108 protein-coding genes and 1 pseudogene (1 of these 109 running past the window's edge) are annotated in these 115,343 nt (G+C 32.3%); 44 read left to right on the top strand and 65 right to left on the bottom strand.

What is annotated here, in order from left to right:
• The 7 genes from RVY88_RS03945 to RVY88_RS03915 all read left to right on the top strand — a co-directional run.
• On the top strand, nt 1–439 hold the 3' portion of the coding sequence (locus RVY88_RS03945) for an enoyl-ACP reductase (protein ID WP_002849226.1). Its footprint begins 350 nt before the window's first position; 439 of the gene's 789 nt are visible here — the last part of the coding sequence; its start codon lies off the left edge, out of view; the stop codon is at nt 437–439.
• The gene (gene pgsA / locus RVY88_RS03940; RefSeq protein ID WP_002849224.1) at nt 436–981 is read left to right on the top strand and encodes a CDP-diacylglycerol--glycerol-3-phosphate 3-phosphatidyltransferase; all 546 of its coding nucleotides are present in this window, start codon (nt 436–438) and stop codon (nt 979–981) included. The genes RVY88_RS03945 and pgsA overlap by 4 nt, the downstream gene beginning before the upstream one ends.
• A gap of 118 nt (nt 982–1,099) precedes the next feature.
• Nucleotides 1,100–1,858, top strand: a complete 759-nt coding sequence (locus RVY88_RS03935; protein WP_011731953.1) for a transporter substrate-binding domain-containing protein — start codon at nt 1,100–1,102, stop codon at nt 1,856–1,858.
• Nucleotides 1,851–2,513, top strand: a complete 663-nt coding sequence (locus RVY88_RS03930) for an amino acid ABC transporter permease (protein ID WP_034959632.1) — start codon at nt 1,851–1,853, stop codon at nt 2,511–2,513. The genes RVY88_RS03935 and RVY88_RS03930 overlap by 8 nt, the downstream gene beginning before the upstream one ends.
• 8 nt (nt 2,514–2,521) lie before the next feature.
• Complete coding sequence (locus RVY88_RS03925; protein ID WP_011731951.1) at nt 2,522–3,268, top strand: amino acid ABC transporter ATP-binding protein; 747 nt, start codon at nt 2,522–2,524, stop codon at nt 3,266–3,268.
• A gap of 11 nt (nt 3,269–3,279) precedes the next feature.
• Nucleotides 3,280–4,152, top strand: coding sequence for an EamA family transporter RarD (gene rarD / locus RVY88_RS03920; protein ID WP_002849220.1), 873 nt, complete (start codon nt 3,280–3,282; stop codon nt 4,150–4,152).
• A complete protein-coding gene (locus RVY88_RS03915) occupies nt 4,145–4,579 on the top strand; it encodes a hypothetical protein (RefSeq protein WP_002849218.1) in 435 nt (144 codons plus the stop codon). The genes rarD and RVY88_RS03915 overlap by 8 nt, the downstream gene beginning before the upstream one ends.
• Here RVY88_RS03915 and RVY88_RS03910 read toward each other — a convergent pair.
• The 11 genes from RVY88_RS03910 to RVY88_RS03860 form a co-directional block, all read right to left on the bottom strand.
• Nucleotides 4,574–5,638, bottom strand: a complete 1,065-nt coding sequence (locus RVY88_RS03910; protein ID WP_002849217.1) for a glycoside hydrolase family 3 N-terminal domain-containing protein — start codon at nt 5,636–5,638, stop codon at nt 4,574–4,576. The genes RVY88_RS03915 and RVY88_RS03910 overlap by 6 nt on opposite strands.
• Nucleotides 5,635–6,525, bottom strand: coding sequence for an NAD(P)H-dependent glycerol-3-phosphate dehydrogenase (locus RVY88_RS03905; RefSeq protein WP_011731950.1), 891 nt, complete (start codon nt 6,523–6,525; stop codon nt 5,635–5,637). The genes RVY88_RS03910 and RVY88_RS03905 overlap by 4 nt, the downstream gene beginning before the upstream one ends.
• A gap of 11 nt (nt 6,526–6,536) precedes the next feature.
• Nucleotides 6,537–7,955: an Asp-tRNA(Asn)/Glu-tRNA(Gln) amidotransferase subunit GatB gene (gatB, locus tag RVY88_RS03900; protein WP_162167138.1), complete on the bottom strand. Its 1,419-nt coding sequence runs from the start codon at nt 7,953–7,955 to the stop codon at nt 6,537–6,539.
• Nucleotides 7,956–8,011: 56 nt separating this feature from the next.
• A complete protein-coding gene (locus tag RVY88_RS03895; protein ID WP_010402361.1) occupies nt 8,012–8,548 on the bottom strand; it encodes a thiamine phosphate synthase in 537 nt (178 codons plus the stop codon).
• 194 nt (nt 8,549–8,742) lie between these two features.
• On the bottom strand, nt 8,743–9,423 hold the full coding sequence (locus tag RVY88_RS03890) for a F0F1 ATP synthase subunit A (protein ID WP_002849211.1): 681 nt from the start codon (nt 9,421–9,423) through the stop codon (nt 8,743–8,745).
• Between the two features lie 53 nt (nt 9,424–9,476).
• On the bottom strand, nt 9,477–10,250 hold the full coding sequence (locus RVY88_RS03885; protein ID WP_162167137.1) for a TSUP family transporter: 774 nt from the start codon (nt 10,248–10,250) through the stop codon (nt 9,477–9,479).
• A 72-nt stretch (nt 10,251–10,322) separates the two neighbouring features.
• Complete coding sequence (locus tag RVY88_RS03880; RefSeq protein ID WP_011731948.1) at nt 10,323–10,895, bottom strand: YceI family protein; 573 nt, start codon at nt 10,893–10,895, stop codon at nt 10,323–10,325.
• Between the two features lie 59 nt (nt 10,896–10,954).
• Nucleotides 10,955–12,391, bottom strand: coding sequence for a potassium/proton antiporter (locus RVY88_RS03875; RefSeq protein ID WP_162167136.1), 1,437 nt, complete (start codon nt 12,389–12,391; stop codon nt 10,955–10,957).
• Between the two features lie 12 nt (nt 12,392–12,403).
• On the bottom strand, nt 12,404–14,023 hold the full coding sequence (locus tag RVY88_RS03870) for a cation:proton antiporter (protein WP_011731946.1): 1,620 nt from the start codon (nt 14,021–14,023) through the stop codon (nt 12,404–12,406).
• 5 nt (nt 14,024–14,028) lie between these two features.
• The gene (locus RVY88_RS03865; RefSeq protein ID WP_002849199.1) at nt 14,029–14,400 is read right to left on the bottom strand and encodes a heat shock protein transcriptional repressor HspR; all 372 of its coding nucleotides are present in this window, start codon (nt 14,398–14,400) and stop codon (nt 14,029–14,031) included.
• A gap of 11 nt (nt 14,401–14,411) precedes the next feature.
• Nucleotides 14,412–15,284 carry a DnaJ family protein gene (locus RVY88_RS03860; protein ID WP_002849197.1) on the bottom strand — a complete coding sequence of 291 codons (873 nt, stop codon included), beginning with the start codon at nt 15,282–15,284 and terminating at the stop codon, nt 14,412–14,414.
• 209 nt (nt 15,285–15,493) lie between these two features.
• Between RVY88_RS03860 and RVY88_RS03855 the strand changes: the two genes are divergently transcribed.
• From RVY88_RS03855 to RVY88_RS03845, 3 genes are all read left to right on the top strand, one after another.
• Nucleotides 15,494–16,909 carry a Do family serine endopeptidase gene (locus RVY88_RS03855; protein ID WP_002849195.1) on the top strand — a complete coding sequence of 472 codons (1,416 nt, stop codon included), beginning with the start codon at nt 15,494–15,496 and terminating at the stop codon, nt 16,907–16,909.
• Nucleotides 16,910–16,995: 86 nt separating this feature from the next.
• Nucleotides 16,996–17,670, top strand: coding sequence for a response regulator transcription factor (locus RVY88_RS03850; RefSeq protein WP_002849193.1), 675 nt, complete (start codon nt 16,996–16,998; stop codon nt 17,668–17,670).
• Entirely contained in the window at nt 17,667–18,899 is a 1,233-nt protein-coding gene (locus tag RVY88_RS03845; RefSeq protein ID WP_065844167.1) for an ArsS family sensor histidine kinase, read from the top strand. The genes RVY88_RS03850 and RVY88_RS03845 overlap by 4 nt, the downstream gene beginning before the upstream one ends.
• A 6-nt stretch (nt 18,900–18,905) precedes the next feature.
• On the opposite strand, the gene RVY88_RS03840 is transcribed toward RVY88_RS03845, so the two are convergent.
• From RVY88_RS03840 to RVY88_RS03825, 4 genes are read right to left on the bottom strand one after another with little or no spacing between them, the layout of a single operon-like run.
• A complete protein-coding gene (locus RVY88_RS03840; RefSeq protein ID WP_162167135.1) occupies nt 18,906–20,165 on the bottom strand; it encodes a ComEC/Rec2 family competence protein in 1,260 nt (419 codons plus the stop codon).
• Nucleotides 20,166–21,464 carry a TolC family protein gene (locus RVY88_RS03835; RefSeq protein WP_162167134.1) on the bottom strand — a complete coding sequence of 433 codons (1,299 nt, stop codon included), beginning with the start codon at nt 21,462–21,464 and terminating at the stop codon, nt 20,166–20,168.
• Between the two features lie 2 nt (nt 21,465–21,466).
• The gene (locus tag RVY88_RS03830) at nt 21,467–23,392 is read right to left on the bottom strand and encodes a MacB family efflux pump subunit (protein WP_127348758.1); all 1,926 of its coding nucleotides are present in this window, start codon (nt 23,390–23,392) and stop codon (nt 21,467–21,469) included.
• On the bottom strand, nt 23,389–24,573 hold the full coding sequence (locus tag RVY88_RS03825; protein WP_081303786.1) for an efflux RND transporter periplasmic adaptor subunit: 1,185 nt from the start codon (nt 24,571–24,573) through the stop codon (nt 23,389–23,391). The genes RVY88_RS03830 and RVY88_RS03825 overlap by 4 nt, the downstream gene beginning before the upstream one ends.
• A 508-nt stretch (nt 24,574–25,081) precedes the next feature.
• On the opposite strand from RVY88_RS03825, the gene nadA reads away from it, so the two are divergent.
• The 3 genes from nadA to RVY88_RS03810 all read left to right on the top strand — a co-directional run bounded on the left by nadA (nt 25,082) and on the right by RVY88_RS03810 (nt 28,077).
• Entirely contained in the window at nt 25,082–26,095 is a 1,014-nt protein-coding gene (gene nadA, locus RVY88_RS03820) for a quinolinate synthase NadA (RefSeq protein WP_024305256.1), read from the top strand.
• 198 nt (nt 26,096–26,293) lie between these two features.
• Complete coding sequence (locus tag RVY88_RS03815; protein WP_162167366.1) at nt 26,294–27,199, top strand: AEC family transporter; 906 nt, start codon at nt 26,294–26,296, stop codon at nt 27,197–27,199.
• Nucleotides 27,200–27,222: 23 nt separating this feature from the next.
• Entirely contained in the window at nt 27,223–28,077 is an 855-nt protein-coding gene (locus RVY88_RS03810; protein ID WP_011731941.1) for a DMT family transporter, read from the top strand.
• On the opposite strand, the gene fliP is transcribed toward RVY88_RS03810, so the two are convergent.
• Nucleotides 28,070–28,804 carry a flagellar type III secretion system pore protein FliP gene (fliP, locus tag RVY88_RS03805; RefSeq protein WP_042960611.1) on the bottom strand — a complete coding sequence of 245 codons (735 nt, stop codon included), beginning with the start codon at nt 28,802–28,804 and terminating at the stop codon, nt 28,070–28,072. The two genes, RVY88_RS03810 and fliP, sit on opposite strands and share 8 nt — an antisense overlap.
• Nucleotides 28,805–29,010: 206 nt before the next feature.
• Here fliP and glmU point away from each other — a divergent pair, with 206 nt between their 5' ends.
• Genes glmU through truA form a run of 7 tightly spaced genes read left to right on the top strand, consistent with a single transcriptional unit; the run spans nt 29,011 to nt 35,426 of the window.
• Nucleotides 29,011–30,321 (top strand): bifunctional UDP-N-acetylglucosamine diphosphorylase/glucosamine-1-phosphate N-acetyltransferase GlmU, encoded by a 1,311-nt coding sequence (gene glmU, locus RVY88_RS03800; RefSeq protein WP_011731939.1) that lies wholly within the window; start codon nt 29,011–29,013, stop codon nt 30,319–30,321.
• Nucleotides 30,311–31,474 carry a bifunctional phosphopantothenoylcysteine decarboxylase/phosphopantothenate--cysteine ligase CoaBC gene (gene coaBC / locus RVY88_RS03795; protein WP_162167367.1) on the top strand — a complete coding sequence of 388 codons (1,164 nt, stop codon included), beginning with the start codon at nt 30,311–30,313 and terminating at the stop codon, nt 31,472–31,474. The genes glmU and coaBC overlap by 11 nt, the downstream gene beginning before the upstream one ends.
• Nucleotides 31,471–32,148, top strand: a complete 678-nt coding sequence (locus RVY88_RS03790; protein ID WP_162167368.1) for a hypothetical protein — start codon at nt 31,471–31,473, stop codon at nt 32,146–32,148. Before coaBC ends, RVY88_RS03790 begins: the two co-directional genes overlap by 4 nt.
• 2 nt (nt 32,149–32,150) lie before the next feature.
• On the top strand, nt 32,151–32,828 hold the full coding sequence (gene uppS, locus RVY88_RS03785; protein WP_011731937.1) for a polyprenyl diphosphate synthase: 678 nt from the start codon (nt 32,151–32,153) through the stop codon (nt 32,826–32,828).
• Nucleotides 32,828–33,628 (top strand): prepilin peptidase, encoded by an 801-nt coding sequence (locus RVY88_RS03780; RefSeq protein ID WP_011731936.1) that lies wholly within the window; start codon nt 32,828–32,830, stop codon nt 33,626–33,628. Before uppS ends, RVY88_RS03780 begins: the two co-directional genes overlap by 1 nt.
• Nucleotides 33,628–34,653, top strand: a complete 1,026-nt coding sequence (locus tag RVY88_RS03775) for an LptF/LptG family permease (protein ID WP_065844489.1) — start codon at nt 33,628–33,630, stop codon at nt 34,651–34,653. Before RVY88_RS03780 ends, RVY88_RS03775 begins: the two co-directional genes overlap by 1 nt.
• Nucleotides 34,650–35,426, top strand: coding sequence for a tRNA pseudouridine(38-40) synthase TruA (gene truA / locus RVY88_RS03770; RefSeq protein WP_162167369.1), 777 nt, complete (start codon nt 34,650–34,652; stop codon nt 35,424–35,426). Before RVY88_RS03775 ends, truA begins: the two co-directional genes overlap by 4 nt.
• Before the next feature lie 147 nt (nt 35,427–35,573).
• Here truA and RVY88_RS03765 read toward each other — a convergent pair whose 3' ends face one another.
• The 19 genes from RVY88_RS03765 to yajC all read right to left on the bottom strand — a co-directional run bounded on the left by RVY88_RS03765 (nt 35,574) and on the right by yajC (nt 59,974).
• Nucleotides 35,574–37,217, bottom strand: a complete 1,644-nt coding sequence (locus RVY88_RS03765; protein ID WP_162167370.1) for a ShlB/FhaC/HecB family hemolysin secretion/activation protein — start codon at nt 37,215–37,217, stop codon at nt 35,574–35,576.
• The gene (locus RVY88_RS03760) at nt 37,218–42,455 is read right to left on the bottom strand and encodes a hemagglutinin repeat-containing protein (RefSeq protein WP_162167371.1); all 5,238 of its coding nucleotides are present in this window, start codon (nt 42,453–42,455) and stop codon (nt 37,218–37,220) included. It lies immediately after the preceding gene.
• A 251-nt stretch (nt 42,456–42,706) separates the two neighbouring features.
• On the bottom strand, nt 42,707–43,918 hold the full coding sequence (ilvA, locus tag RVY88_RS03755; protein WP_038453267.1) for a threonine ammonia-lyase: 1,212 nt from the start codon (nt 43,916–43,918) through the stop codon (nt 42,707–42,709).
• Complete coding sequence (locus tag RVY88_RS03750) at nt 43,902–44,300, bottom strand: CoA-binding protein (RefSeq protein ID WP_202930983.1); 399 nt, start codon at nt 44,298–44,300, stop codon at nt 43,902–43,904. The genes ilvA and RVY88_RS03750 overlap by 17 nt, the downstream gene beginning before the upstream one ends.
• A gap of 150 nt (nt 44,301–44,450) precedes the next feature.
• Nucleotides 44,451–44,852 carry a YgiW/YdeI family stress tolerance OB fold protein gene (locus RVY88_RS03745; protein ID WP_065843976.1) on the bottom strand — a complete coding sequence of 134 codons (402 nt, stop codon included), beginning with the start codon at nt 44,850–44,852 and terminating at the stop codon, nt 44,451–44,453.
• Nucleotides 44,853–44,907: 55 nt separating this feature from the next.
• Nucleotides 44,908–45,579 (bottom strand): 3-methyladenine DNA glycosylase, encoded by a 672-nt coding sequence (locus RVY88_RS03740; RefSeq protein ID WP_394802980.1) that lies wholly within the window; start codon nt 45,577–45,579, stop codon nt 44,908–44,910.
• Complete coding sequence (locus RVY88_RS03735) at nt 45,563–46,303, bottom strand: DUF815 domain-containing protein (protein ID WP_024305253.1); 741 nt, start codon at nt 46,301–46,303, stop codon at nt 45,563–45,565. The genes RVY88_RS03740 and RVY88_RS03735 overlap by 17 nt, the downstream gene beginning before the upstream one ends.
• A gap of 27 nt (nt 46,304–46,330) precedes the next feature.
• Nucleotides 46,331–46,936, bottom strand: a complete 606-nt coding sequence (locus RVY88_RS03730) for a putative metalloprotease CJM1_0395 family protein (protein ID WP_162167373.1) — start codon at nt 46,934–46,936, stop codon at nt 46,331–46,333.
• The gene (mfd, locus tag RVY88_RS03725) at nt 46,933–49,890 is read right to left on the bottom strand and encodes a transcription-repair coupling factor (RefSeq protein ID WP_162167387.1); all 2,958 of its coding nucleotides are present in this window, start codon (nt 49,888–49,890) and stop codon (nt 46,933–46,935) included. The genes RVY88_RS03730 and mfd overlap by 4 nt, the downstream gene beginning before the upstream one ends.
• Entirely contained in the window at nt 49,871–50,284 is a 414-nt protein-coding gene (locus RVY88_RS03720) for a polymer-forming cytoskeletal protein (protein WP_002849161.1), read from the bottom strand. The genes mfd and RVY88_RS03720 overlap by 20 nt, the downstream gene beginning before the upstream one ends.
• Entirely contained in the window at nt 50,233–51,123 is an 891-nt protein-coding gene (locus RVY88_RS03715; RefSeq protein ID WP_002849160.1) for a peptidoglycan DD-metalloendopeptidase family protein, read from the bottom strand. Before RVY88_RS03715 ends, RVY88_RS03720 begins: the two co-directional genes overlap by 52 nt.
• Nucleotides 51,113–52,282: a bifunctional folylpolyglutamate synthase/dihydrofolate synthase gene (locus RVY88_RS03710; RefSeq protein ID WP_065843715.1), complete on the bottom strand. Its 1,170-nt coding sequence runs from the start codon at nt 52,280–52,282 to the stop codon at nt 51,113–51,115. Before RVY88_RS03710 ends, RVY88_RS03715 begins: the two co-directional genes overlap by 11 nt.
• Nucleotides 52,282–53,826, bottom strand: a complete 1,545-nt coding sequence (locus tag RVY88_RS03705; RefSeq protein ID WP_065843716.1) for a GGDEF domain-containing protein — start codon at nt 53,824–53,826, stop codon at nt 52,282–52,284. The genes RVY88_RS03710 and RVY88_RS03705 overlap by 1 nt, the downstream gene beginning before the upstream one ends.
• Nucleotides 53,807–54,346: an LPS assembly lipoprotein LptE gene (lptE, locus tag RVY88_RS03700; protein WP_002849158.1), complete on the bottom strand. Its 540-nt coding sequence runs from the start codon at nt 54,344–54,346 to the stop codon at nt 53,807–53,809. Before lptE ends, RVY88_RS03705 begins: the two co-directional genes overlap by 20 nt.
• A gap of 1 nt (nt 54,347) precedes the next feature.
• Complete coding sequence (gene leuS / locus RVY88_RS03695) at nt 54,348–56,783, bottom strand: leucine--tRNA ligase (protein WP_162167374.1); 2,436 nt, start codon at nt 56,781–56,783, stop codon at nt 54,348–54,350.
• 8 nt (nt 56,784–56,791) lie between these two features.
• Nucleotides 56,792–57,130 (bottom strand): DUF6394 family protein, encoded by a 339-nt coding sequence (locus RVY88_RS03690; RefSeq protein WP_002849155.1) that lies wholly within the window; start codon nt 57,128–57,130, stop codon nt 56,792–56,794.
• Between the two features lie 9 nt (nt 57,131–57,139).
• On the bottom strand, nt 57,140–58,111 hold the full coding sequence (gene secF, locus RVY88_RS03685; protein ID WP_002849153.1) for a protein translocase subunit SecF: 972 nt from the start codon (nt 58,109–58,111) through the stop codon (nt 57,140–57,142).
• Nucleotides 58,111–59,700: a protein translocase subunit SecD gene (secD, locus tag RVY88_RS03680; RefSeq protein WP_038453241.1), complete on the bottom strand. Its 1,590-nt coding sequence runs from the start codon at nt 59,698–59,700 to the stop codon at nt 58,111–58,113. Before secD ends, secF begins: the two co-directional genes overlap by 1 nt.
• On the bottom strand, nt 59,693–59,974 hold the full coding sequence (gene yajC, locus RVY88_RS03675) for a preprotein translocase subunit YajC (RefSeq protein WP_002849151.1): 282 nt from the start codon (nt 59,972–59,974) through the stop codon (nt 59,693–59,695). The genes secD and yajC overlap by 8 nt, the downstream gene beginning before the upstream one ends.
• A 2-nt stretch (nt 59,975–59,976) precedes the next feature.
• Here yajC and RVY88_RS03670 point away from each other — a divergent pair, with 2 nt between their 5' ends.
• Entirely contained in the window at nt 59,977–61,212 is a 1,236-nt protein-coding gene (locus RVY88_RS03670; protein WP_011731928.1) for an apolipoprotein N-acyltransferase, read from the top strand.
• Here the strand turns inward: RVY88_RS03670 and RVY88_RS03665 are convergent.
• The 5 genes from RVY88_RS03665 to metK all read right to left on the bottom strand — a co-directional run bounded on the left by RVY88_RS03665 (nt 61,199) and on the right by metK (nt 65,963).
• The gene (locus RVY88_RS03665; protein WP_065843718.1) at nt 61,199–62,014 is read right to left on the bottom strand and encodes a metal ABC transporter permease; all 816 of its coding nucleotides are present in this window, start codon (nt 62,012–62,014) and stop codon (nt 61,199–61,201) included. The two genes, RVY88_RS03670 and RVY88_RS03665, sit on opposite strands and share 14 nt — an antisense overlap.
• Nucleotides 61,995–62,819, bottom strand: coding sequence for a metal ABC transporter permease (locus tag RVY88_RS03660; protein ID WP_162167375.1), 825 nt, complete (start codon nt 62,817–62,819; stop codon nt 61,995–61,997). The genes RVY88_RS03665 and RVY88_RS03660 overlap by 20 nt, the downstream gene beginning before the upstream one ends.
• The gene (locus tag RVY88_RS03655; protein WP_038453236.1) at nt 62,794–63,636 is read right to left on the bottom strand and encodes a metal ABC transporter ATP-binding protein; all 843 of its coding nucleotides are present in this window, start codon (nt 63,634–63,636) and stop codon (nt 62,794–62,796) included. The genes RVY88_RS03660 and RVY88_RS03655 overlap by 26 nt, the downstream gene beginning before the upstream one ends.
• Entirely contained in the window at nt 63,623–64,495 is an 873-nt protein-coding gene (locus tag RVY88_RS03650; protein ID WP_065843719.1) for a metal ABC transporter substrate-binding protein, read from the bottom strand. Before RVY88_RS03650 ends, RVY88_RS03655 begins: the two co-directional genes overlap by 14 nt.
• Nucleotides 64,496–64,766: 271 nt before the next feature.
• Nucleotides 64,767–65,963 carry a methionine adenosyltransferase gene (gene metK, locus RVY88_RS03645; RefSeq protein WP_011731926.1) on the bottom strand — a complete coding sequence of 399 codons (1,197 nt, stop codon included), beginning with the start codon at nt 65,961–65,963 and terminating at the stop codon, nt 64,767–64,769.
• A 159-nt stretch (nt 65,964–66,122) separates the two neighbouring features.
• Between metK and sstT the strand changes: the two genes are divergently transcribed.
• The 3 genes from sstT (at nt 66,123) to RVY88_RS03630 (ending at nt 69,604) form a co-directional block, all read left to right on the top strand.
• Nucleotides 66,123–67,352, top strand: coding sequence for a serine/threonine transporter SstT (sstT, locus tag RVY88_RS03640; RefSeq protein WP_162167376.1), 1,230 nt, complete (start codon nt 66,123–66,125; stop codon nt 67,350–67,352).
• An 86-nt stretch (nt 67,353–67,438) separates the two neighbouring features.
• Nucleotides 67,439–69,151: a M3 family oligoendopeptidase gene (locus RVY88_RS03635; RefSeq protein ID WP_024305247.1), complete on the top strand. Its 1,713-nt coding sequence runs from the start codon at nt 67,439–67,441 to the stop codon at nt 69,149–69,151.
• Nucleotides 69,152–69,160: 9 nt separating this feature from the next.
• Nucleotides 69,161–69,604, top strand: coding sequence for a hypothetical protein (locus RVY88_RS03630; RefSeq protein WP_002849139.1), 444 nt, complete (start codon nt 69,161–69,163; stop codon nt 69,602–69,604).
• Here RVY88_RS03630 and RVY88_RS03625 read toward each other — a convergent pair.
• Complete coding sequence (locus RVY88_RS03625) at nt 69,594–70,466, bottom strand: LysR family transcriptional regulator (RefSeq protein ID WP_002849134.1); 873 nt, start codon at nt 70,464–70,466, stop codon at nt 69,594–69,596. The genes RVY88_RS03630 and RVY88_RS03625 overlap by 11 nt on opposite strands.
• 233 nt (nt 70,467–70,699) lie before the next feature.
• On the opposite strand from RVY88_RS03625, the gene RVY88_RS03620 reads away from it, so the two are divergent.
• From RVY88_RS03620 to RVY88_RS03555, 14 genes are all read left to right on the top strand, one after another.
• Entirely contained in the window at nt 70,700–72,757 is a 2,058-nt protein-coding gene (locus tag RVY88_RS03620; RefSeq protein WP_002849133.1) for a UvrD-helicase domain-containing protein, read from the top strand.
• Nucleotides 72,754–73,590: a tRNA pseudouridine(55) synthase TruB gene (gene truB, locus RVY88_RS03615; RefSeq protein ID WP_162167377.1), complete on the top strand. Its 837-nt coding sequence runs from the start codon at nt 72,754–72,756 to the stop codon at nt 73,588–73,590. Before RVY88_RS03620 ends, truB begins: the two co-directional genes overlap by 4 nt.
• The gene (gene csrA, locus RVY88_RS03610) at nt 73,574–73,801 is read left to right on the top strand and encodes a carbon storage regulator CsrA (RefSeq protein WP_002849131.1); all 228 of its coding nucleotides are present in this window, start codon (nt 73,574–73,576) and stop codon (nt 73,799–73,801) included. The genes truB and csrA overlap by 17 nt, the downstream gene beginning before the upstream one ends.
• On the top strand, nt 73,798–74,538 hold the full coding sequence (locus RVY88_RS03605) for a 4-(cytidine 5'-diphospho)-2-C-methyl-D-erythritol kinase (RefSeq protein ID WP_162167378.1): 741 nt from the start codon (nt 73,798–73,800) through the stop codon (nt 74,536–74,538). The genes csrA and RVY88_RS03605 overlap by 4 nt, the downstream gene beginning before the upstream one ends.
• Nucleotides 74,539–74,750: 212 nt before the next feature.
• Nucleotides 74,751–75,206 carry an SsrA-binding protein SmpB gene (gene smpB, locus RVY88_RS03600; RefSeq protein WP_162167379.1) on the top strand — a complete coding sequence of 152 codons (456 nt, stop codon included), beginning with the start codon at nt 74,751–74,753 and terminating at the stop codon, nt 75,204–75,206.
• 17 nt (nt 75,207–75,223) lie between these two features.
• Entirely contained in the window at nt 75,224–75,820 is a 597-nt protein-coding gene (locus RVY88_RS03595; RefSeq protein ID WP_002849126.1) for a hypothetical protein, read from the top strand.
• On the top strand, nt 75,810–76,109 hold the full coding sequence (locus RVY88_RS03590; RefSeq protein WP_011731924.1) for an ATP-dependent Clp protease adaptor ClpS: 300 nt from the start codon (nt 75,810–75,812) through the stop codon (nt 76,107–76,109). Before RVY88_RS03595 ends, RVY88_RS03590 begins: the two co-directional genes overlap by 11 nt.
• A complete protein-coding gene (locus RVY88_RS03585; protein ID WP_410494531.1) occupies nt 76,088–78,307 on the top strand; it encodes an AAA family ATPase in 2,220 nt (739 codons plus the stop codon). The genes RVY88_RS03590 and RVY88_RS03585 overlap by 22 nt, the downstream gene beginning before the upstream one ends.
• Nucleotides 78,304–79,158, top strand: coding sequence for an RsiV family protein (locus tag RVY88_RS03580; protein WP_162167380.1), 855 nt, complete (start codon nt 78,304–78,306; stop codon nt 79,156–79,158). The genes RVY88_RS03585 and RVY88_RS03580 overlap by 4 nt, the downstream gene beginning before the upstream one ends.
• A complete protein-coding gene (aat, locus tag RVY88_RS03575; RefSeq protein WP_162167381.1) occupies nt 79,155–79,817 on the top strand; it encodes a leucyl/phenylalanyl-tRNA--protein transferase in 663 nt (220 codons plus the stop codon). Before RVY88_RS03580 ends, aat begins: the two co-directional genes overlap by 4 nt.
• A 45-nt stretch (nt 79,818–79,862) precedes the next feature.
• Nucleotides 79,863–80,303, top strand: a complete 441-nt coding sequence (flgB, locus tag RVY88_RS03570; protein WP_162167382.1) for a flagellar basal body rod protein FlgB — start codon at nt 79,863–79,865, stop codon at nt 80,301–80,303.
• Between the two features lie 9 nt (nt 80,304–80,312).
• On the top strand, nt 80,313–80,807 hold the full coding sequence (gene flgC / locus RVY88_RS03565; RefSeq protein ID WP_002849120.1) for a flagellar basal body rod protein FlgC: 495 nt from the start codon (nt 80,313–80,315) through the stop codon (nt 80,805–80,807).
• A gap of 3 nt (nt 80,808–80,810) precedes the next feature.
• Nucleotides 80,811–81,098 (top strand): flagellar hook-basal body complex protein FliE, encoded by a 288-nt coding sequence (gene fliE, locus RVY88_RS03560; RefSeq protein ID WP_011731921.1) that lies wholly within the window; start codon nt 80,811–80,813, stop codon nt 81,096–81,098.
• The gene (locus tag RVY88_RS03555) at nt 81,098–82,918 is read left to right on the top strand and encodes a peptidoglycan D,D-transpeptidase FtsI family protein (RefSeq protein ID WP_024305147.1); all 1,821 of its coding nucleotides are present in this window, start codon (nt 81,098–81,100) and stop codon (nt 82,916–82,918) included. Before fliE ends, RVY88_RS03555 begins: the two co-directional genes overlap by 1 nt.
• Here RVY88_RS03555 and hemH read toward each other — a convergent pair.
• From hemH to groES, 3 genes are all read right to left on the bottom strand, one after another.
• On the bottom strand, nt 82,910–83,854 hold the full coding sequence (hemH, locus tag RVY88_RS03550; protein WP_162167383.1) for a ferrochelatase: 945 nt from the start codon (nt 83,852–83,854) through the stop codon (nt 82,910–82,912). The two genes, RVY88_RS03555 and hemH, sit on opposite strands and share 9 nt — an antisense overlap.
• A gap of 157 nt (nt 83,855–84,011) precedes the next feature.
• Nucleotides 84,012–85,649 carry a chaperonin GroEL gene (groL, locus tag RVY88_RS03545; protein ID WP_011731919.1) on the bottom strand — a complete coding sequence of 546 codons (1,638 nt, stop codon included), beginning with the start codon at nt 85,647–85,649 and terminating at the stop codon, nt 84,012–84,014.
• A 17-nt stretch (nt 85,650–85,666) separates the two neighbouring features.
• Nucleotides 85,667–85,930: a co-chaperone GroES gene (gene groES, locus RVY88_RS03540; protein WP_002849112.1), complete on the bottom strand. Its 264-nt coding sequence runs from the start codon at nt 85,928–85,930 to the stop codon at nt 85,667–85,669.
• A 217-nt stretch (nt 85,931–86,147) separates the two neighbouring features.
• Here groES and RVY88_RS03535 point away from each other — a divergent pair, with 217 nt between their 5' ends.
• Complete coding sequence (locus RVY88_RS03535; protein WP_162167384.1) at nt 86,148–88,697, top strand: hypothetical protein; 2,550 nt, start codon at nt 86,148–86,150, stop codon at nt 88,695–88,697.
• Nucleotides 88,698–88,704: 7 nt separating this feature from the next.
• On the opposite strand, the gene RVY88_RS03530 is transcribed toward RVY88_RS03535, so the two are convergent.
• Genes RVY88_RS03530 through RVY88_RS03520 form a run of 3 tightly spaced genes read right to left on the bottom strand, consistent with a single transcriptional unit; the run spans nt 88,705 to nt 91,810 of the window.
• The gene (locus tag RVY88_RS03530) at nt 88,705–89,289 is read right to left on the bottom strand and encodes an NUDIX domain-containing protein (RefSeq protein WP_002849107.1); all 585 of its coding nucleotides are present in this window, start codon (nt 89,287–89,289) and stop codon (nt 88,705–88,707) included.
• On the bottom strand, nt 89,274–90,635 hold the full coding sequence (gene mgtE / locus RVY88_RS03525; RefSeq protein WP_162167385.1) for a magnesium transporter: 1,362 nt from the start codon (nt 90,633–90,635) through the stop codon (nt 89,274–89,276). Before mgtE ends, RVY88_RS03530 begins: the two co-directional genes overlap by 16 nt.
• An 8-nt stretch (nt 90,636–90,643) precedes the next feature.
• On the bottom strand, nt 90,644–91,810 hold the full coding sequence (locus RVY88_RS03520) for a peptidoglycan DD-metalloendopeptidase family protein (protein ID WP_162167386.1): 1,167 nt from the start codon (nt 91,808–91,810) through the stop codon (nt 90,644–90,646).
• A gap of 747 nt (nt 91,811–92,557) precedes the next feature.
• On the opposite strand from RVY88_RS03520, the gene RVY88_RS03515 reads away from it, so the two are divergent.
• From RVY88_RS03515 to RVY88_RS03505, 3 genes are read left to right on the top strand one after another with little or no spacing between them, the layout of a single operon-like run.
• Nucleotides 92,558–93,274: a plasminogen-binding N-terminal domain-containing protein gene (locus tag RVY88_RS03515; protein ID WP_065844506.1), complete on the top strand. Its 717-nt coding sequence runs from the start codon at nt 92,558–92,560 to the stop codon at nt 93,272–93,274.
• Nucleotide 93,275: 1 nt separating this feature from the next.
• Nucleotides 93,276–94,655, top strand: a complete 1,380-nt coding sequence (locus RVY88_RS03510; RefSeq protein WP_065844507.1) for an FAD-linked oxidase C-terminal domain-containing protein — start codon at nt 93,276–93,278, stop codon at nt 94,653–94,655.
• Nucleotides 94,656–94,664: 9 nt separating this feature from the next.
• Complete coding sequence (locus RVY88_RS03505) at nt 94,665–95,465, top strand: YihY family inner membrane protein (protein WP_002849097.1); 801 nt, start codon at nt 94,665–94,667, stop codon at nt 95,463–95,465.
• Between the two features lie 5 nt (nt 95,466–95,470).
• Here RVY88_RS03505 and hemC read toward each other — a convergent pair whose 3' ends face one another.
• From hemC to RVY88_RS03425, 16 genes are all read right to left on the bottom strand, one after another.
• Entirely contained in the window at nt 95,471–96,382 is a 912-nt protein-coding gene (gene hemC / locus RVY88_RS03500) for a hydroxymethylbilane synthase (protein WP_011731915.1), read from the bottom strand.
• A 12-nt stretch (nt 96,383–96,394) separates the two neighbouring features.
• Nucleotides 96,395–96,787, bottom strand: a complete 393-nt coding sequence (locus RVY88_RS03495) for an FxsA family protein (RefSeq protein WP_162167588.1) — start codon at nt 96,785–96,787, stop codon at nt 96,395–96,397.
• Entirely contained in the window at nt 96,784–98,487 is a 1,704-nt protein-coding gene (locus tag RVY88_RS03490; protein WP_162167589.1) for a proline--tRNA ligase, read from the bottom strand. The genes RVY88_RS03495 and RVY88_RS03490 overlap by 4 nt, the downstream gene beginning before the upstream one ends.
• Nucleotides 98,484–99,752: a glutamyl-tRNA reductase gene (hemA, locus tag RVY88_RS03485; RefSeq protein ID WP_002849091.1), complete on the bottom strand. Its 1,269-nt coding sequence runs from the start codon at nt 99,750–99,752 to the stop codon at nt 98,484–98,486. Before hemA ends, RVY88_RS03490 begins: the two co-directional genes overlap by 4 nt.
• The gene (locus RVY88_RS03480; RefSeq protein ID WP_038453204.1) at nt 99,752–100,636 is read right to left on the bottom strand and encodes a polyprenyl synthetase family protein; all 885 of its coding nucleotides are present in this window, start codon (nt 100,634–100,636) and stop codon (nt 99,752–99,754) included. Before RVY88_RS03480 ends, hemA begins: the two co-directional genes overlap by 1 nt.
• Nucleotides 100,637–101,062: a hypothetical protein gene (locus tag RVY88_RS03475; RefSeq protein WP_002849086.1), complete on the bottom strand. Its 426-nt coding sequence runs from the start codon at nt 101,060–101,062 to the stop codon at nt 100,637–100,639.
• The gene (locus RVY88_RS03470) at nt 101,055–101,318 is read right to left on the bottom strand and encodes a DUF2018 family protein (protein WP_002849084.1); all 264 of its coding nucleotides are present in this window, start codon (nt 101,316–101,318) and stop codon (nt 101,055–101,057) included. The genes RVY88_RS03475 and RVY88_RS03470 overlap by 8 nt, the downstream gene beginning before the upstream one ends.
• Nucleotides 101,319–101,384: 66 nt before the next feature.
• Complete coding sequence (locus RVY88_RS03465) at nt 101,385–103,463, bottom strand: DNA translocase FtsK 4TM domain-containing protein (RefSeq protein ID WP_410494533.1); 2,079 nt, start codon at nt 103,461–103,463, stop codon at nt 101,385–101,387.
• Nucleotides 103,464–103,593: 130 nt separating this feature from the next.
• Nucleotides 103,594–106,437: a flagellin gene (locus tag RVY88_RS03460; protein ID WP_002849083.1), complete on the bottom strand. Its 2,844-nt coding sequence runs from the start codon at nt 106,435–106,437 to the stop codon at nt 103,594–103,596.
• A 71-nt stretch (nt 106,438–106,508) separates the two neighbouring features.
• Complete coding sequence (locus RVY88_RS03455) at nt 106,509–107,990, bottom strand: inorganic phosphate transporter (protein WP_202931007.1); 1,482 nt, start codon at nt 107,988–107,990, stop codon at nt 106,509–106,511.
• A 134-nt stretch (nt 107,991–108,124) separates the two neighbouring features.
• On the bottom strand, nt 108,125–109,048 hold the full coding sequence (gene pdxA / locus RVY88_RS03450; protein ID WP_011731912.1) for a 4-hydroxythreonine-4-phosphate dehydrogenase: 924 nt from the start codon (nt 109,046–109,048) through the stop codon (nt 108,125–108,127).
• Nucleotides 109,045–109,818 (bottom strand): pyridoxine 5'-phosphate synthase, encoded by a 774-nt coding sequence (locus tag RVY88_RS03445; protein ID WP_011731911.1) that lies wholly within the window; start codon nt 109,816–109,818, stop codon nt 109,045–109,047. Before RVY88_RS03445 ends, pdxA begins: the two co-directional genes overlap by 4 nt.
• A 44-nt stretch (nt 109,819–109,862) precedes the next feature.
• Nucleotides 109,863–110,687 (bottom strand): adenylosuccinate lyase, encoded by an 825-nt coding sequence (locus RVY88_RS03440; protein ID WP_011731910.1) that lies wholly within the window; start codon nt 110,685–110,687, stop codon nt 109,863–109,865.
• A gap of 56 nt (nt 110,688–110,743) precedes the next feature.
• On the bottom strand, nt 110,744–111,460 hold the full coding sequence (locus RVY88_RS03435; protein ID WP_162167591.1) for an arginyltransferase: 717 nt from the start codon (nt 111,458–111,460) through the stop codon (nt 110,744–110,746).
• Nucleotides 111,447–111,683 carry a hypothetical protein gene (locus RVY88_RS03430; RefSeq protein ID WP_002849076.1) on the bottom strand — a complete coding sequence of 79 codons (237 nt, stop codon included), beginning with the start codon at nt 111,681–111,683 and terminating at the stop codon, nt 111,447–111,449. Before RVY88_RS03430 ends, RVY88_RS03435 begins: the two co-directional genes overlap by 14 nt.
• A 6-nt stretch (nt 111,684–111,689) precedes the next feature.
• Nucleotides 111,690–113,135, bottom strand: a complete 1,446-nt coding sequence (locus RVY88_RS03425) for an acetyl-CoA carboxylase subunit A (protein WP_002849074.1) — start codon at nt 113,133–113,135, stop codon at nt 111,690–111,692.
• Nucleotides 113,136–113,596: 461 nt separating this feature from the next.
• Between RVY88_RS03425 and RVY88_RS03420 the strand changes: the two genes are divergently transcribed.
• Together RVY88_RS03420 and RVY88_RS03415 are read left to right on the top strand one after the other, a co-directional pair.
• Entirely contained in the window at nt 113,597–113,866 is a 270-nt protein-coding gene (locus RVY88_RS03420; protein ID WP_317051263.1) for a hypothetical protein, read from the top strand.
• A gap of 171 nt (nt 113,867–114,037) precedes the next feature.
• Nucleotides 114,038–114,208 (top strand): hypothetical protein, encoded by a 171-nt coding sequence (locus RVY88_RS03415; RefSeq protein ID WP_317051262.1) that lies wholly within the window; start codon nt 114,038–114,040, stop codon nt 114,206–114,208.
• Between the two features lie 406 nt (nt 114,209–114,614).
• Here RVY88_RS03415 and RVY88_RS03410 read toward each other — a convergent pair whose 3' ends face one another.
• Together RVY88_RS03410 and RVY88_RS03405 are read right to left on the bottom strand one after the other, a co-directional pair.
• A complete protein-coding gene (locus RVY88_RS03410; RefSeq protein ID WP_251154024.1) occupies nt 114,615–114,929 on the bottom strand; it encodes a hypothetical protein in 315 nt (104 codons plus the stop codon).
• A pseudogene (locus tag RVY88_RS03405) lies at nt 114,926–115,343 on the bottom strand (hypothetical protein); the annotation flags it as partial. The gene RVY88_RS03410 and the pseudogene RVY88_RS03405, both read right to left, overlap by 4 nt.

Genomic DNA, 115,343 nt, shown 5'->3' with positions numbered 1-115,343 from the left:
CGGTATAAACAATATATTCACCGCAACCGTTAATGCTTTTGTCTGCGGAACGCAAGAAGCGGCAAAAAGGATGGAAAAAGTCGGCAGCGGAAGCGTTATAAGCCTTAGCTCAACTGGAAATTTGGTTTATATAGAACACTACAGCGGTCATGGAACCGCAAAAGCAGCGGTAGAAGCTATGGCAAGATACGCAGCGACCGAACTTGGAGATAAAAATATCCGCGTAAACGTAGTAAGCGGAGGTCCTATAGAAACTGACGCTTTAAGAGCTTTTACAAATTATGAAGAAGTTAGAGACGCCACGGCCGCATTAAGTCCGCTTGGTAGAATGGGTCAACCGACAGATCTTGCTGGAGCATGTCTATTTCTATGTAGCTCAAAAGCTAGTTGGGTGACAGGGCATACCTTTATAATAGATGGCGGTACAACTTTTAAATGAGTCTTAACCTTCCAAATTCTCTAGCACTACTTAGAATTATTCTTGCACCGTTACTATTTTTTTTGCTATTGCAAATAGAAACTCAAAGTAATTTTGCGTACATAAGCTGGTTAAATTATTTTTGCGCTCTTATCTTTGTTATAGCAAGTATTACTGATTTTTTTGATGGGTATATCGCTAGAAATTGGAATCAAAAAACAAAATTAGGAGCAATACTAGATCCTTTAGCAGATAAAATGCTTATTTTAGCTGCTTTTTTAGGCCTTATGATGGTAGATAGAGCAAGTCCTTGGGCTGTATATCTTATACTTGTTAGAGAGTTTTTTATAACAGGATTTCGGGTAGTAATGGCAACCGAAAACATCGATATAAGTGCATCTCTAGCAGGTAAAATAAAAACGATATTTCAGATGATAGCTATAGGATTTATAACTATGCAGTGGTGGGGTGGGGCAATTTTATTGTGGGTTGCTGTGGCTCTTACTTTATACTCTGGATATGAATATATCTATGCGTATACAAAGCATATTAAAAGAATATAGTTTTACTATATTTTATCCTTTTATTACTGATATATAGTAGTTTAAAACATATATATGATAACTTGACATATTTATTTATTTTGGATAGTATAACAAAAATATAATAAAAGGATAAAAAATGAAAAAAATACTTAGCCTTATGTTCGCGGCATTGATTTTTATAGGTTGCAGCAGTGCAAATAGCGATAAAAACGATGCACCGGTACTAAGGATAGGCACAGAAGGAACATATAGTCCATTTACTTATCACGATAACAGTGGTAAACTAGTAGGATATGATGTAGAAGTTATAGAAGAAGCAGCTAAAAGAGCCGGATTTAAACCGGAATTTTATGAAACCAACTGGGATGCTATATTTTCTGGACTGAATTCAAATCGTTTCGATATGATAGCAAATCAAATAAGCGATAACAATCCAAAAAGAGCTGAACTTTATACTCTTAGCAATCCTTATATAGTGACATCTGCGGCAATAGCAGTAAGAGCGAATAACGATACTATAAAAAGCTTAAAAGATATAAACGGTACTAAAATAGCGCAAGCCATAGGTAGCGCATACTATGATACAGCAGTTGCCAATGGAGCAAATATCGTTTTAGTAGATAATCTTGCACCTGCCATAAAAGCTGTTAGTCAAGGTAGAGCAGATGGCACTATGAACGATAAACTTGCTATCTTAAACTACTTAAAAACCACAAACGATGCAAATGTAAAAATAGCATTTACCACAGGTGAAGGAACTAAAAGCGTGTTTTTATTTAAAAAAGAGTTAACAGATGCTAGAGACAAAATAAATATTGCTCTTGATACAATGAAAAAAGACGGAACTCTCAAAAAAATATCTGAAAAATATTTTGGGATTGACGTAAGTGAATAGTTATATAGAATCATTCTTACCTATGATAAGAGGAGCGGTGCAATACACCATTCCTCTTAGCCTAATATCCTTTATCTTAGGTATTAGCATCGGTATCATGGTAGCCCTTATAAGAATCGATTCAAGTAAAAATTTACTCACAACTATTTTAAAATATATCTGTGCATTTTATATATCAATAATAAGAGGAACTCCTCTTCTCGTACAACTTTTCATCATATTTTATGGACTACCGAATATAGGTATAACTTTAAATCCGTTTATAAGCTCAATTATAGCTTTTAGCTTAAATATTGGTGCATACTCTAGTGAAACTATAAGAGCTAGCATTTTAGCAGTTCCAAAAGGACAGTGGGAAGCTGGTTGGAGCATAGGTATGAACAACTTTGATACATTTACAAAAATAATAGCTCCGCAAGCATTTAAAATAGCTTTGCCAACACTCTCAAATACATTTATTAGCCTTGTAAAAGACAGCTCTTTAGCATCAGTAGTGCTCGTAGCTGAGTTATTTAGAGAGGCTCAAACTATAGCTTCTCAAAATTATGAGTTTTTACTTACTTATTCAGAAGCCGCATTAATATATTGGGTCATATGCATATTTTTAGGCTATTTACAAACAAAACTTGAGATTAAATTCAGCAAACATTTATAGGTGGAAATATGCTAGACATTAAAAATTTAAATAAATTTATAAAAAATAATCATATCTTAAAAGATATTAGTTTTCATGTAGATACGGGAGATATTTTAGCCATTATAGGACCGAGTGGAAGCGGAAAAACTACTCTTCTTAGGTGTCTTAATTACTTAGAGATGCCTAATAATGGTACTTTAAGCTTTTGCGATGGATCTTTAAATCTTGATTTTAGTGAGCATATCGATAAAAAAGATATATTAAAACTTAGAAGAAAAATGGGTATGGTATTTCAGTCTTATAATCTTTTTCCGCATAAAACAGCTCTTGAAAATGTCACCGAAGGACTCATTGTCGTACAAAAAATACATAGAGACGAAGCTGAGCATATAGCTCTTGAAATTATTAAAAAAGTCGGACTTAGCGATAAAATAAATTTATACCCAAGCTCACTAAGCGGAGGTCAACAACAAAGAGTAGCTATAGCAAGAGCAGTCGCCTTAAATCCGGATATTTTGCTTCTTGATGAACCGACCAGCGCACTAGATAAAGAGCTTGTTGGAGAGGTATTAAATACTTTAAAACTGCTTGCAAAAGAGAAACAAACCATGGTATTAGTAACTCATGAACTAAACTTTGCAAAAGATGTAGCAAATAAAATAATGTTTCTAGAAGGCGGTGAAATAATCACTATAGAAAATCCAAAAGAGTTCTTTGAGAATCAAAAAAATCCTAGGATACTTAGGTTTTTAGGAAATCTAAGCGCTAATTAATAAGGCTAAAAGTGAGCATAAACGATAAAAAGGGGTTGATTTTAGGTATCAGCACCTTTGCGATGTGGGGCGTATTTCCTATATTTTTTAAATTTATAGATTCAGTAGGAGCGATAGAAATATTAGCTCACCGCATAATCTGGTCTGCAATCATACTTTTTATTTTACTTAAATTTAGAAATAAAATCATTAATGTAAAACGACTTCTAAAGATAAAAAAAGTCGCTTTGACTCTATTTATAACCGGAATTTTGATAGCTTCAAATTGGGGAATTTTCATATATGCAGTAAATCAAAATCAAATCTTAGCAACAAGTCTTGGATATTTTATAAATCCTCTTTTTTCCATACTTCTTGGAGCGATAATTTTAAAAGAAAAACTAAGTACAACGTTAAAAATATCTATTTTAATCGTATTTTTTGCTATATGCATTCAAATTTACGCACTTGGAAGCTTGCCTTTTATATCTCTTATATTGCCATTGTCTTTTGCATTATACGGACTTATTCGCAAGAAAGTAAGCATTCCGACTTTTGAAGGGCTTTTTATAGAAACGCTTCTTTTAGTACCGATAGCTATAGCGTATATTTCATATCTTGGATTAAACTCAAATAGTAAATTTGGATTTGAACTAAATGGATTATTACTATTTTTAAGCGGATTTGTTACCATAATACCTCTATTAACCTTCAACGCATCAACAAAATACCTAAAACTATCTACAATAGGATTTTTGCAGTATATAAGCCCTAGTTTAAGCCTTTTGATTGCTATTTTTGTGTATAATGAGACTCTTGATAGCTACAAGCTTATCAGTTTTATTTTGATCTGGATTAGCTTAGTAATAGCTGGTATCAGTGGATTATGGAGAAAAAATGGGTGAACAAGATATTATATTAATAGCCATTGTGGTGATGATAATCGCAGCTATTTTAAATTCACAAATCAACAAACTAACAAAAAAGATAGAAAAAGATGAGTTAAATCCAAATTTATCATATTATGATAGCTTTTGTAATGCCATAGATGAAAAAATCTCATGGCTTAGAGAGTTAGTAACCGATGGAAATATAAATGATAGTGCTAGTAAAGATACTTGTTTAGAGATGTTAAGCAATTTTAGCAAAGAACTCGTTTTTTTACAAACTATGAATACAAACACAAAAGATAAAGCAGTTTGGGAAGAAAAACTTTTTAATTTTTTAAGCAAAATAGACGATTTTGTTATTTCAAATTTAAAAGATGCAGAAAATGTAAGCCAAAAAATAAAAGACGATTTAAAAGCTGAATTTGATAAATTAAGCTCATAAACCTTCTTTTGATCTAAGTATCCTTGTATAGGCGTCCTTTATACGCTCTTTGCTTATCTTGCCGCTATTTACCGCATTTAATATCGCGTCATTTATTATTTTTATAGAGTTTGAGTTATTTAAAAAATACTCACTAACCAAAACTATATCCACTCCGGCATTTATCGCTCTTACGACTTTTTGTTCTATGCTAAGCTCGCCAAGACCTTTCATAAGAAGATCGTCGCTCATAACTGCACCTTTAAATTTAAAACGATTTTTTAAGATATCGCTTACTATATGTTTTGACAAAACCGCCGGATTTTTATCATCTAAATTTGGTATATACACGTGAGCTACCATGATGAAACTTGCTTGACCTCGTTTTATCAACTCAAAATACGGCTTTAATTCATCAAAATCGTAGTTATCCACAACTGTTTTTTCTTTATGAGTATCTTTGATAGCATTTCCATGGCCAGGAAAATGTTTTAGCACAGTTTTTATGTTTGCCTTGTCAAATGATTTTATAAACTCGCTACTATATGCTATAACTTCATCAGGATTTTTACTGAATGCTCTATTTTTTTGTCCTATTATAGATGAGTTTGGATTATAAACATCGACGACGGGAGCAAAGTTCATATTGATTCCAAGGTTTTTTAACTGATCTGCCATATCTTTGTATATGATACCGGCTTTATTTAAATTCATCTTGCTACCGACTTCGTAGGCCGATGGAAAATGCTTAAAGCCGTCTTTATTTATAAATCTACTGACTTTTCCGCCCTCCTCGTCGATAGCAATGAGAAGCTTGTGTTTTGATTTTGATGAAGATAATTTTTTCGTAAGTTTGATAAGCTCGTCTTTTGTGCTGATATTTCTAGCAAGAAGCATAACTCCGCCTATACGACCAAAACCTGCATCAAGTACAAGTTGATCAGTCCAACTATCATTTGCGCTTGAGTGGCTAAATCCTATCATAATCATTTGACCTATCATCTTTTTAAGCTCTGCTTCATCATTTGAAGCACCAAACAACAAATAAACGCTAGCAAAAAATATAATTAATTTTTTCATTTTCTTTTTAATAAATCCTTGAGTGATTCTTTAACATTTTTTCCATTTAGCATAGCACAAACTTCAGCTGCGATCGGCGTATAAATCGACTTTTCATTTGCGATTCTTGTGATAGCATAGGCTGTAGGTACGCCCTCTGCAACCTCTCCAAGCTCTTTTAAAATTTCATGAATAGGCATTCCTTTTGCAAGTCCAAGCCCTACTCTATAATTTCTTGAAAGTACACTAGAAGCTGTTAAAAATAGATCTCCGGCTCCACTAAGCCCCAAAAATGTCTCATTTTTAGCACCGAAATACTCGCCAAAACGGCTCATCTCGACAAGTCCGCGCGATATCAAGCTTGCTCTTGCATTATTCCCAAGCATTAAACCATCACAAATTCCACTTGCGATCGCGATAACATTTTTATAAGCTCCGCAAATTTCACTACCTATAACGTCGCTGCTTATATATGTTTTGATAAAATTTGGAAATGCGCCCGCCCAAATTTTTGCCAAATTTTCGTTATGACTACTGATAACCAAAGCACACGGCAATTTCTGTGTTACTTCACTAGCAAAGCTAGGACCGCTTAAAAATGCTAAATTTTCAGAACTGGTAAATTCGCAAAATATCTCATCTATAAATTTAGAACTACTAGTTTCTATACCTTTTGAAGCAACTAATATTTTTTGATTTTTATCAATAAAGTTTAAATTTAAAAACTCTTTAATACTTTGCGTAGCTATACTAAAAACGATATATTCGCATTCTAAAGCATCTTTTAAATTTACAAAATCTTCCAAATCTCTTTTTGTACGAGAACTTATAACACAATTATTTTTTTGCTTAAGAGCAAAAAAAAGTGCCTGTCCCCACTTACCGGCTCCTATCACTGCTATTTTCATATTTACGACTCTTAAAGTTTTGATTTTAACAAGTTATTTACCTTGCTTGGGTTAAATGCACCTTTTCCTTCTTTCATAACTTGACCTACGAAAAATCCAAAAAGCTTGTCTTTTCCGCTTTTAAACTCAGCTACTTTATCGCTATTTGCAGATAAAACGCTATCAATGATAGCCAAAATCGCCGAATCATCGCTGACTTGTTTAAGACCGAGTTTTTCTATAACGCTACTAACATCTTCATCGTGCTCCATAACATAATCAAGCACGTCTTTTGCGGCTTTTTGACTGATAGTTCCGTCTTCTATGCGACTTATTAAATTTGAAAGTTTTTTACTATCAACAGGACTTGTTTCTATCGTAACACCGTTTTTAAGACGCCCTAAAAGCTCCACACAAAGCCAAGTAACGGCAAGTTTCGGTGAGTTTTTTGCTTCTATAAGATCTTCAAAATATCTCGCCATCTCATAACTACTTATGATGACTTCGGCATCACTCTCTTTTATGCCAAGATCTTTTACATATCTTGCCTTTTTTTCATCTGGAAGTTCAGGCAACACACTGGCTTCTTCCATCATCTTATCAGGTATTATGACAGGAAGCAGGTCCGGATCTGGGAAATAACGATACTCGGCGCTATCTTCTTTACTTCTCATCGACTTTGTAACAAGCTTATTTGTATCAAAAAGCCTTGTTTCTTGATAAACTTCTTCATCATATTTGCCATCTTCCCAAGACAGTATTTGGCGCTCTACTTCATATTCTATGGCTTTTTGGATAAATTTAAACGAATTTAGGTTTTTTATCTCGACTCTAGTATAAAGTTTTTCATCGCCTTTTGGACGTATGCTGACATTTACATCACAACGAAATGAGCCTTCTTGCATATTTGCGTCGCTGATATTTAAAAACCTAAGTATACTATGAAGTTTTTTGAGATACGCCACTGCTTCATCGCTATTTCTAAGATCTGGTTCGCTTACTATCTCAAGAAGCGGAGTTCCTGCACGGTTTAGGTCTACTAAACTTTTGTTTGTTTCATGATTATTTTTACCGGCGTCTTCTTCAAGATGAGCTCTTGTTATGCCTATTCTTTTTATTTCACCGCCTACTTTTATGAAAAGCTCACCTTTTTCAACGATAGGAATGGTAAATTGTGAAATTTGATACGCTTTTGGAAGATCGGGATAAAAATAGTTTTTTCTATCAAAGACACTTTTTTTATTTACGGTCGCATTTATGGCTTTACCAAAGCTAATGGCTTTCTTTACGGCTTCTTTATTTAACACCGGAAGTGCTCCAGGAAGTGCTAGACAAGTCGGGCATACGTGAGTGTTTGGTTCATCGCCAAAACTAGTGCTACAACTGCAAAATATCTTTGTTTTAGTATTTAGCTGACAATGGACTTCTAATCCTATAACGGTCTCGAACATAAAATTACCTTTTTATATCTATATTTGTGTGATTTTAGCATAAATTTATTGAATTTTTAATTAGCAAAATATCTGATAGATGCAAATCCGGCGGCTTTTGCTAGTTCCACCATTTTTATATGCTTTTTAGTAGTTATACCACCAAGCCCAAATACTTTAACGGATGAATTTAAAACGATTTTTTTTAGGGTCTCTATGCCGACTGGTTCACCTTTGTTTGGGGTCGAAAATATGGGGCTAAAAGTTATAAAATCAGCGCCTAATTTTATAGCGTCTTCTATCTCTTTTTCATTGTGTGTACTAGCGAATTTAATTAAACTTTGTGGAGTATTTTTTAAATTCGCTATCAAATTTGAGCTAAAATGGATACCGTCGGCTTTTAAATTTAATGCTAAATTTAGATCGTTGTGTATTATAAATTTAGCCTTGAAATTCGGTTTTAAACTCATAAAAATTTCAGCTTTCTTAACATAATCGCTACAAATTTTATCTCTAAAAAGTATAAAATCAGCTGTTTGAAGTCTTTCAAATTTAAAAAAACTATCTTTTAAATTTGAATATAATTTAGGATCTGTTATTGCGTAACTTAACATTTGCTTCAAATAATGCTATCAAAATATAAAAAAACAGAGCTAAAATAATACCAAAAAGCCCTCCGTAAAATAAAGATAAAATATAACCTATATGATGAAAATTAAAAAATGAATAAAGAGCACCAAGAACCGCTATAGCCCAAGACGCTCCAAGTAGAAAATGTAAAAAATATCTAATAAAAGATATCAAATCCTTAATGCTCCTCACTAACAACAACAGCGCCTGCTAAATAAACATAAGTTAAAATCATAAAAATAAATGTTTGAAGAAGTGCCATAAAAGTAAGAAGAGCGAATGCAGGAAGCGGAGCCACCCATGGAGCAAGGCTAAGTACAACCATTAAAAATAGATCATCGCCCTTGATATTTCCAAAAAGACGAAATGACAATGAAACAATGCGTGAAAGATGAGAAACTATCTCTATAGGAAACATAAGCGGAGCTAAAATTTTATTTGGTCCCATAAAGTGAGCAAAATATTTTATAATTCCTTGAGTTCTGATACCTTCAAAATTATAATACAAAAATACGCTAAGAGCCAGACATAAGGTTAAATTTAAACTAGAACTAGGAGCCTCGAATCCCGGAATAATACCAATCACGTTACTAGTAAGAACAATCAGACCTATTGTAGCAACAAGCGGAAGATATTTCCTAGCTAATTCATCACTACCCATTACGTCGCGTCCCATTGATACTATACCTTCCAAATAAGCCTCCAAAAGATTTTGCGATCCTCTAGGGACAAGCTGCATAGACCTTGTAGCAAGTTTTGCTACTATAAGAACGATAATAGCGACTAAAATAAGATGAAAAAGATAGTTAAAAGTATGGCTATGCATAATCATATCTGAAAAGAGAAATAGTTCCTTCATTAAACAACCTTATTTAAAATTTTCTTGCGATTATAGCTAAATTTATATTAAATTCAAGTTAAAAGCTGTTTTACAAAAAGATCATAAATTAGCTTTAAAATAGTACAAGCTACAACTACTAAAAATACTATTTTTATAAATTTAACCTCTTTTTTAATAACCATTTTTGATCCAAAATATGCACCTATAATTTGACCAAATCCCATGATTATACCAAGCATCCAAAGAATCTGTCCGCCGGCTATAAAAACTCCCAAAGATACTATATTTGAGGTAAAATTTAGAGCTTTTGTATGAGCGACTGCTTTTTTCATATGAATTCCAAGCAGCGCAACCATAGCGAACATCCAAAAAGATCCGGCTCCGGGTCCAAAAAATCCATCATAAAATCCAAGCATCAAGCCAAAAGTTATATAAAAAACCTTAGGGCTTAGCTTTGCAGCTCTATCTTTCTCGCCGATCTTTGGACTAAAAATAGTATATAAAAATATTAAAATCAAAAATATAGGTATAAGATAACTAAGAATTTTCGGATCTATGACTAATACGCAAATCGTGCCTAAAACAGCACCTATAAAAGTAAAAACAATTCCTATCCAAATATCTTTATAATTTATATAACCTTTTAAACTAAAATTTAAAGTAGCAGTGAAACTTCCGAAGCTAGATTGGAGTTTATTGGTAGCTAAAGCTATATGTTCTGGGATGCCTACTGATATAAGAATCGGTATAGTGATCAGCCCTCCACCTCCAGCTATGGCATCCACAAAACCGCTAAAACATGCTACAAAAAAGAGTAGCGCATAGTGCCAAAGTTCGAATTCCATAATAAGCCTTTATTTTAAATTCGGAATATTACAGCATTCAAACTTTATTACTAATTAAATGCCGATATGATGTTATTTAACCGGAACTTCAAATCCTACGATTATATTTGGCCATGTTTTTTTAGAGTGCAAACCGGCTATAATTTTATCGGTGCTAAACTTCTCAAATGCGTCTTTTGCGTTGAAATCGCTATTAAAATCGATCTCTCCAGATGCTATAAGTTTAGAATCTTTAACCTCGTATTTCATAGGAATTTCTTTTTCTACATTATTAAATTTAACACTCATTTTAACTTCGCCTACATTATCATCGCCGCTTACTGAGGTGATTTTAGATTCAACATTTTGAGATGCTAAATGAGAGAAAAATTTCTCTTTTATATTTTTATCTCTTATTGGATTTTTGAAAGTATCAATACTGTTTAAATCTATACTTGCAGTAGCTCCAGTAAGTATCTCAGATACGCTTCCACTACTTTTTGGAAAACTAAATTTTACATCGTTAAAAGTAGAAGGAACGGCTGTTTTATTGGCTGTTTTAAATGCAGTTATATCAATCTTAGCTAAATTTGTATCTATCTCAAGCGCAAAAGCTAAATTTGCAAGAAGCGCAGCCGCACTAATTATTAACATAGGTTTTTTCATTTTGTCTCCTTATTTTAAAAATTAGTTTTTATTATCAAATAAATTTGCTTAAAATAAGGTTAAAAATCATAAATTTTTAGTACTTTTTGATATCTAATTTCATTATTGCATAATATCAAAAGCATATCGTTCTCCATAAATTCAAAAGATCCGCCTACTTTTACATACTCTGAGTTTCGCTTAGCTAAAAGTATTAAAAAGTCATCTGGAAGTTCTAATTCAGATAAGTTCTTTCCTATGATTTTTGAATTTTTTCCTATTGTGTATTGTTTTAAATCATTATGTGAAATTGGAGTATTTGGAAAATTTGATGCGATAATTTTTGGAGTTTCTATGACACCAAAAATCTTTGCGCTCTTATTCAAAGTAGTTCCTTGAGTTAAAACCGATATTAAAACCATAAAAAATATCGCATTAAATATCAGCTGAGCATTTGGAGTATTTGACGATAGAGGATATGTAGCAAGTATGATCGGCACGACGCCTCTAAGACCGACCCATGATATGAAAAGCTTCTCTTTTGTAGTATATTTTGAAAAAATAGTTGAGATAAACACACTAATGGGTCTAGCGATAAACATAACCACAAAAGCCATTATAATGCTTATAAAAGCTACATTTGGAAGCTCACTTGGAAACACCAAAAGTCCCAAAGTTAAAAATACGAATATCTGCATCATCCATGCAATACCATCAAAAAATCCAATCAAATTTTTCTTATATAAAAACTCCTTTTTATTTGCAAAAATTCCAGCCGTATAAACAGCTATAAAGCCATTTCCGCCGATATTTTCCGTTAATCCAAACAAAATAGCTATCAAAGATATAAGTAAAACCGGATACAATCCCCAGTAGCCGAGTTTTATTCTATTAATAAGACTTGGTATCATAACGCCAAATAGATATCCCATAACTCCGCCCAAAACAAATTCAAGCAAAAGCCCTAAACCTAAAATAAATTTATCTGGTATGCTAGCAGCTGTTATAAGGCTTAAAATCGTAATAGTTAAAAATATCGCCATAGGATCATTGCTTCCGCTTTCAAACTCTAAAAGCGAAGATAGATTATTTTTAAATTTAGTAGAACGCATTATAGAAAATACAGCAGCTGCATCAGTTGAACTTATTATAGCACCGAAAAGTAAAGATTCTAAAATGGAAAATTGCATTATATAATAAGCAAATAATCCAGTAATCCCTGCTGAAATAACGACTCCTAAAGTAGCTAGTATAAAACCTGTTTTAAAAATCGGTTTTATGGATTTATAACTAGTATTAAATCCACCCGCAAAAAGAATATAAACAAGAGCTATCGTTCCTACATCTTCTGCTATCTTTGCATTATCAAACTCTAGTCCGATTATACCATCGCTCCCAGCAAGCATGCCGATACCAAGAAACATTAAAAGCGCAGGAATACCGTATTTATCGGAAATTTTACTAAATATAACGCTAAATAAAAACAACATTCCAAAAAGTATTAATGTCTGATCCAAGTTAATCCTTTATTATATATTTCTATCTATTTTACACTGTAAAGCTTCATGTATAAGCACTCTAGCAACTGCTCTTTCTTCTTTTATAAGGTGGAAATTCTCTCCAAAATCAGCATATAATTGCTTCTCTTCGGTCCCCGTAAATCTAATAACGGTATTGACAGGATAATCAAGATCTTTTATAGAGTTTGCTATCATCTCTAACTTTTGTTCATTGCTCACAGTTAAAATTATAGCCGCACATGTTTTTATAGATGCTTTTTCTAGTGTAATTTTTTGAGTTGCATTACCAAAAAATACATTTTCTCCGCGGCTTCTTCCAAGCTGAACCAAGCTTATATCACTCTCTATAACAAGATATAACAATCCTTGAGCTTTCAGTCTATTTACAACTTCTTGACCGAGTCTTCCATAGCCGCAAACTATAAAATGATCGCTTAAATCTTGTACTTTTAGCTTTTCAAACTCAGGTATTTCGCTCTCTTCTTCTAGTCTGTCGGCTAAATGTCCGATGTTTTTTAAGATAAACGGAGTAGCTACCATAGATATAATTACAACCGCGGTTAAAATTTGAGAAGTTTCTGAATTTAACATATTATTTACGTTTAAAAGAGCAAAAATAGCTAAAGCGAACTCGCCAATCTGACATATACTAAGAGCTGTTTTTATGGCTACTCTTTTTTTAAGATAAGTTGCTAAAAGTGCATATACAACAGCTATTTTGATCACCATAACATCGACCAAAATCACTATTATCATTAATAAATTTTCAAATATTATCTCAAAGTTTATCTGCATTCCTACAGTTATAAAAAATAACCCTAAAAGCAGATCTCGAAAAGGTATAAGATCAGCTTCTATCTGATGTTTGTACTGAGTTTCTGCTATAAGCATACCGGCTATAAAAGCTCCTAAAGAGTAGCTAAAACCAAAATAATGCGCCAAAAAACTAGCTCCAACCACGCTAAATAAAATAGTCGTTATAAATATCTCTTGTGAATTTGTCTTGATAACTAAATAAAGCATCCAGTTAAACAGATACTTTCCTATAAAATACAACAAAAATAGAAGTATAATCGCACTTGTTAGAGTCGTCGTCACAAGATCGCTTACAGAAGTTGTTTTTGAACTAAATATATCTATCATAAGAAGCAACGGGATAACGGCGATATCTTGAAAAAGAAGTATTCCAAGAGCTTTTCTTCCATAAACTTGACTTATATCTCCGTTATCGTTTAATGTTTTTAATACAATAGCTGTTGAACTCAAAGATAGAGCAAAGCCTATTATAAGCGATGTTTGTTGTCCTATATCAAAAGCGTATTGAGCGATCATGGAAAATATAATTCCAGTTACAAAAACCTGAATTATTCCATTTAAAAACACCTCTTTTTTCATAGTCAAAAGATGCTTAAAACTAAACTCCAGTCCTATCGTAAACATCAAAAATACAATGCCAAACTCGGCTATATGAGTAAGATCAGTATTGTAAGTAAGTCCGAAAGTTTTTGATATAAATATGCCAGTTACAATATATCCTATAATAGTAGGAATTTCATACCTTTTAAAAAATACGTTAAGCACTATAGCAAATGCAGTAGCTGCTAAAAACAGCTCTAAAAAATTGTCCATTTTAATTACTTTTCATCATTCAAAAATATCAAATCAAAGCTATTTTTTCTCTTTACTAAAGATCGTTTTGTATCGCTGCTATTTATCTTTTCTAAATTTAATCTCAATTCGTCTATGATATTTTCATACTCCTCAATCTGAGTTTTCAGTCTTAATATCACATCGACTCCGGCTAAATTTACACCCAAATCTCTAGTCAATCTTAAAATCATCTTTATTCTATCAAGATCTTTTTCACTATAAAGTCTCATTTTTCCGCCCGTACGAGAAGGTTCTACTAAACCTTCTCTCTCATACTGACGTAGAGTTTGAGGATGTATACTAAGAACTTTAGCAACAACGCTAATTAAATAAACCGGCTCATCATAACTTTTCATAATTTTACTCCTTAAAGCTTCTCTTCAAGTACCTTAACTAGCTCTTTATCCATAGAGCTAACATCGGGTAAGACTACATTTACACTAAGATACATATCTCCAAAAATACCACTTTTTCTATTTTGTACGCCATAACCTTTAAGTCTTATTTTTTGACCGTTTTTTGTATTTGGAGCTATTTTTATATTAACACTTTTTTTAAATGTATCAACACTAATTTTTCCACCAAAAAGCGCAATTTTAAGTGGAATATCTATAGGCATATAAAGATCATCGCCTTCTCTTTTAAATTTAGAATCCTCAGAAACTTCAACACTTAACAAAACGTCCCCTTTTGCTCCGTTTGAACTCTTTCCTTTTCCTCTTATGCGTAGCTTTTCGCCACTATTTATGCCAGCAGGTATTTTTATCTTGACGCTCTGTCCGTTTATGTTGATACTATATTCTCCGCCGTTTATAGCTACGTTAAAAGGAATGGTTATTTTTGAGTTTATATCTAAATTCTGCTCAAATCCGCTTCCAAATCCATTAAAACCTCCAAAATCCCTACTGCTAAAACTACTTCGACTACTAAAACCGCCAAATCCACCGCCAAAAATATTTCTTAAAATATCATTGATATCGGCTCCGTTTTGGGAACTTGCAAAATCATGAAAACTTTGACCGCCAAACATACTATCGCCGTGAGTATCGTACTGAGCACGTTTCTCATCGTCACTTAGTATCTCATAGGCTGCGTTTATCTCTTTAAATTTCTCTTCTGCTCCGGCTTCTTTATTTATATCGGGATGATATTTTCTTGCTAATTTTCTATACGCCTTTTTTATCTCATCGCTAGTTGCGTTTTTATCTACTCCAAGAGTTTCGTATAAGCTATTACTCATAATACTACCTCACTTATGTTATTTTATATGAATTATAGCACAATACTTGAGCTTATGTCAATCAACTTTAAGTTAATTTCAAACATTTTCATTTCCAAATTCTAGTTGTTATTAAATTTAAAAAAACTATACAAACTAAAAATATATTAAACTTACATTTATCGCTAAGTAATATAATTTGCATTACAAAATTTAAAAAAGGAACAACTATGAATAAACTAACGATTATTTCTATAATAACAGCCGCAAGTCTATTTGGCGCAGATGTTAAATTTAGTGATGCAAATAACAACTACGCAAGAGTAAATCCAAGTGCAGATGCAAATACTGTTTTATCATATCACAGCTCTATAGAAAAAGCTAAAAAATCTGTAGTAAATATATCAACATCGAAAACTATAAAAGTAAAAAACAATCTAAATAGTCTAATGGACGATCCGTTTTTTAAAGAATTTTTTGGATTTAACTTCAAAACTCCAAAAGAAAGAAGTCAAAAAGCAACGTCTTTAGGATCCGGAGTAATCATCTCAAACGATGGATATATAGTCACAAACTATCATGTAGTCGAAGATAGCGATGAGATCATAGTAACATTGCTTGATAATTCAAAAGAGTATAAAGCAAAAGTAGTCGGCATAGATCCAAAAACAGATCTTGCTATTATAAAAATAGATGCTAAAAACTTTCAAGCTATAAGTTTTGCCGATAGTTCAAAACTTCTTGAAGGAGACCTTGTATTTGCTATAGGAAATCCATTTGGTGTAGGCGGAAGTATAACAAGCGGAATTATTTCAGGGTTGAATAAAGATAATATAGGATTAAACCAATATGAAGATTTTATACAAACAGACGCTAGCATAAATCCGGGAAATAGCGGTGGAGCGCTGGTAGATAGCAGAGGAGCATTAGTCGGTATAAACTCTGCCATTCTTAGCAGAAGCGGCGGAAATAACGGCATTGGGTTTGCTATTCCATCGAATATGGTAAAAACAATAGCGCAAAAACTAATCTCAGATGGAAAAATCACACGCGGATATATAGGCGTTATGATATCAAATTTAACCGATGATCAAAAAGAAATTTATACAAACAAAGAAGGTGCTTTAGTAACAAACGTAGAAAAAGATAAACCAGCCGACATAGCAGGTCTTAAAAGAGGAGACCTTATAATAAAAGTTGGAAATCAAACGATAAAAAACGCAAATGATCTAAAAAATCTCATAGGATCATTAGAACCGAACAAAGAGATAAAAATAACGTTTGAAAGATCAAATCAGATAAAAGATACAACATTAAAACTAGCAAATATGGACTCAGGCTATATAGATCCAAAAGATGCGTACTTAACAGACGGACTTAGTTTACAAAATTTAAGCGATGAAATAAGATATAAATTCCAAATTCCAAAAGATATAAAAGGAATCATAATTACAAATGTTAAAGATGATTCAAATGCTGCAAATGCAGGCTTTGAAGCAGGAGATATAATCGTTCAAGTGAATGAAAAAATAATATATAACGTAGATGATTTCACAAAAGAGATAAAATCAAGCAAAGCTCAAAACAAAAAACCTATCATTTGGATAAACAGAAGCGGCGTATTAATGGGATTAGTACTAAAATAATATAAAAGCCGGTCAAACGCCGGCTGTATTTAAAAATATATTTAATCTTTCTTAGTTATAATAAAATCAAATTTAAAAGGCTTTGCATGATAAATATTTTAATGATCGAAGACGATTTAGAGCTGGCTGAAATTTTAACAGAGTATTTAGAACAATTTGACGTACGTATCACTACTTGCGAAGATCCGTATTTAGGACTTTCCACACTAAATACAAGTAAATTTGATCTAGTTATTTTAGATCTTACTTTGCCCGGTATCGATGGACTTGAAGTATGCAAAGAGATAAGAAAGAAAAATGATATTCCTATTATTATTTCAAGTGCAAGACACGATCTAAGCGATAAAGTAAATGCTTTTGAGTTTGGAGCAGACGACTATCTTCCAAAACCATATAATCCTCAAGAACTGCTAGTTAGAATAAAAAGCCATTTAAGAAGACAAAATATCAAACAAAGAGAAGAAAATAAGGCAAAAAAAGATCTAATTTGTGATGATTTTAAACATATTATAACACTAAAAGGAACGCCTTTAAATCTCACAGTCGCCGAATACGATATACTAAAATACTTAATTAAAAAAGAAGGAGGTGCTATAAGCAGAGAAGAGCTTATTTATAACTGCGACTCTATAAACGAGGATAGTACAAACAAAAGCATAGATGTTATCATAGGACGTATAAGAGTAAAGCTTGGCGAAAATCCAAAAGAGCCAAAATACATTCACGCTATACGCGGCGTTGGCTATAAACTAGAACAATGAAATTTTCATCGATTTTTTATACGATAACTCTAATTTTTGCTATAGCTACGACTAGCATTTTTCTTGCGTTTTTATGGTTGATGGATTATGATAAACAAAATTATACAAGAGAGCTAAACACAAAATACTCAGTCGTTGCAAGAGCTACTTTACTTTATATGAGCGAACTTATAGATGAGAACGAGTACAAAAGCCAGATACAAAATTTTGAGATGCCTGAGATAAAAAATCAAAAACTAAAAAGCGAAATACTAACAAATGCTAGCATACTAGAAGAGATATCTGCAGATATAGGATCAAGCGCTATTTTATTTTTTAAAAAGAGAAATTATCTAAAAATAGTTCATAAAGACACTACTTTGTTACTGCAAGATAATAATTATCAACCCTATAGATATGATATTATAAAAGTAATTTTTGGGCTTGTATTTTTTATACTTCTTATAACATATATATTTATAATAAGAAAAATAAAACCTTTAAGAAAATTAAAGCGTCAAATAGATAAATTTGCAAGTGGAAATCTAAATATAAAAAACGTAAGTACAGGAAATGACGAAATATCTGAAGTCGCAGATGCATTTTATAATGCAGTAATGCAGATAAAATCTTTAAATCAATCGCGCCAGTTATTTTTAAGAAACATTATGCACGAATTAAAAACACCTATCACAAAAGGCAGGATAACAGCCGAAATGATAGAAAAAACTAAAAATCAAGAGAGGCTTATAAACGTATTTGAACGCCTAGAAAGTCTTATAAACGAATTTGCAGCATTAGAAAGAGTAACATCTGGAATAGCTATAGAAAACTCAAAACTATATAAAATAGTAGATATCATAGATGAAGCCGCAGATATAGCAATGGCGGAAAAATCATTAATCACGATAAATGCCATAGACGATGTGAGCATAAACGGTGATTTTAAACTATTATCTATCGCTTTTAAAAATATGATAGATAACGGTATAAAGTATTCAGACGATAAACATATAAATATAACTATTACAAATAAAAATATCAAATTTATAACCAAAGGCGACAAACTTGAACAAGAGCTTAACTATTATATAGAGCCATTTACGCAAGGTTCAAACGCTAAAAAAAGCTTTGGTCTTGGTCTTTATATCGTAGATAATATATTAAAAAGTCACAATCTAAATTTAGAGTACTGCTATAAAAACGGATTAAATATATTTATATTTAACGGATTGAAGCCTCAAATTTAATACAAATTAAAATATCAATGAAAAGATAAATAAAACCATACCTCCAGCAGATAAAAATATGGCTATACTTTTAAATTTAATAGCAGGAATTAGTAAAAAATTAAAAAATACAAATATCCAAAACGGTATGAAAATATCACTTTGTTTATTAGCAAATTCTAAAAAAGCAAGCATTTGCGAATCGAAAATTCCTCCGAGATTAAAAAAATGAAGAATTATACTAAGAGGATAAAAAACAACAAAAACATAAGCCAAAGGTATAACGCTTAATTGGTACAAACTTGCCGAAGTAAAAAAATAATACACCGGAATATTCATCGCACCAAATACAAAAATCTCCAAATATAAAGTATGCAAGGCTATCTTGAGTCTACTTTTTAGATCATTTTTATCTCCAAAATGATGGATATATAAAAATATAAAAAATACACCTAAACAAGAAAAATAAAATCCGATCGAAAACAGAAGTTTCGGACTAAAAGCAACAGCAATCAAAATAGTCAAACACAAATTTCCAAATTTAAATATACTTAGTCCTCTGCTAAGAAGTAAAAATCCAAAAACCCCCATTATATATGAACGCAAAAAACTAGGAGTAAAATCCAAAATATAAAGATAAAATCCCATTAAAATAAATATAAAAATACTTAGATGAAAATTTATATTTACATATGGAAAATATCTACTTTGCAGCGGTCTAACAACCGGCTTTACGATAAAAAATATAAAAGCAAATATAAGACTAAGATGAAATCCGCTAATAGCTATAATATGAGCTATACCCCAATTTGTCACGTTCGCTCTTAGATCTTTATTTATAGGTGAAGCAAGATAAAGAGCGCTGTAAAGCTCTTTTAATTTAGGATTTTCATGCTGATTTTCTATGCTATTTTGAACATTATCCGTGAAGCTTAGACTGCTTTTTTGAGGTTCGATCTTAAAATTAGGTAAGAAAAAACTATTCTTTAAATACTCTTTAAATTTAAGATTTTTACTGATTACGCCGACTCTTGCATCTGTAAAATCGATCTTGTTTTTTGTTCTTGTATAAAACGTAAACTCGTTAGATTTGAGCTTTAAAATAAAATAACTGTTATTTTTTCCCTGTTTTTCATAATTTTGAATAATTTTTGCATTTATAAACGAATATTTAGCATCTCTAAAACTCTCAAATTTAAAATACTCAAGCATTAAATTTACTCCAAAAATCAAAATGCAAAGGCCAATCACAGTAGCAATCTGCATTTTGGTTTGAAATAAATTCATCTATTTTGCTATAGCTTTATAATAACTCAACTCATCATTTAAAAGACGATATTTTTGATTTAAAAGCATATTTTGTACGCTAATAAGAGAGTTTTTGGCCTCCAAAAGATCTTTTAACTCAGCTTTGCCCTCGCTGTATTTACTTTCATAGATCGCTACTATCATTTCGCGTTCTTTTTTGATATTTTGCATATTTTCATATCTTTGTTTATCGCCCTCATAATAATTTACATATTTTATCACCTCATTTACAGCATTTGAAAGAGTTTTTTCATATGTTAAAACATTTTTTTTAAACTGCGCTTCAGATATATTTATCTGCTTTTTTAACCGTGAATAATCAAGAAAAGGTAAATTGATATTTAAAGTATCGCCTAAAATATTAAATCCAAAACTATCACTAAATTTTGAGTCACTATCACTTAAACTAGCACCTATGCTAACACTCGGATAGAGATTTTTTTCACTAACTTTATAGTCGTAAAAACTAGCGTTTAAATTTGAAATAGCCTCATTTATATCTGGTCTATTTTTTAATATCGCAAAATCTATATCAAGGCTTATGTCGCTATTTTGGACGTTTGAAAGGCTTAATTCATCAAATTTAATATCGCTTCTAGTAAAGTTTTTAATGATTTCATAGCTAGTTTCTAGCTCTCTGATATTTGATAAAATTTGATTTTGCAGATCAAGTATATTTTGTCTGCTCTGCCTTACGCTTAAAATTTCCTCTTTGCCTAATTCATACTTAGTAAAAACAAGCCTACCAAGCATATTTAAATTCTCTAAGTTTTGTTTTAAATTTCTTATAGCGTCATTTAGATAAAGTATATTAAAATACGTATCGGTCACGCTATTTATTATCGTTAGACGCAGATTTTCAAGAGTACTTTGACTAGCTTTAGCTTCCCAGTCTCTAGCTTCGTAATTATCAAAAATTTTACCGTAAATATCTACTTCATAGCTAAGAGCAAACTCACTAGAAAAACCGTTTTTCCAACCGCTAGATGTTTTGATATCTTTATTAGTCGATGCTCCAAATTTACCTGAAGGAGTCGGAAAAAAATCGTCTCTGATAAGCCCTGCTTTTAACATGGCGATCTCTAAATTTAAAACAGCGATATTTATATCTTCGCTATTTTTTAAACTCAAATCTACTAAATTATTTAGCACTGTTTGATTAAAATCTTTATACCATGAAGGCTCATAAAAATTTACGTTTTTTACATTATACTCCAGAGATTTAGAAGCACATCCGACAAAAATCAAGCTAAATAAAACAAATATTATATTTTTCAAATTTACTCCCTTAAAAGCGCATCTATAGGATTTAGCTTAGATGCGTTTCTAGCAGGTATATAGCCAAAAACTATGCCTATCAAGCTCGAAACTCCAAGCGCTATAAATATAGAAGCCGTGCTAAATATCATCTTAAAATCTCCGCCAAATACGTTAAATCCGTAACCAATCGCATATGCAAGCCCTATTCCTATACTTCCGCCAATAGCACAAAGCAGTATCGCTTCTATCAAAAATTGAGTCATTATATCTTTGCTTTTTGCGCCTATCGCCATTCTTATACCTATCTCTTTTGTACGCTCAAATACACTAACTAACATGATATTCATAACACCTATTCCGCCGACCATCAAAGATATAAGCGCGATTCCAGATATCAAAAGACTCATCGTATTCATCGTACTTTCTATGGTTTGTCTGATAGTATCTGAGTTTCTAGTAAAAAAATCCTTACTTCCGCGCCTAATTTTCAAAACTTCGATTATACTTTGCTCAGCCACTTGAGCATTTACTCCATCTTTTAGTTTTAACATAATAGATCTTATATCTCTATCGCCTGTTAATTTATTCATAGTTGTAGTATATGGAGCATATACAGTTAAGTTATCGCCGCTAAAAGAAGTCTCATCTCGTTTTACTAAGCCTACTATCGTAAATGGTTGTTTGTTAAATAAAATTACTTTTCCGATAGGATCTACATCTTTAAAAAATGCATCTTTTGTAAATTGATCTATTATGATATTTGATCTTGAGTTTATAATATCGTCTTTTGTAAAATCTCTACCCTTTTCTATCTTAAGTCCGGATATCGCCAAAGAGTACTCGCTTCCGCTTCTAAGACTACCGCTAAAACTCTGATTTGCATAGGTCAAAAGTCCACTAGTGTTCATTCTAGGAGTTGAAAAATCAACAAAATCAAGCTTTCCCAATAAATTTGAATCATCGATGCTAAGACTGCGAACTCTACCTGAATGCATATCGCCAAAACCTTTTCCGGGAAATATAGTAATCGTATTTGTGCCCATATTATTGATATCAGATAGAATTTTTTGCTGACTACCTTTAGCAAGAGCTACAACACAAATAACAGAAGCTATACCGATGATGATACCGAGCATGGTAAGAAACGATCTTAATTTATGCGATTTTATAGCGCCGAGCGACATAATAAAACTCTCAAAAAACTGATCTCTTATAGCTTTTAAACTAGGTTTTATCTCTTTTAAATTTTGTTTCAGTTCATAAATTTGACTATTTTTTCTAGTATCGCTTATGATATTTCCGTCTTTTATCTCGATAATCCTATCTGCCCAAGCAGCTATATCTTTATCGTGAGTAACTACGATGATAGTATGGCCGTCTTTGTGCAAACTATCTAAAATTTGCATAACCATCACGCCGCTGCTACTATCAAGAGCACCAGTCGGCTCATCGCAAAGCAGTATCTCCCCGCCATTCATAAGCGCTCTTGCTATACTAACGCGTTGCTGCTGACCACCACTCAAATGGTTTGGCATAGTATCAAATTTAGTTTCTAATCCAAGTTTTACTAATATATCTTTTGCTCTGTTTATCCTATCGGCTTTACTCATACCTGCATAAATTCCAGGAAGCGCAACATTGCTTTTAGTATCGTTTGAACTTAGAAGATTATAACGCTGAAATATAAAACCGAATTTTTTAAGTCTTAAATTTGAAAGCTCGTCTTTTTTAAATTTGCTTATATCCAAAGAGTCCAAAAGGTATTTTCCGCTAGTTGGGGTATCAAGACAGCCTAAGATATTCATAAGCGTAGATTTTCCACTACCTGATTGACCTATGATGGCTACAAACTCGCCTTTTTTTATCTCTAAATTTATACCTTTTAAAACTTCACTACTAACGCCGCCGGTTATAAAACTTTTCTTAATATTTTCTAGTTTTATCATACTCTTATCTTTGGTGATCTAGTATTTAAAAGTTTTTTTAATTCATCGCCGCCAAGTTGAGACGTAACTACTTCATCTCCCTCGCTTAACCCGCTTAGAATTTGAGTATCAACACTGCTACTAATACCCACCTCTACTCTTACTTTTTTTATCTCTTCACCGTTTTTTATAAGAACAAAATTACCGTTTTCATCACTTTTTATGGCCATCGTAGGAAGTAAAAGAGTATCTTTTATCTCTTTTATTATTATAGTATTTTGCGTCGTCATACCGATTCTTAAAAACTCGCTTGAATTATCGACTTTTAATTTTGCATAATAATACACTGCCGAACTACCCGAACTAGAGCTTGAACCTGAACTAGAGCTTGTGGTTTTATATTTTCCATCACTTAGCGTAGTAAGACCGGGATCTATAGATGTAAGAGATCCTGTATATTTTTTATTTATATCCGAAAGAATGCTGTATTCTACTCTATCACCTATGCTTATCTTGGGTACGTCGCCCTCGCTTATTTGCATTCTAATTTCCATTTTGCTAAGATCGGCTATATTTACCAAAGTCGGAGTTGTTTGATTCGCATTTAAAGTTTGTCCGACCTCTACTGGCACAGAAACTACAACTCCATCAAACGGAGCTCTAATATCCGTATAGTTTAAATTTGTTCTGGCCGTACTTATTTCTATTTGAGTCTGTTTTATTTGGGCTTCTATCTCTTTTAAACTTGCGTTTTGAAGACTTAGAGTATTTTTATAGTTTTCTAAATTTTCAACAGATGTTGCATTTTGTTCTGCTAGTCTTAGTTCACGATTATACTGAATTTCAGCTATGTTTAAAGAAATTTTAGCTGATTTTAGCTTAGCATTTAGTATCTCAAGAGCTGCTAATTGTTGATCTAGCGTATTTTGCTGTTTTATAGAGTCTATTTGAGCGATTTTATCGCCTTTTTTAACTTTATCTCCAACTTTTACATAAAGTTCTTTTATTTGTCCACTTACTTGAGCTCCAACATCTACTAAATTCTCCGCAAAAACCTCGCCTACGGCTTCTACGCTTTGGGTTAAATTTCCTTTTTTTACTATAGTTGTTAGATACTCATTTTCTGGTTTTTTGGAATTTTGATAGTACCAAAAACCAAAAATAGCCACCAAAACAGCTGCAGCTGCTATCCATTTTTTCATTATTATCCTTAAGATATTTTTTATAATTTTAATCAAATTTTGTGAAAAAATTGTTAAAAACAAGACAAGTGACACAAACAACGATTATATCGTTATTTTATAAAAATTTCAATACATTAAAATAACATAAAATATCTATTTGAACTGTTAATGTAATTATATTCGATACGCGTATTTATATCTGAAAAAAGATATAAATTTTATTAATTGGCATATCTGCTTGAAGATGATTATTAAATACGCTAAAAAATTCCTTTAAATCTAGACATCAATTTTAAATTTACTAATTATCCTTTATTTTATAAAATATATTTTCATCAATTTTTATTGAATTATCTATAAATGTTGCATATATAAAAAATAATAATAAAGATCAAAATTGCCAACCTAAATAACCATAAATATATAATAGTAATTGTAAAACATATCATAATTTATCTTAAAAAGCCAAATTTAAAAAAATTATCTTATAATAACTAAAATAATAAATTATACCGAGGAAGTAGCTATGCAGGGTCTAAAAACGCAAATTAAAAAATATTTAAAAGATAAAAATGCTCTTTTGGTAGCTCATTATTACCAAAAAGATGAGATTGTAGAAATAGCCGATATTACCGGAGATAGTCTAGAATTAGCCAAAAAAGCATCTAAAAGTGATAAAAATTTAATTATTTTTTGCGGAGTAGCTTTTATGGGGCAAAGCGTTAAAATTTTATCTCCGCACAAAAAAGTCATAATGCCAAAACTAGCTTGCTGTTCTTTGGCAAAAATGATTGATGAGGAGTATTTTAAGCAAAGTATAGAAAAAATCACACAATGCGGTATAGCCAAAGAAGATATTTTCCCTATAGTTTATATAAATTCTAGCGCAGCCGTGAAAGCAGAAGTAGGAAAAATGGGCGGAGTCGTTTGTACTTCTAGTAATGCCGATAAAATTTTTGATTACGCTATTCAAAGTAATAAAAAAATCTTTTTTTTACCAGATAGATGCTTAGGAATAAACCTAGCCAAAAAAAAGGGTTTAAGTTTTTGCATACTAAATAAAGCAGATAAAAAAAGTATTTTAGAGTCCCAAATTCTTTGCTATGATGGTTTTTGCTCCGTACATCAAGCTTTTACCACGCAAGATATCGAAAATTATAGAAAAAAGTATAAAGATATACTAATTATAACCCATCCAGAGTGTGATCCAAGCGTCGTAGAAAAGTCTGATTTTGTAGGATCTACTAGTCAAATCATAGATTTTGTTAAAAAGCTAAGCCCTGCCCAAACTATCGCAATCGGAACTGAATTTAATCTTGTTAATCGCTTAAGAAAAGGTTCAAATAATACTTTTGTACTCTCAAGCACTCCTCCGATTTGTCCTACTATGAACGAAACTACTTTGCATGATCTGCTAAGAGTTTTAGAGGCTATGGAAGGCAGAAGTGAGTTATTTACTATGATGAACGAAGTGATTGTACCGCAAGAAAATATACACTATGCAAAACTAGCTTTGGATAAAATGTTGGATTTCGCATAACAAATTTAAATTTGATATAACAAAATGCAATTAGCTAAAAATATATAAAATAAAATAGTTAAGATAAATAATGCTTATAACAATAATTTTACTTTAAAAACTAGCGGTAAAAACGGTGTTAGGCGAGCTATTTTATTTTATATTGGATTAACAAAAATAATTCTATAATTATAGAAAATTTTAAGGATAAATTTTATAATGATCTTCGCACCTATGTTTTCTATATTTATATTATTGGCCTCCGGATATTTAGCTAAAAAAACAAAAGTTTTAGCCCAAAATCAATCTATATTCTTCATTGATTTCGTACTTTGCTTTGCTTTGCCTGCTTTGATATTTGATAAAATTTATCACGTTACTATAGACACTCATCTTATAAATATCATTTTAACAGGTCTTACTTCATCGACAATTGCTATGTTTATAGCAGTCGGCGCCGGTATCGTTTTTAAATTTAAAAAACCAACGATAGTAAGTTTAGCGCTTCTTAGTATGTTTGGTAATACGTTATTTGTCGGTATGCCGATAGTAGAAGGGTTTTTTGGCGATAGCGCGTTAAATGAGGTTATATTTTACGATCAACTTGCCACCGGAATACCTATTTCTATACTAGGTCCGCTTATACTATCTTTAGGAGCTCCGGCTAAAGTTTCCATCATTCAAAATACAATGAAAATCCTCAAATTTCCGCCGTTTGTAGCACTTCTTTTAGGATTAATATGTAAAAACTTCGAGCTTCCAGATGTTATATTTGCACCGCTTCGTATGTTTGCTAGCAGCGTTGTGCCTGTAGCTCTATTTGCAGTTGGTATAGGGTTAGGATTTAACAGCATAAAAAGCGCTTGGAAAAGCTCATTAGTCGTATTAGGTGCTAAAATGGTGTTAGCTCCAGCGATTTTTGTTCTTATTACTATGATATTTGATATAAAACTAAATCAAAGCTGGATGGTCGGTCTTTTAGAAACGGCAATGCCTCCTATGGTATTAGCAAGCGCTATGATATTAAAAGCAAACCTTGATACGAATTTAGCTATATCAAGCGTTGCCCTTGGTATAATATTTACTTTTATTACAATTCCTACTATATTTATTATAATGAATTAAATTTTGAATTTAAAAAAATAAAAATGACAAAATACAAAAAAGGGCTTATACTAGCAATTATCGGCGTTACTTTGATGAGCTTTGAATCTCCGGCTATAAAATTTGTTAAAGCTAGCGGATTTGATTATATATTTTTCTTTGGGCTATTTTTATTTATGAGTTCGATTTTTATCTCTGTTATATTTATTAAACCAAAAAAAATTAAATATGTATTCTTAGCAGATTCAAAAGGTACTATTTTAGCAGCTCTTGCTCTTGGACTTAGTAATATATTTTTTATATATGCCGTTAAATTTGCGGGTATAGCGCTGCCTGTTATATTGCTATCTTCAGCACCTCTATTTTGTGCTATACTCGATAAAATCATATTTAAAAAATCAACTCCCAAAAGCATATTTATAGCAACGTTTTTCGTTGCAATAGGAATCATAATAGTAGTCTATGAAAGACTTGATCTTAACTCTATTATAGGAGTTATACTATCGTTTTTATGCGTAATCAGCTTTTCTATGCTGTTTGTGTTATTAAGCGCTCATAAAAATGTTAGTAGAACATTGGCTATAAGCGGAGGCGGACTTGTAATGTTTATGATCTCTTTACCGTTTTTTAAATTTGAAGCTAGTTTAAGCGATATCATCACAATAGCCATCGTAGGTATATTTATAACTCCTGCTTCAAGAATACTTATAGGACGTTCGTCTCTTTACCTTATACCTGCTCAGCTTGGACTTATAGCAATACTTGAAGCTATTTTAGCTCCTTTTTGGGGATTTGTATTTCTTGGAGAAGATATCAGCTCTAGTCTTATTATAGGCGCAAGTATTATCATAGTAAGTATAGCTATAAATACAATTATTATAGCTAAAAAATCTACTTGAAACTAGCCACTAAGTTTCCTATAAGCAAATTCCATCCATCAACTAGCACAAAGATAAGCAACTTAAATGGAAGCGATATCATCACGGGCGGCAACATCATCATACCCATAGACATAAGCACAGAACTAACGACCATATCTATAACCAAAAACGGCAAATACAGCAAAAATCCTATCTCAAAAGCTGTCTTTAATTCGCTGATGATAAAAGCTGGAGCAGCTATAGTAAAAGGTATATCATCTACCGTATTTGGATTTGGTAGTGCCCTTATACGATAAAAAAGAGCTAGATCTTTTTCTCTGGTATTTCTTACCATAAACTCTTTAAATGGCTTTGCTCCAATAGCAAAAGCATCTTGATAGCCGATTTTCTCTTCTAAATACGGCTTTATGCCTTCATTATAAGATTGTTTAGCAACTGGCTCCATAATAAAAAACGTAAGAATCAAAGCTAAAGAAATAAGTACGTTTGTAGGCGGCATTTGTTGTGTTCCCATAGCTTGTCTAAGAAATGAAAATACAATAATAAGCCTTAAAAAGCTAGTCATCACAAAAATAAGCGACGGTGCAAGAGCAAGCAGAGTAAGCACAATCAAAACATTCAGGCTAGTAACTAGCTGCTGGGGCGTATCTGGAGCGCTAAGATTTAAATTTATAGTAGGTATGGTTACAGTCTCGGCTGCAAAACCGGTTACAAATCCAAAAAATATTAAAAAAAATAGTTTCAAATTTAGCCTTACGTTAAAATATTAAATTCTAGCTAAATTTTTGTAAAAATCAATTTAAATTTAAAGATCAAATACTAAAATCTCCAACTATAATAAATATATAAACGCATCAACGCCTATAAAGCGCATTTAAAGCAACATAGGTTTTAATATTTTTTTATGCTTATCTTAGTTACAATATCTCTACTAAATTTAGAGAGAAAATGATGAATGAAATATCTATAATAATCCTAGCCGCAGGCAACGGCACACGTATGAAATCAAATAAATCAAAAGTCCTGCATACGCTTTGCGGGGAACCAATGATATCGCATATATTAAAAAAGTCTTACGAAATTTCCAACGACGTAAGAATCGTCTTATCGTATCAATTTGAAGAGGTTAAAAATAGCGTTTTAAGCGAATTTAAAGATGTTAAAATTTATAAGCAAGACACTATAAATAGACCGGGAACAGCCGGAGCTGCAGAAGCTGCACTAGAAAATTTAAATTCTAAAAAAACACTTGTTATTTGCGGAGATATGCCTTTAGTAGAGGTAAATGAGCTCAAATCTCTATGCGACAATACGGCAGATATATCGCTTTCTGCTTTTAGAGCAAAAAATCCTTTTGGATATGGAAGAGTTGTGTTAAACCAGCAAAACGTAATAAAAATAGTCGAACAAAAAGATGCAAACGATGATGAAAAAAAGATAGATCTTTGCAACGCCGGAGCTTACTGCTTTGATACAAATTTACTAAAAAATATAATACCTCTTATCAAAAACGAAAACGCTAGCCGCGAGTTTTATCTAACTGATGCTATAGAATTGGCTTTGAAGCAAGGATTTATGGTAAAAAGCGTACTTGTAGATGAGACAAATTTCATGGGTATAAATGATAAATTTGCACTTAGTATAGCCGAAGAGATAATGCAAAACAGAATAAAAGAAAATCTTATGAAAAACGGTGTAATAATGAGCCTTCCAGATACTATTTTTATAGATAGCAGAGCCGAATTTGAAGGTGAATGTAAGCTTGAACCAAATGTTGTGATTTTAGGCAATAGCTTTATAAAAAATTCTCATATAAAAAGCGGATCCGTTATTGAATTTAGCGAAGTTTGCGATAGCGATATAGGGCCTATGGCGCATTTAAGACCTAATTCCAAAATATACAAAACACACATAGGAAATTTTGTCGAACTAAAAAACGCAAGTTTAAATGAGGTAAAAGCAGGACATCTAAGCTACCTTGGAGACTGCGAGATTAACAGCGGTACGAATATCGGCTGCGGCACCATAACTTGCAACTACGACGGTAAAAAAAAGCATAAAACAATTATAGGAAAAAACGTATTTATAGGAAGCGATACTCAACTTGTAGCTCCCGTTAATGTAGCAGACGATACTTTAATAGCAGCCGGAAGCACGGTTACAAAAGATACAAACAAAGGCGATTTAGTTATCACAAGAGGCAAACAGATAAATAAGGCTGGATATTTTTATAAATTTTTTGGCAAAAACGATGAAAAATAAAGATATTTTACTAGCGGTATGCGGAAGTGTTAGCTTTTATAAAGCTTATGAAATTTTAAGTTTATTAAAAAAAGAAGGTGCAAACGTCCGCGTTATGTTAAGCGATGGTGCTTTAAAATTTACAAATTTAATAAGCTTTGAAGCGCTTTGCGATAAAAAAGTATTATCAAGCGTGAGTGAGAACTGGCAAAGCGGGCTAGACCATATCTCATATAGCAAAAACGATCTTATAATCATAGCTCCAGCCTCTGCAAATACTATAAACAAGATATCTTGCGGTATCGCAGATAATGTGTTTTTAGAGACTATTTTAGCATCAACTTGTCCTAAACTTCTAGCTCCAGCAGCAAATCATAATATGCTTGAAAACTTCGCAACCAAAAAAAGTTTGGAAATACTCTCGCAAAACGGTTATGAAATTTGCGAGCCAATTTCAAAAACTCTAGCATGCGGAGATATCGGAAAAGGTGCTTTAGCAGATCCCAAAATTATAGTAGAAATGGCAAAAAGAGTGCTTGGAAAAGATGAGTTTTATATCGGTAAAAAAGTTATAATAACAAGCGGACCTACTACTGAAAAAATCGATGACGTACGGGGTATAACAAACTTTTCAAGCGGAAAAATGGCAAAAGCTCTAGCAGATGTGTTTTACTATTTAGGCTCAGAAGTTATATTTATAAGCTCAAAAGAGTTTGAAACTCCATACAAATTTATTAAATTTGAAAACTCAAACGAGCTTTTAGCAATATTAAATTCCCAAAATACAGATAAAAACGATATTTTGATAATGTGCGCCGCAATTAGTGATTATATACCAAAAACTAAATTTAATGGCAAAATGAAAAAAAATGAAAACGGAATAAATTTGGAGCTGATTTTAAATACGGACATATTAAAAAATACTAATCTAAAATGCAAAAAAATAGGCTTTAAAATGGAAATGGATAAAAATACCGCTATACAAAATGCAAAAAATATGCTAATAGATAAAAATTTGGACGCGGTTTGTTTAAATATTTTAGATGAAAATATAAAATTCGGAAGCGACGAAACGTATATTGATTTTATCACTAAAAAAAGCTGTAAAACAACTGAATTTACGGATAAATTAAGTGCGGCAAAAAAGATAGCGGAGTTCATAAAAACACTATGATAAACTCAGTTTCAAAAGTAAAAAAACTACAAGCACAAAGCAGAATTCCTAATGTCATAAATGCAAGCCTTCCAGTAATCATAAAAGTCATAGAAAAAACAGGATATAACCGTTATAATCTCAAATTTGGAAGTAAAACAGTATCTACAAAATCAGAGCCAAAACTAGAAGTAGGCGAAGAATACTTTGCAAATATAAGATCTCAAAGCGGCGGTGTTATAAATATAAATGGGCTAATAAAAAGAGAAAATATTGGCGAATATTTAGAAAACGGATCCGAACTCTTAGAAAAAATTCTAAGCAACCGAAATATATCTTGGTTGATACCTTATATCAAAACAAAACTTGCAAATCCGAAAAATGAAAATGAGTTTTTGATATATTCAAATATGATTTTAGCATTAAATGACGGAGTCATCAACGTACCATTTTTTTATGAAAAAAGAAGCGGCTTAGCACAGATAAAACTTGGGGAAGAAATCCTATTTTATCTATTATTTAGCAATTTTGCACCGATTATAGCTAGTATAAAAAACGGTAGGATTTTAACCATACAGTCTGCGTATTTAAATTTTTCTAAAACTCTCGGAGAGGCTCTTGGTTGCGAATATAAAAAAGCAGATATTAGACCTTTTTGGGTTAAAAAAAGTAATTTTTTAGATTTTAAAGGCTGATCTTGAACAAACTAAATCATCTAGCTATTATTATGGACGGCAACGGTAGATGGGCGAAAAAAAGAGGTCTAGTGCGTACAAATGGACACCAAATAGGAGCCAACGTAGTAGAAGATATAGTTAGTTACTGCCGCAAAAACAGCATAAAAAATTTAACACTTTATGCATTTAGTACAGAAAATTGGAAACGACCTAAATCCGAAGTTGATTTTTTGATGAATTTATTAAAAAAATTTATTAAATTAAAAGAAAATATGCTTTTAGAAAACAATATTCGCTTTAGCACGATAGGAAATTTAGAGCCGCTTAATGAGGATTTAAAATTTGATATATTAAATTTAAAAGAAAAAACTATGAATAACTCTAGTTTAAATTTAATTTTAGCTATCAACTATGGAAGCAAAGACGAGATAATAAGAGCGATTAAAAAAACCCTCTTATACGGTGAAGAAATCAATGAAGCATCCATATCAAAACATCTTGACACGAACGAATTTGGAGATGTAGATCTGCTCATAAGAACCGGCGCAGAGCAAAGGCTTAGCAACTTTTTATTATGGCAAGCAAGCTACGCAGAACTCTGTTTTACACCGACTTTGTGGCCTGATTTTAATAGCGACGAACTAAACAACATTGTAAAAAACTATAAAAATAAACATAGAAAATTCGGGGGATTATAGTGGAAATTTATTATATTTTATTTTTCATATTTAGTATTTGTATAGGATCGTTTTGCAATGTTTTGATATACCGAATGCCTCTTGCAAAGAGTATAATCTACCCAGCTAGCCACTGTCCAAAATGCGAGCATAAATTAAGCTATATACATAATATTCCGCTATTTTCTTGGATATTTTTACGAGGTAAATGCGCATTTTGTAAAGAAAGTATTTCGCCTATTTATCCTATCACAGAACTTGTCTGCGGACTTCTTGGTATGTTTAGCCTATATATCAGCTCGAATTTAATAAACGCGATACTTCTTGGGCTCTGTTTAATTCTGCTTTTTACTCTTAGCGTTATTGATTTTAAATATAGCGCCGTACCTGAGAGTCTGCTTATTATAACTTATTTTTTAGCTATTTTCAGCACATTCGATACCGAAAATACTATTGCATTTGACGAAAGTTTGTTAAATTCTCCATTTGTGATATCGTTGATATTTGCCGGAGCGATTACTATCGTAAAAAGCGTAGCAAGTGCTTGGATAAATCGAAATAGCGCCGAAATAATAGAGCCTATGGGTGATGCCGATACTATAATAATAGCCATAATAGGTGCTTTGGCAGGAATCGGTCTTGGAATTTTTGCTATTGTTCTAGCTGCAATTTTACAGATAATTTTACATATTTTACTAAAAAAACAGAACAAAGAAGTGCCGTTTATCCCTGCTCTTAGCTTATCTCTTTTCATAATTTTGATTTTTAAAACAGAATTTTTGCAACTCCTTGAGATATATCTTAAATTTGTGGGGATATAATGAATAAAGTAAATAAATACCTTTTTGCTAGTTTTTTGTCGACTTTTGCATCTTTGTTCGCAACTTTATTTCTTATTATGTCTATTGTATTTTTTATACAAATAGCAAGAATAACAAGCTATATAGAGATAAGCTTTTCAGAACTTTTAAAACTTTATCTATTTATGTTGCCTCAAATACTTCTATTTACTATTCCTATAGGATTTTTTGTATCTGTTGCAATGAGTTTTTTTCGACTTTCAAAAGAAAATGAAAGCATAGTAATGTTTACTTTAGGGCAAGATCCAAAAAATATATCTAATTTCTTTATATTTATATCTTTTATTGTATCGGTAGTGATGCTGATAAACTCATTGATAGTTATGCCTATAGCTCAAAATCTAAACGATAATTTCATAGAATACAAAAAAACAAAGCTAAGTTTAAATATAAAGCCAAGCGAATTTGGACAAAAATTTGGAAGCTGGATGGTATTTATAGAAAAACAAAATGACAATAATGATAGTTTAAAATATGAAAATATAGTAATGTATGACGTTTCAGACGAAAATGAAAGGCTCATCACATCACAAAGTGGAGATATAAAAAATCAAAACTCAAATTTAGAACTTATCCTTAAAAAAGGGAAAATGTATGATATAAGAGATAACAAATGGAATATCAGTAGCTATGAAAACATGGTAATTAGAACTCTAATAAAAGATAATAAAAACGAAATATACTCTTTAAAAGAGTACTGGCTAAAAGCATTCAGCGATGATAAAAGAGCAAAGGACCTTAGTATATATACACTTATTGCGCTGTTTCCATTGGCTTCAGTGATGTTTGCTCTTAGTTTCGGGATCGTTACTTATAGATACGAAAAAGGAATAATATATTTTGGAATATTTGGTGTTTTATTTGCGTATTTTGCTTTTATAATGCTATTTGCAAGGCAACCTATTTATGCTATTCCGATTATTTTTATAGTTAGTTTTGTATTTTCGGCTTTGACCTTTGGTAAAAAAATATTGATGAAATATTGATGAAAATCGCCCTCACCTACTCATACAACGGTTCTAAATTCAAAGGCTCGCAAACACAACCAGATAAAAATGCAGTTGAAGACTGTCTTAATTTTGCTTTAAATAGAGTTGGAATTTTTAAACCGGTCGTATCTAGTTCTCGCACGGATAAAGGAGTTCACGCCATATCTCAAGTCTCATGTGTAGAGTGCGGAGAGTTTTGGAACGAAAGATTTGAGCGGTTAAAAAATCAGATAAATAAGCATACGAAACCATATATTTATATAAAAAACATACAAAAAGTAAGCGATAAATTTCATCCGCGTTATGACGCCGTTGCTAGAAGTTATCGCTATATCATATATCACGATGAGCAAAATGTATTTTTAGCAGACTATGTGCATTTCTATAAAACTTTAAACATACAAAGACTAAACATAGCTTTAAAACTATTTATAGGAAAACATGATTTTACACCGTTTTATAAAGTAGGAAGTGGCGAAAAATCAACAGTGAGAGAGATATTTTACGCAAAAGCTTATCAAATTTACAAAACAAAAGACGCCAAATTCAGCGCTAAATTTAAAACACAAAAACCGACTCTTACTATTATAAATTTCAAAGCAAATGGCTTTTTAAGAGCGCAAGTAAGACTAATGGTAGCAAATGCTCTGCAAGCATGTAAAAGTGATGAAAATTTATATAGGTTTATCTCAAATTTCAAAGAGCAAAAGCCGCTCACTAGAATGCCCTCTCCGCCAAATGGATTGTATCTAAAACGGGTATTTTATTGAATTTACCAAATTTAAATAACATAGATACTATAACTAACGCTTATAAAATGTTAGCGGGAATAAATTTATTCGTTTTTGCTAACCTACAAAAAAACTATAGATATAACAACTTTAGCAAATAAAATATTACTGCATTACTTTAATCAGCTAAAAAGATAAAGAAGCTCTAAGATAAATAGGAATAGTCTCGCTCGGCATATTAGATGATTTATGTAAAGCTTTTGATGTAGTTAAGCTTAAATATATATTACCAAGATTATACCTTGCTCCAAAGGATACGCCGGCTAAAAAATCTTTATTCGGTAAAAGATAATCCCTGCCATAACCAATATCAAACCCGATAAAAGGTTCTAATGCGCTTAGATATTTTGACACGTTTAAAAAATGAAAAAAAATAGTATTATTGTCATATATTCCGTAATCAAGCGCTGCTGAACTTTTTTTAAAGCCTCTAACGGTATATTCATCGCCGATTAAAAATTTATCTGCATACAAAAGCGGTTCATTAGAGTAGCTACCTCCGATACTGCTTTTATATAAAAGAACTAAATTATCATTGAGATAGAAATTCTTTTGGTAAGTCAAGTTAGCATTGATCTTGTTAAATTCTACTTTATATAAAGAATCTTTAACATCTTTTTTTCCGCCAAAAAACGGTACTCCTTTTTGGTATTCTAAATTTAAAAACAAAAATCCACCGATAGCAGTAGTTAGGTATTCTATTCCGCTTGCTATGCTTGAGTGTTTTCCGCTTGAAATTTCTAAAAATATATCATCAATCTTATTCGTATTTTCCTTGATATCAAAATTAACATATACTGAAAATTTATCATTACTGCTACGATGAAGAATTTTTCTGAGTGTAGCTTTATGTCTTGAATTCGTACTTTTTCTAGTAAAGTTAGAATTATAACCTTCAATTAAATCTTTATTATCACTATATTGCAAGGAGTAATTTAACTGATAACTTTGTACAGGCAAAGTATAATTAACACCGTAAATATCTTCACTTTCATTTCGCATATCTTTTAATAAACCTTTGATAAAACTAAAACGTATAGAATCATTGATATTTAAAGGATTATTATAAGTTAGATGAATACCGGTCTTGCCTGTAGATTTATCACCACTATTATCAGAATCAATCATAAAATCAAAAGGCTTGGCGTCGCTTGTGACAAAAATATCCGAATAGCCGTATTCCTTGCTTGCTTTTATCAAAGCTTTTACATTGCTTGCGCCATTGCTTAAATTTTCTATACCGGTATCTAAATCAAAAATATTAAATTTATCCCCATTTTTTAAAGGCATACCAAAATCAAGCCTTGTTGTATTATTATTCTCATTTAAATACACTTCTCCTACAAATCCGTATTTTATATCAAGTATAAGAATTTGATTTTCTTTATCTATTTTTTCAATATCTATAGCCGAAGTAGAATATCCTTTAGAAAAAATAAAATTTGTAAGTTCTTTAACAATATTATAAATATCATTAAAATTTAATGGAGTATTTAAATATTTTTGCAAAAGCTTATCGGTTTTAGCGGTCAAATTATCTTTATTTTTAAATTCAATCTTTTTAAAGATATATGTTTCGATCTTGATTTCATCTCTATCTAAGGGCAAAATTCGCTCTTGTTTTTGATTTTTTTCTAAATTATCAAATTCTTTTTCTATGTAAAATTGCTGTTCTTTTTTATCGAGCAAATCAAATATACTTGCAGAGTTCTCTGCTTTTAAAAAACAGAGAAAACTCAAAAGTAAAAATATTATTTTCATAATTTTCAATTAAAACCTCGTTGTTTCAGTGATTTCATTAACATGCATTGTATTCGTACTTGATGTAGGATTAGAATTCATTCCCCTAATATGATTGACCGCATCTTTAACTTTCGTTACTGAAGTGCTAAAATTAACGGTTCCCCCTGCCCAAGAACTATCTGTAGAACTTTGAGTATTTTGAGTATCAGTGCTAATAATATTATTTTTATTTCCATTTATATTAATATTGCTAGCTGAGTTTGCACTACCTGTTTTGTTGATATGATCTTCGATATCAACTACTGCGCCAAAACTTGTATTTGTTCCGCCATTTATTCTTACAGTGGCACCATCGCTTTTTTCATAAGTTTTTACATCAGATTCTAAAACTTTTCTTGCAACTTCTAAATTTCCGGAACCTACTTTTGAATTTAAAATTCCGGCTTTTAAGCTCAAACTTTCGCCTACACCGCCGTTAATTTCATTTTTAGCATTAAATCCGCTTTGAGTTGAAACTTCAGCCTTATTTGATTTATTATATCCAAAACCTACCATACCAGAAACGCTTCCTGTAGCAATATGATTGCTTGATAATGCTCCAGTTATCGTTCCGCTTAAAGTTCCGCCGTATTTTTCAGAATTTGAAGTATCGACTAGAGAATTGATTTCTAAATTTTTACCTATATCTAAATTTACGTTATTGGCATTTACATTAGCTCCGTTAAGAACTGTGTTATTTTTAGTTTTAATGCTTACATCATTATTTGCATTAAGAGTGGTATTGCTAAATTTAGATTCGTCGGTTCTAGAATACGAACCGTTAGTAAAAAATTCTACCGCGTTACCCGCAACTCCGCCATCTATAATATGGTAACCTGCGGTTTGTCTATTGGTAATTGTTGCCTCAAATTGTATATTTGAAGAACTAGCTTTAGACTTTGCAGCATTTACAATCAAATCCTTTTTTGAATTTATACTAATATTATTTGCATTTGCATTAGTTCCATTTAAAGTAATATTTCCTTTAGTGCTCGAAATATTTAAATTTTCTCCCGCAGTAATCTGCGTGATATTTTCATTTGAACTAGAACTTTGACTTTGATTGAATTTAAAACCTATGGTTTGGTTGGAATTTCCAGTAACAAGATTATTACTCAACATATTAACCGTACTTGCTGAAATTTGTGCCGCAATGATACCTGGATTTGGTTTTAAGCCTTTTTGCTCAGAGTGTAAATTTTGCGATACTTGATTAGCAAAAGAAGCGATAGGACTCAAAGATTCCAATTTTTCTTTAACACTAAGACTAAAACCGGTGCTACTGTGTGTTTTTGTATCTGCGTATTTGGTGCTTTTGATTTCTCCGCCTTTAAGATTAATATCTTTATTTGCCTTCAAATTTGCTCCACCTATATCTAAAGTATTATTTGAATTTACATTAATATTTGAACCTTCTAATCTACTTGAAACGTTAGTAACTTCGTTGGTAGTTTTTTGTGTTGATATCAATTCAACTCCGACTTCTCCAGCTCCAAAAAGATCAGATCTCAATCCGCCTTGAGTAATGCTACTTTCACTATCTAATTTTTTAGTATTAGCAATTTGCCCAGCATGACTATAATTTGCGCTTATACCTTGACCGCCTAATTCTAAATTCGCATTAGCAAAAATTCCTACGCCAAGAGAATTAGTTTGCGTGTGTGTTTGATTTTGTGCGGCAATAAAATTTACTTCATTACCGTTAACATTTGTTTCTTCACCTTTGAGATTGCTACCTTTGATATCTACTTTGTCTTTAGCATTTAAATTAACCTCGTTATTTGCACTAATACTTGATGAAGCAACCACAGAACTTTCTACATTTTGGGTAGTTTGTCTAAAGCCGGCAATTTGAGTATTTGAAGCTTGAGACGAACTTGAAATTTTAGTCGCTCCACTATTTACGCTAATATTTTTAGCATTTAAATTAGCAGAATTTTGTGCTTGAATATTAGAACCTGTTATTTTCACATCATTACTTGCATTGATATTAATATTATTTTGTGAGGTTAAAGAACTACCTTGCGAAGTTGAAGTAGTCAAACTAGTACTTTTATGGTTTATTTCCGTTGAGCTTCTACTATATTCCTCGTTTTGTATTTTCGTATTTTCTTGAGCATCTGCGATATTAACATTTTGTGCATTTATATCAATAGACCCTTGCTGCGAAGTAGAGCTTATATTACTAGATACTATATTAGCATCTTTTTTTGCGCTAATGCTTAAATTATCCGCACTTATATTTGAGCTTAAAACAGTATTGCTTTGTGTAGAACTTGTAGAAACATTATCGCCTGTCTGTTCTTGAGTAAATGAAGATGAAGTTGAATAATCATTTTTAATATTCACATCACCGTCTTGAGAGTTTAAATTTATCTGCGAATTTTGAGCGCTAGCAGTTATATCGCTATTTTGGATATTTAAATCATCGTTTGTGTTAATAGTTACGGAATTTTGTCCTTTAATCTCAGTTTTAGATACAGAAGTACTAGTTCCTTCTTCATTAGTAGCTAAAGCGGTACTTATATTCGCTCTATTTGCGTTTATATTTACTTCGCTTCCATCTAGCTGAGAACTAATAAAATTAGCCTCATCGCTAGCATTTATATTAACTTGTCCTTCTGAAGAAATACCACTTAAAGATGAACTTAATGAGCCTGTATCGATACTTACTGCGGCTTTGCCGACAAGACCGCCCCTATCGTTTGAAACAACGTCATCTTTGTGAATATTAATAGTAAATAAGCGCGAATTAACGATATCTGGGATAGAACTTAAAATTAAATCTCTACTATTAACCGCTTTTTTTACGTTAGATTCTATCAAAGCAAAATCTCTATTTAAAGAACTTGATAATCCTTGCGTTATGCTGCTAGAAACTATGTTTAATCTACCATTAGATGCTATTTGAGCTTGTGATTTTGCTTTAAAAATCATTTTTGCATTAAGATTCCAACTATTCTGATTTGGAACAAATCTTTGAGAAGCGTAATTACTGCCTAATAATAAAGAAAAATACTGTCTAAGCGTCTTATTTTTTCTTGCCGCATCTTTAAGAGCGTTCCAAGCAGATTCTCTTTGATGGTTTTTTGCCGCATTGCTTGAAAAATATCTTAAAGCATCAAGTAAGCTTTCTCCTCTAGTGAAATAATGGGTTGAATTTGTATTCCAACTACCAAGATACTCTCTAGCAAAAAATCCACCAACTTTTATTTTAGAAAAAACTTCTCTCATGGTTATATCTTTACTTAAAGTTACATTGTTAATTTTTCCGAAAGTTGATATATTATTTTTAGCTAGTATCTTCCCTTCATTATAAATTCGCCTATTTCTATCTCGCGAAATAGTATTTATATTAATATTTTTACTTGACTGAATTATACCTTGTTTACTATCTAATGAATTGATATATTTTAATATATTATTAACTCTAGCTTCCATATTCCATCGTTTAAATGCAGTATCGCCGTAATTTGCCCAGCCAAATCCTCTTGTATTATCAGTAAAATATGTAAGCGAACCTATCATTTGCGCTATGTTATTTAAAGTTTGCGCTTCTATATTGATATCTCTACTTGCATATATCAAAGAGTTATTATTCACATATTTTGAGTTAATACTTAAATCTTGCAAACTATCAATCATTGAATCATTCATAACGATCAATGCATTCAAAGTAGTATTTTTAACAGAATACAAATAACCATTATTTTCAATACTTCCACGCGAATGTAAAACCAAATCTTTCCCGCTTGCAACCAAAGCATTAATATAAATATTTCGTGCATTTAGTTGAATCGAACCTAAATTTTCAAGTTTTGAATTTACACGCAAATTTTCGTTACTTGAAATATCAAGTAAATTTTTTGCATGTAATGTTCGAGCATTAAGATCCAAATCATCATTTGCTTCTAACGTGATATTATTTTGACTTATGATTTTACCGCCGTTATCAAAAGCGCTAAGTACTAAATCAATATTATTATTGGCTGATATTTCTCCTTTATTGTTTAAGGAATTTGTATTTAATACTATATCATTTAAAACATTGATAGAACCGAAATTGTCAATTTTATCTGTAGCGTTTACCGAGATAGTACCGGCATAAATTTGAGATTTTTTTTGATTTGTTTTAAAAATATCTTTTGTTTCTTTACTTATATCTACTGTTTTAGCATTTTCAAAAGAATTAGAATTAACGGTTATCTCATTACCTCTGTAAAGTCCTTTATTGGTAATTTTTCCTTCTGCTTTTAAACTTATGTTGTCTGCATTGATTAAAGAGCTTTGAATTTCTTTTGCTTCTATGCTGATACTTCCGTTTCTATTTACGCCTAAAGCTTGAAACTCAACCTTATCTTTAGCTTTAACTATAACATCCTTAATACTCCTCACAACCCCGCTATGCCTTACACCGACTCCTTCTTCGGTGCTAATTAAAGTAACTTTATTTGCATACATAGAACCAAGATACTTTCCATCGATTCCATAATCAATTTTTTTATCTTTTTGTGTGGTTAATTTAGCACTTATTTTAGGTGAATTTGGATTATTTAAATCTACTGTATTAAGTCCGGCAATAAAATTAATATTAGATAAATTTTTACCTTTTTCATAATGAGCAATACTGCCGGCGATATCTATACCGCGGCTAATTACATTAAAGTAATCTCCATCAACGATAATGCCACTGTTACCTATTTTAATTCTCGCATCACTATCGATATTAAGAAAATTATCATTAAACTTACCTGTGCTAAGCGTTACACCTTCGGTATTTAAAAAAGCTGCTCCATTAACGCTAAAACCGTTTTCATTTGCAAATACTAAATTAGCTTTTTTTCCAAAAACTTCTAAAATTCCATTAATTTGTGAAGCTTGTTTACTTGTAATCTCGCTCACTATAACACTAGCATTTTTTGTTAAATTAGGATTTTTTTCAATCGCACCGCCAATTTTTGAAATTCCGTCTTCTAGACTATTATTGAAAATAACGCCTTTGTGAATGTCAAAGGCATCAAATTGATTATGCGAAATTCCATTTTGACTCGGATTATTAATATTAATCACATCGGTATTATTGCTAGATAATGCCGTATTTTTAGATTTTGAAATAATAATATTTCTTTGTCTTAAATCCGCTGAAACTAGCAAACAAGGAAATAACACGTTAATAAGTGTTAAACTTAACGATAAACGAAATAATTTATTTGTACTTAATCTCATATTATTTTTCCTAAATTAAGATATTTGTAAAATAATCTTAATTTGCTTTAATAAATAAATTTAAAAAATTTAAAAAATGAAGTATGAATTTATATTTTATTCTGCAATATTCTTATTATTGTGTTTCATTTTTACACATTGCTACCTAATATCTGAGAATAATTTTAATTTTTTTTAGTTAGTAATTATAAAAGTTGTTTAAATATCTACATTTTAGCTTAGATTTTGATAATCCAAGCTAATTTTTAGTATTAGAATTCTTGAGTAAATTCGTATCCTGCTGATTTTAAAGCGTAAGCTACTTTTTCTTGATGATCCTTACCTTTAGTCTCAAGCGTGATGGTTATGGATGCGTCACCGTAACTTAGCTTTGTTGAAAATCTATCGTAGTCTATTTTTACGATATTTGCTCCGGAGCTTCTAAGAACATCTGTAAGTCCCATAAGTGCGCCCGGTTTATCGATCAAAGTAACGTTTATGATCATCTTTCTACAGCTTCTTATAAGACCTTTTTCGATGATAACGTTTAGCATTTGTACATCGATATTTCCACCGCTTAAGATGGCTCCTATTTTAGCACCTTTTTTAAATTTAAACTTATTTTCCAGCAAAGCCGCAACAGATACAGCTCCTGCACCTTCAACAACTATCTTTTGCTGCTCCAAAAGATATAGTATGGCGTTTGCTATCTCATCATCTCCTACTTGAACCATCTCATCGACGCTCTCGATGATATTTGCCAAAGTTATAGGACTAGCATCACGTACGGCGATACCATCAGCTATGGTTCTAACCGATTTTGAATTATGCTGTTTTTTATCTTTAAAACTATCAAACATAGCAGGAGCGCCTTTTGCGCTTACGCCGATAATTTTTATATTTGGATTTATCTGTTTAGCGCAGCTTGCCACGCCGCTTATCAGTCCACCTCCACCAACAGGAGCTACTATATAGTCTAAATCCGCCACTTCATCAAGCATTTCTAAAGCGATCGTTCCTTGTCCTGCTTGAACCAATTCATCATCGAATGGATGAACAAAAGTCATAGAGTTATCTTTTGCATATTTTAGAGCAAATTCATAAGCTTCATCAAAGTTATCACCGCTTAAAATGACCTCAGCACCCAAAGATTTTGTGCCAGATACCTTTGAAAGCGGAGCCGCTTCAGGCATAATTATAACTGCTCTAACGCCAAAATGTCTTGCACTGATAGCTACTCCTTGAGCGTGATTTCCGGCACTCGCCGCTACTACTCCGCACTTTTTGGAGTCATCACTTAAATTAGCAATTTTATTAAATGCTCCTCTAACTTTGTAAGCCCCTGTTATCTGTAAATTTTCTTTTTTTAGATAAATATCGGCTCCGCTTATTTTGCTAAGACGAGGAGCTAAAGCAAATGGGGTTTTAGAAATAAATCCGTCAACTGTTCTTTTTGCTTGAATTATTTTATTTAAGCTTACCATTGTTTTCCTTTTTGTGTTCGACCATAATGCATGCATTTTGAATGAAATTTATACCTAGAATCTCAGCTTTAGCCATAACTTCATCATTTTCAATACCAAGCTGAAACCAGAGATTTTTCGCTCCTATATCATAGGCTTCATCAAGCAAACTAGAAGCAAACTCGCTCTTCCTAAACATTACAACAGTGTCTATAGGATCGTTTATATCTCTTAAACTTTTGTATATTTTTCTGCCATAAATTTCGCCCTCTTTTGGATACACCGGATATACATTAAAACCCTGCTTTATAAGATAATGACCAACCATATTGCTGGCTTTGGCAGGTTCTGGACTAAATCCTATAACGGCTATATTTTTCATACTATTTAGAATGCGCTGCATAGATCTCTTTTGAAGTAAATTTAAAAAATTGTAGCTAAAAAAAGGTAAAAGAATTATAAAAATATCGGCATTTGGAAGCATTTAAAATAGTTTAAGCAGATAATTTTAAGCTTAAACTATTTTTAAAATTATATATATCTAAATTTCAAATTATTGATTAACTTTTGTAATAGTTTTTACATCTATTTCATTTTTTTTGAACATATCACTATCGACTTTGCCATAGATCGAAACAGTATCATTAGGACCTACAACCAATCCACGCCAGTCATCATCGTCTATCTCAACTATGATAGTATCTTTTCCATCTGTAAATTCATACTTATCGTGCTGAACTTGTCTTGTAAGTTTTCCTGTTAAATTCACTAAAGTATCATCTCTAGCACTAAGAGCAGCCGATACCGTAGTTACGCCATAAGCGCCTCCTGTATAACCACCACGGTACTGATTTGCAGGTTTATTGATCTGAGTATCGCTAAATCCTCCGTTAGTATTGTTGCTATTTGCAAAAGCAGCAACAACAACTGCTAAAGATATTAATATTTTTTTCATTTTAATTCCTTTTACTTAATTTATGAAATAATAATAAAACTTTGTTAAAAGAATGTTAATCGATACTTCTTAAAAGCAAAGTCGCCTTATCATCAAATTTTCCACTTTTAAAATGAGCTTTACAAAACTCGACTATAAGCCCGTGATAACGAGCAAAAAGCTCATTGTCGCTTACTAGGCATATTGCTTTATAAACAGCGTTTCTATCGATATCTTCTAGCCACTGTCTAGCTTCATCGTAACTCTCAAAAGTAAAATCCAAAAACTCAAATATCCTAAGCGTGTATTTATCCACCACCATGATGTCACGCGAACAAGCATAACAAAGTATACTATCAACGCTCTCAAAACCCAAACCTTTTTGAGAGATCAGCCACTTTCTGCTGGCATTTTTTGCAAACTCTTCAAATGAGCCGAATTTATCCAAAATATTTTTACAAAGCATACTTAGTCTTTTGGCTTTCGTATTATAAAATCCGCTTGGCTTTATTAAATTCGCTAAGCCTGACTCGCTTAAATTTGTCACATCTTCAAGGCTTTGCACGTCTGCATTTTTTAAATTTACAAAAGATTTCTCTACATTTTCCCATTTCGTATTTTGAGTTAAAATAGCTCCGATGACGACCCAAAACGTACCAAACTCTGGCCACCAAAATGGGCTTGCCTTGAAGTCAAATGCTACTTCTTTATCCAGAGCTAAAAACAGATCTTCACTTCTCAAACTCACTCCTAACAGACAACCAAAACTGCTTTGCACTTCTAGCGCTTCTTACACCTTTTGATGAAGCGTAAATAAGAGCTTCTTTTCTTAACCACTCTTTATCTACATCTAGATCCTTAAAATAGCTATCAACTACGTCAAGATACTCAGATACCTCCATCTCATAAAAGCTTATATGCAGACCAAATCTATCTGCTAAGCTTAAGCTTTCTCTATTATGCTCTTTTTCTATTATATAATTTTCGTGATTTTTTTCGCTTTTTACAATGTGTTTTCTGTTGCTTGTAGCATAAAAAATCGCATTTTTTGGTGGAGCTTGAATGCTTCCTTCAAGCAATTTTTTAAGCTCGCCTAGAGTTTTATCGCTAGCTTCAAAGCTAAAATCATCGCAAAATATTATAAATTTAAAACGTTTTTTATCTCTTATCTTATCTAAAACCTTATATAAATTTACGAGTTCAAACTTGCTTATCTCTATCAACCTTAAATTTCTATCTATAAATTTACAAAATACAGCCCTAACAAGGCTTGATTTTCCGCAACCCATTTCACCCCATAAAAGAGCGTGGTTAGCACCTTTATCGTTTATAAAATTTAAGGTATTTCTGATCAGCTCGTCTTTTTGTCTATCTATGCTTACAAGCTCGTCTAAATCACTGATCAATATATCTTTTATAGGTTTTAATTTTCCGTCTCTTAAAGTGGCGGCTTTGGTCTTTTTCCAGTCTATCTTCAAAATATCTCCTTTGCTTTAAATTTAAAACAGCCCGATAGTACTTGGGATATATGTATCTTGTCTATATGGATTTTTGGTGTTATTTTTATTAGTTGAGTTGGGTAAGGCGGAGTTATTATCTTCGCCCTTACTATCATCTTGTTGTTCTTGTTGCATCTGAGCTTTTGCTGAAACTTCCATGCTAGCCGTATTTGCCGCTATCTTGAGATCTGCTGGACTAGGACTCGATGGAGCTAGAGCGGCACGTTTTATCTGCTGAGCTTTTTGGATAGTTTCTTCTGGAGTACTGCCAGGACTAGTATCTATCCCAACTTCACCGCCTATAGCATACATTTTAGAGTCAGGACCTCTTTGATAAGTATAGTTAGTCCCGCTAGTTAGTCCGGCACCTGTTGCCATATGGGCTGCTTCGTGAGTTCTTACTTCTGCATCTCTTTTTTGCAACTTAGCTACTTGAAGCTTCTCTTTATCACTTAGCTGAGTTACGTTTTTTTCATCTTTTTTGCTATTGTTATTTTTATCTTCACTATTTTGACTAGTTTTTAGAGTATCTTCTTTACTATCGCTATTTTTAATACCGTAATCGCCATATGGGCTGATAGTAGAAAGAGAATTCCCTATAGTCATGATGAATTCTTTCTTAAATATGCCAGAGTTTGTGCAAGTACGTCATCATCATCTTTACTCCTTGACTTTAAAATAACCTTCGTATCGTCAATTTTAGTTAAGCTTATATTTTGTTCATAATTACTCACAGATTTAAACCCTTGTTCGCAGGCCAAAATCTTTATGACTATAATATCTAAAAATTGCTTAGTGTAAGCATCAAGTTTGCCAAATCTATCTTCAATTTCTGCTCCTAGCTCATAAACTTCACTTACATTTTGGCATTTGCTAAGACGTCTGTATAGTTCAAGCCTGATTCTATCTTCATTTATGAGATCAGTATTTAAAAATGCATTTACGCTAAGTTTTATATCTATTTGAGTCATCTCTTTTGTTTGATGATTTAAAAGCAAGTTTATCTCATCTTCAAGCATTTTTAGATAAAGCGTATATCCGATAGCTTCTATATGACCGCTTTGAGCCTCTCCGAGCAAATTCCCGCCACCTCTAATTTCTAAATCATGATAAGCAAGAAGTGCTCCGGAGCCCAAAAACGAATTACTTTCAAGAGCAATAAGCCTTTTTACGGCTTCACTACTAAGCTCATTTTTATCGCCGACCAAAAAGTAGCAATAGCCTTGTTTATTGCTCCTACCGACTCTTCCTCTTAACTGATGCAAATCCGCAATCCCAAATTTATTTGCGTCATCGATTATAATAGTATTAGCATTTGGCAAATGAATACCGCTCTCTATGATACTTGTGCAAAGAAGCAGATCATACTCTTTATTTGCAAATTTCATCATCTCATCTTCGGTAGTTTTTGCGTCTATCTTACTATGAAGCGTTAAAACTTTTAAATTCGGTATCAAAGCTTTTAATTCTCGCTCCATACTTGGCATATCAGATATTAAATTATGCACGTAAAATATCTGACCTCCTCTTCTAATCTCTCTTAATATAACCTCTTTTATAAGCTTCTCATCCCACTCCTTGACAAATGTTCTTACATCCATTCTATCAAGCGGCGGCGTTAAAAGAGTGCTATAACTTTTAACTTTACTTAAAGCCATATTTAAACTTCTTGGAATAGGAGTAGCCGACATAGAAAGTATATGAGAGTGTTCGCTTATCTCTTTTAGTTTTTCTTTTTGTTTAACACCGAATTTATGCTCTTCGTCTATAATTATAAGTCCCAAATTCGCCGCTTTTAAAGATAAAAGAGAATGAGTGCCGATGACAACCATCGGTTTTGCATCATTTAAATTTTTTATAATATTTGATTTTTCTTTTGTGCTAGTAAATCTATCTAGTCTGCGTACATCTATGTTAAATTTATCAAAACGCTCTTTTAAACTTTTGAAATGCTGAGAGCTAAGCAAAGTAGTTGGTACAAAAAATAGAGCCTGATAGCCGCTTTTTACGCATAAAAATATGGCGTTCATAGCAACTTCGGTTTTACCAAAACCTACATCGCCGCTTAAAAGCATATCCATAACTCGTCCGCTCTTTAGATGATTTTGTATATCATTTACTGCTTTTTCTTGGTCATCCGTGTATATAAATCCGGCGCTGGATTTAAACTTAGCATACTGACTATCCGCGTTTAATCTTATACCTTCTATCAACTCTCTTTTTGCAGCTAGAGCTATGATTTTATTAGCTATAATAAATAGCTTTTCTCTAACTTTTTCTTTGATTTTCGCGAAACTAGCCTTGCCGAGCCTATCTACGCTAACTACGGCGCCGCTTCCTGCTATATAACGATCTATCATATTTAGATGTTCAACCGGCAAAAGAAGTTTATCGTTATTTTGATAAGCGATAACTACAAACTCTTTTTTACTACCTAAAACCGTGATAAGCTCAAGTCCTAAAAATTTACCTATACCATAATCACTATGTACGACAAAATCACCGGTTTTCAATTCATCTATAACTAAACTTGCTTTTTTAACTCTTTGTTTTTTAACTCTTTTATTTAAAGATAGTATCAATTCGTCTTTACTAGCTATATTTAATATCAGATTGCTTATGACAAGCTCTACGTTTGAACTATTTTCTAAATTTAAAGCATTAAAACTACTCTCGTTTGAGCTCAAAATTTGAATTTTTTTACTGCCGTGAAATTTGATAAGATCACTATTTACACTAACTTCTAAATCTTTATAAATTTTTGGTTCTGGTAAAATAGGAACAGCTTTTAAAAAACTTAGATCTCTATTAGAAACGATATCATCTATGTCTATTTGCATTGCCAAAACAGTTTTAAAACTCTCAAAATAATCGCTAAATCCGTCTATAACCCAAAAACCAAATGAGTTGATATCTTTTATCAAAGCATTTGAATCGATATTTTCTAATTTATCATTTACATCTTTTAATTCATCACTATTTAATGAAGCCAAAAACGGAGTTATAATAACTGAAGTAAGCTCGTTTTTGTCTGATTTTTGAGTATCAAGATCAAAGTATCTTATACTACAAACAGTATCTATATCTAGCAAAATTCTAATTGGCTTATCTTCTGAGACGCTAAATATATCGATAATTTCGCCGCTTATTCTTATTTCGCCTCTGCCTTCTACGATATCTACGAAATTATATCCGAAACCGAGCATTTCTTCTTTAAACTCAGTTAGATTTAACGTATCTGCGTAACTTATAGTTTTGGTTTTTAAATTTGAGCTAGTTGGAAGTTTATTTAAAAGCGTACGAATAGGAGATATAAGCAGCTTATTTTTTGAATCACTTTTATAAAATTCAGTTAGAACTTTACTTATTTCTAAAAGTTCTGCATTAAAAGCTCTTAAATCATCACCTTGTATAGCTCTAAAATCCGGTAAAACAAAACAAGTGAGTCCGGCGTAAGAAGCACTATCATAAGCTTCTCTTGCCTCTTTATCGTCATTTGTTACTAAGATATCGTATATATTTTTATTAAATTTAAAAAACTCATAAATCCTTGCTTGCACTACTAGCCTCAGCATCTATAATCTCTAAATTTTCTAAACTTTTAACTACATTTTTCGTACTGCTTTTTCCGTTGAATTTAGCACCGCTTTCTATGCTTAAATTTGCCGCTAATATATCTCCTGATACAAAGCTACCATTTAAAATATCTACGAATTCAGCATCTATATTACCTTCAAAAATACCGTTAATAACAACTTTTTGTGCAAAAATCACACCTTTGATATTACCGTTTTTACCTATAACTACTGTATTATCGCTTCTTATAGCTCCATCAACTTTACCATCTACATACAACATAGATTTTAAGGTAAGCTCACCTTGTATATAAGCACCTTCTGAAATTATTGTTGTTTGGGCGTTAAATCTGCTAGGGTTCTTACTAAAGACTGCCATGATACTCTTTGCTCCTTCTTAAAGATTTCTTCATAATTTTTACTATTCCATTTTATAAAATTTATAGGATCTAAAGGACGTTGGATAAATCTAATCTCATAATGTAAATGAGGTCCGGTGCTAAGTCCAGTGTTTCCGCTATATCCTATAAGAGTTCCTTTTTTTATAAACTCTCCTTCTTTTACTACGTCTTTTCTGCTCATATGGGCAAAGCGACTTTTAAAACCAAAATTGTGTTCTATTATAACAACATAACCAAATCCATTTGTAGCATTATATCCGGCAAACTCAACAACACCGTCGGCCGGAGCATATATAGGCGTACCCACAGGAGCTCTTAGATCAACTCCTGGATGAAACTGCTTTCTATGTAGTATAGGATGAGTTCTCCAACCAAACGTAGCACTCACACCATTATGTTTTATGACATCTCCGTTCGGTATCATAGAAAAAATAATCTGTTGTTGAAATCCAGTAAGCTCTATATTTTCTAATCTCTCATCTATCGTTGTGTTATTATCGGTATTAAGACCTAACTGCTCTTCAAGAGCCGCTATCTTATCTTCTATAGAAGCAAACTCTTCACTGCTAGCTTTTATCTTTTTTTGCATCTTTTCATTTTCTATAAATAACTCATTTTTTACCTTTAAAAGCTCATCCCTTTTATCTTTTAATGCACTAGTTTTATTTTCAAGATAAGTGATATAAAATACCCCCAAAATAAAACTACAAAATGTAAAAATAACAACGTAAATAACGATTTTCTTGATTAATTGATGTAAAAGATAGTTTTTTGAGCCGTTTATATCTGTGATAGTAATTAAAAATTTATTTTTCAACTGTATCCTTTAAAAAGTTTTCTACAAGCACAAATGAGCCAAATACAAGGTAGTCTTTATCGTCTTCTAAATTTGAAAATTTATCGCATGGTATACCAAAATCTTTTGCGATTGTTAATATTTTTTCACCTGCCAATTTTCTATTATCACTGTCATATTCGTATATTAAAATTTTAGAAACAATATGCTTTAACTCATTTAAAACAGCTTTTATATCTTTATCATCAAATGCATTATATATAAGGTATACTTTATTAGTAAAGTTTTTTGCTATCTCTTTTGCCGCGTGAGCATTATGTCCAACATCTATCGTTATGTTTTTTGCTACTTTCTCTAAACGTCCTCTAAGGCTCAATTTATCTAAATGAGAAACTATTTCATCTATATTTTTTATTCCAAGCTCTTTTGCGCTAAATACGGCTAAATTAAGATTGTCTACTAAAAAACTAGGTAATTTAAATTTAAAAGCGTACCGAGTAGTCTCACTGCTAATCTCTTTTGGAGCAATCAAAATATTGCAACCGCGTTTCTTTGCGATATTCTTTGCAAGATCCATGAGAGAAAAATCACTGCAAATAACAGCGAACTTATCCATAGAATTTAGCTTTGTTGTAGCAATATCTTCTAAGCTATCTCCAAGCATATGGGCGTGATCAAGCGCAACTGGGGTAAATATACTAAGTTTTTTAGGAAAAACATTTGTAGCATCAAACTCTCCACCCATTCCAGCTTCAAGCACAACTTCATCAAGATCGCGAAATAAAACAGCCCCTAACAGAGTTGCCCATTCAAAATAGCTTAAAGTTTCTATAAAATTTTCACCGAATTTAGTAGTTTTTTGATATTCATCAAAATATATAAGAAGTTGTTTGTGCGCTTTTTCAAGCTCATCGTCACTAACGTCTTTGCCATCTATCCAAAATCTTTCATTAAATTTAAATATATGAGGACTTGTGTAATGACCAACTTTTTTACCGCTTGATTTTAAAATTTGCGCTAAAAATCTTCCGGTACTTCCTTTGCCGTTTGTGCCTACTACATGCACTACTTTTGGCAGGCTTAATCTATGTTTTATACAAGCATAAGCTCTAGGAAATCTAGTATAATCAATCTGATCATAATACATCGGTTTTGTACTTAAAAAATCGTTTAGTCTCATTAAACACTTGGCCTTACGCAATTTCTACCACTATTTTTAGCTTCATATAGGTGAGAATCTGCTCTTTCAAGAGTATCTCTGTCGCTTTTACTATCTTTTCTTGAAGCCACTCCGCAACTAATTGTTATGTCTATATCTTCACCTCTATATAAAAATTTAAAATTCGATATATTTGATAAGATATTTTTTGCAAACAAAATCGCATTGTCTTTTGATGTTTCTGGCATAATAACAACAAACTCTTCTCCTCCGTATCTACCTACAAAATCAATATCTCTTGACTGTTTTTTGAGTATTTTGCCGACAGTAGATAAGATAGTATCACCTGCTTCATGACCATAATTATCATTTACTATCTTAAAATGATCTATGTCGAAAAAGCATATAGAGTAGTCTATTTTATATCTTTTATATACATCTTCTATATTAGCCAATTCGATTTCAAAAGCTCTTTTTGTTCCTACGTTTGTAAGATAATCGCTGCTTATCTCTTCTTTTGCTTGCAAAAGCATATCTTCTAACTCTTTTACTCTAGCTTTTAGGTTAGAAATAGTTTTTTTATCCTCTATAAGTTTAGCTAAAAAATCTTTTATCTCAAACTCAAGCGAATTAGATACATGCAAAAGCTTCTCTTTAACAACAATATAATCATCATTAGACCTTATATTATCTAAATCCGTTTTTATACTGCTTATACCGTTTTCATTTTGAGCAACTCTTGATATAAAATACTTTATTTGCTCATTGATATCATCTAAAATTCTATCTAAAATAACGATCTTTTGCTTTACTTCGCTTTTATCTAAATCAACTCTTTTCAAAATAAATTTTTTAATATCGCTTTGCATTCCATCGCTTTGCAAAAGCTCCGGTTTGGCTCTTATCTCATCGCTTATAGCTGCTAATTCATCGTTCATACTAGAAGCTATCGACGGTACTAAAGCAGCTATCATAAGCTCGGCAAGTTTTGTGTAATCCTTATCTTCACTGCTTGGAGTAAATTTAGCATTTAAAAGTTTGCTTACAATACCTTCTAAGTCATCGCTATTTTTTATACCGTACTGTTCTAGTTTTTTTAGATAATCATCATTATAGTCGCTTAAAAAGTTAAACCACTTATCTTTTATAATATTGATATTTTCTATGCTAATTTTTTTATCAATAGTCTGTACGCTTATATTTGCCAGGTTTCTTGCTTGCTTGTTATGAAGTAAGCTTATACTCTGTAAAATACGCTTTGTAAGCAGAGTAAAAGCTTGAGTAAGTTTAGTAAAATCGCTTGGATTTATACGATTTAATCGTGAACTAATAAATGCAAAAAGCTCGTCTAAATTTCTCACATTCATCTTTTTTAGCTCATCTTGATACATTTTATCAAGCTTTGAAATATATTTTTCTAGTTTTTTGCAGTCTTCTACCGATACGCCTCTTCTTCTAGCTGCTTCACAAAAAAGCATATGATAATTATCTGGAGTTAGAACTATCTTTTTTGAATTTGCCTCTAAAATAACATCTTTTATAACTTCACTTACTATACTTGCCATCTCTTAAACCTTCAATAGCTAACCTAGAAATAAACTCGTCAAACGACTGTAAAGATGCATTTTTGATCGCCTCAAATCTATCCTTGTCACTTATAACGCTATCTGTAAATCTAGTATTATTTATACGTTTTGTAATCCTAAAATCATAGTCTCCGCTTGTAGTTATGTATTTGATATCTCCGTTTTTTAATTTCACTTTATAATCAACAATCAAATTTGTTTTATAAGCAGTAACATAACCAAATTGATCATATAAAATAGCATTAAAAGTAAGTGATTTTATACTGGCTATAATAATGCTATTGGCTTCTTCTTTTGTAGTTAAATTTCTACCTAGCCTTTTTATCATAGCTTCTCTTACGCTGTCTTTGATAGCAACCGTATTTTCAGGATCTGTTTTACTCATTATCACGTCTACCCAAACCGACTCATCTAAAACATTTGCAGTTATAACAGAAACTGGTTTATAACCACATCCTAGAAAAAACAGAACGACTATCAAATTTAAAAGCGTCTTCATTCTAGCCCTTTATAACTAAATTTACAAGCTTATTAGGCACATATATTTCTTTTAATATCTCTTTACCTTCTATCCATTTAGAAACCTCTTGTTTAGCTATCTCTAAAATTTTATCATCGCTTTCAAAGGCAGACACTTCTATTTCCGAGCGACGTTTGCCATTTACTGTTATGGCTAAATTTAAGCTATCTTTTACAAAAACTTCATCTTTTAAACTTAATTTCGTGAAATTTTTAAGACCAAACAGCTCATTACTAAGCTCATGGCAAGCATGAGGAATAATAGGCTCAAGTAAATTTAAAATAATAAAGTAACCCTCGGTCCATATATCTTTATTATTTTGAGCGTTCAAACCGTTTAAAGCCTCCATACAAGCTGCTATAAGCGTGTTAAAAGCAAAGCTATTTTCAAAAACATCGGTTGATTTTTTGAGAGCTTCATAAACTTTTAATCTAGCATATTTTTCGTCTTTATTTAAATTTGAATGGTTAATTTGCGGTAAAATTTCAGTTTTATAAGCATTATCGCTTCTATCATAAAGTCTATTTATAAATTTAAATGCTCCTTCTACTGCGCTATCATTCCACTCAAGCTCTTTTTGAGGAGGTGCTGCAAAAAGTATAAATAGCCTTGCCGTATCGGCTCCAAATTTATTTATAATATCATCTGGATCTACGGTATTTCCTTTGCTTTTGCTCATTTTAGAACCGTCTTTTAGCACCATTCCTTGAGTTAAAAGACTGTCAAACGGTTCGCAATCCCTTAAATACCCAAGATCTCTCAAAGCTTTTTGAAAAAATCTAGCATATAAAAGATGCAATATAGCATGCTCAATTCCTCCGATATACCGATCAACGCTCATCCAGTAATCGACGCTTTTTTTATCAAAAGCTACATCTTCCCATGTTTTTTCATCACTTGCAAACCTTGCAAAATACCATGAACTTTCAAAAAACGTATCCATAGTATCCGTTTCTCTTGTAGCTTGACTACCGCATTTTGGACATTTACAGTTTTTAAACTCGCTATGCTTATCAAGAGGATTTCCCTCTCCAGTTATGACTACATCATCAGGCAATTTAACAGGAAGATTTGATATATTTTCAGGTACTACGCCGCATTTTTTACAGTGTATCATCGGTATAGGGGCTCCCCAGTATCTTTGACGAGAAATTCCCCAGTCACGAAGCTTATAATTTGTAACTCTATTTCCCCAGCCCTCTTTTTCAAATTTAGAGATTATCTTCTCTCTAGCTTCCTCATACGCAAGTCCGTTTATAAGTTCTGAGTTTATATAAACTCCACTTTTTTCGCAGTATGGAAGAGTATCTGATTTTATAATTTGCTTGATATTTAGATTAAATTTGCTAGCAAACTCAAAATCCCTCTCATCATGAGCAGGCACAGACATAACGGCTCCGCCGCCATATTCAGCAAGTACAAAATTTGCACACCAAACAGGTATAAGTTCGTTAGTTAGCGGATGAATTACGTTTAATCCTAAACTAACACCGTCTTTATCGATAGATTGTCTCTGCTTTGGACTTTGATTTAATATAAATTTTAACTTAGCAGATGTGGCGTCATCAAGTATGTTTTTTTCAAGCAACTTTTTTACAACTATATGTTCAGGAGCTATAGCGGCGTAACTAACTCCATATATGGTATCAGGACGAGTTGTAAATACTTTAAATCCATCCATACCATCAAGCAAAATTTTACTACTGCTATCGAATTTAAACTCAAACTCAAGTCCATAACTTTTACCTATCCAGTTTTCTTGCATAGTTAAAACTTGATTTGGCCATTTACCCTCTAAATCTTTTAAACACTCTAATAGCTCATTTGCATAGTCTGTAATTTTTAGATAATACCCCGGCATCTCTTTTTGTATAACTTCATGCCCGCATCTCCAGCATTTTCCATCTTCTACTTGTTCATTAGCTAAAACAGTTTGATCATTTTCACACCAATTTACGACAGCTGATTTTCTATATACAAGCCCTTTTTCATACATTCTAATAAAAAATTCCTGCTCCCATCTAGTATATAGAGGATCACTAGTAGCAAAAAGTCTCTTTTTAGAAAAACTAAAACCTAGAGCGTCAAGCTCTTTTGTCATATAATCTATATTATCATAAGTCCAAATTTTAGGGTGAATTTTATGCTTTATAGCTGCATTTTCCGCCGGCATACCAAAACTATCAAATCCTATTGGTTGTAAAACATTATAGCCTCTATTTCTGTAGTACCGAGAAAGAGCGTCTCCTATACTATAGTTTCTAACATGACCCATATGAAGCCTACCGCTAGGATAGGGAAACATAGAAAGAATATATTTTTTAGGCAGTGAATAGTCGTCTTTTGGCTCACTATAACCATTTTTTTTCCAAATTTGTTGCCATTTGTATTCAATATTTTTAGCATTATATTCCATAATATTCCTTAAAATTCATCTCTTATTTTGCTAGCTTCAGTTAGAAGTAAAAACATAGAAAATATATTTGCTATTACTCCGCCGATAACTAAAGAATATACTATAACTTCATTAGCTCCTATAACTAAAAGAACAAAAGCCGGAATTAAATGCAAATCAGCCACAAGGGAGCTAGCAAATAGTTCGGCAGAGAGCATATTTCTAACTCCTATTTTAAGTAAAGTAGAAATCAAATTTATACTAGCTGCTATAAATAACGTAATCTCACTCTTATCATATAAAAATCCGGCAGTCGTGGTCAAGCTCATAAGAGCAAAAAACGTGTATATAACCTTACCCCAATTCATACTAGCTCCTTAAATAGTTCCTTTTTCATACATAGCACGAATTCTCTCTTTTTCTTTTCTCTTAACCTCTTTAGCTGCAAGATGAGATCTATAATGATCAACGCTAAATTTAAACCAGCCAAGCATAGGAGAAGCTATAAATACCGAACTAATAGTACCTATGATGATACCTATAAGCATAATAATAGAAAATCCATTTATCATATCTCCACCAAAGAAAAATAGCACTAAAACCGCTAATAATGTAGTAATCGAAGTCATAATAGTTCTTGACAAAGTTAGCGAAACAGACTCATTTATAACATCGTTTAGTTTTATAAATTTACTCTCTTTTACTCTTTCTCTAATTCTATCAAATATAATAATAGTATCATTTAGCGAGTATCCAAGTACTGTTAATACGGCAGCTAACGTGTCTAAATTTACGTCTATACTAAGTAAGCTTATAGCTCCTATCGTTATTACCACGTCATGAATTTCACTGATAATAGCAGCCAAAGCAAATCTCCACTCAAATCTCACCCCAATATAAATAAGTATTAAAATAAGAGAAACGCCTATCGCCATTAAACCTTTTTGTCTAAGCTCACTACCTACTTTTGGACCTACGACATCTACTCTTCTTATCTCAAATTTGCCGGTGCCTTCAAGGATACTTGTTACTACGGCTCCTGGATCACTTCCTAAGCTATCGCTACTTCCTGAGTATCTAATCGTGATCTCTTCATCTGAACCAAACTCTGTTACATTCGCATTTTTAAGGACTTCATTTGCGGCAAGCTTATCTCTTATATCATCAAGAGGTGCTTTTCCTTCGTATTTTACTTGTATAAGAGTACCGCCGGAAAAATCAATTCCATAGTTTAATCCTTTAGTACAAATAAGTACGATAGAACCAAAAAATAGTATAAAAGAAAAGCAAAAAAATAGCCATCTCTTGCCCATAAAATCATAAATTCTACCATTATCGAATATCTGCATTAAGCTACCTTCCTTATCTTATATCCAAACCACAGCACGCTGTTTTTATTATTTTCTATCTTTTTACCTAAAAACTCAAACATACCATGAGTTCCTAATATAGCAGTTAACATAGATGCCAAAATACCTATACTCATAGTAACGGCAAATCCTTTAACTGGACCTGTTCCATAAGCATATAAAGCAGCTGAAGTTATGAGCGTGGTTAAATTTGAATCGATTATCGCGCTCATGGCGTTTTCATAACCTTTTTCTATACTAACGTGAACGCTCTGACCGGCTTTTAAAAGTTCTCGTATCCGTTCATTTATGATAACATTAGCATCTACTGCCATACCTATAGTAAGCAAAATTCCAGCCATACCCGGCAAAGTCAAAGTAGCTCCAAAAAGAGCCATCACGGCCACTAAAAGTAATATGTTTACTACTAAAGCTATATTTGCCAAAACTCCGGCAAGTCCATAAATAAGCACCATAAATAAAACAACCAAAATAGCTCCGCCAGCTAGCGCTACCATACTTTGATCTATGCTTTGTTGTCCTAAACTAGGTCCTATACTTCTTTTTTCTAGCATATTAACAGGAGCTAAAAGTGCACCGCTTCTAAGAGCTATGGCAACATCGTGAGCCTCTTCTACGCTAAATCCTCCACTTATCTGACCGCTTCCACCGCCAATTCTTTCATTTATAACCGGAGCTGAATATACCTTACCATCAAGCACTATAGCAAGACGTTTTCCAACATTTGATCCTGTAAAATCACCGAATATTCTAGCACCTTCAGCATTTAAAGTAAAACTTATGATGGGAGAATTCGTCTGATTATCAAATGCAACTCTTGCATCAACTAACATATTTCCATCAAGCACAGGAATATCTTTTATGAGATATTTAAATTTAGGATTTTTTACATCGGGGTAAAGTACATCTCCATAAGCAGTCGCTTCGGCTTCAGTCATTTTATTTGCTTGATCTTGCCTCTTTTCATCAAGAGCCATAAGCTGAAGATGTGCTGATTTAGCTATAAGATCTTTAGCTCTTTGTTCATCGGCGGCAGTTTTTATACCGGGAAGCTCGACTAAGATCTGATTTTCACCTTGTTTTGCTACGGTAGGCTCGGCAAGACCGAATTGATCTAATCTATTTCTTATGGTTTCAACAGCTTGATCTACTGCATATTTAGCCGTATCTATCTTTTCAGCCGCTGTTAAAGAAATTCTATAATTTAAACCATCTTTTTTAATATCTAAGCCTTTAATACCTTTTAGCATTTCATCTATTTTTTTAGCTTCATCGCTATCTAAGATAGTTAAATGAACAGTATCGGTATCGGTTTTTAAATTTTCTACTAAGATATCGTTTTTATTTGTAAAATATCTGATACTAGAAGCAATTGATTTTATTTTTGAAGTAATGGCTTCATCTGTTTGTACGCCAAGTAGCATATGTAAGCCGCCTTGCAAGTCAAGACCTAAGCTTATTTTATATCCCTTTTCGCTCTGTAAAAAGCTTGGCATCGAAAAGCCAAGCCCAAATATAAGAGCTAAGATAAAAATAACTAGTCTATAAGTTACTCTACCTTTAAGCATCGCTTTTCTCGATTTTGTCTATTTTTTTAGCTACGAAGTTGCGATCGATTCTTACGATTACCTCATCATTAAGCTTAACTTTGATAAAATCATCCTCAGGTTTTACGACCTCGCAAAACAAGCCTCCATTTGTAACGATCTTATCGCCTTTTTGAAGATTTGATAGCATATTTCTATGCTCTTTTTGCTGCTTTTGCTGCGGTCTTATAACCAAAAAATAAAAAATTGCAAATAATACAATTAGAGGTAATAATGAAGATACAATCTCTGGCATGGGTGTCCTTTAGTAAAAATTTAAGTACATATTTTACCTTAAATTTTATAAGAAATGGCTTTGAAATAGCAATTTTAATATCAAATTTTATATTTCTATCTCTTTTAGAACTTAAAATTTTTATATACATAGGAATGATTTCAGCCGTTATCGGACTCTATTTTATATTAAAATCAACTAAACAAGTATGGTTTTGGAGCGGATTTTTTATCGGCATGTTTTGGTTTTATTGGATAAGTTTTAGCCTTTTTTACTATGGATTTTGGTATCTTATCCCACTTGGGATAGTAGGCATATCTACTATTTATGCGTTTTTATTTTTAGTTAGCGGATATTTTTCAAATTTAATATTAAGATCTATTATGTTAATGGCTCTTGGGTATTTTTATCCGTTTGATTTTAACTGGTTTAATCTTGAATTAATATTTGTAGATACTATTTTTAAGCCACAAATTTGGACTCTTGGAGCAGTTTTAGTTGCCATTATATGCTATATCAAATTTGGATTGAAAGCAGGATTTCCTATTTTGATTATACTTCTTTTTTTAAATTTAAATAGCAAAACTAGTCCAAATTTACTGCCTTTTAATGTAGAACTAGTACATACGAATGTTCCTCAAAGTAAAAAATGGGAGCGAAGTTTAAGATCTAAATTTATAGATGAAAATCTGCTGTTAATAGACAAAGCTATAGAAAAAAACGCTAGTTTAATCGTATTTCCAGAAAGTGCGTTTCCTCTATTTTTGGATCATCAGCCCGAGCTACTAGATATTTTAAAACAAAAATCAAATAATATAGCCATAGTAGCAGGAGCTCTAGGATATGAAAATAATATGTCGTATAATGCAGCTTACGTGCTTCAAAACGGGAATGTACAAAGACTTGATAAAGTAGTTTTAGTGCCTTTTGGTGAGGAAATTCCACTTCCTGAGTTTTTCAAAAATTTAATAAATAATATATTTTTTGAAGGCAAAAAAGACTTCGAAAGAGCTACTAGCGTAAGCGACTACGAGATATTGGGAGTGAAAATAAGAAGCGCAATATGTTATGAGGCTAGTAGAGATGAATTATACGAAAACTCGCCTAAATTTATGATAGCAATTACGAATAACGGTTGGTTTGTCCCCTCAACAGAGCCAAAACTGCAGGAAAAACTACTAAAATACTATTCTTTTAAGCATAAAACTACTATTTATCACAGTGTAAATGGTAGCAAAAGTGAAATCATAACGCCTTAATCTTTGAATACGCAAGACAAAATACAAATATCAAAGTCTGAGCTAAAACTATAAGAGCTTGAGTACTAGAGTCCATATGAAAGCTCACTATAATACCAAAAAGTGAACTAAAAATAGCAAAACTAACCGCACAAATTTGCATCATCCAAAATTTACTAGTTACTAAAAATGCAGCAGCTCCAGGTAAAATCAGCATAGCCACAACTAGTATAATTCCAACCGCACTAAAACCAAAAACAACTACAAAGCTAAGTATCAAAAGCATTAAATAGTAGTAATTTTTTGGATTTAATCCAACTAACCTCGCATTTACTTCATCAAAAAAAACAGTAAAAAATCTTCTAAAAAATAGAAGAATCACAATCAAAACCATTGCAAAAACTACAAGTGAATTTTGCATACTACTAGCACTAACTCCGAGCAAATTTCCAAATAAAATCTCATTTATATGCAAAGGACTCTCTACTTTACTATAAAGCAAAAGTCCAAAAGCAAAAAATCCGGTAAAACTCATACCTATGATAGCATCATTTTTAAGACCGCTTCTTTGTTTTAAAAACTCAATTATCCACAAGCAGCCAAGGCTAGATATAAATGCCCCTACTCCAAGAGGAAGACCAGCAGCGTAAGATAGTATCATTCCTGGCATTACAGAGTGAGAGAGTGCATCTCCTAGTAAGGAGTAGGACTTTAAAACCAAGAAACAAGACAAAACTGCGCATACAATGCTTACTCCAAATGCCATAAAAAGGGCTATTTGCATAAAATCATATCTTAAAGGTTCAAGCAAAAACTCTATCATAAACTATCCTTTTATATAAAAAACAGACGATAAAAATCAAAATCTGAGTTAAAACTATCATAGCAGAGGCGTAAGTATCTAAAAAATAGCTGATATAAACTCCAAAAAATCCACTAAATCCGGCAAATAATGTAGCTAAAATCACTCTTTGGTTAAATTTAAAACTAATCATAGAAGCGCTCGCAGCAGGAGTGATTAACATAGCAGTTACCAAAATAGCTCCAACCGTTTTTAAACTAGCAACGGTACAAAAACAGAGTAACATAAAAAATAAAATCTTATAAAATTTAACATTTATACCAACACTACTAGCACCTAGCTCATCAAAAAATATAAATTTAATCTTTTGATAACTAAAAATAAGAAATAAAAATAGTATAAATATAAGAAATATAAGCTCATAAACTTCGCTATCATTTAAACTCAAAACATCGCCTAAAAATACGGTTTCGAGCTTTATAGAAACCGGATAAATCGAAACCAAAAATAGACTAAGAGCAAAAAACGATGAGAAAGTCACTCCTATTATCGTATCTGTTTTTAGCTTTGAACTGCGCGACACTAAACCCATACTACAAATTGCAAACAAACCGCATATAAAGCTAGAAATAGTATAAGAAAAACTCATCATATATGCTATAACTACTCCTGGTGTTACGCTGTGAGAGAGAGCGTCAGCTAATAGAGAATAGGACTTTAAGATCAAAAAACAAGATAAAAACCCACAAAAAGCGCATAAAAACAGACTTACGATGTGCGCTTTTACTATATATGAGTAATTAAAAGGCTCTATTAACCATTCCATCTTGCACCTTTTCATCTACCACTATAAGCGGTTTTTCATCGTCGCTTATAAGCGCTATATTACAACTCATATCGTCGACTTCTATCTTAAAATGTCTTAAACTTCCGCCAAAAACTTGACTGAGATTTTCAGGAGTTAAAACATCGTTCGTAAATCCGTAAGCCAAGATCTTATGTTTAAGAAGTATCGCTCTATTGCAATACTGAGCAGCCATTCCAAGATTATGAGTAGATATAAGAATAAGATTTCCACTTGAACGAAGTTTTATAAGAAGATCTAGTATCATACTCTCGGTTTTTGCATCAACTCCATTAAAAGGTTCGTCTAAAAGTATGATTTTAGCATCGCTGGCCAAAGATCTTGCTATAAATATACGCTTTTTTTGACCACCGCTTAATTTAGAAATTTGACGATCTTTAAACTCATACATATCTACTTTTTTTAAAGCATCTTCTACTGCTATTTTATCACTCTGTTTTGGATTTTTAAAAAATCCCATATGAGCATATCTGCCCATCATTACAAGCTCCCATACGCTTATAGGAAAGTCAAAGTCTATCTCTTCATTTTGAGGAACGTATGTTATGAGACTATTTTTTATCGCATCATTAAGACTTAAACCGCATATTTTTATAACTGAGCCTTTTGGCTTTATTACTCCCATTATAGACTTAAAAAGAGTTGATTTACCGCTTCCGTTTGTACCGATAAGAGCGCATATGTTTCCACCTTCTAAACTAAAGTTTATATCTTCTAAAGCCACTACATCAGCATATCTGACATTCAAATTTGAAACATCTAAGCTAATTTTTTCCATTATTTAATCCGTTTATAATAGTCGAAACCGTAGTTTTCATAAGATCTACATAAGTAGGAATTTCTTTACTTAGACTATCTACATAAAGCACTCCGCCGTATCTAATTCCACTCTCGTTTGCTATAGTCATAGCAGGTTTTGGACTAATAGTGCTCTCACTAAAAATCACCTTCGCTTCAGAATTTTTTATCTTATCAACTAAGTTTTTTATCTGTTTAGTAGTGCCTTGCTCATCGCTATTTACACTCCATATATAAAGTTCTTTTAGATCATACTCCTTAGTTAAATAACTAAAAGCGCCTTCACTTGTTATAAGATATCTTTGTTCAAGCGGAACTTTGGCAAACTCGGCTTTAAATTTAGAGTCTAAATCATTTAAAATTTTTATATACTCATCTGCGTTTTTAGCATAGATATCAGCATTTTTTGGATCATGCCTACTAAAAATTTCTACGATATTTTTAATGTAAATTTGAACATTTTTGATACTCATCCACGCATGAGGGTTTGGTTTGCCTTTGTATCCTCCATCGCTTATCAAAATAGGAGTGACACCATCACTTAGATTATAACTAGGTTTTTTTGCATTGCTCAAAAACTTATCCATCCAAAGCTCTAAATTTAAACCATTATAAAGAATGATATCAGCTTTTTTAGCTTTTAAAATATCTTTTGGAGTTGCTTCATATCCATGTATCTCTGTGCCCATTTTTGTCAAACTATTTACATTAGCACTATCTTTTGCAACATTTTTTGCGATATCTGCTAGTATCGTAAAACTAGTTAAAACCTCAAGCTTTTGTGCATTTAAAGAACCAATCATTGCTATTACAAATATAAAAATAGATATTTTTTTCATATTTAGCCTTTATTTTTTCGATGTATTATAGGATAGTTTTCTTTAAAGTTAGCTAAGTAATTGATAAATTTTATCAAATAAAATTTATTATTTTTAAATCTAAATTTAAAACTTATTGATTTATAAATTCTATAAATAATAAGCCGCACTGAAAATTACAACATAAATTTACAATAAAAAAATATAATACTTTCAAAGAAACAATTAGCTAGAAAGTTTTAAATTTGAGCCGTTTTATAAATTTAGGTCTCAAATTTAAAACCGGAATTGTTTATTTTAATTTTTTAAAAATTTCAACCGCGTCCAACTTCTCCCACGGATAACTAGCAACTCCAACTTGTCCATTAGCAGCCACTTTAGCATATAAAAAAGTATCTGTGCTAGGTTTATCTAGTCCGAATTTCTCCGTTATCCATCTAGGAGTTAGAGCAAAACTCTCATGTACAAACTCTGATAATTTCTCATCATCTATACTGCTATTTGTACCCATACAATCTACTGAGATACTAACTGGTTTTGCTACACCTATAGCGTAACTTAGCTGAACGATGCATTTTTTAGCAAGTCCTGCGGCGACTATATTTTTTGCTATCCATCTTGCTGCGTAAAGTCCACTACGATCGACTTTCGTATAGTCTTTGCTACTTTGAGCGCCGCCGCCTATAGGAGAGTATCCGCCAAAGCTATCTACTATTAGCTTTCTTCCGGTTAATCCGCTGTCATGAAGCGAACTATGATTCACATAACGTCCGGTTGGATTTATATAAATAATCGTTTTTTCTTTATTGTAAAGCTCTTTTGGAAGCCCTGCATCATCTATCAAGCCTTGGATCAAAGTTCTAACTTCTTCTATTTGCAAATTTTCAACGCTTGGAGCGCTTACTACTATCGTATGTATGGATTGAGGTTTGCAGTTTTCGAAATTTGATTTTGAACCATAATCGATTGTAACTTGAGTTTTGATATCAACGCCTAATTTATCCGGATTTTTAAGAGCGTAATCATAAACTTTATCGCAAAGTATTCTAGCGTAAGTTATCGCTGATGGCATAAAATTTTCTGTTTCGCTAGATGCAAATCCAAACATAATTCCTTGATCCCCGGCACCTATTTCACCGCTGCTTTGATCTACGCCTTGATTTATATCCGGACTTTGCTGATTTAAAAACACATCAACCTCAAGATCATCGGGATGTAGGCATTGAGATCTTGTAAAATGTGGATTTCCGTTATAACCGATATCTTTTAAAGTATTTTTTACTATATTTCTATAATCTTGATGAGTAAAATCAACCTTAGCATTTACTTCGCCGCCTATTACAATGTGTTTTCCAGCGACGAAAACTTCACTTGCAACGCGACCATTTGGATCTTGTTTAAGGATCGCATCAACTATACTATCTGCTATGATATCGGCACATTTATCAGGATGACCCGGACTTACTACTTCACTTGTAAATAGGTACATTATTTATATTCCTTATTCAATTTAATTTGGGATTGATTTTAGCATACATAATTTGAAATAAACATTAATCTATATTTCGCTTAAAACAGTATAAATTTAATTTTGCTTTAATGACAATGTAAATATAATAGCCATTTATCTCAAATCAAAGGTTTAATAATGGGAATGTTCACAAAACTAACCAAAAGTTATACAGATGGAAATTTAATAATTCAAATATTGATAGGAATAACAATTGGAGGAATTTTAGGATTTATAGCTCACAAAAGTAGTGTAGAAGCCGCGATAGTGGTAAATGCAGCATCTATATTAGGCAATTTATTTGTAGGAGCTTTAAAAGCCGTAGCGCCTATTTTGGTATTTATACTTGTTGCTTCGTCGATAATAATAAAAGAATTTGGGCAAGCAAATGGGCTTAAAAATATTATTATTTTATATCTTGTTGGCACGTTTTTAGCTTCTCTCTCAGCAGTCGTGGTTAGTTTTATATTTCCAACAACTCTAGTTTTGCAAAACACTAGCAACGCCTTAGCATCAGCACCCCAAAGCATAATAGTAGTTTTAAAAGATCTAGTATTTAAGATGGTAGATAATCCAGTTCACGCTATATCTAGCGGAAATTATATAGGGATACTTACATGGGCAATCGGTACTGGTATAGCTCTTAGACACTCTTCTATAGAGACTAAAAAGATATTTAAAGATATAAGTGAAGGCATAACAAGAATAGTTAAATTTATAATAAAATTAGCACCGTTTGGTATATTTGGACTTGTTGCTACAAGCGTTGCAGAAGCAGGATTTGAAGCTATAGGCGGATATGCAAAACTACTTTTAGTCTTAGCAGGAACTATGCTTTTTGTAGCATTTGTAGTAAATGCGGCTATAGTATATTTTGTAACAAAACAAAATCCATATCCACTCATAATGACTTGCATAGAAGAGAGTGCAGTTACTGCATTTTTTACTAGAAGCAGCGCGGCAAATATACCTGTAAATATGAGCCTTTGTAAAAAGCTAAATTTAGATGAAAAACTCTACTCTATATCGATTCCTTTGGGCGCAACTATAAATATGGCGGGAGCTGCCGTGACCATAGCTGTTTTATCGCTAAGCGCAGTAAATACGCTAAATATCCAAGTAGGCTTTTTAGACGCGCTTCTTCTTAGCATAATCGCTGCTATAGGAGCGTGCGGAGCTAGCGGAGTTGCTGGGGGATCGCTTATGCTTATTCCGCTTGCTTGTTCTTTGTTTGGCATAAGCAACGACATAGCTATGCAAGTAGTAGCAGTCGGCTTTATAATAGGAGTCGTTCAAGACTCTATCGAAACTGCATTAAATAGTTCAACAGACGTGCTATTTACAGCTATTGCATCTCAAAAATCATAAAAATAGTCCCAAATTTATGTATCTGGTTGCACAAATTTCTATTATTAGATTTTTTTTGTTATAATTTTACTTTTTAAAAAAGGATAATTATGCAATGGGATTTAACTCTATTTTTCAAAAATAGTGATGAGCTTGATAAGTTCAGCAAAAATTTAGAGAAAAAAGCAAAGAACTTTAATCAAAAATATAGTAAAAATTTAGAACAATTGAACGATAGCGAGTTCCTAGCCTCTATACAAGAATATGAGAATATTTTAGCTGGTATAAATAAGATTATGAGCTATGCTTATTTGAAATTTGCTAAAGATACTACAAACGGCTCTTTTTTAGCAAAATATGAAGAAATTTGTACAAAAATAGAAGAAAATTTGCTATTTTTTACTATTGAGTTCAACGAGATATCAAAAGAGCAGCAAGACAGTTTTATAGCTTATTCAAGACCTTATAGTTACTATCTTAGTCTTATAGCAAAGCAGAAATCGCATCAATTAAGTTTTCTTGAAGAAAGGGTTCTTTTAAGAACAGCAAATACCGGAGCAAATGCATTTTCAAGGCTTTTTGATGAAAGTATGGCAAGGCTTAAGTTTGATTTTAGAGGTTTAGTCTTAAGCGAAGAAGAAATTCTATCGAAAATGCTAGACAGCGATAGAAGCGTAAGAAAAGACGCGGCCTTATCTCTTAGCAAAACTCTTGAGCAAAATAAACACATTCTAACATATATTTATAATATGATAAAAACAGATCTAAAAAACGAGTGTGAGCTAAGAAATTATGAACTTGCAGAATCAAGCAGACACGAGAGCAATCAAATAGAAAAGCAAAGCGTAGATGCTCTCATAAAAGCAACTGAATCTAGCTTTGATCTTGTTTCTAAATTTTATCATAAAAAAAGAGAGCTTCTAGGATACGAGAAGCTTTATGATTATGATAGGTATGCGCCTCTTAACAATGAGAGCGAATTTAACTATGAAGAGGCAAAAGAGATAATTTTAAAAGCTTTTAACTCTTTTAATCCACTTTTCGCAAAACTTGCAAAAAGAGCTTTTGATGAAAACTGGTGTGACGTATATCCGGCTAAAAATAAACAAAGCGGCGCTTTTTCGCATTCAGCCTCAAGCGACACTCATCCATTTGTACTACTAAATTATACAAACAAAAGACGCGATCTTTTTACCGTAGCTCATGAGTTAGGGCACGCAATACATCAGTTTTTAAGCTACAAAGTTGGATTTTTGAACTCAAACACTCCTCTTACTACAGCCGAAACTGCTTCCGTGTTTTGCGAAATGCTAGTGTTTGAATATGTAAAAAACAGAACCAGCGATACAAAACTATCTGGATTGTTGGCAGGTAAAATAGAAGATATTTTTTCTACTTTATATCGTCAAATAAATTTTACCACATTCGAAAGACGAGTTCATGCTTTTGAAGGTGAAATTTCTAATGAAAATTTAAATGATATTTGGTATGAAGAGTCTAAAAAAATGTTTGGCGATAGTCTGGTTTTAAACGATTATTATAAAATTTGGTGGAGTTATATACCTCATTTTATACATTCTCCGTTTTATTGTTATGCATACAGCTATGCTCAGTTGCTTGTGCTTGCTCTATTTGGACTATATAAAAGCGGAAAATGTGAAAACTTTGTAGAAATTTATACTGAGTTTTTGAGCCTTGGCGGAAGCAGAAGTCCAAAAGATATGGTAGCAATGTTTGGATTTGATATAAATAAAGAAGAATTCTGGCAAATAGGACTTGATGAAGTTAGGAATTTAGTAAATGAGTTTATATCTATTTAGGGGAAAAATATGATCGAAAATATTTTAAAAGACGAGAAATTCGGCACTCTTATGAAAACTCACGTTTATGAGTGTCTTGAGTATCTTCTTAGCAAAGATACGGAGTTTTGCATACTTGCGAATTTAAAATACACTTCATTTGATCCGGAACTTCCAAAAGAGATTAGTTCTAATTTTAAATCTCCAGTTATACTATTTTGTCTTGGCGGATACACACTTTCAAGCGCTATACTAACAAAAACCAATCTTAGTTTTGAAGCCGGATTCGGAGCTAATGATTTTGCTAGCTTAGTTAGTGTTCCTATAGGAGCTATAGTACAAATAACAATTGATGAAAATCCTCTTTTAATTAACTTTTCAGTATATAAAGAGGATTTAAACGAGAGTAGAAAACAAAAATCAAAACAAATTTTTATGTCAAATCCAAAAAATAAAGATATATTTAAGAAATAACGTTAAAATTTATTTTTCCTAATCTATCGAGCATATCTTCGCTGTCGCTTAATCCAGCTATAAATAGCTGTCTGATAATCTTAATGCCGTCTATATTTACTAAAAACAACTCTTCGTTTTCTAAATCATTTTCTATCATAAATTTAGGCAAAAAAGCATAATACTCTCTTGTTTTATTATGAAGCATGGCACACCTTGTAGCTACAGATCCATCTAGATTATAAATAGTGTCAAACTCATCATATTTTATACCAAATTGATCAAAATACGAGCTTAGAAACGTTTTTGTCTTATCTTTTATAAATTTATGCTTACTAAGATCATTTACGCCGATATGTGAATCTGTTTTTAAATTTGAAACCAAAACTATCTCGTACTCCAAAAGTTTCTTAAAAATGAGTTGATCATTATAAATTCTCTCTTGCATCATACAAAAATCACATCTTCTATCTAGTAGATAAGATAGTAGATTACTATGATCTGTTATCTTAACGTCTAGTTCGCTATCTACAACTTCGCATATCTGATCTAACATTATAGGCAAGATTGTTTCACCTATAAGTGCGTTTGTAGCAACTACAATAGGCGTTTTCTCGTCCTTTATATGGTTAGCTTCTTCTTTAAACCTAAACATAGAACCTTCAAACTTTAAACAGAGTTTGTAGAATTTTTCACCTTCTTTTGTAAGTATTATTCCATTCTTTTTTCTCATGATCAAAGTTGCTTGAAGTATCTCTTCTAGCTTTTTGATCTGAAGCGTGACGGCCGGTTGGGATATACCTAGCACCTTGGAAGCTTTAGAAAAACTTCTTTCTTTAACTATAGCCATAAAAGTATAGATTTTATTAAAATCACTAACCATAAAAAACCCCTTCAGATGTTGTTGTAGTAACATTATATTACACCAATCTGAATTTATTTTTAAATTTAATCTTTTTTAGTTTAATCATTATTATTAATTAATTTATTTACCAATTTGTGTATCTTAATGTAACAAATATATACAAAATGAATTAGATTTATATCCGAATTCATTAAAAACTTTAAAAGTTTTAGTATGATATAATGATTAATTAAATTAGATAAAGCGATACTATGGATAATCTACTAGACTCTTTAAACAAAAGCCAAAAAGAAGCAGCCTCACATATCGATGGCGCTATGTTAATATTAGCAGGAGCTGGAAGCGGCAAAACTAAGACTATTACAACTAGACTAGCTTACTTAATCAGCGTAGTTGGCATAGACCCGTTAAATACATTAACCCTAACATTTACAAATAAAGCAGCAAGCACTATGAAACACCGCGCCTTGTCTATGTTAAACTCAAATATCAGCTCATCTCCGCTTCTTTGTACTTTTCATAAATTCGGTCTTTTGTTTTTAAAATTTTATATAAATGAGCTAGGTAGAAAAAATAGCTTTGTCATTATAGATACGGATGACAAAAAAAAGATTATAAAAGAGTTTGAAAGTAGTGTTGCCGCCTCAGTTATATCAAACGAAATTTCAAAATACAAAAATCTGCTTTTAAGCGTAGAAGATGTTATAAGTAGCTCAAAACTAAACGCAGAAAATCAGTTTATGAAAACAAATTACGAAAAAATAGCAAAAGCATACAAACTATATGAAGAGTATTTAGCCGCAAACAATCTTGTGGATTTTGACGATCTTTTAGCTCTTACATATAAAATTTTACTAAATAATAACGACCTTGCAAATGAGATTTCAAATAGATATAAATATATAATGGTAGATGAGTATCAAGACACAAACGACCTTCAGTATAAACTACTAAGAAAATTATGCGAGTGTCATGAAAATCTAGTAGTAGTAGGCGATGATGATCAAAGCATATATGGCTGGCGCGGTGCAAAAATAGAAAATATTTTAAATTTCAAAGATCAATTTAATAACGTGAAATTAATCAAACTTGAAGAAAACTACCGCTCTACTCCGTCCATCTTAAAAGCTGCAAATGAGCTTATAGATCATAATCGCTCAAGGTTGGGAAAGCAGCTATTTAGTACTAAAAAAGACGAATATCCGATTCAAATCATAGAAAACGGCGATGAAAATATAGAAGCAAGAGTTATAGCGGGTCAAATTCAAAAATTATTAGGATCTGGTGTCAAAGCAGATGAAATAGCAATATTGTATAGAGTAAACGCTTTGTCTCGTAGCCTTGAAGATGGTTTAAATAAAGCTAGAATTCCATATAAAATGGTGGGCGGAGTTAAATTCTATGAGAGAATGGAGATAAAAGATATAATTAGCTATTTAAGACTTATATTAAATCCAAACGATGATTTTTCTTTAAACCGCATAATAAACCGACCAAAAAGAGGTCTTGGGAAAGTAAGCCTTGCAAAGCTTGAAAAATTTGCTTATGAAAATAAAACGTCTATTTATAACGCTATATATATGATAGATGATGATACGATAGGAAAAAAATTGAGAGTCGTTTTATTGGATTTTGCAAATGAGTTAAAAGAGTTAAGCTCATTAGCTCCAAACAATCTGCTAGCAAATTTAGAAAAAAGTTTTGGTATAAAAGAGTATTATAAAAATTTACCCGACGGGGTAGATAGAGTAGCAAATATAGACGAGTTTTATGCGCTTATAAAAGATCAAATACAAAATGATGAGAGTTTTGCTTTAGAAGAGTTTTTGAATGAGCTAGCTTTAGAAAGTGAGCAAGATAGAATAAGCGATGATGCGATATCTATTATGAGCGTGCATGCGAGCAAAGGACTTGAGTTTGAACATCTTTTTGTTATAGGGCTTGAAGAGGGATTTTTTCCACTTATTGGCGATGGAAGCGATATAGAAGAAGAGAGAAGGCTTGCTTATGTAGCTATAACTAGAGCAAAAAGCGGATTAAATCTTTCATTTTCAAACTCAAGATTTTACAAAGGTCAAAGAGCAAGACTAAATAAATCGAGATTCTTAAGTGAAACAGGACTTTGTGAAGGTTCGCTTAAACTTGAAACTAGTAATGAGTTCAAAAAAGGCGATCTCATCAAACATAAAATTTTTGGTATCGGCAGAGTTATGGAGATAACAAAAATAAAATCTGAATTTAAATTAAAAATCAACTTCGCAGGAAATATAAAAGAGATAATGTCGAGTTTCGTGGAAAAAGTCGTATGAAAGATAATCGTCTTTTTGTAGCAAATAAGCCTTCTGGAATTTCAAGCAACCACTTTTTAAGCAGATTAAAACGCAAATACGGCGTAAAAAAAGCAGGATTTTCAGGTACGCTTGATCCTTTTGCAAATGGAGCTCTTATCATAGCTTTTGGAGCTTATACAAAACTGTTTAACTATCTAGAAAAAACTCCAAAAACTTACATTGCCACTCTTTGGCTAGGAGCAAACTCGCAAAGCTTAGATAATGAAAATATAAGAAGCGTATGTAAATTAAAGCCATTTGCTATGGATAGTATTGATATTGTAATGAAAGATTTACAAGGCAAAATCACCTACGTACCTCCTAAATTTAGTGCTAAAAAAATAGACGGGAAAAGAGCCTACGCCCTTGCTAGAAACGGTGAGGAATTTGAAATGAAAAGTTCTGTTATGGAAATTTTTAACGTAAAACTTATACATTATTGTCACCCGTTTTTAAGTTTTGAAATTTCACTTAGCGAGGGCGCTTATGTTAGATCTTGGGCAAATTTATTTGCTAAAAGACTCGGAGTAGATGGCACTCTAAGCGCATTAAGAAGAGTTAGCGAAGGACGATTTAAATTTGAAAATGAAAAAGCTTTAGATCCGCTTGAGTTTTTAAATTTAGCACAAAATAGTTATCTTGGAAATAAAGATAATATAAAAGACGGCAAGAAACTGGATATAAACGAGTTTCAAATAAAAACAGATGGCACTTATTACTTAATTTTTGATAATTTTTTTAGCATAATAAAGATAGAAAATGGTGCTGTTTCTTACTGTTTAAATAAGGTAGAATATGCTTATACTAACTAGAAAAGACGGCGAAAGTATCAAAATAGAAGGCAACATAGAGATAAAAGTAATCCAAACGCTAAAAAATGGTGTAAAAATCGGTATAGAAGCGCCAAAAAATGTTATGATACTAAGAAGCGAACTTATAAATGAAATAGCAAATTCAAATTTAAAAGCTAGTTTGGTAAATAAAAACTCACTAAACGAACTTAGCAAAAAGTTTCAAAAATGAGAAGTTACGCTAAATTAAATATATTTCTAAAAATAACTGGTTTTATAGGAAATTACCATGAAATTCGATCAAGATTTATACTGTTTAAAGGTATTTTCGATGAGATTGAATTCGTAAAAAAAACCAGCGATGAGTTTATACAAAATGACAAAATACAAAACAATATTATTAAAAAAGCAAGAATGGAGCTAGAAAAACTCGGATTTAAAAACGAGCTTGACGAGTTTTTCAAATTTAATCAGGTAAAACTGACAAAAAACATTCCTATCGGCGGCGGACTTGGAGGCGGAAGCGGAAACGCCGCAGCGTTTTTAAATTTAGCAAATGATAATTTAAATTTAAATATACCAAAAGAAAAGCTAATCCAAATAAGTAAAAATATAGGAGCGGACGTACCATTTTTCTTAAGCGGATTTAACAGTGCAAATGTAAGCGGAATCGGTGAAATAGTGTCTGTATTTGATGATGATATCCCAAAAATAGACATCATAAAAAGTAAAATATTCTGCTCTACTAAAGACGTTTTTAGCAGATACAAAAAGTACTTTTCTAAATTTGATACTGATTTAGCACTAAATTTAGAAAAACTAAGCTCAAAAGAGATATTAAATTCATATAAAAATTATGAGTTAAACGATCTATTAAAGCCATGCATTAAATTATATCCGGATTTAAAAATATCTCAAAACGAATTTCTTAGCGGAAGTGGAAGTACAAAATTTAGGCTATCTATATAGATATATTTTTGAGCTTTTGTTTTAAATTTAAAATATTATTTTGATATACTCATTAAACTGTAATAATATATGAGTATTATACTTAATAAACAGCTGAAAATATCGTTTTATAGAGTTTAAATCAGCTTGAATCATATATTTTATTTAACAAAATTTTAGACTAATCTGCTATAATTATAATAATTTAAAAGAAAATTATCAAAGAGAGTTTTATGTCCAAAGATCTAGCGAGAAATAAAAAAGCATTCCACGACTACGCCATATTAGAGACGTTTGAAGCAGGGATAGCATTAAAAGGTAGTGAAGTAAAAGCTCTTAGAGCAGGCAGAGCGAATCTTAAAGATAGCTTTGTGCGCATCATAAGAGGAGAACTGTTTTTACTAAATGCTCATATAAGCTATCTAGATACGACAAACTCATACTTCAGACCAGATGAAAGAGCTCCTAGAAAACTGCTTATGCATAGACGCCAGATAGATAAATTATTTGGAAAAGTCAGCACCGATGGACTTACTATGGTTGCTTTATCGCTGTATCTGAACAGCAAAAATATAGTAAAAGCCAACATTGCTCTTGCAAAAGGTAAAAATCTGCACGATAAAAGAGAAGTCTTAAAACAAAAAGAGGCAAATATCGAAGCAAGATCTGCTTTAAAAAAATATATTTAAATTTAAAAGGAATATAAATGAAGAAATTAACACTTATACTTACATTTTTAACACTGTTTTTAGTCGGCTGCTCTACTCAAAAAGAGGAAGAAACAACTAGTTTTACTCCATACAAAACAGGAGATGAGATAGAGCTAACTAGCGTAATAGGATCAAAAACGACTCTAGTTAGAACGCAAAACGGATTTAAGTTAAAAGATAGCGATAAAATAGTAATGATAGATATCTTTGGTACTTACTGCGTTCCTTGCCAAAAAGAAGCGCCGCATCTTATGGATTATCAGCTTAAAAACAGCGATGATTTTATGATTATCGGACTTATATATTTTGAAAATATCGATGATAAAGGCATTGTAGAAAACTTCTCTAAAAAATACAATGCGTACTATTTTATATCAAATTCAAAAGAAAACCCTAGAATTGTTGATCAAATTTTACATGATATAGATTATAAAAGAGCGCTTCAAATTCCATTTAAAGTAGTATTAAAAAATGGAGTATATCAGACTTTAAGCGACACTTTAGGAGATAGCAAAACAAATAAATTCTACCTAGGTGAAGTTTCTACTGCAGTTATCAGCAAAGATGTAAGCAGGATAAAAAGTGCAAACTAAAAAAAGCAGTATCACAAAGACTAAAATAAAAGATTTTAAGCCTAACTTGTTTAAAGTAATGCTTTTAAACGATGAAGTTACGACTATGGACTTTGTTGTTATGATACTTATAGATATTTTTAATAAAAGTAAAAATGAAGCTATAGAATTGATGTTAAAAATCCACCAAAGCGGCAGAGCAATATGCGGTATATACACAAAAGAGATAGCACAAACTAAACAGATGGAAGTTTTAAACCTTGCAAAAGCAAACGGTTTTCCACTAAAATGCGTTATAGAAGAAGAGTAATGATACAAAACAACTTAGCAAAATCAATAAAACAAGCAAATGAGCTTGCCATTTCAAAATCTCACGAATATATAGGAGTTGAGCATATACTTTACGCTCTTACTTTTGATACGGAGTTTTTAAAAACTCTTTCGTCTTTAGGAGTTAGAGATCCAGTAGCTCTGAGAAATGATTTAGTAGGACTTATAGACCAGTTTCCAAGACTAGAATCTCCAAAGCCTCCTGTTTTAACATATAAGTTAAGCGAAATTTTAAGCAGCATAAAAGAAGAGGAAATTTTTGACGCCGAGGACTTTTTAGAGGAAATTTTAGAAGATAAAAGCTCAAGCGCATATCAAGTACTTAAATTTCATGGTTTAAATGATGAACAAGACGATACAAGTCAATTCGTTTCGAATTTAAACGATATGGTAAAAAACTCAAAGATAGATCCTGTTATAGGACGCGAAGAGGAGATACAAAAAGCTCTTGAAATACTATGCCGCCACAAAAAAAATAATCCGATTTTCGTAGGAGAAGCAGGAGTAGGTAAAACAGCAATAGTGCAAGGAATAGTTCAAAAAATAGTAAACGGCAAAGTTCCGGACAGACTAAAAAATAGCATTATATTTAATCTCGACGTTAGTTCTTTGATAGCCGGCGCAAAGTATAGAGGAGAGTTTGAAGAGAGATTAAAAAGTATAATTTCCAAACTCAAAGAGAACAAAAATCATATAATATTTATAGATGAAATTCATTCGATAATGTCTCAAAATAGTTCAAATGAAAATAGTCTGGATGTAGCAAATATATTAAAACCGCATCTTGCAAACGGCGATATAAGATGTATAGGAGCTACAACTTATAGCGAGTTTAGAAATTTTAACAAGGATAAAGCCTTACTTAGAAGATTTAATAAAATCGATGTTAGCGAGCCAAATCCAGATGAGTGTTTTTTGATACTAAAAGGGCTTAAGTCTACTTACGAAAAGTTTCACAACGTAACTTATAGCGATGAAATTTTAAAGCTTAGCATAGAGCTTGCAAAAAGATACTTAAGTGATAAATTTCTACCAGACAGCGCTATAGATATCATAGATGAAACCGGAGCCAAACTAAGCATAGCTAATCCAAATAAATTGAACCTAAAAGATGAAACGGTGTGGAGCTACGCGATTAACGTTGATGATGAATTTGATAACTTAGAAGCCATAAAAAATGAAGCAGAGAAAAATAATTCTAAAAAAAGAGTTTTAAAATCTGACATACTAAATACCGTATCAAAAATGGCAAATATATCAAATTTAAATGAAAATAGCGACAACACTAAAATCTTAAAAAATTTAAAAGCAAATTTAAAAGCAAAAATATTTGGTCAAGATAACGCTATAGATGCGTTAAACGATGCTCTTATCTCATCTTACGCCGGATTAAACGAACCAAATAAACCAATTGGAATATTTTTATTTACAGGAAGTAGCGGTGTAGGAAAAAGCGAGTTGGCAAATGAGTTGGCAAACTCATTAAATGTCCATTTTGAGAGATACGATATGAGCGAATATATGGAAAAACACAGCATTTCAAGGCTCATAGGAGCACCTCCTGGATATATAGGATTTGAGAGCGGCGGATTACTAACAAATATGGTAAAAAAACATCCTTACAGCGTTATACTATTTGATGAAATAGAAAAAGCTAATGATGAGATGATAAATATATTCTTACAAATTTTTGATAGTGCAAGTCTCACTGACAATAGTGGAAATAAAAGCGATTTTAAAAATACTATTATTATAATGACATCGAATTTAGGCACAAAAGAGCCAAATACTCTTGGGTTTAACAAAAATTTAAGCGATAAAACAGATAAGGCCGTAAAGGGATTTTTTAGCTCTGAGTTTAGAAATCGTATAGATAAAATAATACGATTTAATGATCTCAGCAAAGATATTTTAGAAAAAATAGTTGAAAAAGAAATTTCAAATTTAGAAAAAATGGCTAAAAAAATAAAAATAAATTTAAGTAAAAAAGCATTAAATGAGATTATAAATCAAGGATTTAGTGACGAATACGGAGCTAGAAATTTAAAGAGAGTTATCAAAGATAGTATAAATAGTTCTATCTCAAAAGAGCTATTATTTGGTAGTTTAAAACGCGGTGGAGAAGTATATATCGAGTTTGATGGAGAGTTTAAATTTGATTTCAAGGCAAACAAATGAGACTACTTTTACTTTTGTCTGTTATGTTTGGCTTGATTTTTGGAGTGAATTTTAACGGCGAGTTTATATATGCGGCAAATAAAAATTATCAAATTTATATACATGATTTTGGTATAAACGGTTTGGTAAAAGGGTGCGGAGATGATAATGACGACGAAAAGATAGATCTAAACAGTTACATTTTTTACGTAGGCAACAAAAAATATTACGGTAAAAAAGAAGGTAGAGAGATACATTTTGCACCTATAGCAGTAGTTAGCTATAATGACTCAAACGTAACTGTAAAGATGTTATTGAAAAAAACGGATATTCCTATTATCAAAAAGATGGATATAGATGCGATTAGTTATTATGATGAAAATACGTGCTATATAAAAAGCGAATTTCGAACAGATAAAGATACAAATGAAACAGAGTTAAGTGCACAAAAACAAGCAAATTTTTCATCTCTTAGTTATATTATCTATCTTGATGAAAATATAACGACATATCAAACTTTTGTGTCAAATTTCAACGGAGTCCATCCAACTTTTCATATTATAAATAGAGTTGTTGATGCAAACGCGAGTGCATTTGATATAAGAAGTGTTTATGATCTAAACAAAACTGAACTTATAGAAAAGCTAAAAAATAGACTACTTACTAAATTTAAAATAGACAATAATATCACAAATGATGACGATGCAAAAGCTGAATTTTTTGATTTTGACACAATAGAATTCAACGATAATTTTGCTATAACAAAAAACGAAATTAGCTTTTATTACTCGCAATGCGAACTTTTACCGTGTATAAATGATGGAATAAGCGTATCTTTTGATTTTAAAGAATTAGAGAACTACAAAAAATGAAATCAAAATTTCCAAATCCAAAACAAGCACCCAAAGACGCTCCTTTGGCATTAGGTGGCGATCTTAGCGCAGATACTTTATTAGACGCATATAAAAACGGTATTTTTCCTTGGTTTATGAATGGTGAGAACATACTTTGGTGGTCACCAGATCCTAGGGCTGTATTTTATCCAGATAGTGTAAAAATACATAAGAGTATAAAGCCGTTTTTAAGAGATTATAAGGTTAAATTTGATACCGACTTTAAGAAACTCATAACTCTTTGTAAAACACAAAGAGAGAAAACGGAGCCGACATGGATAAGTCAAGATATCATAACAGCATACTCAAATTTATATGATTTAAGATGGGCGCATAGCGTAGAAGTATATAAAAATGATGAATTAATAGGTGGATTGTATGGAATCATCATAGGTAAAATATTTTGCGGAGAGAGTATGATAAGTATCAAACCAAATGCTTCTAAAGTAGGTCTGATAAAACTTTGTGAAGCGTTAAGACCGTTTGACTTTCTTATAGACGCTCAAGTTATGAACTCTCATCTTAAATTTATGGGGGCCAAAAGTTTGGCAAGAGAGAGATTTTTAGATGAATTAAAAGAAAAGATATCAAAAAAATCCGGATTTAATTCATTTAAAGATCTAAATTTAGAAAATTAGGAATAAATTTTGCTTATTAAAGACTATAAGTTCAAGGAGATATAGATGTATGCAGGTTTTTCGACAAGCAAATCAAAACAGCTAGTAGAAGCTGCTCTAGAAGGCAGAGTACTTCGCCAAAAGCTTATAGCTAGCAACATAGCAAACATTGACACTCCGTTTTATAAATCTAAAGATGTTGATTTTGAATCAGCGTTGATATCTAAAAAAAATGAAATTTATAGCAAAAACTCAGGAGAGCCAAAACTTGAACTTGCAGTAACAAACGAAAAACATTTTCCGGCTTTAGATTTTCCTAGCAACAAACAAGCAACAATCTATTTAAGAGACGGTCATACAGCAAGAAATGATGCGAATACCGTCGATCTTGATGTTGAAACAACAGAGCTTGGAAAAAATGCTCTAATGGTTCAAGCGCTTGATTCAGCAAGTAAAAAACACGGTGAGATATTTAAAAGCGTAATTGACGCAAGCGGTAAATTATAAGGATAAACGATGGCATATTTAAGTGATTTTGATATAAGCGGATACGGTCTTAGCGCACAACGTTTTAGAATGAATGTTATAAGTTCAAACATTGCAAATGCTAATACGACAAGAACTGCTGAAGGAGGTCCTTATCGTCGCAGAGAAGTTATATTTAAAGCTATAGAATTTGATAAAGAGTTAAACAAATCTATAAATTCAAAAAATGACTTTTTAAAAAATGAAAATCCATTAAATGATCCAGATGCTCCGGAATTTCCAAAACCGGCTCTTATGAGTGTCGTAGTAGATAAAATTGTTCGAGATGATAAGGACTTTAAACTAAAATATGATCCGACTCACCCAGACGCAGACGCAAAAGGTTATATAATGCTGCCAAATATTAATCCCGTTATAGAAATGGCCGATTTAATAGAAGCAACAAGAGCTTATCAAGCAAATGTTTCAGCATTTCAAAGCGCAAAGAGTATAGCAACTAGCGCAATAGAGTTACTAAAAGGATAATTTATGAATATATCTGAGATTTCAAATTTAAATCAAACAACAGAGCAGACTAAGCAAAAAGATGGTGCTGGTAGCGGCTTTTCAGATATGCTAAATAAAGCTTTAAGCGACTTAAATGATGTTCAAGAAAAAGCAGATAAAGCAGTAGCAGACTTAGCCACAGGAGAGGTAAAAGATCTTCATCAAGCAGCTATAGCTATAGGAAAAGCGGAAACTAGTATGAAATTGATGTTAGAAGTAAGAAATAAAGCTATAAATGCATATAAAGAAATCTCAAGAACACAGTTGTAATGAGCGGATATCAAAGCCAAAGCAAGATCTATGTAATCTTCAGCTTTATAGTTTTAGGAATTATACTATTTTTATTTGTAATATTTTATAGAGCTTTGTTAGATAGAAAGCTGCCAAAGCTACAAAGTAGTGATTTTGATAGTGCTCTTAGGGGCTCAATCATATCAAAAGACGGTTTTAGTATAGCTAGTAGTCAAAAATTATACAAAGCTATGGTGGATACTAGAAACATAGATCCAAACAAAAAAGAGCTTTTTATAAAATTATACACACTCTACAGCGGTGATGATCCAACCAAAATCAGAAAAATACTTAGCAAAAAAGGCGTAGTAACCTTATCGTATGAAATAGACGCAAAAGGTGCAGCGTATCTCAAGGAGCTAGCTAGAAAATTATACAAAAAAAAGGTATTCATAGCATATCAAGATCCAAAAACAGGAATAGTCGCAACTCAAGGTATGAGCATCGTAGAAAGTGGTGAAAAACGTATATATATGGCAGAAGATACTCTTACTCCAGCCATCGGCTACATAAAAAAGATAGAACAAGACGGTATAACCAAAGTAGAAGGAGTAAAAGGTATAGAAAAAGTATATGACAACCTGCTCTCATCTACGCAAGATGCGATTACAAAAGGTCCAAGAGATCTGTCAAACACTATTATACTATCTGGTGACGCAGAACTCTCAAAACGAATTGACGGGTATAATGTGGTTTTAAATACTCCATTGAAACTCCAAAAAGTAATAGAACAGATGGCAACACAAAAGCTAAACGATCTCATAGCAAAAGAGGTTGTTATAGGAGTTATGGAGAGCAAAACAGGAAAAATCATCGCATTAGTTTCCACTTCAAGATATAATCCATCAAATATCACAATAAATGATTACCAATCATTAAATTCAACCGCAAGCGAATACGCTTATGAAGTAGGTTCGGTCATGAAACCAGTCATTTTCTCTTTGTTACTTAGAGAAAATAAAGTAAATCCGCTAGAGATCATAAATACATATGGCGGAAAGTATAAACTCGGCCAAAGAACAATAACAGATAGTCATAAAAATGATTTTTTAAGTGCTGAAGATATAATAGTAGAATCATCAAATGTGGGTATGATACAGCTAGTTGAGAGATTAAGTGAAATAGATCTATATAATGGGCTTTTGGATTTTGGATTTTCTAAAAAAACAGGAGTTGATCTAAGCTATGAACAAGTTGGATTACTTCCATCTATAAACGAACTTAGAAATAAAACATACAAATCTACTGTTAGTTATGGATATGGACTTCAAGCCACATTTATGCAACTTTTAAATGCTTATAACACTATAAATAATAATGGAGTTATGATAACACCGCAAATCGCAAGTCACCTAGAAAAAAACGGTAAAATATATGCTATAAAGGAGCAAGATATCAAAACTATTTTACCTATAGAAACTGCTAAAATTATGAAAAGAATACTTATAAAAGTAGTCGAAAGCAACAAAGGCACAGCTAGAAAAGCGCGTATACAAGGACTTAGTATAGGTGGAAAAACCGGAACCGCTCACATAGCTACAAGTGGAGGCTATAGCGATAAACGATATAATGCAAGCTTTTTTGGATTTGTTAATGATATAAGCGGAAATAACTATACAATAGGCGTATTAGTAAGAGAGCCTATGAAACCATATCCTTACTATTACGCCTCATGGAGCGCTTTACCGATTTTTAAAAACACCGTTGAATTAATGGTAGAAAATGGTTATTTAAAACCGGCTATAGCATCTCCTAAAATAGATCAAAACGAGCAAGATAACAGAGATATATTAGACTAACTCTTTAACTTTATAAACTATATAATCAACAAAAGCTTCACTATCATCAGGAGCTTTCACAACTTCATAGTAGTCAAACTCTTTTTGATCTGCTATTTTTCTATACTCGATATCTAGTTCAAAATCCGTTTCTGAGTTATCTATACAAAAACTAATCGGATAAATAAGTGCTTTTTTGCTTTTTAAATTTGATAAAACTTCGCTTAAATTCGGACCCAGCCATTCAACAGGCCCCAATCTTGATTGATAAGCTAAACTAATAGAATTAAACTTAACTCCATCTTTAGCCAACATATCTGAAATTATTTTTACATGTTCATTAGTATGAGTTTCATACAAGTCGCCTTTTTCGATTATTTTTTTCGGAAGTGAATGAGATGAAAATATCAGATCGATTTGACTTGAATTCATTTCAGCAATCTTTTCTTTTATACTACTTGTTATAATTTTATTATATCTTTCATCCTTATAAAAATAGTTTATAACTTTTATATTAGATTTTATACTAAGCTCTTTTATAGCTCTGTTTGCGGAATCCAAACTAGATACTATAGTAGTTCTTGAATGATGAGGATATAATGGAAATAGCAGTATTTCATCGGCGTATTTATACTTTTTTAAACTATCTATAGCAAAAGGAGGTGTATAGTTCATAGCATAATCAAAAGTAAGATTTTCATTTCCGAATTTAATATTTAATTTATCAATCAAAGATCTAGTGATATCTCCTATAGGAGATTTGCCGCCTAACTCCGTATAGTTGCGTGTTGCACTTTTTAGTCTCATTTTAGTTATAAGCCAAGCTAGCACTGAGCGAATTTTTCTATTTTTTATACCCAAAATATATGGATCGTTAAACATATTTTTCAAAAATAGCTCAACTTGACTTAAATCATCAGCTCCGCCCATATTTAGTAGTATTACAACTTTTTTCATATATTCTCCTTGAATCGTATTTTATCATAAATGTTCAAAATAAATATAAAATTGTGTTAAATAAAAGTAGCATAAAATAGTAAAAATAGCATAAATTTAAAAGTATAAAAATAAAAAAGTATAAAAGCAAACCCCAAAAAGGAGTCTGCTTTAGGGCTTACATCATTCCGCCCATTCCACCCATACCGCCCATGTCTGGCATCGGAGGCATAGCAGGTTTATCCTCTTTTATCTCACTAACCGTAGCTTCAGTAGTAAGAAGTAAGCTTGCTACGCTAACTGCGTTTTGTAAAGCTATTCTTTCTACTTTAACAGGATCTATAATTCCAGCTTCAAACATATCAACATATTCGCCGCTAGCTGCGTTAAATCCATAATTAGGGCAATCTGCGCATGATACAGAATTTGCCACTACTCCAGCGTCGAATCCGGCATTTTCAGCTATCTGACGAAGAGGGGCAAAAAGCGCACGTTTAACTATCTCAGCGCCAATTAACTCATCACCTTTTAAGCTTAGATTTACTCTATTTCCGGCTTTGATAAGCGCTGCACCGCCTCCGACTACGATGCCCTCTTCTACTGCTGCTTTTGTAGCATTTAGAGCGTCGTCTACTCTATCTTTTTTTTCTTTCATTTCTGTTTCTGTCGCAGCTCCTACTTTGATAACAGCAACACCGCCGCTTAATTTAGCTAGTCTTTCTTGCAACTTTTCTTTATCATAATCGCTTGTAGTCTCAGCTATTTGAGCTTTTATTTGATTAATTCTAGCTTCTATCGAATCTTTATCTCCGGCACCATTTACTATAGTAGTGTTATCTTTATCTATAACAACTCTATCTGCTTGACCAAGATCTTGTAAGCTAGCACTCTCTAAAGTTCTGCCTAACTCTTCGCTGATCACTTCACCGCCGGTTAAAATAGCTATATCTTCAAGCATAGCTTTTCTTCTATCTCCAAATCCAGGAGCTTTTACTGCTGAAATATTTAAAACGCCTCTTAATTTATTTACAACTAAAGTTGCAAGAGCTTCACCCTCGATATCCTCAGCAACGATAAGAAGAGGTTTTCCTGTTTTTTGAATTTGTTCTAAAACCGGAAGTAGATCTTTTAAATTTGTAATTTTCTTATCAAATAAAAGTATAAATGGACTACTTAATTCGACTTGCATTTTTTCAGCGTTTGTGATGAAATACGGACTTAAATATCCACGATCAAACTGCATACCTTCAACGACATTTAACTCGTCATTTATAGATTTTGCTTCTTCTACTGTGATGACACCGTCTTTACCAACTTTTTCCATAGCTTCGGCTATAAGATCACCGATTGAGCTATCGCTATTTGCTGAAATAGTAGCTACTTGAGCTATCTCTTTTTTACCGTCTACTTTTTTAGCGGCTGATTTTAACTCGCTTGTAACAGCCTCAACGAATTTATCCATTCCGCGTTTTACTTCGATAGGATTTGCGCCGGCAGTTATGTTCCTAAGTCCTTCTTTAAATATAGCGTGAGCTAAAACTGTAGCAGTTGTAGTACCGTCTCCTGCTTCATCGTTTGTTTTGCTAGCAACTTCTCTGACTAAACCTGCACCCATATTTTCTATAGTATCTTTAAGTTCTATCTCTTTTGCAACGCTTACGCCGTCTTTTGTGATAGAAGGTGCACCAAAGCTTTTTTGGATAAGTACATTACGACCTCTTGGTCCCATAGTAACTTTTACCGCATCGTTTAATTTTTTTACACCGCTATATAATCTATTTCTTGCATCATCTGCGAAAATAATTTCTTTTGCCATTGTTTTGCTCCTTTAATTTACTTAATTACGCCTAAAATATCTTCTAAATTTAAAACTAGATATTTTTTATCTTCTAAGCTGATCTCGCTGCCAGCATACTTTGCAAATACAACGATATCACCTACGCTAACACCCTCAGCCTCTTTGCTAGCTGCTACTACTTTTCCTTTTGAAGGTTTTTCTTTTGAAGCATTATCTGGTATAATAATACCGCTAGCAGTTGTCTTAACTTCCTCTTCTCGCTCTACTAAAACACGTTTTCCAAGTGGCTCAAATTTCATCTCTTGTCCTTTCGTTTATCAAATTTTTCTCTAAATAATTAGCACTCTTACCTTTTGAGTGACGAAAATATAGCATAATTTTAGTTAAAAGTCAAGATTTAAAAGCCAAATTTATCATAAAATTTTAGTCTAATTGGCTCAAGTTTAAATACTTTCTCTAAATATTTCGTTTCTTTACAAATATATTGTATAATTATAAGAAAATACGGAGCAAAATATGAGAGTTTTACTATGGATTTTAGGCATTATTGCAGTATTATTTATATCTGCTTATACCATATTATTTACTAGTTTTGGGAATAGTCTCATGAAGCCGTACGTAGAAAAAATAGCAACGCAAAAAAGCGGTATGAAAATAGAATTAAAAAAGTTTAAAGTCGGTTTATCCAAAGCAGATATACAAGCCGCGATAAACTCCGAGCTAAACCTAACAGTTACAGGAAGCTATAATCTGATTAAAAAAAACTTTGATCTAAACTATACCGCACAAACCAGAAGCTTAAACAGTTTTGGTATAGATATAAAAGATAATATATCTTTAAATGGAGATATGATTGGAAATTTAAATAATTTTGTAGTAAATGGAGCGGGAATTCTTGTAGGCTCAAATATGAGATTTGCCATTAGAGTTGTAAATTTAAAACCTCTTGAGTTAAAACTAGACGCAAAATCTCTAAATTTGGCACAGATATCGACTATAGCGCTTCATAAACCATATATAATAGGACATTTAGATGCTACGGCCGATATATCGTATGCAAATAACGGTTATCAAGGAGATGCAAATTTAAATATAAAAAAAGCAAACACAAACAATGAGCTTATACAAAACGACTTCAATATTTCACTTCCGAGTAATTTTTTCATAACTGCAAAATCAGATATAAAACTATCGGGCGATATAGCTACTGCAAAAACCGTGATAAAATCTCCGATAGCGGTTGCGGCGGCACTAAACTCCGTATATAATATCTCAAACAATAAACTAAATACCGATTTAAATTTAAACATTCCAGATCTGCTAAAACTAGAACCTTTGATCAAACAGTCTTTAAAAGGCGAGATAACACTAAATGCAAATACTCAAATAGACGCAAACAAACTATCGTTTTTAGACGCACAAATAAAAGGTCTTGGAGGAATTGTAATAGCAAAATTAAAAGACAATAAAATAGACGCCGATATAAAAAATATAAAACTTGATGAACTGCTTAAAATAGCGTCTTTGCCGGCAATTGCCGATGGAAGCATAAACGGTATCGCCGACATAAACGATATAAATATTCCATCAAAAACAAACGGAAGTGCAAATTTAAAAATCACAAACTCAAAACTCAAAAGTAATGAACTAAACAAACTAATAAATACTGAAATTAAAAAAGATATACCATTTATGGGAGACGCCAAAGCAATTTTTCAAGATGGAATTTTAAACTTAAATTCTATATTAAGCTCAGAAATTTTAAGGGTAGATAAGTTTCATAGTATTTACAATCTTGATAGCAAAGATGCAAATGCTAGTTTGCAAATGAGTATTCCGAGCCTAAATGCTCTTGGAAGCTTAACAGGCAAAACACTAAACGGTTCAGCTGAACTAAACGCTGAAGCTGTCATAAAAGCTACCAAATTAGATAATCTAAGCTTAAATATAAAAGCTATGGATGGAGTTATAAATGCGAATTTAAAAAACAACACATTAAAAGCAAATATCAAAGATATTTTAGCTGAAAATTTGTTTGTATTGATCGGTCAAAAACCGCTATTTGATGGAGTTATAAATGCGGAATTAAACTTAGATTCCATAGATATAAAAAATCTAAACGGAAAAGGAGTTATAAATTTAAATAACGCGACGCTAAATGCAGCCAATTTAAAAGAAATGACAAAAAAAGATTTTCCAAACAATATTAAATTTAGAGCAGAGTTTAAACCTACTTTCACAAATTCAATTGCATATTTTATGTCAAATTTAAGTTCAAATTTAATAAACATAGACAAATTTGAAGGAAGTTTTGATATAAATAAATTAGCTTTGGATGCAACGTATTTGGCTAATATAAACGATATTTCAAAATTTGAATTTTTAATCGGTAAAAAATTAATAGGAAGTCTAAACGCAAACGGTAAAGCACAGTACAAAGACACTCTTTATCTAACTTTAAACTCTGATCTGCTTAAAAGCAAACTAAAATCAGAGTTAAAAAATGGTATCTTAACCTTAAATTTAGATAAATTTTCGGTACAAGAACTTCTAAAAATGGCTGATTATGATCCATTTTATGAAGGTATTTCGAATTTAAATGCTAAATATGACCTGAATGGAGCAAAAGGTAATTTTAAAATTGATCTTTTAGAAGGAAAACTAGCTAAAAGCGGACTTACAAATGCCATTAACATAGCATTGAACCAAGATATAACAGAAGAAGTCTTTAAAGACGGCTATGTAAAAGGAGATATAAACAAAGATATAATAACCTTTAATGCCCAAATGAGCTCTCCAAAATCAGATGTAAATGTTACAAAAGGAAGTATAAATATGCTAAACTCAAAGATATTTATACCTATTGATACGAATATAGAAAAAACGGATCTACAAATAGAAGTTTCTGGAACTACAAAAGAGCCTAAATATGCATTTAAATCCAGCTATTTAAAGACAAAGATAGAAAAAGAGATGGATAGAGGCTTAAAGAAACTATTTAACTCGGATGAAAATAAAACAAATGATGCGAAAGATATTATAAAAGGGCTGAAAAATCTTTTTTAGCCCTTAGCTAGAACATATTTTGTAGATACCAAAGTACGGAAAATTGCAAATTTGGGGCTTTGACCATATTTTCATCATAAATAAAATCTAGAATATCAGATTTTTTGATAAATACGATCTCGATTTTCTCATCATCAACTCCACCACCAGCTGTTTTTTTCATACTTTCATCAATAGTAGTACAAAAAAGAGTTTGTCTATTGGCTCCAAAGCCTAATGCCGTGTAACTGCTAGTTATCTTTTTTACCTCTTGAACGGCGTATCCCGTCTCTTCTAATATCTCTTCTATCATCGTTTCTTCGGCGCTCAAACCTTTATCCATGATACCGGCGCAAAGCTCATGCGTAACTCCTGGTTCATCTGAACTTATACTATTTTTTGTCTGATAATACCAAAGAGATGGACGAAACTGCTTTACAAACAAAAACGCGTCAAAATCTTTATGATACATTATACAAGATACGCTATCATGAGCTTCTACGCAGTCCCAGCGCTTGTTTTTATTATCTTGAGTATATAAAATACTAAATGGCTTTACAAACTTTGAGTTCTCAAGCGGTACAATCTTTAAATCTTTTATAATAGTATCCATGTAGCAAGTCCTAAAAATACGAAAAATCCCATCATATCAGTTATCATAGTTAAAAATACAGAGCTACCAACTGCTGGATCTAGCCCTATTCTTTTAAATGTTAGAGGTATAAATGTTCCGAAAAAAGCGGCTAAAAGCAAATTTATAATCATAGCCACACCTATTACTACTCCAAGTAGAGGCATATTAAACCAAAGTCCAACCAAAAATCCGACAAAAGAAGCAAATATTATAGAATTAACAGAAGCCATTATAAGTTCTTTTTTTAAAATGCTCCAAAAACTATCAAATTGTATCTCTCCTAATGCGAGACGTCTTACATTTACGGCTAATGTTTGATTACCGGCGTTCCCTCCGATACCCGCTACAATCGGCATAAGCATAGCAAGAGCAACTAAAGACTCTATAGATTTATCAAATAACCCTATCACGCTTACACTAAATATAGCAGTTATCAAATTTACAAATAGCCAAATAGCACGCGCACGACCTGTTTTAACTAGTCCTTCTTCTTCGGCTTCATCATTAACACCTGCTAAATTATAAATTTGTTCAGTAGCGCTCTCTTCTAAAAAGTCGTGTATATCATCGGTGGTGATACGACCTATCAAAACTCCTGCTTTATTTACAACAGCTATAGCACTTAAATCATAGTCCATAACAGTAGCCGCAACTTCGCTTATATCATCTGTATCAGTAGCAAAATGCGGCTTATATTTATCTACACCGCCATTTTTTATAATATTTTCTAAATTTAAATCAAAATCATATATTATAAGATCTTCTAAAGGTATAACGTATTTTAAAACACCATCTTTATCAACTACAAAGAGTTGAAATACGTTTTCTATCTCATCTCTTTTTTTCATTACCCTAAAACGAGATATCGCAGAACTTAGTCTTTCATCAAGTCTAGCTGAAAAAAGCTCCGTTTGCATATAAGCACCGGCTTCATTGTCTTCGTAATTTATAAGTTTGCTTATCTCTTTTTGGCTATCTAATTCAAGAGAGCTAAAAAGCTCTTTAGCTTTTTCCTCATCTATATCTTCTATATTTTGTAAAAGGTCGGTGGCGTCATCGCTTTCTAGCTCTTCTAAGGCTTCTACTATCTTATTATTAGGAACATTTTCAATCACATCCTTAAGCATGTGATCCGGCATTTCCATAGCGACTTCGCCAAGGCTTTGAGAGTCTAATTTTTCAAGGTAAGTAGCGTATTCATCTTCATCATGGCTTTTCAATACCTTTAGATGCGACGCGATATCTGATGGGCTTAATTCGCCACCGACGCCATCATCGAGATGTTTTTCTAACTGCTCTTTTACTTCATCTAAATCTTTATTCATAACTTTACCTAAAATGCGATTACGCTATCAAATCCCTCTTCTTTTGGAGCATTTGTATGGGCATTTAAACTAACTTCAAAATCTCTGTTTATACCGCCAACAAGCGCACTAAACTCTTTTTTCTGTGTGCCACTTAGGCTACTTTTTGTTATTTTTACCACTGATTCTGGATTGATAGCTTGATTGTTTTTATAAAGTCCAAAATGCAGGTGCGGACCTGTACTCATACCGGTACTTCCCACATAGGCTATGACATCACCCTTTTTTATCCTTTTACCGCTTTTAACACCGCTTGCAAAACCGTTTAAATGAGCATAAAGGGTCATATAATTATCTGTATGATTTAACATAATTACATTTCCGTAACCGCCTTTTTGCCCTACGAATGATATTCGTCCATCTCCCGCAGCATATATTTTCGTGCCTTTTGGAGCAGCGTAGTCAATCCCCAAATGAGCCCTATATCTTTTTAAGATCGGATGCCATCTTTTTGGAGTAAATCTTGAGCTTATTCTAGCATTTTTGACAGGTTTTATCAAAAAGAAATTTTCAAGCTCTTTTCCGGTTTCATCGTAAAATCTATCATCATACTGATAAACATATTTAGCATTTCCTCTTATTTCTATCATAGCAGCTTTGATATTTGGCATACCAAAAACTCTTCCTAACCGTCTTTTTTGAGTATATATAATGACTAATTTATCACCCTTTTTAAGCCCTTTATAATCTACACTTCCTTTAAAGGCGTTTAAAAAAGCACTCGCTAAAGCAACATTTCCGCTATGTTCTATGATATCTTGATATGGTGATCTTTGCACATCGATACTAAGAATTCTATCTTCGTTTTCATATATTATCGGTATAAAATCAATAACATACTTTTCAACTATATCTTTATGAATATGAATTTGCAACTCTTCACTTATAGGTATAAGAACTTGTGAAACTCTATCATTTTCATCTCTTAAAATTTGAAATCTCGTGCCGCTTGTTATCTCAGTAGCTAGCTCTTGATCTTCTTTTTCCAGGTTATAATATAAAGATAATGGTATTTTATTATTTTCTAAAAATGTTAAAAAACTCTCGCCATTTGGCCATGTTAGCTCCTCAACACTAGGCTTGATAGCGTATAAATTTATAGTGATAAATAAAAATAGTATTATTTTTTTGATCATAAAATCGCCTTAAAATAAAATCTTGTAATTGTATCGTAATCTTACTTACATAATGCTTCTATTTATCAAAAAATATCATATTATTTTCGCTATAATTTATATAGTATTAAAATAATTTTAAGCAAAATATATAGTTAAACGCAGGATAAAGTTTTTAAATTTAGATATAAATTTATATTTTATCTCTAAAGGCACTTTTAAATATATAGTTTTTATGGATATTTGGGTTTTGCAAAAAAGTAATCCAGTCTATATAAGGTAATCTATTATTATAAAAAGTATCACCTTTGTTTAAAGCGATATTTGCATTTTGATATCTAATGTTATCAACACCTTTTTATTATATTTATATGCAGTTTCAAAAGCTTTTTTAATCTGCAAGCTGTTTAATTATGCTAAAGTTACTTAATTTAAAAAAACCTATTTGTAATTTTATACTCAATATTATTATACGATTGTCAATAAATCCATCTTTATTTGCAAAAGCAGATAAAATAGCTTCATTGTTTTCGCATAAATTTTATAGATCCTAATATACTTAAACATATTTTTCGTTGCATTATTATCTATAGCTTTCATTTATTTCCTTATTATTTTTTGATATATTTATCTTAAAAATTTAAGATTATAATTCATTATCCAAAAAATACGGATCTAAAAGTTTTATCTCCAAAACTTCTCGTTTGCAAAAATTCAAAAAAAATTAGCTATAATGATTTTAAATTTTTGCCCATATAGGAGATACTTTTGAAAAAAATTGCAATTATGCTTTTATTACTATGCAGTTTTGTTTTTGGTGCTGAGTTTAATATGAAAACCAACTATAGTCTGCTTTTAAACGTTCATGATGGTATCGGCGAGATAACAGATAGTCCAGATATCGTTGTCAATAGTAGCGGCGTTGTTATGCATAAATTCAAAGATGGCAGCAAATCAATAATTGCTAGAGCAGTAGTCACCGAAAAAAAATACGGTTTTGCTAAAGTTAGGTTTGAAGTATTTGACTCTTTAAAACAGCAAGCACTTCCGATACCAAAGATTTTACCGTCTGCAGGAGATGAAATAGTCTTAAATTTCTTATATGACAGATCTCTAATAGTAGTTCCAAATAAAGAAATTTACAAAGAGATAACAGACAACTTTAAAAATATCACTTTTATACATCCAGACATTGTAGGAGCATATCTAAACTACGAATACAAACCAAATCCAAGCAGAGACGACTTTCGTAAAATGTGCGCTCAAAGTGCGGCAGGGCTTATATTTGTAGCATTAGATAACGAAGCCGTGTTTGCTGATTGCGGTAGTTTTGCCGTGCTTAAAAAGTTCAAAAGCGGAAGTGTGGATTATTACCAGCTTCCATTTTATACAAGAGTTAAAGGCATAGATACTATATTTTGGAAACTTGATGGCGCAAAAATAAACAACTATGACGAATACTATAAAAGACTTTTAGGAAACTAAAATGGATGCTAAACATATAAAATATTTTGAAAAGCTTCTAGGTGAAGATAATGCTAAATTTGATAAAGCTCATCAAATAGCCTACTGCTATGATGCTACAAAAAAGCGTTTTGAGCCTGATGGAGTGCTATTTCCACGAGATGAAACAGATGTAAGCAATATACTAAAATACTGCAATGAAAACAAAATCGTTATAGTCCCAAGAGGCGCTGGAAGCGGATTTACCGGCGGAGCTTTAGCAGCGAGCGGCGGAGTCGTTTTGTCATTTGAAAAACATATGAATAAAATATTAGAAATAGATATGCAAAATATGGTAGCAGTCGTAGAACCCGGACTTATAAATATGAAACTACAAAAAGCAGTAGAAGAAGTAGGACTTTTCTATCCGCCAGATCCTGCTAGTGAAAATTACAGTACAATAGGCGGAAACGTGAGCGAAAATGCAGGCGGTATGCGTGCTGCAAAATATGGTATAACCAAAGACTATGTTATGGCTTTAAGAGCTGTGTTGCCAAACGGAGATATTATAAGAGCCGGAAAACGCACTATAAAAGATGTTGCAGGGTATAATATCGCAGGAATTCTCATAGCAAGCGAAGGAAGTTTAGCCGTTATCACACAAATCACATTAAAACTCATTGCAAAACCTAAATTTAAAAAAACCGCAATGGGAGTATTTCCTAACGTAAATGCCGCTATGAATGCTGTTTATAAAACTATGGCAGCAGGAGTAACTCCTGTAGCTATGGAGTTTTTGGATAATCTTAGCATAAAAGCAGTCGAAACAAAATTTAAAAAAGGTCTGCCTATATCGGCCGGGGCTATCCTTATAAGCGATGTCGATGGATCAAATTTAGATGTTTTAGATAGCGAGCTAGAGATCATCAAAAACGTTTTTGAGCAAAACGGCGCAACTGAGTTTAGAGTAGCAAAAGATGAAAACGAATCTGCTGATATATGGCTTGCAAGGCGCAACTGCTCTCAAGCTATCACATGTTATGGTAGTTTAAAACTCAATGAAGATATAACTGTTCCTAGATCCGAACTTCCGAATTTACTCGAAAAAATAGCTGAAATTTCTCAAAAATACGGCGTTACTACACCATGTTTTGGTCATACCGGAGATGGAAACGTACATACAAATGTTATGGTAGATCGTGACGACCCTGACGCGGTAAAAAGAGGTCACGAAGCTATAACTGAAATTTTTAAAGCTACCGTCGAGCTTGGAGGAACTTTATCTGGAGAGCACGGTATAGGACTTAGCAAAGCACCTTTTATGGGTCTTGCATTTAGTTCTGAAGAGATGAACCTTTTTAGAACTATAAAAAAAGCATTTGATCCAAATAATATCTTAAACCCAAATAAAATGGGACTTTAAAGAAATTTCATGCGTAAAATATGGGAAAAACTAGTACTGATCTATAAAGTGTTAGAAGATAAACAGCTTTTACATTTTGCTGCAAGTCTTAGTTTTCACACTCTTTTATCCATCATTCCTGTTTTGTTTATATCTCTATCTATCTTTACACAACTCCCTAGTTTTAGCGGTTATTACGCTAAGATTAAAGATTTTATATTTTCAAATTTACTTCCTAGTCAAAGCATAACTGAATATATAGATCAGTTTTTATCTAATTCAAGTAGCCTTGGTATAATAGGTCTTATAGCGGTATTTTTTACCAGTATAATGTTTTTTAGCGACTATGAATTTGTTATTTCAAAATTAACAGGAGCTAAAAGTCGTGGATTTTGGAGAAGTCTTAGTAACTACTGGACTTTGATAACTCTTATGCCTCTTGGTCTTGGAATGTCGTTTTGGCTCTCAAATTTAATCCAAACAATGCTTAGCCAAAGCGAATATACAAGCGGTATAAACTTCTTAGCTATATTTCCATATATAATTATCTGGGCTATATTTGCAGTAACTTATCTCATATCTATAAATAGAGATTTTTCTATAAAAAATATATTGATCAGCTCTTTTGCCAGTTCGCTTGCATGGTCCATATCAAAGTGGATATTTGTAGGATATAGCTTCTATAATAAAACATACTCTAGTATATACGGATCATTTTCGATACTATTATTTTTCTTTATTTGGATATATATTTCGTGGATTATATTTTTATATGGTATAAAACTATGCGTAGCCTTAGATGGATTAAGTAGAGATAAGCCAGTTATCTAGCTTATCTAAACCATCTCTTCTGCCCTCTTTAAAAGCTCTTTTGCGCCGCGCGCTATGAACTCATCAGCAAAATTTTTACCGGCTATTTTATATGCTAATTTCGGATAAGTTTTGCTATCTCTTAGAATTTCGCTTCCATCTACAAGACCCAATATCGCCTCAACTTCTATCTTGTCGCCTTTTAATTTTGCATTTATTCCGATCGGCGCTTGACATCCTCCGTTTAACGTATGCACGAAATCTCTCTCTATAGTAGTTTCAACTACGCTTTTTTCATCATTTAAAAACTCGATAGCATCCAAAATTTCTTTTTTATCTATAGCCTCGATTCCTAAAGCTCCTTGTCCCATAGCAGGAATTGTATCTATAGCTGATGTAAATTTAACTTCCTTAGAAAGATTTAATCGATTAATTCCAGCCATAGCCAAAATAATAGCGTCAAACTCGCCATTTTTAAGCTTAGCTATTCGTGAGTTTACATTTCCTCTAAGAGATATGATATCAAGATCAGCCCTATGAGCTAAAATCTGCATTTTTCTACGAAGCGAAGTTGTTCCTACTTTGGCACCTTGTGGTAATTCATCCAAATTTTTGTACTTCATGCTAAGCATCGCGTCTCTCACGTCTTCTCTACTGCACACGCAAGCCAGTTTTAATCCATCTGGAAAAGTAGTTGGAACATCTTTTAAGCTATGAACCGCTATATCTGCACTACCTTCAAGCATAGAGTTTTCAAGCTCTTTTGTAAAAAGCCCTTTGCCGCCTATCTTTGCGAGCGGAGTATCAAGGATAACATCGCCTTTTGTCTTCATAGTAATTATCTCAACGCTATGACCTTGAGCAATCAATAAATCTCTTATATGATGAGTTTGCCAAAGCGCAAGAGCGCTATTTCTACTTGCTATTTTGATATTCATTTCTTATCCTTTTCATCTCTTATTTTCATCTATTATCTCAACATCTATTATATCATCCCTAAACCTATCATTATCGTTATAAATATTAGTACTAAACCTAACAAATATCTTTAGTATTAAAGATATAACTATGATAAAAACAGCAAAAATATCACTCAAAATACCAGGCACTATAAGTAGCATTCCGCCAAACGCAATCCCCATAGAGCCAAATATATCTTTTAAATTTATACTAACTATATTAGAGTATAAATTTAAAAATCCATAACTAAATATAAGTATTATCCCTATAATTCCACTAAGAAAAACTTCACCTAAAAAATTTAAAAATCCATAATTTATAATATAAATAAAAACACAGACAATCTCGATAACAAAATACGGAAATAGAGAAATTTTTATCATATTATCTCTTTTAATTTACCTAATATCTCATCTGAGCTTACTTTAACTTTTTCTAGCCCGTCTCTTTTTATAAACTCAACTTCTGCGTTTTGCAAACCTTTACCAACGACCACGCCAAAAGGTACGCCTATAAGCTCAAAGTCCGCCATTTTCACGCCAAATCTTTCGTTTCTATCATCAAGCAAAACTTCGACCCCGCTACTTTCTAGATTGGATTCTAAATTTAGAGCAAATTGCATCTGCTCGGTGTCTTTGATATTTGAAACTATTATATGCACCATAAAAGGAGCGCACTCTTTTTTCCAAATGCAGCCTTTTTCATCATGACTGGCTTCTACCATAACAGCTACAAGTCTGCTTACGCCTATACCATAGCAACCCATAAAAAACGGTTTTGATTTACCGTTTTCATCTAAAAATGTAGCACCCATGGTCTCAGAATATCTTACTCCAAGTTGGAATATATGCCCTACTTCTATGCCTTTAGTGACAGATAAAACTCCACCGTAAAGCGCTTTGTCTCCGGCTTTGACTTCTGCTAGATCCTTAAATCTATCTTTATTGAAATTTATAATATTTACTCCAATAGCGTGATAATCCTTTTCATTTGCGCCGCATATCATCTCTTTTTCATTTTCTAATTCATTATCTATATAAAAATCTATATTTTCATGAAGTCCGACTGGACCGCAGTATCCAGGAACTAACCCTGCGGCTATAACTTCTTCTTCGCTAGCGTCGCTTAGCTCAAGAGCGGAGCAAGCATTGCAAGCTTTTACTTCTTGAAGCTCGTCGTCTCCACGCACGAAAAATACTACTATTTTTTCGCTATCTTCATAGATAGCCTTTTTCATCACGGCTTTTATAGTATAAAACGGATCTACCTTAAAAAACTCGGCAACTTTAGCTATGCTAGAGCAACCAGGAGTAAAAAATTTCTGCATAGAGTTGCTCTGAGGTCGCTCAGCCTTGCAAACTCTTTTTGCTCTTTTTGCGGCTTCTATATTTGCCGCGTAGTTTGAAGCGTCACTTATCAAGATATCGTCTTCGCCGTTTTTTGCTAGCACCATAAATTCTTTGCTACCACTTCCTCCGATAGCTCCACTATCAGCTTCAACGGCGCGGAAATTCAGCCCCAAACGACTAAATATCTTAGTGTAGGTTGTCTCCATAAGATCAAACTCACGCTTTAGATCAGCTTCACTTGCATGAAAACTATAACCGTCTTTCATTATAAACTCACGACATCTCAAAAGTCCAAATCTAGGTCTTGCCTCATCTCTAAATTTAAGTCCTATTTGGTATAAATGAAGCGGCAGTTGCTTGTAACTAGTGACTTTATCGCGCACTAGATCCACTATAGATTCTTCGTGAGTCGGAGCTAGTAAAAAATCGTTGTCTTTTCTATCTTTTAGGCGCAAAAGCTCTTTTCCGAATTTAAAATATCTCCGGCTTTGCTTCCAAAGCTCACCGGGAACCACAAAGCTTAAAGCTACTTCATTTGCTCCTGCTTTGTCCATTTCATCTCTTACGATATTTTCAACTTTTCTTAAAACTCTCTTTCCAAGAGGCAAAAAGTTATATAGTCCGCTTCCTATCTGCGCTACAAATCCGGCTCTTATAAGAAACTGATGACTAGGTAAAGTAGCGTCTTTTGGAGCTTCTTTTGTAGTAGGTACATATAATTTTGTAAATTTCACTTTAAATTCCCTTCTAAATTCTCATCTTTTTGTATTTTTATGTCAAATAAATATTCGAGTGCTTTTAGTATATCATCACTATTTTTCTCTTTCAAGCGCACACTAGGCGTATGTAAAAAAGCTTTAAAAACCTGGTGTACGAGCTTACTTGCCTCATCTTGATCACTACACTTTAAATACCCTTTTTTTACCGCTTTTTCTATCTCTTTACAGGCAATATCTTTAGCTTTTAAACGCAAAGCTTTAATAGCTGGAGTACTTCCTTCAGAAAGTCTCCATTTGAAAAATGAAGTTGTGGATTTGCCGACTATAGAGTAAGCGATACTTGCTTGCTCCTCTCTTAGAGCTAAATTTGTTCTTACTATCTCTTCAAGATCATCTACTGCATAAACATGTATATACTCGTCTTCTTCTATATCTATATCTCTAGGAACCGCTATATCAAAAAAATATCTATGGAAATCTTTTTGTTCTATTATCTCATTAGTAATTATAGCATTAGGAGCACCAGTAGCACTAAAAATAAGCCTATATCTATTAATATATTCGCTAAGCTTATCAAAACTAGCATAACTCGCTAACTCGCCTAGCTCTTTTGCTAAAGTTTGCGCTTTTATCTCATCTCTGTTTATAATTATAACATTTACTTCCGCGTTTATAAGATGCTGGGCTGCTAAACGACTCATCTCTCCAGCGCCTATGACTACTGCGCTCATACCACCTATATTGCCATAAATTTCTTTAGCTTTAGCTACGGCTACGCTTGAAACCGAAACTGGATTTTTACTAATAGTAGTTAATGCTCTAACTTCAGCTGCGCATTTAAAAGCGAAATGCATAGCGCTGCTGATATTTACACCGCAATCCTCATTATCATATGCAAATTTAAAAGCCTCTTTCAACTGTCCTGCTATTTGAGTTTCACCCACTACTAAGCTATCAAGAGAACTTGCAACGGCAAAAAGATGGTGTATAGCACCTTGATCTTCATATATATCAGCTCTTAATTCTAAAGCTTCAAACGGTACCAAAGTAAGGATAGAAATAGAGTTTAAAATATGTCTAATAGAACTTTGCGTGTCTAAAACATAAGCAAATATCTCCACTCTGTTACAAGTACTAAGCGCCATAGACTCGGCAATACTATCATTTGCTCCTATAAGACGCAAAATTTCCCTTCGTCTATTATTATCACTAAAAGAGAGTTTTTCTCTAACTCCGATATCTGTATTTTTATGAGTAAAACTAATACTTACATAATGCATTAAAAATCCCTATCTATCATACTAGAAACTATCATTTTAAGTTCAGTATTTTGTGAACTTTCTATAGCTTTAGCACCAAAATCTTTTGCTTTTTTTATACTTAAATTTATAATATCAAACTCTTTAAATTTAGATTTAATCCATAAAATTTCATCATCGTCAAGCTCTTTTTTAAATAAATTTTTTAAAATCGCTTTATCTTCATTTTCTAATTTTTCATATAGATAAATATATGGAAGAGTGGTTTTCCCCTCTTTAAAATCATTCATAGCAGGTTTTCCTAGTGTCTTTTCATCGCTTGTTATATCAAGTATATCGTCTACTATTTGAAATGCCAATCCAAGATTTTTACCATAATCGCCGTATTTTTGCTCATCAAAGCCAGCTAAAATTGCAGCAGATTTTGCAGCAGCTTCTATGAGAACCGCAGTTTTAAAATATATCATTTTCAGATACTTTTCTTTATCTGCATTAAAAGAGCTACCAAGTTCTACATCCATAAGCTCACCGATACTTAGCTTGCAAACGGCATCCGAGATAATATCTGCTATTTTCATGTCGAATTTAACTATCTCGTTAAAACCTTTAGAATAAAGAATATCACCTAACATTATAGAATTTTTTGTACCGAATATTGCATTTATGCTAGGTTTTCCTCGTCTTATTAAAGAGTCATCTATCACATCATCATGAAGCAAACTTGCTAAATGAATAATCTCTACGACGCTACTTAGCTTAAAACTAGCTTCACTCGCTCCTGCTATTTTTAATATAAGCTTGCTTCTTAGCTTTTTTCCTGAGCTTACTTGGCTAAACATCTCACTAGCAAGAGGGTAATTTAGTGAATCTACAAACTCTTTTAAGATATCATCAATCCTCTCCATCTAATCCCCTTTATCTGGCTTATATTCGACTTCTATACGCTTTGCATTATCATATGTATAAGCTTTAAAAACAGCTATTCCTTTTTTGAACTCGGCAAACTCAAGATACAAAGCAACCTCATCTTGTTTTTCTAATCTAGTATTAGCTAATATAATTTGTTTATAAAGCTCCAACCCACGCCTAAGACTAAGCATTATCTGGCGAGGATAATTTCTAAATTTAGTATGCAAAACCATATTTGTATTATCATATAAAGTCCATGAAAACTCGAAAATATCTTTTGTACCGTCTTTTCTATCGGTATATATAATCCAAGCTTTCTCATCTTTTTTCAGCTCAAACTGTTTTACATACTCAAATTTAGGAGCAGCGGCATTTAAATTTAAAAAAATACCTATAATCAAAAATAGAGATATTTTACTCATTTTGACTTAGAATTTCGCCTGTTACACCTATATAAATATCATTTAATCCGTCTTGCACAACGTCAGTATTTAACGCTTCAAATGACTTTATATCCATATCGGATATACCTTTTTGCTCAGCTAATTCACGTAAAATAGCAAGCTCAATAAGAACTTTTTCTAATTCGTTTTCCACTAAATTTCTATTTGCATTAAAAATTATATCAAAAAACTTATCCTTAGGATCACCGCCAAAAATATCATCTTCAAAACTCAATTTAATATCCTTAATCTAAAATAAAGCTTAATTGTATAACAAAATATGTAAAAAGCTGATTAAATTTCATCTTATAATATCCCTTTGACCCTTAGCATTTACAGGCGTTAGAACTCCTGCTATTTCAAGCTGTTCGATTATGCTCGCGGCTCTGTTGTATCCTATTTTTAAACGTCTTTGAAGATAACTTATAGATGTCTTTTCTTCACTTAAAATAATACTTTTTGCTTCTTCATATAACTCGTCTGTTTCGCCTGTATTTAATCCATTTTCACTAGATCCAACAGCGCTAGACTCATCTTTTAAAAAACTCTCCTCATATACGACGTCTTGCTGTTCTTTCAAGAAGTCCACTATTTCTTCTATCTCTTTTTCACTAGCAAATGGAGCGTGCAAACGCACTATACCAGGACTTCCAGGAGGTGTAAAAAGCATATCGCCGCGTCCTAACAAACTCTCGGCACCCATTTGGTCAAGTATAACTTTACTATCTATTTTCTGCCCTACTCTATAACTTATACGGCTTGGTAAATTTGCTTTTATGAGTCCTGTTACTACATCTACGCTTGGGCGCTGGGTAGCTACAATGAGATGAATTCCGCTAGCTCTTGCCATTTGGGCAAGGCGTCCGATATGAAACTCAACTTCTTTTCCGCTCGTCATCATAAGATCCGCAAGTTCATCGATGATAACAACGATAAACGGCAATGTTTCGCCGCCATCTTTTTTTATTTTTTCATTATATGTTTCTATATTTTTTGTTTTTGTTTCACTCATTATTTTATAGCGTCTCTCCATCTCTGCAACTAAATTTGAGAGTACAGAAATAGCTTTTTTAGGCTCAGTTATAACAGGAGTTAATAGATGAGGGATATCATTATACATACTAAACTCAAGCATTTTGGGATCTATCATTATAAGGCGTAAGGTTTTTGGAGAGTTTCTATAAAGCAGGCTTAAAAGCATAGCGTTTATTCCCACGCTTTTTCCGCTTCCAGTAGTTCCTGCGATAAGAAGATGGGGGAGTTTTTTCAAATCAGTTATAAAAGGATCTCCGACTATATCCTTGCCAAGAGCCAAAGTAAGTTCGCTTTTAGCATTTTTATAAATGTCGCTTTCTAAAATCTCTTTTAGATAGATTGTTTCTATATTTTTATTTGGTATTTCTATACCTACTACATCTTTTCCAGGAATAGGCGCTTGAATACGTATAGTTTGAGCTTTAAGAGCCATAGCAAGATCGTCTTGCAAAGTTAAAATTTTACTAACCTTTACATGAGCTGCTGGTTTAAACTCAAATGTAGTCACGACAGGTCCTGAATACGTCCTAACAACATCTCCATCTATCTTAAAACGACGCAATTTATCTAACAAATCAGCAATTTTTTGATCAATTTCGGATTCATTTATATTTTTTGAGCGTTTAGGAGGATCATTTAAAAAACTAAGAGGAGGCAGCTTAAAATCTTTTGGTTTTTCTACTTTACCTTTTTCTATCTGATTTAAAAGCTCTCTATTTTCAGCTACTTCATTTAATATCTCGACACCGCCTATAGTAGTCATAGGATTTGTATTATTGTCGTCTTTTAAACTATTTGCTTCTTTAATATCTATGATATTTTCAGTTGGCTCAAGACTGCTTACATCATTTTTAATTCCTAGTTTATCGTCTATAATTTTACTATTTATAGCAAGATCAACCTCGATTTTTTTTACATCATTTTTCTGTTTTTTAGGAATATAATGCGCTTTTAAATTTAAATTATCCGAAGCAGATACCCTATCAACAAAAGCTTTTTTAAGAACGATATCAAGTCTATCATCAAAAACAAGTCCAAATGATATAAAAAATATCATTAATATAAAAACAGCACTTCCGACACTTCCTATAACAGATCTTAAAGCTTCTATACAAAACGCTCCTATAGCTCCTCCGTAACTCTTATCAAACATTGAAATAAGCAACAAAATAGCAAAAAACAGAAGCAATGCGCCGATTATATTTCCTAAAAGTTTAATATTAAATTTCTTAAAATTCTTGTAGTTCAAAATAGCCGGATAAAGAAGTAAAAATGGGTAAATATAAGCCAAAAAACCGAATAATTTATAATTAAAACTACCTAAAATATTACCAAATGTCCCCACAAAGGAGGCATTTGGAACGATAGTCGCAACTCCAAAAAATATTAAAATACAAACGCTTATAATAAGCAAACTTTCTCTTAAAATATCAAAGTCCTTGAGTAAATTTAGCTTTATTATAGCAAAACTAAATTTATATATAGTTTAACAGACTTATCTGACTTGTTTTTGCAGTAGCTTGGAGCATAGCTTGATACGCCATAAGTCTTTGCTGAAACATAAGATACGTCTCTCCGATATCTGCTTCCATTATCTCAGACTTTACAGAAGATACATTGACTTTAAGGATAGTAGCGCGATCACCAGTAGCCGTTAAAGAGTTTGTATACGAACCGATTTGGGTGTGTTGTTTATTTATGTGATCCATCAAGTGATCTATTTTTTTCAAAGCACCTTGGATACCGGTAGTTCGAGGATCACTAGCATCTGGATCTCCTCTATAACTGCCATCTCTAACAGATTGTATCATATCATCTAAATCTTTAAATATATCAACACTTGGCTCATCTATAGCAATAGCATTATTTGAAGTAAAACTAAATAACGAACCGGTGGTTGATTGATAGGTATCTATTATTCTATTTCCTGCAGCATCTAATTCTATATTTCCGGCTGCGTCTCTTTTATACATATCGGTAAATTCAATATTTCCTCTGCCTCGGTCTTCAAAAAGAGTAACTTCTATATCTGTTTTTGAAGCTGTTTTATCTGTAACAACCATATTCCCACGATAATCCAAAGTAGTATTTATCGTACTGCTTGCACTTTTAATAGCCGTATTGTACTCATTATATCTTGATGTAACGTAGTCTTGATCGCCTAATATAGCGTCTTTTATATCTCTTAGAGCGTTGCCATTAGCAGTAAAATCTATAGGATAAGCGATACCAGAAGCATCTACTACTCTATCTATAATTCCTTGAGCTTGAACATCGGTAACACCGTTTTTTAAAGCTGTTTTCAAAGCATTTGCATCGGCATACGTATTTCTAGAAGCCGTATCAATGTTTGCAATAACATTAGTATTTGGTTGTCCGCTTGGAAGATTTCCAGCTGCTACCATAGATACTATATCATTTAATTGTTGATAAGTCATATCATCAGCCGGAGTTATAACTCCATCGGTAGTTTTTGTGGCTTCGTTATATTTACCAGAATATACATTTCCATAATATACAGGAGTAGCAGTAGCTGGCTTCTCCCAGTTATCGTCTAGCGGAGTTACTGTGATAGTAGGATATCTTTCGGTAGTATTCGAGTTTGTATCTGTAAAATTTAGTTTTACTTCATAATTTGTTCCGTCTTTTGACTTTATATTCATAGTTATATTGCTATTTGGATTAGCTTGCAAAGCTTGACCGGCAACGGCACTTAGCTTTGTAGAGTTTGTAGCATACTCATTTGTGCCTTTTATTACTTGAGAGACGTTGCTTGATAATTTATTGTCTGTTTTTTCAAATTGAAGTTTATTGTAGTCTATGGCGTCGCTTTTATTTCCTAATACGTCTTCAAAGCCGCTTTTTATAAATTCAGTTAAATATACATTTCCCTTCTCAACATTTTGGGTAATTGTTTTAGTATCCGTTAAATTTGCCGAAGAAACCCAGTTGCCATTTTCATCTCTAGCGCCTCTATCTGACAATGCTTCTATATTCGCTGGATCATAAGCTCTAAAATCAGCTGCGGTTATACCTCCGGTTAAATCAGCAGGATTTAAAACAAGTTTTCCGGCCACAGGAGTTACATTTGTAGCGGCTCCTATATTTGCTCCGGTAGTTTTATCGACTTGTTGAATAGACAAATCTCCGCCTGCGACTTGTGTTATCTCATATTTGTTTCCGGCTGGATTTACACTATCTACGATCAAAACATCGGTAGAAACGCCGCCAACGGTTCTTTTTTCTGTAGTGACTCTAAAATCCGTATGAGTAGCAGGATCAATGACTATATCTCTATCGCCGACTTTAAAAGTCTCTGGTCCTCGCACGTCGGTAAGCCCAAATAGATGAAGTTCGGTCATTTGATTTCCACTTTTAAGATCAGTTACTTCTATTTGACCACTGTTATTTATAGCAACGCTAACAACGTTGTTTTTACCGTTTTTATCATTACCGAGCGCGTATCCTATATTATCTAATAAATTTTGAATACTAGAATCTGCAGTAACTTTAAATTTGGTACTAAAAGTTTCGCCGTTAGGCTTTCTGCCTTGCATATAAAACGTAGTATCGGCTAGCGCAGCAGGATCAGCAAAATCAAGCTCCGGATTCATTTTGCCTATTTGTGCGACCAGCTCTTCTGAACGATAATTTCCACCTATTAAATCCAATATCTTATTTGCAGCATTAAGATAATTTGTTGCATCGCTAGTTAATTTTGTTTTATTATCTATCAAACTAACATTTGTAGTAAGTATCTTTTTATAATCGTTATCCTTACCTAAAAATAGAGTCTGTCCATCTATATTATAAGCAGTAGTTTGGTTGGCTCCTATGGCTGCATTTATCAACTGATTGTTACCGTGATAGTTTCCGGCGCTATCGATAGGTTTTGTATCAAGAGCGGTTCCAGAAAACAGAAACTGGCCGTTTATAGAGCTATTTGCTATATCTATAAGATGTTTTTTTAAACCTTCTAGGTCATTAGCAATCGCATTTCTTGAGGTTTCATTATGTATATCGTTACCTGCTTGTATAAGTTTGGTTTTAAACTCAGTTAGTTTAGAAACAAAATCATTTAGAGCCTTATCAGAGTTTTTAGAAAATTCAGTAGCTTTTGTGCTAGTTTGCTTTACTTGATCAAGTAAATTTATCTCATATTCAAGTCTGGTTCCATCTACGTAAATACTGCTATTATCGTATGAATTTTGAATTTTTAATCCACTATCATATCTTTGGTTTATATCATAAATGCTTTTTGCGCTTGCTTGATAGTTAGAAAGATTATTGAAGTTTATAAGCTGATTTGTAATTCTCATGATTTAGCTCCCAAATGGATTTGAATTATAAATAAGCAATTTAAGTTCCATTTGAGAGTATGTTTTAAAATTTATAGACCCATGATATTTTTGATAACCAAAAATCCTATAGCCGATCCTATCATCGATATAGGAAGTGTTATGATCCATGCTAAGCCAATAGGTTTGAGCATTCCCCAATTCGCATTTCTATTATACACGCCGATACCTAAAACCGCACCTATCAAAACATGAGTAGAGCTTATAGGAAGTCCCATTTTTGTAGCTATGAGTATAACTATACTAGCTGCAAGCTCTGCACTAAATCCAGTTGTAGGAAGTATCTCTGCAAGCTTTGTACCGACTGTAGCTATAACTTCTTTACCTAAGAACCAAAGCCCAACAACAAGAGCTATACCAAAAGTAGCCATAGCGATACCTGGTATAGGAGTAGTTTCGTTTATTGTATTATTTTTCAAAACATCTAAAATAGCAGCAAACGGTCCAACCGCATTTGCTATATCGTTTGCACCGTGAGAAAAAGCAAAAGATGAAGCGGTAAAAATTTGGAACCAGCCAAATATTCTATTTATACCTTTTTGCGGATTATCTTTCTTCATCAAATTTACTATAGCAAAACTAGCCAAATAAGCCGCAATACCTATAACAAATATAATCCAAATAGTCTGTATAATACTTAGATTAAAATCCATATGCTTAAGACCTTTAAATAGCATACTTCCGGCTATGATCATAGCAGCAACTCCAGCAACCATAGGGATATGCGTACGCATAAATACCATACCGTCTATATTTTTTTCTTGCTCTTTCATAGCTTTTATCTTATCTCTAAAATCACAATTTTCACCTTCACACTCATCTTCATCGATGATAGCTATGCGTCTTAGCTCTTTTATCTGCTCGGCTTCGCTTTTGTTCGATAACTCTTTTATGTATTGGTCTTTATATGTCTTTCTAGCTCTTTTTAAAGATTTTATCTCACTTTGAATTCTAGAAGAAGGAATAATAATTTTTGATTTTATATATCCAAAAATCAGATAAGCCATAACTCCGCCCATAACAGGAGATATCACCCAGCTTAACGCTATTCTGCCTATTTCGCCCCACTGAACCATATCGAAAGTTTTAGAACCGTTGTAATATATAAATCCCATCATCATACCAGCACCGACTATGCCGCCTACTATAGAGTGAGTAGTTGATACTGGAAGTCCTTTTTTAGTAGCTATAAAAAGCCACGCACCAGAACTAAATAGCGCTGAAATCATGATAATAACAAAAACCATAGGATTTACATCACCTCTTGGCAATGAAACAATACCGCTTCTAATAGTATTTGTAACCTCAGCTCCGGCAAATACAGCTCCGCTTAGCTCAAATACCGCAGCTATAATCAAAGCTTGTTTTAATGTAAGAGTCTTTGCTCCTACGCTAGTACCAAATGAATTTGCAACGTCATTTCCACCTATATTAAACGCCATAAATAGACCAAAAATACTAGCTAATATAAAAAGTAAAAGATGATTACTATGTATATAATTATAACCCCACATAAAAAAAGCAACAACTGATATTATAAAAAATATGAGTGCAAAAAGATTATCCCTATTATCCTTAGACAAAAAACACCTCCAAATGATTTTTTATAATTATAACTACTTTGTTCTTATTTGTTCTTAAATTTAAACTAATAATCACACAATTTTATAGCAAATTTAATGGCTTCTATATAGCTTTTAGTTTCGGCTTTTCCTTTATACGCTATATCAAAAGCAGTACCGTGATCAACACTAGTACGAACTATGGGCAAATTTAAGCTTACGTTTATAGATTTATCAAAATACAAAGCTTTTAACGGAGCAAGACCTACGTCGTGATACATACTTACTAGCCTATTACATCGCTTTAAAGAGCTTTTTGTAAATGCGGCGTCCGGCACAAGCGGTCCTGTAAAAACCTCTTTTTTTAAACGATTATTTGCCGACTTTATAGCTTTTATTATCTCTTTTTCTTCTTTGCCACCTATGGTTTCATTATCGCTTGCATGGGGATTAAATCCCAAAACTCCTATATTTTCAAATTTAGAAGAGTTGTAAAAATCAACCAAAAATAGAGCCAAATTCTTAGCTTTTATCTTAGCACTAACATCTTTTAAGGCCAAATGATCCGTATATAAAGCAACAAACAGCTCTTCGCAGCCAAGCATCATAATAGCATTCTTACCAAAATATTTACCAAGAGCGTCCGTATGCCCGACATATGGAACTCCGGCTTTTTTCCAAGACTCTTTATTTATAGGCATGGTAACAAGAGCTTGCGCGCGCTTATTTTGAGTATATAAAATAGCATTTTCAAAACTTACGAATGAAAATTTGCCGCTTTTTTTACTCACGCGACCCGGTTTTATATTAAAACTACTGCCGCATTCAAAAATCTCAAAATCATTAGGAACGGTAAATTTAAGTATATTCGCAGCGCTATTTAAAAGTTCATTGTTTATAAAATATATAGGAGAGCAGATATTTTTTATCTCATCGTGAGATTTTAGAGCTATTTCTATTCCAACACCGTTTATATCGCCCACGCTTATTGCAATCTTTGGCAAACTCATTTTACAAGCTCCATCATCTCTTTAACGGCGTTTTTTAGCCCTACAAAAACACTTTTCGCAACTATGCTTTGTCCTATGTTTAACTCAAATATATCTTTTATAGAAGATATAGCAGTCACATTTTGATAATTAAGCCCATGCCCTGCAGCAACTTCTAAACCAAGATTTGTACTTATATTAGCAGCTTCTTTTATCCTTGTTAATTCCGAATTTAACAGTATTTCCAACTCGCCTCTTTTTAAATTTAGATTATCAATTTTGTATTTTGTATGATTTAAATTTGAGTTTAACATCAAAAACGTGTTTGCATAAGCTCCGGTATGAAGCTCCACGCAAGTAGCTCCAAGCTCTTTAGACATGATTACATCGTTTTTTTTAGGATTTATAAAAAGCGAAACCTTAATATCGTTATCATTTAATTTTGATATGACGTTTTTTAAATTTAACGAGTCTAAACTTAATCCTCCCTCAGTCGTTAATTCTTCTCTTTTTTCAGGAACTATAGTTGCTCTATGAGGTTTTAATTCGCACACGATATCTATAATCTCACTATTGATCGAGCATTCTAAATTTACTGGAATCGGGCTTAAATTTATAATATTTTTAACATCATCTTCATTTATATGACGACGATCTTCTCTTAAATGTATAGTGATCTGATCGGCTCCGCCGCTCACAGCCTCAAACATAGCATGAATAATTTGTGGATCATTTACCGCTCTAGCTTCTCTTAAAACAGCTACATGATCTATATTTACACCAAGTTTCATAGATAATCCTTTGAAATTTAGTGTAAATTATACATCAAAATTATTTAAGCACTTATAAAGCTTTTTTGCTCTTTAAAGTATGGTTTTAGCGCTTCGTACGCAAGTCCGATTTTTTGGAATTTGTCTATATAACTTTTTTGTACTTCATTTGGTTTGCCGGCATGTTTGTCTGGATGATAAACTTTTGTAAGATTTAAATAATTAGTCCTAACAGTCTCAAAGTCGTCCGTAGCCTTACATCCAAGAGTTTCAAAATGCTCTTCTAAAAGATTTGCGAGCATAGAAAATCTTCTTATATAAGCTTTTGAAGTTAAAATTTTCGCTCTTTTTTTAAACTCATCGTAAGCTTTTTTATCATAATTAAAATTTACAATATACTTAAGATGCTCTCTGAAATTTAATATATTATCCAAAAGCTCAACATCTTCGGTTGTTTTTGGACTGATAACCAAGATATTTTTTGACTCAAAATACTCATGGCGAGTATCTCCTAAACCCCTAATAAGATATTTAGTAAATAACTCTTCGCTATTTTTAAGATCAAGAACGACTCTGCTATTTTCAAATTTAACATCAACATTTATTAAAATTTGAAGTGAATTGGGCTTCTTATAAACAAGTTTTATGTTTTTATGATGCGTTAGCAAAAAGTCTATACCTTTTCCAACGCTATTTGCGTAAATTTTTCCGATAAGTTTTAGAAAATATTTACGCTGAACAAGCTCATTTTCGTTATAAAAAATTATAACTTTGTCCCTATTTCCTATTGCATTAGCAAAACTCTGCCTGATTTTATTACTCAAATTTAAAAATAGATCACAATCATCGGTTGTTATCGTTATTGATTCTAAAGTCTGGGTAATTTGCATATCAAACCTCACAATATTTTAGCTATTTGCAAAAAATTAAGCAAAGTTCGTTCCAATTAAAATTCCCAAATCGGTTTTTCGTCTATATCACAATATGTTTTTAAAGTTTCATATGGTTTGTATTCGCCTTTATAAGCTAAACTAGCACAATCTTTTACATAAAATCCTAAATATATCCATCGCAAATCATTTTTCAGAGCTATTGTTATTTGATTTAAAAGCGAAAATTTACCTAAGCTAAGATGGGCAAAATCAATATCCCAGTAACAGTAAATAGAGCTTATTCCATCATCTACGATATCTACAAGATCAACGCACACAAGCTCATCATTAACAAAATAGTCAATCTCATATCCAAAATCTCCGGCTCCTTCTACATATACACTATAATAACGTATAAAATCAAGGTTATAATACTCCCAGCCTCGCTTTTCATGCATAAATTTATGATATTTTTCATATAAATCAATATGCCTTTGGCTGATATACGGCTTTGAAACTACTATTTTCGTGTTGGAGTTTTTATTGATTATGCGTCTGTGGCTTTTTGTAAATTTGAAATTAAATGCATCTATACGTATGCTTTTACATTCATCGCAACCATCGCAAATCGGTTTGGAAAAATAGCTTCCAAACCGTCTATATCCATGCTTTACTAAATTTGAATTATAATCAAAACTACACTGTGAAACATATCTATACATAGTCCTTGAGTTTCTGTCTTCTAGATATGGGCAAAGTGTATCTAAAGTACAAAAATCAATCTCTCTCAAGCTTTTTTACGTCCGAGTGCTTTATAAACTCTAAAAACTCATCTTTTAATCTATGCTCTTTTGCATCAGGCATTTCTATCTCGTTTGGTTCAGCAAAAATATCTTTAAATTCATCTCTATTTGGATTTGGTTTTGGTTTTTTAGGAACTTTAATCTCTTGACTTTTTTGCTCTTTTACAAGCTCGTTTTTAATATTTTTTAAACTATCGAAAAAATCATTCACTTTGGTCTACTCCTTAGCTCTATCTTCTTTTACTTTTTTAATAGCTGCAGCGATGGCGGCTATTACCTCTTCTTTATTTTCTTGATGATGATCTTGAGTATTTTCCAAAATATCTTGAAGACGCTCTTCGATATAGCTAGTATCAAAAAATCCACGTCTAAAATGACGTCGTTTTGAAATAGCTAATAAAAAAGGAAGAGTTGTTCTAACTCCTTCTATTTTAAACTCATCCAAAGCACGCTCTAGCTTACTTACGGCTAGATCATAACTTGTACCTTTTACTATCAGTTTTGCTACTAACGAATCATAAAAAGGCGGAATAACATAGTCTTGATACATATGACTATCAACTCTTACTCCAGGACCTAAAGCCGGAAAATATCCGGTGATTCTTCCCGGACTCGGCGCAAAGTTCTTCCAAACATTTTCAGCGGTAATTCTAGCTTCTATCGATACTCCTTGAGGTCTTACTTCGTTTTGTTCGATATCTAGTATCTCTCCAGCAGCGATTCTTATCTGACGACTTATAAGATCAACTCCGGTTATCTCCTCGGTAACACCGTGTTCAACTTGGATACGAGTATTCATTTCCATAAAATAAAAGTTGTTATAATCATCTAATAAAAACTCGATAGTGCCGGCGTTTGTATATCCAACGGCTTTTGCTGCTGCGACTGCTGCGACTCCCATTCTTTTTCTTAAGTCTTCGCTAATAGTTGGACAAGGAGCTATCTCGATAACTTTTTGGTGACGACGCTGAATAGAACAGTCTCTTTCGCAAAGATGAATTAAATTTCCATAATTATCACCTAAAATTTGAAACTCGATATGGCGTGGTTTTTCGATATATTTTTCCATGAAAACTTCATCGTTATTGAAAAAAGCCTTAGCTTCTCTTTTGCAGCTTTCGTAGCTACTTTCTAACTCATCTTCTTTCCATACAACACGAATTCCGCGTCCACCGCCTCCGCCGCTTGCTTTTAGTATAACCGGGTAACCTATTCTAACGGCGTAATTTTTGATAGCTTCGATAGTTTCGCTATTTAATTTCTCAGTACCAGGAACCACTGGAATACCGTTTTTCTTCATCAAAAATCTAGCTATATTTTTATTTCCCATTTTACGTATAATATCTGAGTTCGGTCCTATAAATATAAGTCCTGCGTCTTCTACTTCTTTTGAAAATTCATAATTTTCGCTTAAAAATCCATATCCAGGATGTATAGCGTCTGCGCCGCATGCTTTGGCTACTTCGACTATCCTTTTAGAATCCAGATAACCTTTTATAGGATCTTTGCCTATCTGATATGCTTCATCAGCCACTTTTACATGCAAGCACTCACGATCTGGTTCTGTATAAATCGCAACATTTTTAATATGCAAATCTTTACATGCCCTAACTATACGCACAGCGATCTCGCCACGGTTGGCTATTAGAATCTTATGTATCATCAACTCACCTTTGTAAAAATCTTTCGTATAATGATAGCTAAATTTCATTACGTTTAGCTAAAAATTTCTATTATTTGGAATTAAAAATTGCTTTATTGTTACTGCAAGTAATTTATATAATATTTTATATCAGACCAAAGATATAAAAAATATAATTTTAGTTAATTAGTATCTTGAGCCGTTTGTTTTAGAATTACTGTTTATAACAGCTCTTTCAAATTTATGAAAATACTCAAAAACATAAAATGATGCTGCAAAACTGCTATTCAAAATTTAATAATTATATATTTTGAACTAGCAGTAGCGAGCATATTTCAACACAAAAATTGTCATTAGCAAACAAGTTTGTACGTTAAGTACCTTTAAAATATTCAATCATTTAAGCACGGCAATTGTCAATAAAATATATAAGATATTATTGTGAAATACTATTTATGATATATAAATTTAAAATAGTAGTGATGCTAATTACCGTCATTTACACAATTATATTTTTAAATCATCATTTGCCATTTTTTAGCCTAAAATGTGGTATAATGATAAAAAAGGATATCAAAATGGAAGATATTAAAAAATTTCTTTGGATTATTTTTGTGATAATTCTAGCTGTTGGTATAATAGCAAATATAGAAGAGATGTACGTACAACTTATATCTTTCATCGTTTTATTCCCTTTTTATATCTGGCTTGATTATAAACTCAATCCCCATAAGTACAAAAAAGACTCTTAGTCTTCAACCCTATTTAAAACATTAGCGTATCTTTTAAAGACGCTATAAGCCCATAAAAAGTTTAGAGCAAATCTTTTTATAGATAAACATGTTAAATTCGTACATTTTGGAACAAAGCCGCATATTATCAGAGTTAAAAAAGCAAAAGCTTTGGCAAATAAAAAAGCGGGGTTGTGTTTTGGTAAGCAAGTAAATCATCCAGGCACTAAGGCTCAGCCTTACCTAGAAGATGGTTTGAATAATTATATAAGTAGCTCGGGGCTTGCAAGGGCTAAAGAAGACCTTGCAAAAGATGTAAGAAATAAGGTCTTAAACGATATTAAGAAGGCTTTGAAATTATAGCAATAATCAAAGGCTCTAAATGAGCGTTTGACGCCTTTAGTTTGGAAGTATTGCGTAAATTGAAAAGCTTTTAAAAACTAGTTAAAAATATATAAATTTCTAAAAACATTTATATATTTAGTTTAAGCTAAATGCGATATAATTCACATTAATCGCACTATTATTTTCCATATTTTGCATTCACATTCGCCATAAAGCTATTTGCATTTTGAGATATCATTTCTAAAGAGTTTTTAATAACAGTAAGCTCTACTGGCTCTATTTGAACATCATACCCACTATAATTTTTTTCACTATTTTAACTACTGCGTTGCGATTTTGATTTTGCAATGTTTTTGTTTTGCTAAATGCTTCTATTATAGTCATATTTCGCCCCTAATATTTAGTCTAAATAAACTTATAAATTTTACTTGCCGAAATTTGCTTTGATATATTCTAAAGCGTCTATAAAAGTACCAGTAAATTTATGACCGTTTGGCAAGACTTCAAAGTCGCAGATCTCGCTCATCAGTTCATCTTTTTTGGCTATATTTAAAAGCTCGTCTGTTATTTTTCCTATATCAAAAAAATGGATTATTTTCCCGGCTTTGCTTTTAAAAGTTGCAAAGGGATACTTGTACAAGCGTTTTTTGTCAATATATTTTTTATCATATATTTGTACATTTGGATCATAAATTCCCCACTCAACATTATCATCTATATATAAGCGTAGCTTTCTCATTCAAACCACCTTGTAAAAATATTACTTTTTATTATCTCTTGTTTTAAAGTCATACTATTTCGTTTAAAATAGTCAATATCTGGCTTAAATGCCGTGACTATTCTATCACCGTCAAAGACCATAAAGATACCGTTATCACTCATAGCGTTAAGCATTTTTTCATTGTTTTTATTTGGAGCTACTTTGTTTATAGAATTTAGAGCTTTAATAATATCTTTTTTTGATATTTCGTTATTATCAAATCTATCTTTTAGCCCATGTTTTCCATATCTTGCCTTAAAATCAAGAATTCTCTCAACCCCAGTTTTATCTATATGCTTTACTACTTCATCTTTGCTAAGCGGGCTTGTATTTTTCATCTTTACTCCATCAATCTCTTCTTCATTTATCCACACCGGTACTAGCTCGGTTCTA

This window comes from Campylobacter sp. TJR-1 (genome assembly GCF_032840035.1).
In the GTDB taxonomy this organism is placed as follows: Bacteria; Campylobacterota; Campylobacteria; order Campylobacterales; family Campylobacteraceae; genus Campylobacter; species Campylobacter fetus.
This window is presented reverse-complemented; position numbering and strand designations above follow the sequence as displayed.

Coding starts and splice junctions, on each gene's coding strand:
- pgsA (WP_002849224.1), top strand. CDS start 436: ATGAGTCTTAACCTTCCAAATTCTCTAGCACTACTTAGAATTATTCTT.
- RVY88_RS03935 (WP_011731953.1), top strand. CDS start 1,100: ATGAAAAAAATACTTAGCCTTATGTTCGCGGCATTGATTTTTATAGGT.
- RVY88_RS03925 (WP_011731951.1), top strand. CDS start 2,522: ATGCTAGACATTAAAAATTTAAATAAATTTATAAAAAATAATCATATC.
- RVY88_RS03915 (WP_002849218.1), top strand. CDS start 4,145: ATGGGTGAACAAGATATTATATTAATAGCCATTGTGGTGATGATAATC.
- RVY88_RS03910 (WP_002849217.1), bottom strand. CDS start 5,638: ATGAAAAAATTAATTATATTTTTTGCTAGCGTTTATTTGTTGTTTGGT.
- RVY88_RS03905 (WP_011731950.1), bottom strand. CDS start 6,525: ATGAAAATAGCAGTGATAGGAGCCGGTAAGTGGGGACAGGCACTTTTT.
- gatB (WP_162167138.1), bottom strand. CDS start 7,955: ATGTTCGAGACCGTTATAGGATTAGAAGTCCATTGTCAGCTAAATACT.
- RVY88_RS03895 (WP_010402361.1), bottom strand. CDS start 8,548: ATGTTAAGTTACGCAATAACAGATCCTAAATTATATTCAAATTTAAAA.
- RVY88_RS03890 (WP_002849211.1), bottom strand. CDS start 9,423: ATGAAGGAACTATTTCTCTTTTCAGATATGATTATGCATAGCCATACT.
- RVY88_RS03885 (WP_162167137.1), bottom strand. CDS start 10,250: ATGGAATTCGAACTTTGGCACTATGCGCTACTCTTTTTTGTAGCATGT.
- RVY88_RS03880 (WP_011731948.1), bottom strand. CDS start 10,895: ATGAAAAAACCTATGTTAATAATTAGTGCGGCTGCGCTTCTTGCAAAT.
- RVY88_RS03870 (WP_011731946.1), bottom strand. CDS start 14,023: ATGGACAATTTTTTAGAGCTGTTTTTAGCAGCTACTGCATTTGCTATA.
- RVY88_RS03865 (WP_002849199.1), bottom strand. CDS start 14,400: ATGAAAAGTTATGATGAGCCGGTTTATTTAATTAGCGTTGTTGCTAAA.
- RVY88_RS03860 (WP_002849197.1), bottom strand. CDS start 15,284: ATGAGTAATAGCTTATACGAAACTCTTGGAGTAGATAAAAACGCAACT.
- RVY88_RS03855 (WP_002849195.1), top strand. CDS start 15,494: ATGAATAAACTAACGATTATTTCTATAATAACAGCCGCAAGTCTATTT.
- RVY88_RS03850 (WP_002849193.1), top strand. CDS start 16,996: ATGATAAATATTTTAATGATCGAAGACGATTTAGAGCTGGCTGAAATT.
- RVY88_RS03845 (WP_065844167.1), top strand. CDS start 17,667: ATGAAATTTTCATCGATTTTTTATACGATAACTCTAATTTTTGCTATA.
- RVY88_RS03840 (WP_162167135.1), bottom strand. CDS start 20,165: ATGAATTTATTTCAAACCAAAATGCAGATTGCTACTGTGATTGGCCTT.
- RVY88_RS03830 (WP_127348758.1), bottom strand. CDS start 23,392: ATGATAAAACTAGAAAATATTAAGAAAAGTTTTATAACCGGCGGCGTT.
- RVY88_RS03825 (WP_081303786.1), bottom strand. CDS start 24,573: ATGAAAAAATGGATAGCAGCTGCAGCTGTTTTGGTGGCTATTTTTGGT.
- nadA (WP_024305256.1), top strand. CDS start 25,082: ATGCAGGGTCTAAAAACGCAAATTAAAAAATATTTAAAAGATAAAAAT.
- RVY88_RS03815 (WP_162167366.1), top strand. CDS start 26,294: ATGATCTTCGCACCTATGTTTTCTATATTTATATTATTGGCCTCCGGA.
- RVY88_RS03810 (WP_011731941.1), top strand. CDS start 27,223: ATGACAAAATACAAAAAAGGGCTTATACTAGCAATTATCGGCGTTACT.
- glmU (WP_011731939.1), top strand. CDS start 29,011: ATGAATGAAATATCTATAATAATCCTAGCCGCAGGCAACGGCACACGT.
- coaBC (WP_162167367.1), top strand. CDS start 30,311: ATGAAAAATAAAGATATTTTACTAGCGGTATGCGGAAGTGTTAGCTTT.
- RVY88_RS03790 (WP_162167368.1), top strand. CDS start 31,471: ATGATAAACTCAGTTTCAAAAGTAAAAAAACTACAAGCACAAAGCAGA.
- RVY88_RS03775 (WP_065844489.1), top strand. CDS start 33,628: ATGAATAAAGTAAATAAATACCTTTTTGCTAGTTTTTTGTCGACTTTT.
- RVY88_RS03760 (WP_162167371.1), bottom strand. CDS start 42,455: ATGAGATTAAGTACAAATAAATTATTTCGTTTATCGTTAAGTTTAACA.
- ilvA (WP_038453267.1), bottom strand. CDS start 43,918: ATGGTAAGCTTAAATAAAATAATTCAAGCAAAAAGAACAGTTGACGGA.
- RVY88_RS03750 (WP_202930983.1), bottom strand. CDS start 44,300: ATGCAGCGCATTCTAAATAGTATGAAAAATATAGCCGTTATAGGATTT.
- RVY88_RS03745 (WP_065843976.1), bottom strand. CDS start 44,852: ATGAAAAAAATATTAATATCTTTAGCAGTTGTTGTTGCTGCTTTTGCA.
- RVY88_RS03730 (WP_162167373.1), bottom strand. CDS start 46,936: ATGACTATAGGGAATTCTCTTTCTACTATCAGCCCATATGGCGATTAC.
- RVY88_RS03720 (WP_002849161.1), bottom strand. CDS start 50,284: ATGGCAGTCTTTAGTAAGAACCCTAGCAGATTTAACGCCCAAACAACA.
- RVY88_RS03710 (WP_065843715.1), bottom strand. CDS start 52,282: ATGAGACTAAACGATTTTTTAAGTACAAAACCGATGTATTATGATCAG.
- RVY88_RS03705 (WP_065843716.1), bottom strand. CDS start 53,826: ATGGCAAGTATAGTAAGTGAAGTTATAAAAGATGTTATTTTAGAGGCA.
- lptE (WP_002849158.1), bottom strand. CDS start 54,346: ATGAAGACGCTTTTAAATTTGATAGTCGTTCTGTTTTTTCTAGGATGT.
- leuS (WP_162167374.1), bottom strand. CDS start 56,783: ATGGAATATAATGCTAAAAATATTGAATACAAATGGCAACAAATTTGG.
- RVY88_RS03690 (WP_002849155.1), bottom strand. CDS start 57,130: ATGAATTGGGGTAAGGTTATATACACGTTTTTTGCTCTTATGAGCTTG.
- secF (WP_002849153.1), bottom strand. CDS start 58,111: ATGCAGATATTCGATAATGGTAGAATTTATGATTTTATGGGCAAGAGA.
- secD (WP_038453241.1), bottom strand. CDS start 59,700: ATGCTTAAAGGTAGAGTAACTTATAGACTAGTTATTTTTATCTTAGCT.
- yajC (WP_002849151.1), bottom strand. CDS start 59,974: ATGCCAGAGATTGTATCTTCATTATTACCTCTAATTGTATTATTTGCA.
- RVY88_RS03665 (WP_065843718.1), bottom strand. CDS start 62,014: ATGATAGAGTTTTTGCTTGAACCTTTAAGATATGATTTTATGCAAATA.
- RVY88_RS03660 (WP_162167375.1), bottom strand. CDS start 62,819: ATGGAATGGTTAATAGAGCCTTTTAATTACTCATATATAGTAAAAGCG.
- RVY88_RS03655 (WP_038453236.1), bottom strand. CDS start 63,636: ATGGAAAAAATTAGCTTAGATGTTTCAAATTTGAATGTCAGATATGCT.
- RVY88_RS03650 (WP_065843719.1), bottom strand. CDS start 64,495: ATGAAAAAAATATCTATTTTTATATTTGTAATAGCAATGATTGGTTCT.
- metK (WP_011731926.1), bottom strand. CDS start 65,963: ATGTACCTATTTACAAGTGAAGTAGTAAGTCCGGGTCATCCTGATAAA.
- sstT (WP_162167376.1), top strand. CDS start 66,123: ATGGGAATGTTCACAAAACTAACCAAAAGTTATACAGATGGAAATTTA.
- RVY88_RS03630 (WP_002849139.1), top strand. CDS start 69,161: ATGATCGAAAATATTTTAAAAGACGAGAAATTCGGCACTCTTATGAAA.
- RVY88_RS03625 (WP_002849134.1), bottom strand. CDS start 70,466: ATGGTTAGTGATTTTAATAAAATCTATACTTTTATGGCTATAGTTAAA.
- RVY88_RS03620 (WP_002849133.1), top strand. CDS start 70,700: ATGGATAATCTACTAGACTCTTTAAACAAAAGCCAAAAAGAAGCAGCC.
- truB (WP_162167377.1), top strand. CDS start 72,754: ATGAAAGATAATCGTCTTTTTGTAGCAAATAAGCCTTCTGGAATTTCA.
- csrA (WP_002849131.1), top strand. CDS start 73,574: ATGCTTATACTAACTAGAAAAGACGGCGAAAGTATCAAAATAGAAGGC.
- RVY88_RS03605 (WP_162167378.1), top strand. CDS start 73,798: ATGAGAAGTTACGCTAAATTAAATATATTTCTAAAAATAACTGGTTTT.
- smpB (WP_162167379.1), top strand. CDS start 74,751: ATGTCCAAAGATCTAGCGAGAAATAAAAAAGCATTCCACGACTACGCC.
- RVY88_RS03595 (WP_002849126.1), top strand. CDS start 75,224: ATGAAGAAATTAACACTTATACTTACATTTTTAACACTGTTTTTAGTC.
- RVY88_RS03585 (WP_410494531.1), top strand. CDS start 76,088: ATGCGTTATAGAAGAAGAGTAATGATACAAAACAACTTAGCAAAATCA.
- RVY88_RS03580 (WP_162167380.1), top strand. CDS start 78,304: ATGAGACTACTTTTACTTTTGTCTGTTATGTTTGGCTTGATTTTTGGA.
- aat (WP_162167381.1), top strand. CDS start 79,155: ATGAAATCAAAATTTCCAAATCCAAAACAAGCACCCAAAGACGCTCCT.
- flgB (WP_162167382.1), top strand. CDS start 79,863: ATGTATGCAGGTTTTTCGACAAGCAAATCAAAACAGCTAGTAGAAGCT.
- flgC (WP_002849120.1), top strand. CDS start 80,313: ATGGCATATTTAAGTGATTTTGATATAAGCGGATACGGTCTTAGCGCA.
- fliE (WP_011731921.1), top strand. CDS start 80,811: ATGAATATATCTGAGATTTCAAATTTAAATCAAACAACAGAGCAGACT.
- RVY88_RS03555 (WP_024305147.1), top strand. CDS start 81,098: ATGAGCGGATATCAAAGCCAAAGCAAGATCTATGTAATCTTCAGCTTT.
- hemH (WP_162167383.1), bottom strand. CDS start 83,854: ATGAAAAAAGTTGTAATACTACTAAATATGGGCGGAGCTGATGATTTA.
- groL (WP_011731919.1), bottom strand. CDS start 85,649: ATGGCAAAAGAAATTATTTTCGCAGATGATGCAAGAAATAGATTATAT.
- groES (WP_002849112.1), bottom strand. CDS start 85,930: ATGAAATTTGAGCCACTTGGAAAACGTGTTTTAGTAGAGCGAGAAGAG.
- RVY88_RS03535 (WP_162167384.1), top strand. CDS start 86,148: ATGAGAGTTTTACTATGGATTTTAGGCATTATTGCAGTATTATTTATA.
- RVY88_RS03530 (WP_002849107.1), bottom strand. CDS start 89,289: ATGGATACTATTATAAAAGATTTAAAGATTGTACCGCTTGAGAACTCA.
- mgtE (WP_162167385.1), bottom strand. CDS start 90,635: ATGAATAAAGATTTAGATGAAGTAAAAGAGCAGTTAGAAAAACATCTC.
- RVY88_RS03520 (WP_162167386.1), bottom strand. CDS start 91,810: ATGATCAAAAAAATAATACTATTTTTATTTATCACTATAAATTTATAC.
- RVY88_RS03510 (WP_065844507.1), top strand. CDS start 93,276: ATGGATGCTAAACATATAAAATATTTTGAAAAGCTTCTAGGTGAAGAT.
- RVY88_RS03505 (WP_002849097.1), top strand. CDS start 94,665: ATGCGTAAAATATGGGAAAAACTAGTACTGATCTATAAAGTGTTAGAA.
- hemC (WP_011731915.1), bottom strand. CDS start 96,382: ATGAATATCAAAATAGCAAGTAGAAATAGCGCTCTTGCGCTTTGGCAA.
- RVY88_RS03495 (WP_162167588.1), bottom strand. CDS start 96,787: ATGATAAAAATTTCTCTATTTCCGTATTTTGTTATCGAGATTGTCTGT.
- hemA (WP_002849091.1), bottom strand. CDS start 99,752: ATGCATTATGTAAGTATTAGTTTTACTCATAAAAATACAGATATCGGA.
- RVY88_RS03480 (WP_038453204.1), bottom strand. CDS start 100,636: ATGGAGAGGATTGATGATATCTTAAAAGAGTTTGTAGATTCACTAAAT.
- RVY88_RS03475 (WP_002849086.1), bottom strand. CDS start 101,062: ATGAGTAAAATATCTCTATTTTTGATTATAGGTATTTTTTTAAATTTA.
- RVY88_RS03460 (WP_002849083.1), bottom strand. CDS start 106,437: ATGAGAATTACAAATCAGCTTATAAACTTCAATAATCTTTCTAACTAT.
- RVY88_RS03455 (WP_202931007.1), bottom strand. CDS start 107,990: ATGTGGGGTTATAATTATATACATAGTAATCATCTTTTACTTTTTATA.
- pdxA (WP_011731912.1), bottom strand. CDS start 109,048: ATGAGTTTGCCAAAGATTGCAATAAGCGTGGGCGATATAAACGGTGTT.
- RVY88_RS03445 (WP_011731911.1), bottom strand. CDS start 109,818: ATGAAACTTGGTGTAAATATAGATCATGTAGCTGTTTTAAGAGAAGCT.
- RVY88_RS03440 (WP_011731910.1), bottom strand. CDS start 110,687: ATGCAAATTACCCAGACTTTAGAATCAATAACGATAACAACCGATGAT.
- RVY88_RS03425 (WP_002849074.1), bottom strand. CDS start 113,135: ATGATACATAAGATTCTAATAGCCAACCGTGGCGAGATCGCTGTGCGT.
- RVY88_RS03420 (WP_317051263.1), top strand. CDS start 113,597: ATGCTAATTACCGTCATTTACACAATTATATTTTTAAATCATCATTTG.
- RVY88_RS03410 (WP_251154024.1), bottom strand. CDS start 114,929: ATGAGAAAGCTACGCTTATATATAGATGATAATGTTGAGTGGGGAATT.